The organism is Spiroplasma endosymbiont of Ammophila pubescens, from assembly GCF_964020965.1.
In the GTDB taxonomy this organism is placed as follows: Bacteria; Bacillota_I; Bacilli_A; order Mycoplasmatales; family Mycoplasmataceae; genus Spiroplasma.
On record NZ_OZ026611.1, the window covers coordinates 1,326,445 to 1,441,787 of the forward strand.

Annotated in this window: 163 protein-coding genes, 10 pseudogenes and 1 riboswitch (2 of these 174 only partly in view); of the genes and pseudogenes, 60 read left to right on the forward strand and 113 right to left on the reverse strand. The window is 23.5% G+C overall.

Going from position 1 to position 115,343, the window contains the following annotated elements; all coding sequences use genetic code 4:
• Nucleotides 1–223: pseudogene (locus tag ABNT63_RS08645) on the reverse strand (IS30 family transposase) (it extends 757 nt beyond the left edge of the window).
• Nucleotides 224–289: 66 nt separating this feature from the next.
• Here ABNT63_RS08645 and ABNT63_RS08650 point away from each other — a divergent pair.
• The 4 genes from ABNT63_RS08650 (at nucleotide 290) to ABNT63_RS08665 (ending at nucleotide 2,762) form a co-directional block, all read left to right on the forward strand.
• A complete protein-coding gene (locus ABNT63_RS08650) occupies nucleotides 290–763 on the forward strand; it encodes a hypothetical protein (RefSeq protein ID WP_348735373.1) in 474 nt (157 codons plus the stop codon).
• 58 nt (nucleotides 764–821) lie between these two features.
• Entirely contained in the window at nucleotides 822–1,571 is a 750-nt protein-coding gene (locus ABNT63_RS08655) for a hypothetical protein (RefSeq protein WP_348735374.1), read from the forward strand.
• A 32-nt stretch (nucleotides 1,572–1,603) separates the two neighbouring features.
• Entirely contained in the window at nucleotides 1,604–2,026 is a 423-nt protein-coding gene (locus ABNT63_RS08660; protein ID WP_348735375.1) for a hypothetical protein, read from the forward strand.
• A gap of 376 nt (nucleotides 2,027–2,402) precedes the next feature.
• The gene (locus ABNT63_RS08665; protein ID WP_348735376.1) at nucleotides 2,403–2,762 is read left to right on the forward strand and encodes a lipoprotein; all 360 of its coding nucleotides are present in this window, start codon (nucleotides 2,403–2,405) and stop codon (nucleotides 2,760–2,762) included.
• 54 nt (nucleotides 2,763–2,816) lie between these two features.
• Here ABNT63_RS08665 and ABNT63_RS08670 read toward each other — a convergent pair whose 3' ends face one another.
• On the reverse strand, nucleotides 2,817–2,963 hold the full coding sequence (locus ABNT63_RS08670; RefSeq protein WP_348735377.1) for a hypothetical protein: 147 nt from the start codon (nucleotides 2,961–2,963) through the stop codon (nucleotides 2,817–2,819).
• A 358-nt stretch (nucleotides 2,964–3,321) separates the two neighbouring features.
• On the opposite strand from ABNT63_RS08670, the gene ABNT63_RS08675 reads away from it, so the two are divergent.
• Entirely contained in the window at nucleotides 3,322–3,639 is a 318-nt protein-coding gene (locus ABNT63_RS08675) for a hypothetical protein (RefSeq protein ID WP_348735378.1), read from the forward strand.
• Nucleotides 3,640–4,052: 413 nt separating this feature from the next.
• Here ABNT63_RS08675 and ABNT63_RS08680 read toward each other — a convergent pair whose 3' ends face one another.
• From ABNT63_RS08680 to ABNT63_RS08740, 13 genes are all read right to left on the reverse strand, one after another.
• A complete protein-coding gene (locus ABNT63_RS08680) occupies nucleotides 4,053–4,763 on the reverse strand; it encodes a hypothetical protein (protein WP_348735379.1) in 711 nt (236 codons plus the stop codon).
• An 18-nt stretch (nucleotides 4,764–4,781) separates the two neighbouring features.
• The gene (locus ABNT63_RS08685) at nucleotides 4,782–5,405 is read right to left on the reverse strand and encodes a hypothetical protein (RefSeq protein WP_348735380.1); all 624 of its coding nucleotides are present in this window, start codon (nucleotides 5,403–5,405) and stop codon (nucleotides 4,782–4,784) included.
• A gap of 20 nt (nucleotides 5,406–5,425) precedes the next feature.
• Nucleotides 5,426–5,638: a hypothetical protein gene (locus tag ABNT63_RS08690; protein WP_348735381.1), complete on the reverse strand. Its 213-nt coding sequence runs from the start codon at nucleotides 5,636–5,638 to the stop codon at nucleotides 5,426–5,428.
• 57 nt (nucleotides 5,639–5,695) lie between these two features.
• Entirely contained in the window at nucleotides 5,696–5,917 is a 222-nt protein-coding gene (locus ABNT63_RS08695) for a hypothetical protein (protein WP_348735382.1), read from the reverse strand.
• Nucleotides 5,918–6,295: 378 nt separating this feature from the next.
• Nucleotides 6,296–6,679, reverse strand: coding sequence for a hypothetical protein (locus tag ABNT63_RS08700; protein WP_348735383.1), 384 nt, complete (start codon nucleotides 6,677–6,679; stop codon nucleotides 6,296–6,298).
• A gap of 13 nt (nucleotides 6,680–6,692) precedes the next feature.
• Nucleotides 6,693–6,962 (reverse strand): hypothetical protein, encoded by a 270-nt coding sequence (locus ABNT63_RS08705; protein ID WP_348735384.1) that lies wholly within the window; start codon nucleotides 6,960–6,962, stop codon nucleotides 6,693–6,695.
• 20 nt (nucleotides 6,963–6,982) lie between these two features.
• Nucleotides 6,983–7,273, reverse strand: coding sequence for a hypothetical protein (locus ABNT63_RS08710; protein WP_348735385.1), 291 nt, complete (start codon nucleotides 7,271–7,273; stop codon nucleotides 6,983–6,985).
• Nucleotides 7,261–8,205 carry a hypothetical protein gene (locus ABNT63_RS08715; RefSeq protein WP_348735386.1) on the reverse strand — a complete coding sequence of 315 codons (945 nt, stop codon included), beginning with the start codon at nucleotides 8,203–8,205 and terminating at the stop codon, nucleotides 7,261–7,263. Before ABNT63_RS08715 ends, ABNT63_RS08710 begins: the two co-directional genes overlap by 13 nt.
• Nucleotides 8,206–8,217: 12 nt before the next feature.
• Nucleotides 8,218–9,816 (reverse strand): hypothetical protein, encoded by a 1,599-nt coding sequence (locus ABNT63_RS08720; RefSeq protein WP_348735387.1) that lies wholly within the window; start codon nucleotides 9,814–9,816, stop codon nucleotides 8,218–8,220.
• A gap of 168 nt (nucleotides 9,817–9,984) precedes the next feature.
• Nucleotides 9,985–10,758 (reverse strand): hypothetical protein, encoded by a 774-nt coding sequence (locus ABNT63_RS08725; RefSeq protein WP_348735388.1) that lies wholly within the window; start codon nucleotides 10,756–10,758, stop codon nucleotides 9,985–9,987.
• A complete protein-coding gene (locus tag ABNT63_RS08730) occupies nucleotides 10,739–11,083 on the reverse strand; it encodes a hypothetical protein (protein WP_348735389.1) in 345 nt (114 codons plus the stop codon). Before ABNT63_RS08730 ends, ABNT63_RS08725 begins: the two co-directional genes overlap by 20 nt.
• 17 nt (nucleotides 11,084–11,100) lie before the next feature.
• Nucleotides 11,101–11,559, reverse strand: a complete 459-nt coding sequence (locus tag ABNT63_RS08735) for a hypothetical protein (RefSeq protein WP_348735390.1) — start codon at nucleotides 11,557–11,559, stop codon at nucleotides 11,101–11,103.
• A gap of 842 nt (nucleotides 11,560–12,401) precedes the next feature.
• Complete coding sequence (locus ABNT63_RS08740; RefSeq protein ID WP_348735391.1) at nucleotides 12,402–12,686, reverse strand: hypothetical protein; 285 nt, start codon at nucleotides 12,684–12,686, stop codon at nucleotides 12,402–12,404.
• A 703-nt stretch (nucleotides 12,687–13,389) separates the two neighbouring features.
• Here ABNT63_RS08740 and ABNT63_RS08745 point away from each other — a divergent pair.
• Both ABNT63_RS08745 and ABNT63_RS08750 read left to right on the forward strand, forming a co-directional pair.
• Nucleotides 13,390–14,109 carry a hypothetical protein gene (locus tag ABNT63_RS08745; RefSeq protein ID WP_348735392.1) on the forward strand — a complete coding sequence of 240 codons (720 nt, stop codon included), beginning with the start codon at nucleotides 13,390–13,392 and terminating at the stop codon, nucleotides 14,107–14,109.
• A gap of 174 nt (nucleotides 14,110–14,283) precedes the next feature.
• Entirely contained in the window at nucleotides 14,284–14,529 is a 246-nt protein-coding gene (locus ABNT63_RS08750) for a hypothetical protein (RefSeq protein WP_348735393.1), read from the forward strand.
• 208 nt (nucleotides 14,530–14,737) lie between these two features.
• On the opposite strand, the gene ABNT63_RS08755 is transcribed toward ABNT63_RS08750, so the two are convergent.
• The 12 genes and pseudogenes from ABNT63_RS08755 to ABNT63_RS08810 form a co-directional block, all read right to left on the reverse strand.
• Nucleotides 14,738–15,103, reverse strand: coding sequence for a hypothetical protein (locus ABNT63_RS08755; protein ID WP_348735394.1), 366 nt, complete (start codon nucleotides 15,101–15,103; stop codon nucleotides 14,738–14,740).
• Between the two features lie 11 nt (nucleotides 15,104–15,114).
• On the reverse strand, nucleotides 15,115–15,552 hold the full coding sequence (locus tag ABNT63_RS08760) for a hypothetical protein (protein ID WP_348735395.1): 438 nt from the start codon (nucleotides 15,550–15,552) through the stop codon (nucleotides 15,115–15,117).
• Between the two features lie 10 nt (nucleotides 15,553–15,562).
• Nucleotides 15,563–15,973 (reverse strand): hypothetical protein, encoded by a 411-nt coding sequence (locus ABNT63_RS08765; protein ID WP_348735396.1) that lies wholly within the window; start codon nucleotides 15,971–15,973, stop codon nucleotides 15,563–15,565.
• Nucleotides 15,974–16,063: 90 nt separating this feature from the next.
• Nucleotides 16,064–17,605: an endo-beta-N-acetylglucosaminidase gene (locus ABNT63_RS08770; protein WP_348737175.1), complete on the reverse strand. Its 1,542-nt coding sequence runs from the start codon at nucleotides 17,603–17,605 to the stop codon at nucleotides 16,064–16,066.
• Between the two features lie 18 nt (nucleotides 17,606–17,623).
• Nucleotides 17,624–17,911, reverse strand: a complete 288-nt coding sequence (locus ABNT63_RS08775) for a hypothetical protein (RefSeq protein ID WP_348735397.1) — start codon at nucleotides 17,909–17,911, stop codon at nucleotides 17,624–17,626.
• A 54-nt stretch (nucleotides 17,912–17,965) separates the two neighbouring features.
• Complete coding sequence (locus ABNT63_RS08780; protein WP_348735398.1) at nucleotides 17,966–18,250, reverse strand: hypothetical protein; 285 nt, start codon at nucleotides 18,248–18,250, stop codon at nucleotides 17,966–17,968.
• Nucleotide 18,251: 1 nt separating this feature from the next.
• Complete coding sequence (locus ABNT63_RS08785; protein WP_348735399.1) at nucleotides 18,252–18,437, reverse strand: hypothetical protein; 186 nt, start codon at nucleotides 18,435–18,437, stop codon at nucleotides 18,252–18,254.
• Nucleotides 18,438–18,604: 167 nt separating this feature from the next.
• A complete protein-coding gene (locus ABNT63_RS08790; protein WP_348735400.1) occupies nucleotides 18,605–19,024 on the reverse strand; it encodes a hypothetical protein in 420 nt (139 codons plus the stop codon).
• A 91-nt stretch (nucleotides 19,025–19,115) separates the two neighbouring features.
• Entirely contained in the window at nucleotides 19,116–19,316 is a 201-nt protein-coding gene (locus ABNT63_RS08795; RefSeq protein WP_348735401.1) for a hypothetical protein, read from the reverse strand.
• Between the two features lie 26 nt (nucleotides 19,317–19,342).
• A pseudogene (locus ABNT63_RS08800) lies at nucleotides 19,343–19,822 on the reverse strand (ATP-binding cassette domain-containing protein).
• Between the two features lie 2 nt (nucleotides 19,823–19,824).
• On the reverse strand, nucleotides 19,825–20,088 hold the full coding sequence (locus ABNT63_RS08805; protein WP_348735402.1) for a hypothetical protein: 264 nt from the start codon (nucleotides 20,086–20,088) through the stop codon (nucleotides 19,825–19,827).
• A gap of 3 nt (nucleotides 20,089–20,091) precedes the next feature.
• Nucleotides 20,092–20,595, reverse strand: a complete 504-nt coding sequence (locus ABNT63_RS08810) for a hypothetical protein (protein ID WP_348735403.1) — start codon at nucleotides 20,593–20,595, stop codon at nucleotides 20,092–20,094.
• A 182-nt stretch (nucleotides 20,596–20,777) separates the two neighbouring features.
• Here ABNT63_RS08810 and ABNT63_RS08815 point away from each other — a divergent pair, with 182 nt between their 5' ends.
• The gene (locus ABNT63_RS08815; protein WP_348735404.1) at nucleotides 20,778–20,948 is read left to right on the forward strand and encodes a hypothetical protein; all 171 of its coding nucleotides are present in this window, start codon (nucleotides 20,778–20,780) and stop codon (nucleotides 20,946–20,948) included.
• Nucleotides 20,949–21,266: 318 nt separating this feature from the next.
• Here ABNT63_RS08815 and ABNT63_RS08820 read toward each other — a convergent pair whose 3' ends face one another.
• The 22 genes and pseudogenes from ABNT63_RS08820 to ABNT63_RS08925 all read right to left on the reverse strand — a co-directional run bounded on the left by ABNT63_RS08820 (nucleotide 21,267) and on the right by ABNT63_RS08925 (nucleotide 40,914).
• The gene (locus ABNT63_RS08820; protein ID WP_348735405.1) at nucleotides 21,267–23,036 is read right to left on the reverse strand and encodes an AAA domain-containing protein; all 1,770 of its coding nucleotides are present in this window, start codon (nucleotides 23,034–23,036) and stop codon (nucleotides 21,267–21,269) included.
• 97 nt (nucleotides 23,037–23,133) lie between these two features.
• Entirely contained in the window at nucleotides 23,134–23,610 is a 477-nt protein-coding gene (locus ABNT63_RS08825; protein WP_348735406.1) for an AAA domain-containing protein, read from the reverse strand.
• A complete protein-coding gene (locus ABNT63_RS08830; protein WP_348735407.1) occupies nucleotides 23,594–23,770 on the reverse strand; it encodes a hypothetical protein in 177 nt (58 codons plus the stop codon). The genes ABNT63_RS08825 and ABNT63_RS08830 overlap by 17 nt, the downstream gene beginning before the upstream one ends.
• Nucleotides 23,771–24,028: 258 nt before the next feature.
• A complete protein-coding gene (locus ABNT63_RS08835; RefSeq protein ID WP_348735408.1) occupies nucleotides 24,029–24,376 on the reverse strand; it encodes a hypothetical protein in 348 nt (115 codons plus the stop codon).
• Between the two features lie 86 nt (nucleotides 24,377–24,462).
• Nucleotides 24,463–25,092 carry a hypothetical protein gene (locus ABNT63_RS08840; protein WP_348735409.1) on the reverse strand — a complete coding sequence of 210 codons (630 nt, stop codon included), beginning with the start codon at nucleotides 25,090–25,092 and terminating at the stop codon, nucleotides 24,463–24,465.
• Between the two features lie 167 nt (nucleotides 25,093–25,259).
• Nucleotides 25,260–25,994, reverse strand: coding sequence for an ABC transporter ATP-binding protein (locus tag ABNT63_RS08845; RefSeq protein ID WP_348735410.1), 735 nt, complete (start codon nucleotides 25,992–25,994; stop codon nucleotides 25,260–25,262).
• 26 nt (nucleotides 25,995–26,020) lie between these two features.
• Nucleotides 26,021–26,407 carry a hypothetical protein gene (locus tag ABNT63_RS08850; RefSeq protein ID WP_348735411.1) on the reverse strand — a complete coding sequence of 129 codons (387 nt, stop codon included), beginning with the start codon at nucleotides 26,405–26,407 and terminating at the stop codon, nucleotides 26,021–26,023.
• Between the two features lie 104 nt (nucleotides 26,408–26,511).
• Nucleotides 26,512–27,228, reverse strand: a complete 717-nt coding sequence (locus ABNT63_RS08855; protein WP_348735412.1) for a hypothetical protein — start codon at nucleotides 27,226–27,228, stop codon at nucleotides 26,512–26,514.
• 536 nt (nucleotides 27,229–27,764) lie between these two features.
• Entirely contained in the window at nucleotides 27,765–28,658 is an 894-nt protein-coding gene (locus ABNT63_RS08860; RefSeq protein ID WP_348735413.1) for a hypothetical protein, read from the reverse strand.
• Nucleotides 28,659–28,715: 57 nt separating this feature from the next.
• Nucleotides 28,716–29,084 carry a hypothetical protein gene (locus tag ABNT63_RS08865; protein WP_348735414.1) on the reverse strand — a complete coding sequence of 123 codons (369 nt, stop codon included), beginning with the start codon at nucleotides 29,082–29,084 and terminating at the stop codon, nucleotides 28,716–28,718.
• Complete coding sequence (locus tag ABNT63_RS08870) at nucleotides 29,084–29,899, reverse strand: hypothetical protein (protein WP_348735415.1); 816 nt, start codon at nucleotides 29,897–29,899, stop codon at nucleotides 29,084–29,086. The genes ABNT63_RS08865 and ABNT63_RS08870 overlap by 1 nt, the downstream gene beginning before the upstream one ends.
• A gap of 549 nt (nucleotides 29,900–30,448) precedes the next feature.
• Nucleotides 30,449–31,216 (reverse strand): annotated as a pseudogene (locus ABNT63_RS08875) (HNH endonuclease family protein).
• Nucleotides 31,216–31,659 (reverse strand): GmrSD restriction endonuclease domain-containing protein, encoded by a 444-nt coding sequence (locus tag ABNT63_RS08880; RefSeq protein WP_348735416.1) that lies wholly within the window; start codon nucleotides 31,657–31,659, stop codon nucleotides 31,216–31,218. The pseudogene ABNT63_RS08875 and the gene ABNT63_RS08880 overlap by 1 nt, the downstream one beginning before the upstream one ends.
• A gap of 35 nt (nucleotides 31,660–31,694) precedes the next feature.
• Nucleotides 31,695–31,958 carry a DUF262 domain-containing protein gene (locus ABNT63_RS08885; RefSeq protein WP_348735417.1) on the reverse strand — a complete coding sequence of 88 codons (264 nt, stop codon included), beginning with the start codon at nucleotides 31,956–31,958 and terminating at the stop codon, nucleotides 31,695–31,697.
• 372 nt (nucleotides 31,959–32,330) lie between these two features.
• On the reverse strand, nucleotides 32,331–33,899 hold the full coding sequence (locus ABNT63_RS08890) for a PTS transporter subunit EIIC (RefSeq protein ID WP_348735418.1): 1,569 nt from the start codon (nucleotides 33,897–33,899) through the stop codon (nucleotides 32,331–32,333).
• Nucleotides 33,900–33,934: 35 nt separating this feature from the next.
• A complete protein-coding gene (locus ABNT63_RS08895; protein WP_348735419.1) occupies nucleotides 33,935–34,507 on the reverse strand; it encodes a hypothetical protein in 573 nt (190 codons plus the stop codon).
• A gap of 181 nt (nucleotides 34,508–34,688) precedes the next feature.
• Nucleotides 34,689–35,237 carry a hypothetical protein gene (locus ABNT63_RS08900; protein ID WP_348737176.1) on the reverse strand — a complete coding sequence of 183 codons (549 nt, stop codon included), beginning with the start codon at nucleotides 35,235–35,237 and terminating at the stop codon, nucleotides 34,689–34,691.
• Between the two features lie 155 nt (nucleotides 35,238–35,392).
• Nucleotides 35,393–36,784 carry an Mbov_0401 family ICE element transposase-like protein gene (locus tag ABNT63_RS08905; RefSeq protein WP_348735420.1) on the reverse strand — a complete coding sequence of 464 codons (1,392 nt, stop codon included), beginning with the start codon at nucleotides 36,782–36,784 and terminating at the stop codon, nucleotides 35,393–35,395.
• Nucleotides 36,785–37,192: 408 nt separating this feature from the next.
• Nucleotides 37,193–38,950: a VirD4-like conjugal transfer protein, CD1115 family gene (locus tag ABNT63_RS08910; RefSeq protein ID WP_348735421.1), complete on the reverse strand. Its 1,758-nt coding sequence runs from the start codon at nucleotides 38,948–38,950 to the stop codon at nucleotides 37,193–37,195.
• 117 nt (nucleotides 38,951–39,067) lie between these two features.
• Nucleotides 39,068–39,223: a hypothetical protein gene (locus ABNT63_RS08915; protein WP_348735422.1), complete on the reverse strand. Its 156-nt coding sequence runs from the start codon at nucleotides 39,221–39,223 to the stop codon at nucleotides 39,068–39,070.
• A 4-nt stretch (nucleotides 39,224–39,227) separates the two neighbouring features.
• A complete protein-coding gene (locus tag ABNT63_RS08920) occupies nucleotides 39,228–40,196 on the reverse strand; it encodes a plasmid recombination protein (protein ID WP_348735423.1) in 969 nt (322 codons plus the stop codon).
• Nucleotides 40,197–40,524: 328 nt separating this feature from the next.
• Nucleotides 40,525–40,914, reverse strand: coding sequence for a hypothetical protein (locus tag ABNT63_RS08925; RefSeq protein WP_348735424.1), 390 nt, complete (start codon nucleotides 40,912–40,914; stop codon nucleotides 40,525–40,527).
• A gap of 180 nt (nucleotides 40,915–41,094) precedes the next feature.
• On the opposite strand from ABNT63_RS08925, the gene ABNT63_RS08930 reads away from it, so the two are divergent.
• A complete protein-coding gene (locus ABNT63_RS08930) occupies nucleotides 41,095–41,403 on the forward strand; it encodes a hypothetical protein (RefSeq protein ID WP_348735425.1) in 309 nt (102 codons plus the stop codon).
• 86 nt (nucleotides 41,404–41,489) lie between these two features.
• Here ABNT63_RS08930 and ABNT63_RS08935 read toward each other — a convergent pair whose 3' ends face one another.
• From ABNT63_RS08935 to ABNT63_RS08950, 4 genes are all read right to left on the reverse strand, one after another.
• A complete protein-coding gene (locus ABNT63_RS08935) occupies nucleotides 41,490–42,647 on the reverse strand; it encodes a hypothetical protein (protein ID WP_348735426.1) in 1,158 nt (385 codons plus the stop codon).
• Between the two features lie 249 nt (nucleotides 42,648–42,896).
• Nucleotides 42,897–43,592 carry a hypothetical protein gene (locus ABNT63_RS08940; RefSeq protein ID WP_348735427.1) on the reverse strand — a complete coding sequence of 232 codons (696 nt, stop codon included), beginning with the start codon at nucleotides 43,590–43,592 and terminating at the stop codon, nucleotides 42,897–42,899.
• A 189-nt stretch (nucleotides 43,593–43,781) separates the two neighbouring features.
• Nucleotides 43,782–43,964, reverse strand: a complete 183-nt coding sequence (locus ABNT63_RS08945) for a hypothetical protein (RefSeq protein ID WP_348735428.1) — start codon at nucleotides 43,962–43,964, stop codon at nucleotides 43,782–43,784.
• Between the two features lie 325 nt (nucleotides 43,965–44,289).
• Nucleotides 44,290–44,484, reverse strand: coding sequence for a hypothetical protein (locus ABNT63_RS08950; protein WP_348735429.1), 195 nt, complete (start codon nucleotides 44,482–44,484; stop codon nucleotides 44,290–44,292).
• Nucleotides 44,485–44,619: 135 nt separating this feature from the next.
• Nucleotides 44,620–44,815: riboswitch (cobalamin riboswitch) on the reverse strand.
• Between the two features lie 144 nt (nucleotides 44,816–44,959).
• On the opposite strand from ABNT63_RS08950, the gene ABNT63_RS08955 reads away from it, so the two are divergent.
• The 9 genes from ABNT63_RS08955 to ABNT63_RS08995 all read left to right on the forward strand — a co-directional run bounded on the left by ABNT63_RS08955 (nucleotide 44,960) and on the right by ABNT63_RS08995 (nucleotide 50,438).
• Nucleotides 44,960–45,805, forward strand: a complete 846-nt coding sequence (locus ABNT63_RS08955) for a Cof-type HAD-IIB family hydrolase (protein WP_348735430.1) — start codon at nucleotides 44,960–44,962, stop codon at nucleotides 45,803–45,805.
• Nucleotides 45,806–45,916: 111 nt separating this feature from the next.
• On the forward strand, nucleotides 45,917–46,981 hold the full coding sequence (locus tag ABNT63_RS08960; RefSeq protein WP_348735431.1) for an alpha/beta hydrolase: 1,065 nt from the start codon (nucleotides 45,917–45,919) through the stop codon (nucleotides 46,979–46,981).
• 58 nt (nucleotides 46,982–47,039) lie between these two features.
• The gene (locus tag ABNT63_RS08965) at nucleotides 47,040–47,756 is read left to right on the forward strand and encodes an APC family permease (RefSeq protein WP_348735432.1); all 717 of its coding nucleotides are present in this window, start codon (nucleotides 47,040–47,042) and stop codon (nucleotides 47,754–47,756) included.
• Nucleotides 47,757–47,936: 180 nt separating this feature from the next.
• On the forward strand, nucleotides 47,937–48,428 hold the full coding sequence (locus ABNT63_RS08970; RefSeq protein ID WP_348735433.1) for a hypothetical protein: 492 nt from the start codon (nucleotides 47,937–47,939) through the stop codon (nucleotides 48,426–48,428).
• A 131-nt stretch (nucleotides 48,429–48,559) separates the two neighbouring features.
• On the forward strand, nucleotides 48,560–48,883 hold the full coding sequence (locus ABNT63_RS08975; RefSeq protein ID WP_114565262.1) for a hypothetical protein: 324 nt from the start codon (nucleotides 48,560–48,562) through the stop codon (nucleotides 48,881–48,883).
• A gap of 182 nt (nucleotides 48,884–49,065) precedes the next feature.
• Nucleotides 49,066–49,638: a hypothetical protein gene (locus ABNT63_RS08980; protein WP_348735434.1), complete on the forward strand. Its 573-nt coding sequence runs from the start codon at nucleotides 49,066–49,068 to the stop codon at nucleotides 49,636–49,638.
• Entirely contained in the window at nucleotides 49,628–49,759 is a 132-nt protein-coding gene (locus ABNT63_RS08985; RefSeq protein ID WP_348735435.1) for a hypothetical protein, read from the forward strand. Before ABNT63_RS08980 ends, ABNT63_RS08985 begins: the two co-directional genes overlap by 11 nt.
• 26 nt (nucleotides 49,760–49,785) lie before the next feature.
• The gene (locus ABNT63_RS08990; RefSeq protein WP_348735436.1) at nucleotides 49,786–49,929 is read left to right on the forward strand and encodes a hypothetical protein; all 144 of its coding nucleotides are present in this window, start codon (nucleotides 49,786–49,788) and stop codon (nucleotides 49,927–49,929) included.
• 32 nt (nucleotides 49,930–49,961) lie between these two features.
• On the forward strand, nucleotides 49,962–50,438 hold the full coding sequence (locus ABNT63_RS08995) for an MBL fold metallo-hydrolase (RefSeq protein WP_348737178.1): 477 nt from the start codon (nucleotides 49,962–49,964) through the stop codon (nucleotides 50,436–50,438).
• A gap of 68 nt (nucleotides 50,439–50,506) precedes the next feature.
• Here ABNT63_RS08995 and ABNT63_RS09000 read toward each other — a convergent pair whose 3' ends face one another.
• Complete coding sequence (locus ABNT63_RS09000) at nucleotides 50,507–51,337, reverse strand: hypothetical protein (RefSeq protein WP_348735437.1); 831 nt, start codon at nucleotides 51,335–51,337, stop codon at nucleotides 50,507–50,509.
• Between the two features lie 192 nt (nucleotides 51,338–51,529).
• On the opposite strand from ABNT63_RS09000, the gene ABNT63_RS09005 reads away from it, so the two are divergent.
• Nucleotides 51,530–51,709, forward strand: coding sequence for a hypothetical protein (locus ABNT63_RS09005; protein ID WP_348735438.1), 180 nt, complete (start codon nucleotides 51,530–51,532; stop codon nucleotides 51,707–51,709).
• Between the two features lie 130 nt (nucleotides 51,710–51,839).
• Here the strand turns inward: ABNT63_RS09005 and ABNT63_RS09010 are convergent, their stop codons facing one another.
• The 12 genes and pseudogenes from ABNT63_RS09010 to ABNT63_RS09065 all read right to left on the reverse strand — a co-directional run bounded on the left by ABNT63_RS09010 (nucleotide 51,840) and on the right by ABNT63_RS09065 (nucleotide 58,229).
• Entirely contained in the window at nucleotides 51,840–52,163 is a 324-nt protein-coding gene (locus tag ABNT63_RS09010) for a hypothetical protein (protein ID WP_348735439.1), read from the reverse strand.
• Complete coding sequence (locus ABNT63_RS09015) at nucleotides 52,141–52,683, reverse strand: UPF0236 family transposase-like protein (protein ID WP_348735440.1); 543 nt, start codon at nucleotides 52,681–52,683, stop codon at nucleotides 52,141–52,143. The genes ABNT63_RS09010 and ABNT63_RS09015 overlap by 23 nt, the downstream gene beginning before the upstream one ends.
• Nucleotides 52,684–52,693: 10 nt before the next feature.
• Nucleotides 52,694–53,251 (reverse strand): annotated as a pseudogene (locus tag ABNT63_RS09020) (spiroplasma phage ORF1-like family protein); the annotation flags it as partial.
• Entirely contained in the window at nucleotides 53,248–53,484 is a 237-nt protein-coding gene (locus ABNT63_RS09025) for a hypothetical protein (RefSeq protein ID WP_348735441.1), read from the reverse strand. The gene ABNT63_RS09025 and the pseudogene ABNT63_RS09020, both read right to left, overlap by 4 nt.
• Nucleotides 53,484–53,882 (reverse strand): annotated as a pseudogene (locus ABNT63_RS09030) (hypothetical protein). Before ABNT63_RS09030 ends, ABNT63_RS09025 begins: the two are co-directional and overlap by 1 nt.
• Nucleotides 53,875–54,887, reverse strand: a pseudogene (locus ABNT63_RS09035) (hypothetical protein). Before ABNT63_RS09035 ends, ABNT63_RS09030 begins: the two co-directional pseudogenes overlap by 8 nt.
• Nucleotides 54,887–55,054 (reverse strand): DUF2649 family protein, encoded by a 168-nt coding sequence (locus ABNT63_RS09040; protein WP_348737180.1) that lies wholly within the window; start codon nucleotides 55,052–55,054, stop codon nucleotides 54,887–54,889. The pseudogene ABNT63_RS09035 and the gene ABNT63_RS09040 overlap by 1 nt, the downstream one beginning before the upstream one ends.
• Nucleotides 55,055–55,227: 173 nt before the next feature.
• Entirely contained in the window at nucleotides 55,228–55,674 is a 447-nt protein-coding gene (locus ABNT63_RS09045; RefSeq protein WP_348735442.1) for a DUF3627 domain-containing protein, read from the reverse strand.
• A 157-nt stretch (nucleotides 55,675–55,831) separates the two neighbouring features.
• Nucleotides 55,832–56,617 carry a DNA adenine methylase gene (locus ABNT63_RS09050; RefSeq protein ID WP_348735443.1) on the reverse strand — a complete coding sequence of 262 codons (786 nt, stop codon included), beginning with the start codon at nucleotides 56,615–56,617 and terminating at the stop codon, nucleotides 55,832–55,834.
• A gap of 219 nt (nucleotides 56,618–56,836) precedes the next feature.
• The gene (locus ABNT63_RS09055; protein WP_338990511.1) at nucleotides 56,837–57,085 is read right to left on the reverse strand and encodes a hypothetical protein; all 249 of its coding nucleotides are present in this window, start codon (nucleotides 57,083–57,085) and stop codon (nucleotides 56,837–56,839) included.
• Complete coding sequence (locus ABNT63_RS09060; RefSeq protein WP_348737182.1) at nucleotides 57,085–57,195, reverse strand: hypothetical protein; 111 nt, start codon at nucleotides 57,193–57,195, stop codon at nucleotides 57,085–57,087. The genes ABNT63_RS09055 and ABNT63_RS09060 overlap by 1 nt, the downstream gene beginning before the upstream one ends.
• A 188-nt stretch (nucleotides 57,196–57,383) precedes the next feature.
• On the reverse strand, nucleotides 57,384–58,229 hold the full coding sequence (locus ABNT63_RS09065; protein ID WP_348735444.1) for a hypothetical protein: 846 nt from the start codon (nucleotides 58,227–58,229) through the stop codon (nucleotides 57,384–57,386).
• 59 nt (nucleotides 58,230–58,288) lie between these two features.
• On the opposite strand from ABNT63_RS09065, the gene ABNT63_RS09070 reads away from it, so the two are divergent.
• The 6 genes from ABNT63_RS09070 to ABNT63_RS09095 all read left to right on the forward strand — a co-directional run bounded on the left by ABNT63_RS09070 (nucleotide 58,289) and on the right by ABNT63_RS09095 (nucleotide 62,623).
• Nucleotides 58,289–58,543: a hypothetical protein gene (locus ABNT63_RS09070; RefSeq protein WP_348735445.1), complete on the forward strand. Its 255-nt coding sequence runs from the start codon at nucleotides 58,289–58,291 to the stop codon at nucleotides 58,541–58,543.
• A 36-nt stretch (nucleotides 58,544–58,579) separates the two neighbouring features.
• Nucleotides 58,580–59,632 carry a hypothetical protein gene (locus tag ABNT63_RS09075; RefSeq protein ID WP_348735446.1) on the forward strand — a complete coding sequence of 351 codons (1,053 nt, stop codon included), beginning with the start codon at nucleotides 58,580–58,582 and terminating at the stop codon, nucleotides 59,630–59,632.
• A gap of 73 nt (nucleotides 59,633–59,705) precedes the next feature.
• Nucleotides 59,706–59,918, forward strand: coding sequence for a hypothetical protein (locus tag ABNT63_RS09080; protein ID WP_348735447.1), 213 nt, complete (start codon nucleotides 59,706–59,708; stop codon nucleotides 59,916–59,918).
• Between the two features lie 585 nt (nucleotides 59,919–60,503).
• On the forward strand, nucleotides 60,504–61,283 hold the full coding sequence (locus tag ABNT63_RS09085) for a hypothetical protein (RefSeq protein WP_348735448.1): 780 nt from the start codon (nucleotides 60,504–60,506) through the stop codon (nucleotides 61,281–61,283).
• A gap of 404 nt (nucleotides 61,284–61,687) precedes the next feature.
• On the forward strand, nucleotides 61,688–62,281 hold the full coding sequence (locus ABNT63_RS09090) for a hypothetical protein (RefSeq protein ID WP_348735449.1): 594 nt from the start codon (nucleotides 61,688–61,690) through the stop codon (nucleotides 62,279–62,281).
• A gap of 48 nt (nucleotides 62,282–62,329) precedes the next feature.
• The gene (locus ABNT63_RS09095) at nucleotides 62,330–62,623 is read left to right on the forward strand and encodes a hypothetical protein (RefSeq protein ID WP_348735450.1); all 294 of its coding nucleotides are present in this window, start codon (nucleotides 62,330–62,332) and stop codon (nucleotides 62,621–62,623) included.
• An 18-nt stretch (nucleotides 62,624–62,641) separates the two neighbouring features.
• On the opposite strand, the gene ABNT63_RS09100 is transcribed toward ABNT63_RS09095, so the two are convergent.
• A complete protein-coding gene (locus ABNT63_RS09100) occupies nucleotides 62,642–63,136 on the reverse strand; it encodes a lipoprotein (protein ID WP_348735451.1) in 495 nt (164 codons plus the stop codon).
• Between the two features lie 844 nt (nucleotides 63,137–63,980).
• On the opposite strand from ABNT63_RS09100, the gene ABNT63_RS09105 reads away from it, so the two are divergent.
• From ABNT63_RS09105 to ABNT63_RS09125, 5 genes are all read left to right on the forward strand, one after another.
• Nucleotides 63,981–64,379 carry a hypothetical protein gene (locus ABNT63_RS09105; protein WP_348735452.1) on the forward strand — a complete coding sequence of 133 codons (399 nt, stop codon included), beginning with the start codon at nucleotides 63,981–63,983 and terminating at the stop codon, nucleotides 64,377–64,379.
• A 367-nt stretch (nucleotides 64,380–64,746) separates the two neighbouring features.
• The gene (locus ABNT63_RS09110) at nucleotides 64,747–65,085 is read left to right on the forward strand and encodes a hypothetical protein (protein ID WP_348735453.1); all 339 of its coding nucleotides are present in this window, start codon (nucleotides 64,747–64,749) and stop codon (nucleotides 65,083–65,085) included.
• Between the two features lie 44 nt (nucleotides 65,086–65,129).
• Entirely contained in the window at nucleotides 65,130–65,276 is a 147-nt protein-coding gene (locus ABNT63_RS09115; RefSeq protein ID WP_348735454.1) for a hypothetical protein, read from the forward strand.
• A 45-nt stretch (nucleotides 65,277–65,321) separates the two neighbouring features.
• Nucleotides 65,322–66,254, forward strand: a complete 933-nt coding sequence (locus ABNT63_RS09120) for a hypothetical protein (RefSeq protein WP_348735455.1) — start codon at nucleotides 65,322–65,324, stop codon at nucleotides 66,252–66,254.
• 111 nt (nucleotides 66,255–66,365) lie between these two features.
• Nucleotides 66,366–66,539: a hypothetical protein gene (locus tag ABNT63_RS09125; protein WP_348735456.1), complete on the forward strand. Its 174-nt coding sequence runs from the start codon at nucleotides 66,366–66,368 to the stop codon at nucleotides 66,537–66,539.
• 17 nt (nucleotides 66,540–66,556) lie between these two features.
• Here ABNT63_RS09125 and ABNT63_RS09130 read toward each other — a convergent pair whose 3' ends face one another.
• From ABNT63_RS09130 to ABNT63_RS09185, 12 genes are all read right to left on the reverse strand, one after another.
• Nucleotides 66,557–66,751, reverse strand: a complete 195-nt coding sequence (locus tag ABNT63_RS09130; RefSeq protein ID WP_348735457.1) for a hypothetical protein — start codon at nucleotides 66,749–66,751, stop codon at nucleotides 66,557–66,559.
• On the reverse strand, nucleotides 66,744–66,983 hold the full coding sequence (locus tag ABNT63_RS09135; protein WP_348735458.1) for a hypothetical protein: 240 nt from the start codon (nucleotides 66,981–66,983) through the stop codon (nucleotides 66,744–66,746). Before ABNT63_RS09135 ends, ABNT63_RS09130 begins: the two co-directional genes overlap by 8 nt.
• Complete coding sequence (locus tag ABNT63_RS09140) at nucleotides 66,973–67,134, reverse strand: hypothetical protein (RefSeq protein ID WP_348735459.1); 162 nt, start codon at nucleotides 67,132–67,134, stop codon at nucleotides 66,973–66,975. The genes ABNT63_RS09135 and ABNT63_RS09140 overlap by 11 nt, the downstream gene beginning before the upstream one ends.
• Before the next feature lie 109 nt (nucleotides 67,135–67,243).
• The gene (locus tag ABNT63_RS09145) at nucleotides 67,244–67,876 is read right to left on the reverse strand and encodes a DNA-methyltransferase (RefSeq protein ID WP_348735460.1); all 633 of its coding nucleotides are present in this window, start codon (nucleotides 67,874–67,876) and stop codon (nucleotides 67,244–67,246) included.
• Nucleotides 67,876–68,181 (reverse strand): hypothetical protein, encoded by a 306-nt coding sequence (locus ABNT63_RS09150; protein ID WP_348735461.1) that lies wholly within the window; start codon nucleotides 68,179–68,181, stop codon nucleotides 67,876–67,878. The genes ABNT63_RS09145 and ABNT63_RS09150 overlap by 1 nt, the downstream gene beginning before the upstream one ends.
• Before the next feature lie 269 nt (nucleotides 68,182–68,450).
• Nucleotides 68,451–68,660, reverse strand: coding sequence for a hypothetical protein (locus tag ABNT63_RS09155; protein ID WP_348735462.1), 210 nt, complete (start codon nucleotides 68,658–68,660; stop codon nucleotides 68,451–68,453).
• A 226-nt stretch (nucleotides 68,661–68,886) separates the two neighbouring features.
• A complete protein-coding gene (locus ABNT63_RS09160) occupies nucleotides 68,887–69,222 on the reverse strand; it encodes a hypothetical protein (protein ID WP_348735463.1) in 336 nt (111 codons plus the stop codon).
• Nucleotide 69,223: 1 nt separating this feature from the next.
• Entirely contained in the window at nucleotides 69,224–69,655 is a 432-nt protein-coding gene (locus ABNT63_RS09165) for a hypothetical protein (protein ID WP_348735464.1), read from the reverse strand.
• A 168-nt stretch (nucleotides 69,656–69,823) separates the two neighbouring features.
• On the reverse strand, nucleotides 69,824–70,006 hold the full coding sequence (locus tag ABNT63_RS09170) for a hypothetical protein (RefSeq protein ID WP_348735465.1): 183 nt from the start codon (nucleotides 70,004–70,006) through the stop codon (nucleotides 69,824–69,826).
• Between the two features lie 319 nt (nucleotides 70,007–70,325).
• The gene (locus tag ABNT63_RS09175) at nucleotides 70,326–70,499 is read right to left on the reverse strand and encodes a hypothetical protein (protein ID WP_348735466.1); all 174 of its coding nucleotides are present in this window, start codon (nucleotides 70,497–70,499) and stop codon (nucleotides 70,326–70,328) included.
• A 30-nt stretch (nucleotides 70,500–70,529) separates the two neighbouring features.
• Nucleotides 70,530–70,703 carry a hypothetical protein gene (locus ABNT63_RS09180; protein WP_348735467.1) on the reverse strand — a complete coding sequence of 58 codons (174 nt, stop codon included), beginning with the start codon at nucleotides 70,701–70,703 and terminating at the stop codon, nucleotides 70,530–70,532.
• A gap of 9 nt (nucleotides 70,704–70,712) precedes the next feature.
• Nucleotides 70,713–70,871: a hypothetical protein gene (locus ABNT63_RS09185; RefSeq protein ID WP_348735468.1), complete on the reverse strand. Its 159-nt coding sequence runs from the start codon at nucleotides 70,869–70,871 to the stop codon at nucleotides 70,713–70,715.
• 436 nt (nucleotides 70,872–71,307) lie between these two features.
• Between ABNT63_RS09185 and ABNT63_RS09190 the strand changes: the two genes are divergently transcribed.
• The 11 genes from ABNT63_RS09190 (at nucleotide 71,308) to ABNT63_RS09235 (ending at nucleotide 76,776) form a co-directional block, all read left to right on the forward strand.
• Nucleotides 71,308–71,535 carry a hypothetical protein gene (locus ABNT63_RS09190; RefSeq protein WP_348735469.1) on the forward strand — a complete coding sequence of 76 codons (228 nt, stop codon included), beginning with the start codon at nucleotides 71,308–71,310 and terminating at the stop codon, nucleotides 71,533–71,535.
• A 23-nt stretch (nucleotides 71,536–71,558) separates the two neighbouring features.
• Nucleotides 71,559–71,993 (forward strand): hypothetical protein, encoded by a 435-nt coding sequence (locus ABNT63_RS09195; protein WP_348735470.1) that lies wholly within the window; start codon nucleotides 71,559–71,561, stop codon nucleotides 71,991–71,993.
• 227 nt (nucleotides 71,994–72,220) lie between these two features.
• A complete protein-coding gene (locus ABNT63_RS09200; protein ID WP_348735471.1) occupies nucleotides 72,221–73,177 on the forward strand; it encodes an L-lactate dehydrogenase in 957 nt (318 codons plus the stop codon).
• Between the two features lie 182 nt (nucleotides 73,178–73,359).
• Complete coding sequence (locus ABNT63_RS09205; protein ID WP_348735472.1) at nucleotides 73,360–73,902, forward strand: hypothetical protein; 543 nt, start codon at nucleotides 73,360–73,362, stop codon at nucleotides 73,900–73,902.
• A 65-nt stretch (nucleotides 73,903–73,967) separates the two neighbouring features.
• Entirely contained in the window at nucleotides 73,968–74,090 is a 123-nt protein-coding gene (locus tag ABNT63_RS09210; RefSeq protein ID WP_348735473.1) for a hypothetical protein, read from the forward strand.
• A 126-nt stretch (nucleotides 74,091–74,216) separates the two neighbouring features.
• Entirely contained in the window at nucleotides 74,217–74,678 is a 462-nt protein-coding gene (cas9, locus tag ABNT63_RS09215) for a type II CRISPR RNA-guided endonuclease Cas9 (RefSeq protein ID WP_348735474.1), read from the forward strand.
• An 87-nt stretch (nucleotides 74,679–74,765) separates the two neighbouring features.
• Nucleotides 74,766–75,014: a hypothetical protein gene (locus ABNT63_RS09220; RefSeq protein ID WP_348735475.1), complete on the forward strand. Its 249-nt coding sequence runs from the start codon at nucleotides 74,766–74,768 to the stop codon at nucleotides 75,012–75,014.
• A gap of 46 nt (nucleotides 75,015–75,060) precedes the next feature.
• Nucleotides 75,061–75,414 (forward strand): hypothetical protein, encoded by a 354-nt coding sequence (locus ABNT63_RS09225; RefSeq protein WP_348735476.1) that lies wholly within the window; start codon nucleotides 75,061–75,063, stop codon nucleotides 75,412–75,414.
• A 520-nt stretch (nucleotides 75,415–75,934) separates the two neighbouring features.
• On the forward strand, nucleotides 75,935–76,015 hold the full coding sequence (locus ABNT63_RS11410) for an HNH endonuclease domain-containing protein (protein ID WP_431607839.1): 81 nt from the start codon (nucleotides 75,935–75,937) through the stop codon (nucleotides 76,013–76,015).
• Nucleotides 76,015–76,581 (forward strand): type II CRISPR RNA-guided endonuclease Cas9, encoded by a 567-nt coding sequence (cas9, locus tag ABNT63_RS09230; protein WP_348735477.1) that lies wholly within the window; start codon nucleotides 76,015–76,017, stop codon nucleotides 76,579–76,581. The genes ABNT63_RS11410 and cas9 (ABNT63_RS09230) overlap by 1 nt, the downstream gene beginning before the upstream one ends.
• Before the next feature lie 18 nt (nucleotides 76,582–76,599).
• A complete protein-coding gene (locus ABNT63_RS09235) occupies nucleotides 76,600–76,776 on the forward strand; it encodes a hypothetical protein (protein ID WP_348735478.1) in 177 nt (58 codons plus the stop codon).
• 146 nt (nucleotides 76,777–76,922) lie between these two features.
• On the opposite strand, the pseudogene ABNT63_RS11415 reads toward ABNT63_RS09235, so the two are convergent.
• Nucleotides 76,923–77,921 (reverse strand): annotated as a pseudogene (locus ABNT63_RS11415) (IS30 family transposase).
• A 236-nt stretch (nucleotides 77,922–78,157) separates the two neighbouring features.
• Between ABNT63_RS11415 and ABNT63_RS09250 the strand changes: the two are divergent.
• From ABNT63_RS09250 to ABNT63_RS09280, 7 genes are all read left to right on the forward strand, one after another.
• Nucleotides 78,158–78,490: a hypothetical protein gene (locus ABNT63_RS09250; protein ID WP_348735481.1), complete on the forward strand. Its 333-nt coding sequence runs from the start codon at nucleotides 78,158–78,160 to the stop codon at nucleotides 78,488–78,490.
• Between the two features lie 24 nt (nucleotides 78,491–78,514).
• On the forward strand, nucleotides 78,515–78,919 hold the full coding sequence (locus tag ABNT63_RS09255; protein WP_348735482.1) for a hypothetical protein: 405 nt from the start codon (nucleotides 78,515–78,517) through the stop codon (nucleotides 78,917–78,919).
• A 92-nt stretch (nucleotides 78,920–79,011) separates the two neighbouring features.
• A complete protein-coding gene (locus ABNT63_RS09260; protein ID WP_348735483.1) occupies nucleotides 79,012–79,758 on the forward strand; it encodes a hypothetical protein in 747 nt (248 codons plus the stop codon).
• A 263-nt stretch (nucleotides 79,759–80,021) separates the two neighbouring features.
• Nucleotides 80,022–80,195: a hypothetical protein gene (locus tag ABNT63_RS09265; protein WP_348735484.1), complete on the forward strand. Its 174-nt coding sequence runs from the start codon at nucleotides 80,022–80,024 to the stop codon at nucleotides 80,193–80,195.
• A gap of 447 nt (nucleotides 80,196–80,642) precedes the next feature.
• Complete coding sequence (locus ABNT63_RS09270) at nucleotides 80,643–80,861, forward strand: hypothetical protein (RefSeq protein WP_348735485.1); 219 nt, start codon at nucleotides 80,643–80,645, stop codon at nucleotides 80,859–80,861.
• A gap of 3 nt (nucleotides 80,862–80,864) precedes the next feature.
• Nucleotides 80,865–81,533, forward strand: coding sequence for a hypothetical protein (locus tag ABNT63_RS09275; protein ID WP_348735486.1), 669 nt, complete (start codon nucleotides 80,865–80,867; stop codon nucleotides 81,531–81,533).
• Nucleotides 81,534–81,593: 60 nt separating this feature from the next.
• Entirely contained in the window at nucleotides 81,594–82,499 is a 906-nt protein-coding gene (locus ABNT63_RS09280; protein ID WP_348735487.1) for a hypothetical protein, read from the forward strand.
• Nucleotides 82,500–82,511: 12 nt separating this feature from the next.
• Here ABNT63_RS09280 and ABNT63_RS09285 read toward each other — a convergent pair whose 3' ends face one another.
• Nucleotides 82,512–83,417: a hypothetical protein gene (locus ABNT63_RS09285; protein ID WP_348735488.1), complete on the reverse strand. Its 906-nt coding sequence runs from the start codon at nucleotides 83,415–83,417 to the stop codon at nucleotides 82,512–82,514.
• A 58-nt stretch (nucleotides 83,418–83,475) separates the two neighbouring features.
• On the opposite strand from ABNT63_RS09285, the gene ABNT63_RS09290 reads away from it, so the two are divergent.
• From ABNT63_RS09290 to ABNT63_RS09300, 3 genes are all read left to right on the forward strand, one after another.
• Nucleotides 83,476–84,447 (forward strand): hypothetical protein, encoded by a 972-nt coding sequence (locus ABNT63_RS09290; RefSeq protein ID WP_348735489.1) that lies wholly within the window; start codon nucleotides 83,476–83,478, stop codon nucleotides 84,445–84,447.
• Nucleotides 84,448–84,621: 174 nt separating this feature from the next.
• Nucleotides 84,622–85,863, forward strand: a complete 1,242-nt coding sequence (locus ABNT63_RS09295) for a hypothetical protein (protein ID WP_348735490.1) — start codon at nucleotides 84,622–84,624, stop codon at nucleotides 85,861–85,863.
• Between the two features lie 443 nt (nucleotides 85,864–86,306).
• Complete coding sequence (locus ABNT63_RS09300) at nucleotides 86,307–86,798, forward strand: hypothetical protein (RefSeq protein ID WP_348735491.1); 492 nt, start codon at nucleotides 86,307–86,309, stop codon at nucleotides 86,796–86,798.
• Nucleotides 86,799–87,017: 219 nt separating this feature from the next.
• Here ABNT63_RS09300 and ABNT63_RS09305 read toward each other — a convergent pair whose 3' ends face one another.
• The 3 genes and pseudogenes from ABNT63_RS09305 to ABNT63_RS11420 form a co-directional block, all read right to left on the reverse strand.
• Nucleotides 87,018–87,308 carry a hypothetical protein gene (locus ABNT63_RS09305; RefSeq protein ID WP_348735492.1) on the reverse strand — a complete coding sequence of 97 codons (291 nt, stop codon included), beginning with the start codon at nucleotides 87,306–87,308 and terminating at the stop codon, nucleotides 87,018–87,020.
• A gap of 42 nt (nucleotides 87,309–87,350) precedes the next feature.
• Nucleotides 87,351–87,530 (reverse strand): lipoprotein, encoded by a 180-nt coding sequence (locus tag ABNT63_RS09310; protein WP_348735493.1) that lies wholly within the window; start codon nucleotides 87,528–87,530, stop codon nucleotides 87,351–87,353.
• A 339-nt stretch (nucleotides 87,531–87,869) separates the two neighbouring features.
• Nucleotides 87,870–88,847 (reverse strand): annotated as a pseudogene (locus tag ABNT63_RS11420) (IS30 family transposase).
• 411 nt (nucleotides 88,848–89,258) lie between these two features.
• Between ABNT63_RS11420 and ABNT63_RS09325 the strand changes: the two are divergent.
• From ABNT63_RS09325 to ABNT63_RS09335, 3 genes are all read left to right on the forward strand, one after another.
• Nucleotides 89,259–89,789, forward strand: coding sequence for a hypothetical protein (locus ABNT63_RS09325; RefSeq protein ID WP_348735496.1), 531 nt, complete (start codon nucleotides 89,259–89,261; stop codon nucleotides 89,787–89,789).
• A 465-nt stretch (nucleotides 89,790–90,254) separates the two neighbouring features.
• The gene (locus ABNT63_RS09330) at nucleotides 90,255–90,986 is read left to right on the forward strand and encodes a hypothetical protein (RefSeq protein WP_348735497.1); all 732 of its coding nucleotides are present in this window, start codon (nucleotides 90,255–90,257) and stop codon (nucleotides 90,984–90,986) included.
• A 236-nt stretch (nucleotides 90,987–91,222) separates the two neighbouring features.
• The gene (locus tag ABNT63_RS09335; RefSeq protein ID WP_348735498.1) at nucleotides 91,223–91,402 is read left to right on the forward strand and encodes a lipoprotein; all 180 of its coding nucleotides are present in this window, start codon (nucleotides 91,223–91,225) and stop codon (nucleotides 91,400–91,402) included.
• Nucleotides 91,403–91,763: 361 nt separating this feature from the next.
• On the opposite strand, the gene ABNT63_RS09340 is transcribed toward ABNT63_RS09335, so the two are convergent.
• From ABNT63_RS09340 to ABNT63_RS09360, 5 genes are all read right to left on the reverse strand, one after another.
• Nucleotides 91,764–91,946 carry a hypothetical protein gene (locus ABNT63_RS09340; protein ID WP_348735499.1) on the reverse strand — a complete coding sequence of 61 codons (183 nt, stop codon included), beginning with the start codon at nucleotides 91,944–91,946 and terminating at the stop codon, nucleotides 91,764–91,766.
• A 294-nt stretch (nucleotides 91,947–92,240) separates the two neighbouring features.
• On the reverse strand, nucleotides 92,241–92,426 hold the full coding sequence (locus ABNT63_RS09345) for a hypothetical protein (protein WP_348735500.1): 186 nt from the start codon (nucleotides 92,424–92,426) through the stop codon (nucleotides 92,241–92,243).
• A 142-nt stretch (nucleotides 92,427–92,568) separates the two neighbouring features.
• Nucleotides 92,569–92,955 (reverse strand): integrase core domain-containing protein, encoded by a 387-nt coding sequence (locus tag ABNT63_RS09350; protein WP_348737184.1) that lies wholly within the window; start codon nucleotides 92,953–92,955, stop codon nucleotides 92,569–92,571.
• Nucleotides 92,906–93,271, reverse strand: a complete 366-nt coding sequence (locus tag ABNT63_RS09355) for a hypothetical protein (protein ID WP_348735501.1) — start codon at nucleotides 93,269–93,271, stop codon at nucleotides 92,906–92,908. Before ABNT63_RS09355 ends, ABNT63_RS09350 begins: the two co-directional genes overlap by 50 nt.
• A gap of 165 nt (nucleotides 93,272–93,436) precedes the next feature.
• A complete protein-coding gene (locus tag ABNT63_RS09360) occupies nucleotides 93,437–93,655 on the reverse strand; it encodes a hypothetical protein (RefSeq protein ID WP_348735502.1) in 219 nt (72 codons plus the stop codon).
• A gap of 74 nt (nucleotides 93,656–93,729) precedes the next feature.
• On the opposite strand from ABNT63_RS09360, the gene ABNT63_RS09365 reads away from it, so the two are divergent.
• Together ABNT63_RS09365 and ABNT63_RS09370 are read left to right on the forward strand one after the other, a co-directional pair.
• Nucleotides 93,730–94,041: a lipoprotein gene (locus ABNT63_RS09365; RefSeq protein ID WP_348735503.1), complete on the forward strand. Its 312-nt coding sequence runs from the start codon at nucleotides 93,730–93,732 to the stop codon at nucleotides 94,039–94,041.
• Between the two features lie 475 nt (nucleotides 94,042–94,516).
• Complete coding sequence (locus tag ABNT63_RS09370) at nucleotides 94,517–96,682, forward strand: PTS fructose transporter subunit IIABC (protein ID WP_348735504.1); 2,166 nt, start codon at nucleotides 94,517–94,519, stop codon at nucleotides 96,680–96,682.
• A gap of 152 nt (nucleotides 96,683–96,834) precedes the next feature.
• On the opposite strand, the gene ABNT63_RS09375 is transcribed toward ABNT63_RS09370, so the two are convergent.
• Entirely contained in the window at nucleotides 96,835–97,200 is a 366-nt protein-coding gene (locus ABNT63_RS09375) for an integrase core domain-containing protein (RefSeq protein ID WP_348735505.1), read from the reverse strand.
• Nucleotides 97,172–97,921 carry a hypothetical protein gene (locus ABNT63_RS09380; protein WP_348735506.1) on the reverse strand — a complete coding sequence of 250 codons (750 nt, stop codon included), beginning with the start codon at nucleotides 97,919–97,921 and terminating at the stop codon, nucleotides 97,172–97,174. The genes ABNT63_RS09375 and ABNT63_RS09380 overlap by 29 nt, the downstream gene beginning before the upstream one ends.
• Before the next feature lie 74 nt (nucleotides 97,922–97,995).
• On the opposite strand from ABNT63_RS09380, the gene ABNT63_RS11425 reads away from it, so the two are divergent.
• On the forward strand, nucleotides 97,996–98,184 hold the full coding sequence (locus ABNT63_RS11425; protein WP_431607840.1) for a lipoprotein: 189 nt from the start codon (nucleotides 97,996–97,998) through the stop codon (nucleotides 98,182–98,184).
• A 32-nt stretch (nucleotides 98,185–98,216) separates the two neighbouring features.
• On the opposite strand, the pseudogene ABNT63_RS09385 reads toward ABNT63_RS11425, so the two are convergent.
• The 16 genes and pseudogenes from ABNT63_RS09385 to ABNT63_RS09460 form a co-directional block, all read right to left on the reverse strand.
• Nucleotides 98,217–98,936, reverse strand: a pseudogene (locus ABNT63_RS09385) (terminase TerL endonuclease subunit); the annotation flags it as partial.
• Nucleotides 98,890–99,507 carry a terminase large subunit domain-containing protein gene (locus tag ABNT63_RS09390; RefSeq protein ID WP_348735508.1) on the reverse strand — a complete coding sequence of 206 codons (618 nt, stop codon included), beginning with the start codon at nucleotides 99,505–99,507 and terminating at the stop codon, nucleotides 98,890–98,892. The pseudogene ABNT63_RS09385 and the gene ABNT63_RS09390, both read right to left, overlap by 47 nt.
• Nucleotides 99,508–99,556: 49 nt before the next feature.
• Nucleotides 99,557–100,045 carry a hypothetical protein gene (locus ABNT63_RS09395; RefSeq protein ID WP_348735509.1) on the reverse strand — a complete coding sequence of 163 codons (489 nt, stop codon included), beginning with the start codon at nucleotides 100,043–100,045 and terminating at the stop codon, nucleotides 99,557–99,559.
• 238 nt (nucleotides 100,046–100,283) lie between these two features.
• Nucleotides 100,284–101,528, reverse strand: coding sequence for a hypothetical protein (locus ABNT63_RS09400; RefSeq protein WP_348735510.1), 1,245 nt, complete (start codon nucleotides 101,526–101,528; stop codon nucleotides 100,284–100,286).
• Nucleotides 101,503–101,673 (reverse strand): hypothetical protein, encoded by a 171-nt coding sequence (locus tag ABNT63_RS09405; protein ID WP_348735511.1) that lies wholly within the window; start codon nucleotides 101,671–101,673, stop codon nucleotides 101,503–101,505. The genes ABNT63_RS09400 and ABNT63_RS09405 overlap by 26 nt, the downstream gene beginning before the upstream one ends.
• Nucleotide 101,674: 1 nt before the next feature.
• Nucleotides 101,675–102,187 (reverse strand): hypothetical protein, encoded by a 513-nt coding sequence (locus ABNT63_RS09410; RefSeq protein WP_348735512.1) that lies wholly within the window; start codon nucleotides 102,185–102,187, stop codon nucleotides 101,675–101,677.
• 369 nt (nucleotides 102,188–102,556) lie between these two features.
• Entirely contained in the window at nucleotides 102,557–102,928 is a 372-nt protein-coding gene (locus ABNT63_RS09415) for a hypothetical protein (protein WP_348735513.1), read from the reverse strand.
• A gap of 2 nt (nucleotides 102,929–102,930) precedes the next feature.
• A complete protein-coding gene (locus ABNT63_RS09420; protein WP_348735514.1) occupies nucleotides 102,931–103,308 on the reverse strand; it encodes a hypothetical protein in 378 nt (125 codons plus the stop codon).
• A gap of 153 nt (nucleotides 103,309–103,461) precedes the next feature.
• Entirely contained in the window at nucleotides 103,462–103,683 is a 222-nt protein-coding gene (locus ABNT63_RS09425; RefSeq protein WP_348735515.1) for a hypothetical protein, read from the reverse strand.
• Between the two features lie 2 nt (nucleotides 103,684–103,685).
• Nucleotides 103,686–103,850, reverse strand: a complete 165-nt coding sequence (locus tag ABNT63_RS09430; protein WP_348735516.1) for a hypothetical protein — start codon at nucleotides 103,848–103,850, stop codon at nucleotides 103,686–103,688.
• 2 nt (nucleotides 103,851–103,852) lie between these two features.
• Nucleotides 103,853–104,041 (reverse strand): hypothetical protein, encoded by a 189-nt coding sequence (locus ABNT63_RS09435; protein ID WP_348735517.1) that lies wholly within the window; start codon nucleotides 104,039–104,041, stop codon nucleotides 103,853–103,855.
• A gap of 13 nt (nucleotides 104,042–104,054) precedes the next feature.
• On the reverse strand, nucleotides 104,055–104,177 hold the full coding sequence (locus tag ABNT63_RS09440) for a hypothetical protein (RefSeq protein ID WP_348735518.1): 123 nt from the start codon (nucleotides 104,175–104,177) through the stop codon (nucleotides 104,055–104,057).
• 146 nt (nucleotides 104,178–104,323) lie between these two features.
• On the reverse strand, nucleotides 104,324–104,584 hold the full coding sequence (locus ABNT63_RS09445; protein WP_348735519.1) for an HNH endonuclease: 261 nt from the start codon (nucleotides 104,582–104,584) through the stop codon (nucleotides 104,324–104,326).
• A gap of 9 nt (nucleotides 104,585–104,593) precedes the next feature.
• The gene (locus ABNT63_RS09450; RefSeq protein ID WP_348735520.1) at nucleotides 104,594–105,415 is read right to left on the reverse strand and encodes a recombinase RecT; all 822 of its coding nucleotides are present in this window, start codon (nucleotides 105,413–105,415) and stop codon (nucleotides 104,594–104,596) included.
• 1 nt (nucleotide 105,416) lies between these two features.
• Nucleotides 105,417–106,121, reverse strand: a complete 705-nt coding sequence (locus ABNT63_RS09455) for a PD-(D/E)XK nuclease family protein (protein ID WP_348735521.1) — start codon at nucleotides 106,119–106,121, stop codon at nucleotides 105,417–105,419.
• 7 nt (nucleotides 106,122–106,128) lie between these two features.
• Nucleotides 106,129–106,788, reverse strand: coding sequence for a hypothetical protein (locus ABNT63_RS09460; RefSeq protein WP_348735522.1), 660 nt, complete (start codon nucleotides 106,786–106,788; stop codon nucleotides 106,129–106,131).
• 181 nt (nucleotides 106,789–106,969) lie between these two features.
• Between ABNT63_RS09460 and ABNT63_RS09465 the strand changes: the two genes are divergently transcribed.
• A complete protein-coding gene (locus ABNT63_RS09465; RefSeq protein WP_348735523.1) occupies nucleotides 106,970–107,278 on the forward strand; it encodes a hypothetical protein in 309 nt (102 codons plus the stop codon).
• A 35-nt stretch (nucleotides 107,279–107,313) separates the two neighbouring features.
• Here the strand turns inward: ABNT63_RS09465 and ABNT63_RS09470 are convergent, their stop codons facing one another.
• Both ABNT63_RS09470 and ABNT63_RS09475 read right to left on the reverse strand, forming a co-directional pair.
• The gene (locus ABNT63_RS09470; protein WP_348735524.1) at nucleotides 107,314–108,054 is read right to left on the reverse strand and encodes a DNA-methyltransferase; all 741 of its coding nucleotides are present in this window, start codon (nucleotides 108,052–108,054) and stop codon (nucleotides 107,314–107,316) included.
• A gap of 700 nt (nucleotides 108,055–108,754) precedes the next feature.
• Nucleotides 108,755–110,278, reverse strand: coding sequence for an ABC transporter permease subunit (locus tag ABNT63_RS09475; protein WP_348737186.1), 1,524 nt, complete (start codon nucleotides 110,276–110,278; stop codon nucleotides 108,755–108,757).
• Between ABNT63_RS09475 and ABNT63_RS09480 the strand changes: the two genes are divergently transcribed.
• Complete coding sequence (locus tag ABNT63_RS09480; protein WP_348735525.1) at nucleotides 110,211–110,366, forward strand: hypothetical protein; 156 nt, start codon at nucleotides 110,211–110,213, stop codon at nucleotides 110,364–110,366. The two genes, ABNT63_RS09475 and ABNT63_RS09480, sit on opposite strands and share 68 nt — an antisense overlap.
• Here the strand turns inward: ABNT63_RS09480 and ABNT63_RS09485 are convergent.
• The 3 genes from ABNT63_RS09485 to ABNT63_RS09495 all read right to left on the reverse strand — a co-directional run bounded on the left by ABNT63_RS09485 (nucleotide 110,363) and on the right by ABNT63_RS09495 (nucleotide 112,980).
• Entirely contained in the window at nucleotides 110,363–110,527 is a 165-nt protein-coding gene (locus tag ABNT63_RS09485) for a hypothetical protein (RefSeq protein ID WP_348735526.1), read from the reverse strand. The two genes, ABNT63_RS09480 and ABNT63_RS09485, sit on opposite strands and share 4 nt — an antisense overlap.
• Before the next feature lie 3 nt (nucleotides 110,528–110,530).
• Nucleotides 110,531–111,427 carry a substrate-binding domain-containing protein gene (locus ABNT63_RS09490; RefSeq protein ID WP_348735527.1) on the reverse strand — a complete coding sequence of 299 codons (897 nt, stop codon included), beginning with the start codon at nucleotides 111,425–111,427 and terminating at the stop codon, nucleotides 110,531–110,533.
• Nucleotides 111,428–111,891: 464 nt separating this feature from the next.
• Nucleotides 111,892–112,980 carry a DDE-type integrase/transposase/recombinase gene (locus ABNT63_RS09495; protein ID WP_348735528.1) on the reverse strand — a complete coding sequence of 363 codons (1,089 nt, stop codon included), beginning with the start codon at nucleotides 112,978–112,980 and terminating at the stop codon, nucleotides 111,892–111,894.
• Nucleotides 112,981–113,166: 186 nt separating this feature from the next.
• On the opposite strand from ABNT63_RS09495, the gene ABNT63_RS09500 reads away from it, so the two are divergent.
• Nucleotides 113,167–113,613, forward strand: a complete 447-nt coding sequence (locus tag ABNT63_RS09500; protein ID WP_348735529.1) for a lipoprotein — start codon at nucleotides 113,167–113,169, stop codon at nucleotides 113,611–113,613.
• A 20-nt stretch (nucleotides 113,614–113,633) separates the two neighbouring features.
• On the opposite strand, the pseudogene ABNT63_RS09505 reads toward ABNT63_RS09500, so the two are convergent.
• Nucleotides 113,634–115,343: pseudogene (locus ABNT63_RS09505) on the reverse strand (spiroplasma phage ORF1-like family protein); it runs 522 nt beyond the window's last position.

Genomic DNA, 115,343 nt, shown 5'->3' on the forward strand with positions numbered 1-115,343 from the left:
TTTTACGTTTTTGTTTATAATCTTTTTGTGCTTGATATGGATTATAATCTTGTATATTTTTAAATCGATTTATTTCTTTTTTAACAGTATTAACTCCACGACCCGTTTGTCGTGATATTTCAGATAAATTAATTGTGTCATTTTTCTTTTTACAAGTATCAGATAATAATAAATCTTTAAATAAATCTCGTTCATCAAATATTAAATGTTTAAATTTTCTCATTTTTATACAAATTACTTTCATTTTTTCTTATAATGTATTATATATAAAATAAAGAGGTCAATAAATATGCAAGAATTTAGTAAAATTAATAACAAAAAACGAATTACTAGTTATGAACATTTAAATAAAAAATATGATTTAAATTTTAGTGACTATAATTTTGGTTTTGATTGAGAAGTATTTAAAGACTTTGTTGGAGATAGTTATGCCAGATATTTTACTTCGCCAAGTTTTTTTAAGTTTGTTTCAGCGGGGCGTGGTACTAATAAAACATGAAATCATTTAGTAGAAAAATTATTTTTTGCTTGTAATTTTACTGATGCTTCGTCGGTCATTTTACGAAGATATGCCAACACCCATGAAGATACTACATTTGGCGATACAATTAATGTATGTAACTATCTATATGATAAATATGGGATTGATATATGACCCGACAATGAAAATGGCATTGTTTGACCTAAAAATGTTAAAGAAGGTGGCGAAATTGTTTTTCCTAGTGGTGTTCGCATTGCTTTTGCGGGTTATGCTAAATGGTAATAAAATTATGGGTAAAGTTGGTAAAGGTAGTGGTATTATATAGGCGTGAACAGATGAAATGATACATGCTGAAGAAAAAGAAATTTTAACTGATAAAGAACTAGATAAAAGATATAATAATTTAAGAGTTTCAATGTTTCGTTCAAAAAGTTTAAAAGTATCTTATGAAAAATACACGGATGAAAATGATAATGAACAATATAATTTAGATAATCCTATTCCAGTAAAAGAATTATCTTGGACATTTCAAGAATGAGACAACATAGCAAAACAATACATAACAGTAACAACATATTTTCATAAAACATATTCTAATCAATTTAATTTTAATCCTTTTAATAAATACCATGTTTTTTATGAAAAATTTGTAACTCCATATTTACCTTTAAATGAAAAAATTAAAACTATTTTAAAAGAACACAATAAAGTATATTTAGAAAACAAGCAAGCATTTAATGGTTTGGGTATTTTTAATTTACGATTAACAATGGGTGCTGTTTGAAATAAAATACCTAATATTACTAAAAAACTTGTTTTAACAAGCAAAGAAGAACGGCCTGATTTATTTGAACTTGAATACTACGGATTTGAATATAACGATAATGACCCCAGTATTTATGTTTTACGAAATTATCGTAAATATATTAAAGAATATAATTTACAAGATTTTTATAATTTAAATACAAAACAGTATCAATTTGATAGTTATTCAATTGGTGTTGATTATGCTAACGGTAGTGAAGACCATACATTTTTTTATTTAGTGGTTATAAAATTAATGAAAATAATGAATATGATAAATATTTAATTGAAGAAAATGTTGTTACACCAAAAAACGCCATGAATTTAAATGAAATAGTTGAACATTATGGGCAATGAATAATTAATACATTTGATAAATTTGATGGTTTTGAATATGCTACATTTCATTATGATATTAATGCACACGACTTTATGCAAAAATTACAAGAAGATATTTATCCTTATTTAGGATATAAAATTAAAATGTTTAAAGCCAAAAAACATCAGACATCTCTTAATAAAGAAGCAGGAATTATTAATCGTGTAACATGAATAAGAAAAATGTTTGTTCAAGGTAAAATATATGGCATATTAGATAACTTCCCATTTTTAGATAAGTGCATTAGTGAACTAAGATTTAGTGACACCAAAACAAACACACTCGACAGTAAAATGTACCACGACCCATACGATGCTTTGTTTTATGGTTCTTATACATACCGTTTTAAAATGGGATTATAGCTAATTTTGTTATTGGGCGAGCGGTTGATTTTCTTAAATTTTTGTGATAAAATGATTTATAAGTTAAAAAAGATTTTGAGGTTCTTTCAAACAAATTTGGGAACCTTTATAAAATTCTTCGCTTAAACGCTTAGAATTTTTCCCAAGTACTTTGAAAATCGCGGTAAAAGTTTTTTTAAACTTTAAGTAATTTTTCACAAACTTATAAAAATCCCGCGAGCCCAGATTTGTATTAAAAAATAATTACAATAATAATCATAGTAAATAACTCCTTTCTAAAACATATTTCAAAGTGCTTGAATATATATATATATATATATAATGTCAATAAATCTTAAAAAAAAGTTTCAAGATTAAAAAAAGGAAATTATACAAAATGAAAAAATTACTAAGTTTATTAAGTGTATTAACTATTACGGGAACAGCGATGCCAAATGTTATTGCCACTAGCAATTATGAAAAAGATACAAATACAGAAACTTTAAAAAGAAGAAAAAGACAAAATTCACCAAAAGAAGAAAAAATAATAGAAGAAATAAAAGTGTCTAAAATTTCAGATTTTAGTGGTTTTGCAAAAACATGTTTTATATTAAGTATAATGTCTATTTTAATATTTTATAATCCAGAGATAGATAATATTATTGCACAAGAAATTGCGCAAAAACTAGTTGATTATTTAAATATAAATGAGTTTGGTACAGATATTGTAACTGTCAAAAAAAAAAAAAAAACTTAATAATTTTTTAAAAAATTATTATAACATAAACAATATTTTTTCTGCTGAACAAACCTATGCTCAATTTCATACTTTACGTCCTGGTTTTGGAACAAGATCAAGTGAACTTAATAATTTTGAAAAACTTATTTCTAATAATATAGAAAATAATAACCCAATAATTTTAAATGTAAATGGATTTCTTTCATACAATAACCACAACAGTAATGAAGAAACATTTAATGATAATTACTATAAAAAAAATTTATTAAACATGCAGTTATTATTTATGGTATAAGAATAGACAAAAATAATCCAGAAAATACAGAATATTTAATTTTAGATCCAAATTTTCCAGAAACAGAAAATATAATATATGGTCATCAAATTATTGATTTAAGTTGTCTAGGACCGGTTGAATTAATGGTTTTTGTAGATTCAAATTCTTTTTTTTAATAATGTTGGTACAGAAAATAATCCCAATGAAAGTAAACAAAAAAATAAAAATTTAGAAAATCTTATTTTAAATACTGATTTAGGTGAACTACCAGATAATAGAGAAGAAACAATTATAAAACGTTTGCTAGAATTAAATCAAAATATTCAAATATATTATCCTAATATAGAAGAATTTACTAATTATTTATATATTGATTATATTTCAAGTACAACTATAAATATTTTTGAAATTAATAGTGAAAATGATTTTAATGGTGTAGTATTAAATTTTATTCCACGAATAAGTCAAATATCTTCTGTTATTTTAAATACTGATTTAGGTGAGCTACCAAATAATTTACCAGAAACAATTTTAGAAAGATTAGTATTATTAAATAATAATCTAAATTTAAGTAATATTAAATTTATCAGAAATTACAATAGATTCTGCAATAATTAGTGCTATTGAAAATAGTGATAGATATTTAGGGAGTGTTATCGTTCAATTTACTTTAAATAATGTAGATAATGTAGAAAATAAAATTAGCAAAAAAGAAGAAAAACCAGAACCAAGTTCTGATTCAGATTATACTATTGTTAATAAAATAATTAGTAAATTTGATAATTTAAATTATTTAAATCGTATAAAAGTTTTAGATAAAAATACCAAAGGCGGAAATTTAAAAGAAGGTGATACTTATATTGGGACAAATAACGGAGTTTATTTAAAACATGGCCATGGTCAAATTGATAAATTTGATGGTTTAAATTTTCCAATCATTAATATTGAATTAGATGGTAAAGGTAATGCATATGTTTTAAATAATACTGGTGAAATTTATCATTTAAACTTATATGGTTGAGATCATACAATTATTTATAAAAAATTAGAAAAGGAAGAATTATAAAAAATAAAATAATAATGAAAAAGATATTAAGTCTTTTGGGAACAATCACTTTAATTGGAACAAGTACAACAAGTTTAGTTGCTTGTAATCCACCACAATATAATGAAAAAGAATTAGCAAATTTAAAAGAAAAAAATAATATAAAAACAAAAGATGGTATTTTACAATGAATAGCACCACGAGAAAAACCGTTTAGTGAGATAGTTGATAATAAATAAATAATTTGTTTAAATCTTTTAACAGCATTATCATTTAAAGATTTATAATTATCTAATTTTCAGTTTTCAAATAATCCATCAATTACATCTTCTGGTTTTTGTCCTTCAAATTTTTGGCGTAATATAGCTGATTTATTTGTAGGGTTACCTTTTTCATCATATTTTGCACCTTGAAATTTTCTATCATAATTATAACGATATGTTAAATAATTCAATAAAACTTTATCTAAACCATTTTTATTTATTAAATCTAAAATATCTTTACCTTGAATATAGTTTTTTGCAATACTTCATGATAAAAAACTTTTGGTAAATCAATAATGGAATATTATTACATTAGGGTTTGTTTCAATTGGCATTGATAACAAAGGCACTAAACTAGCATTTTCAACTATTGATGATGGATAAGAATAAACACCATTGATATTTCCTCAACATTTAATATTTCCAAATAACATTGATTTAGGATATTTAATTTAAATTCCAGTAAATACTGTATCTTCAGGCAATAATTTTTGTAATACTAAATGAATGCTATTTTGATTTTTTCATTTGAAATCAGTTATTTTAACTAAATGCATAGATTTAATAATATCAACACCATCAGGTGTATAAGGGCGTTTATATTCTTCAATTATGTAACATTCATTTTTATTGTCTTCGGTAATTGGTTCATTAATAGATACTATTTTTAAATCTAATGTTTCTAAAAATTCTTTATCTTGTTTTGAAATATCATTAATTAAAATATCTTTTTCATCAATCATTACATAACTTGTGCTATTGTCTTGAATTGTGGTATTTTGTTGAACTTGTAATTTAAAGTTAAAGTCACTAATTTCATAACCAATAATCTTAATATATTTATCTTTATCAATAAAACCTATTTTAACGCTATTTTGAGAGTAGTTTAAGATTGGTTTTTGCTTTGTCTTAACAAGATTATTAATTTTATAAATATATAAGGTTCTGGCACGGTCTTCACTAAATAATTGTGCTAAATCAGGATCGCTGCACTGCGATTGATTAGCAAAATCTAACGGAATACTATCGATTGAATAGTCAATTGGTTCATCATTTTCCACTAATTGTGCTAACATTTTTTCAGATGGTTTTAATATTATTCTTGTTCTCCTTCTTCGTTGGGCATATTGATAATAGTTTCGTTGTTTTTTAGTTGTCTGTTTAAAGTAGCATTTACTGGTAAGCAAACATCAATAATTAACTCATCAATATTTTTAATATTGAATGTTCTACTGTTTAAAATAGCATTATCATATTTAATTAACTTAATAATAAATTCAGTTAATTTAATTTCTCTAATATATATCATTTGTTCGTATGATGCGTTTGTTTAAATATTTACACCAGCAACTTCAGCTTGTGTTTGTTAGGCTCCCTTAGCAATTGCGGGAATATGATGACGATTTATTTTATAGTAATTCGTTAATAATCAATCATATATTTTGGTTAATTGTTCACCTTTAAAATTACCAGCAATATAGTCTACTGGTTGAAAATTACTATCAGGGTCTCCTTCAACTAATAACAAGTCATTTTCAATAAATGAAGCTAACATTTTACTAATTTCTTGGTCAACAACAGCAGTCACTCCATTAGTATTAATGGTAAATTTACCACTATTTAATAATGGGTCTAACTTTATTTTTTCAGCAATAATATCTAAAATACTAGCAAATTGTTTACCATAACGAGCAGAAGGTTCAAAATTAGGGTTATTAGGAATAATTTCAATCGGGATAAAATTAAGTGGTAATATTTCTTCTCTTTGTAAAATTGTATAGTTATTTCATTTAGCATCATCAATATATAAGTCGGTAATAGTACTGTATAATCGTGTTTTTAACTTTCTAATAACTTTTACTTGTTTAGTTACATAATAAATTTCTAATTTTTCAGTAATAAAAATACTCTGGTCATTTTTAAAATAAGGATCATAATCAAAAGTACAAGATATTAAATTACCTAATTAATCATACTGATCATTGTAAAAATCAATCGTAATAAAATTAAGTTTTGAATTATTAGCAAAAATAAAATAAGAACCTTTGCCATATTTATTAATTTTATATTCGTTATATCAATTCTTATTAGTAAAATCCTGTGTTTTTAAAAAGTTATTAATTAATTTAGAGTTTATTTGTTGATTAGTAATTGGATTATAAATACTAATTTCTAACTCACGCAGATTTAAAAAATTAGCATTATCTTCACAAATTCTTTTTTCTAAAATATCAATATGTTTTTGAACAGTAACACTTTTACGATTAGTAATTGTTGATGCTAAATTAAGATAGTAATTATCAATATCATAACTCTTTTTTAATTTCTTTTTGGCAGGTAACAATCCCATTTATAACACCTCTTTATTTTGTATCTTCTTTTTTAATAACATCTTCAATACTATCTTGTTTTTGTGCTTTGTTATGTGTTTTGATAAATCTAATTGTTTCAATAATTAAAACGATAATTTCGGCTCCGATAAGCATTGCTGAAATAATAACATATGCTGGTCAAGAAATACCTAATGTTTTTTCTCCGATAAAACAAATAATAATTCCGGCGATAAAAAACAATGATGAAATTCCGAAGATTTTTAAAAACATAATTAAATCTTTAATAGTTACTTTTGACATAATAATATCTCCTTTCTAACTTACTTTTTTCTTTCAATATACAATTTTTTAATTACGACACTATTTGATATTGATGATAATTTAAACTCACCTTCGGGAAATAATTGAACGGTAATTCAATTACTCGGATTACTTCCATACGATATTCCACTTGATAATTGACCGTTAAAATTTATATGAGTAATTATAAATAGTTCTATTTCATAACTTATATAACACCATAAACGATAATAATATTCTGATTGATTAAAATTTTTAATTTTATACATTTTAGAACCTTGAACAAAATCACTAGTATCTACTTTTCTCATTCATTAGGTATTTTAGGTAAATCTTTTTTCTGTAAATAAAATTTATCTAAATATTTATTAGTCCCAAATGTATTATCTGTACTTTCAATTCCCGCAACTGTACTATCAATAATCATATAATCAGCAGTATTTTTACCATTTTCAAAAGATGGATCTCAAATTCTTAATTCGCCAGTTTCAACATTAAAATCAGCATTATTACGCTTACTAGCATTTGGCATTAAAGTAATTTTATTTTGTTTTAAATCTGAAGCTGAAATTTTTCCATCATCAGTTTTAATGATAGTTTTATTATCAAATGGAACACTTAATTCATTGTTAAAATTATATACAACTGATTTGTTGTCAATTTTAAATATGTTATCAATTTTTTTATCTAGTTTGTCATCAGTTTCTATTCTTTCTGTTTTTTCTTTGTTTATTAAAGCATCAACTTCTAACTGGGTATAATATGCTTCTAAATCGATCATCGTTAAATCAATACCTTCTTCTTGAAAACTACGAAACATTTTCTTTAAAGTTGTTAGATTAGTCAATGATTTTGCATAAGTTGGTAATAGACCTTGTCATGTTGCTATGGGATCATTCTGTGAAGAATAATTAATATCACCAACATTCATTGTTGCCGAAGTAAAAAACTCAATTGGAATCAGATTAAATGTTCAATGTTCAACCGTAATAAATACCATATTAATAAAAATTTTCTTTAATAAAGGATATTTAAATGTTTCAAAATTTAACTTTGTAAAAGGATAGTTTAAATATGAATTAATCATATTTTGAGCTCTTAAAGCAAATGTTTTAAATCATAATTCTACATCATCTTTAAAGAACTTATTATAACGAGCTGGAACTTGGGTAATTTTACCTGTCATTGGAATAAAATTATTATAATTTTCCAAAGTAACATTGGCTCATAATTCATTTAACATTTAATCATCTCCTTATCATTTATTTCTTGTTGATTTGATTTTCTTTAAGATAAATTTTTTACTACTTAATAATGTTTTTGTTTTGATTGTTTTGCTTAAATTTTGTTTTGTTCTGAATTGTTTGTATGTTTGAAAGGATAAGCCACCACAGAATAAACTATTAACAGCATTTTCTTCCAAAGTTTTTAACATTTTATTTTTATTAGTAAAATTATTTTTAAAATGTTCTTGCAACTTTAATACTTTAGCAATTGTCCGATATATTTTAAAACTATTTTTTACTATTTGTTGATACGCAACTGGAGCAAAAGAAACTAAATTAAACAAACTTGTTTTTTTAAATCCTCATCCAATAAACCACTCACTGTTCATATAAAATTTAAATGGTTCAGGGAATAAAACAAACTGTTCTGCTTTGATTAAAGTTGTCATAACAACAATTGGAACATATTTAGGATTTTTATAGTATATTGTTAAAGCAACTTCGCCTACAACTGATAAGGGAACAATCTTAACTGCTAAAAAAACATCAGAACCATAAGCAAAAGGTAATAATTGTCCTTTTTGAATGGCTTTTGTTTTAAATTTAGATAATATTTTTTTAGTTTGCGCGGTAATTTTACTAATTACTTTTTGTTTAATCGTAATTATTTGTTTTTCAATTGGGACTAATAATTTTTTAGTTACTTTTTGAATATAAAAATTTGGGTTTAAATAATTTAAGGCTTTGTTTAATTTAATTAGCATTTGATGTAAGATATTTAACAATTTATTATGATATATTTTGTTACCGCGCATTAAATTAGCATTTAATAGTAGGTTTTTACCAACACCCTTTTTATGAAGATTAGTCATAATGTTATATCATTCATCGGTATTAATTTTGCTTATTTTATCAATATTTAATCCATACTCAGATAGTCATTTATTGGCATTTTTTTCATTTATTTGTGGTATTTTTTGAACTAACTTAGGCCTTATTTTTTGAAGGTTTTTTTCAATTTTTAATAAACTATTAATTGTTTCGAAATTAGAACCTTTAAAACCTTTATAAAAATCATTGCGAGCTAATTTTCCAATCGTATATAATAAAGTTTCATTATTAGCCTGCCTTGTAAAATCAAATATTAATTTATCAGATAAAATCTTTTTACCCGTGACTTGCCTTACAACATCTTCTGAATTATTAGCAGTTATCACTCCTAATTTTTCAAGTAGTTTATTTTCTTTTGCTAATTTTAAAATTCTAGTTGTTCGAGCAGCACGCGTTAATTTACCAATCCCGCCAATTGCTGGTAACAAATTTAAGGCGGTGCTTTTTGCTGTTACTTCTGATTTTAATTTATCATATATTTGATTTACGGCAAAATCGGTTGCTGTTTCTACTTCAAATGAGATAAATGCTGCGGCAAAATTAGATAATCCCGCACCAAGACCAACAGCCAAAGCAATACTACCAGTTAAAAATGATAATCCAAGGGCTAAAACTTGTATTCCTAAAAATTCTAATAACTGTAAACCAAAACTTTTTTCTTGTTGTTGGATTGATAATCTAGTTGGATTTTTTTTAACAGCATAAATAAGGGCTGTTTTAGATGTTCCAATTGGCATATTTATCAAACGAAAAAGTACTATTTTTTAGTACTATTAAGAATTTTTAATTTTAACATCAATCGGATTTGTTTGACCAGTAGCGTTGTTTTTACCTTCAATTTGAACTTCAACAGTTTTATCATTTGTAATATTAATTGGTCAGTCTTCACCTTTACTTTCAATAAATTAATCAAAATCATTTTCAGTTAAAGAACTATCTACGGCTTTAACGGCTTTTAAAACAACAGATTTAAATTGTGGTTTTAATTGTTCTGGTGTTGCTTTTGTTGGGTCTGCAACATGAATGGTTGGTTTATCTAATTTATTAATTTTACTAATATCAATTTTTGAAAAAATATGTTTAATAATTCCCTTAGGTTCAACTACAGCACCACCTAAATATAAAACACGCTCCATAATCAAAGTATTACCCATACCAGTACCTAACGCAGCAGCACCAACACTTAGAGGAGTGTGATCTTTTTTACGTAAAATAAGAGGATCATATTTTTTACTAAATTTAAAAGCAATTGCATTAACACCATTTGGTAATAATTCAATTGTTCCTTCTGAACCATCTTTATTAATAATTGGTAATTTTTTAGGAACCATGTAATATGTTGTTCCTTCAACAGTTTTCATTGCTCCACTTGTTGTAATTACACTATTTATTTGGTCATTTGCTCCAAGTTGTAACTGTAATTTATTACGAATGCCACGAATAAAATCAGCAGAACCCAAGACAACTGTTTCTGATGGAGTAGGGCCATTTTCATATATTTTATCCATAATTTCATCATGAATTTGTAAGGCATTTGTGTCATCTGCTTTTTTATCTTGAATAGTTGTAACTGTTTCTTTATTAATAATTTCTAAAATTTTATTGCGTTTATAAGCAACCTCACTATCCGTTGCTTGCTCAATATCAGCAGCCCAAAGATTAGGTAGGATTAAAATCACTTTCTACAGAGTCTAATTTACGAGCAAAAGTTAAAATTGTATCTAATTCAACAATCACATCTTCAAATTCCATTGTTGAATATTTTAGTAGGTTATCATCTGTATTAAATACTTGTCCGTTTGTTCCTAAACCTTCATTATATTTAATATTTTTCTTTCTTTTATATGTTAAACCAAATTTATTTGCTTCTTTTCACGCAAATAAAGCTTCTCAACTAAATTTTTGTTGATAAGTTTGTAAATATCATTGTTCAAATGTTTCTCGGTCTTGTTTTGTTGCTTGATTAGCAATATCTTCGAAAATTCTTTGTGGGTTTTGTGCCATAATTTTATTCCTTTTTTCTATTTATTAAATACATTATCTGCATCTAAAATTTTGTTTTCTTTGTTTTCTACTTTTGGTACGCCACCAGTATTAACTGTTTGTACCTTAATTAATTCATCATAAACACTTTGCAATTGTGCTTTAATAACTTCAATGTCATTATTAATATCATAAGATTTTAATAAGACGTTTTTAAATTCTTCGTTATCAGTTAAAGAATTAATAAGGTCAATTACTTCAATTTGTTTTAGTTGAATTGTTTGTTGTTGAATTTGTGAAGTTAATTCAGTATTTTTTGTTTGTAGTTCGTTAATTTGCTGATTACTATTTTTTAAATTACTTGCATTAAATTCTTCAACTTCAGCAATATTTTCTAAAATAATTTCAGCAGGTTTAATATCTAAACTACCATCTTCATTTTTAATAGGTTCAGTATTTTCATTAATAAGAACATATTTTACATTTTTTAATGCCATTGTTTTTCCTCCTATTTTTTAATATTTGTATTTGTTCTTTTTCTAATAGCCTTTTGTATAATTTAAAAACTATCTACTCGAAAAAATAAAAAATAGCGTTTAGTTTTTATATTTAATTGATTAAATACTGAGCCTTTAATTTTTATCTCATCATCTTTTTTTAATTTCAAAAATTCAGATATAATTGGCGGACTATATATCGATAATGTTGAGTAATTCAATCCTTCTCATTGACATTTAGCTGAGCAAGCATCAACTTCAACGCCACCAGCGACAAATGCTTTAATTTTGGTTTTAATTGGGTTTTCGTGTAATCTAACAGTTAATTCTAATTTGTTAATCCTTTTATTTACTTTATTTTTTGTTTTACTAATAGCTGTTTTTTTTCGATAAATTACTTTTTGTTTGTGGCATTTTTATCAACTCCTTTTGCTAAAAAACATTGTAAATGTTTTCATGCATCGTGTTCGTGTTCTGTCATTTTAATATTTCCTTTATAAAGATAATTTTTCTTAACAACTGGTGATTGTAAAATATATTTTAAATTAAAGAGATATTTGCATAAAACTTTTAAACCACCAATGAAATTAGGAGTAAATAGTGGATTTGTTATTTTTAATTCCTTACGCAGTTGATAATCTTCAATTTATAACAAGAACTTTATTTAAATAGGAGTAAATTTGTTTTTTGAATTCATTTAATATTAAATAGCTATTATTGATTGCTTCTTCTTCATTTTTAGAATGAAAAAATAATATTATTAATTATTTTCTGTTGTAAAACATTATAAATAACAACACCAGTTTGACCGATCCCAGCAGGGTCAATTGCAATAATATATTTTAAATTATTTGTTTTATTTTTTTATCAATTTGTAATATTTTTCAACCATCCGAAGCTAAATCTAAAATATCATTAATTTTATAATGTTGCATATAAGAAGCAACAACATCTCATTTATCTGCAAATAAATTTAAATACATTTTTGCTCATTCTAAACATTGCAAATCATAATGATTTTTATGATGAGAAATACGACAATTAACCGGTTGACAATTAACTCAATCAAATGATGTTGTTATTTCATTTCAAGTTTTATTGATATATTTACTTTTATATTCTTGCATAATATTTTTTCCTTTCTTTTTATTTATCTTTTTAAATAAACAGAAAAATCCTTTATTGATTAATATTTTGATATTTAGTCGAATATTTATTTTTATTTACTTAGTTATTTCGCCACCACGCACCACCAAAGTGAAGCGGGTGGCAATACTAAACTTTATATTTAGACAGAGTTTATCCCCCTACGGAAATAAACAAAAAATAGTTTACCTAGTTATTAATTACGCTTCATCCATCCCTACACAACTTTATATAAAGAAAATAACCTTTTGGAGCTCCAACCCGCTTGTTTTTTTTTAGTGTCCGATATTGTTTTTTTCGGTTTAACAGCACTCTTTTATGAAAACAAGTTAAAAAACACGCGCTCTGACATTTCGCAAGGGATTAATCTTGCCGAGAATTAAAGAAATAAATAGGAATAAAATCCATTCGCTTTCACACTTTCTTTAAGGCTTCGTGCCATAGATGGGTTATCCATCTTTCAGCATCAAAATATTAAGTTTTAAGTGTTGCATTATTCATCGGATAATACCTTTATTGAAAGGAAATTTATAAAAATATCATTTATTTTGTGTAGGGAAAACAGAATAACATCTGTTTTTATGATAAAAATTCTAAATTTAAAGATACTATCCGATGAATAATGCAAATAAATTTATGTTTTTAATATAAAAATAAAAAAAACAATCTCACAAGAATTGTTTTTTGCCGGTTCATCGTACAGGACGCCATTTAAATAAAATTAATAAAAAAAATGAAAGTAACTTTAATAATTCAATTGTAAAAGTTGTATCTTGTGAATTTGAATTTAATTATCAAATTAAATATAAAAAACAAATAAAAATAGCAAATTTTACAACAAATTTTAATATAACAAATAATAATAAAGGATTTAATATTTTGAAAAAAGGAATCATAAATTATTTTGATCAAAAAATATCTTCATTTTTTATTAATAAACAATTAATAGAATTCGCAGAAAAAGATTTTAAAACTTTATATAATGAATTTAAAATTGATTTAAAAGTTAATGAAAACAATGTTAATGATATATTTACTAAAATTTTACAAAATTTTATAAAAGAAAATAATATTGAAGGAATTACTTATAATAAAGGGAAATTTATAAATTTAGAATCTTATCTATTTAATGACATATATGATCGTGGAGACTATCACAATGATATTAAAGGTAAAAGATTAGAACATCAATTAAATTTATGAATTAAAAAAGATGAAAAAGAAGAAGATTTAATTAATAATTTTATTCAACAATATAAAACTAAAATAGTACCAAAACTAAATGGTAAAATTATTGAATTAGCAAAATTTAGTTTTAATATGAATTATATTAATATTTATGGTTTATCATTAAATGGAAGATATCAATATACATCAGGAAAAAACTTTTTTTCAACTTTTTAATTAAGAGAAAAAGATATCAATAATAAGTTATCTGAATTTGCAAAAAAAATATTAGAATTTTTAAATTATTACAAAGTAGAAAAATACTGAAATAACGAAATAAAACAATTTAAAATTTCTGAAGAATTTTGAAATATATTAATAGAAAATATCAAATAAAAAAAATTAACAACAATGAACTTAACATCAAAATTATGGGAAAATTTCAAAAATAATAATATTAACATAAATGAAAAATCATTTAAAATTATCCCAGAGACAGTATGATATTCAAAACCAGTTTTTCTTAATAAAGAAGAAAATAAAATATTTTTTAATGGCGGAGGATATGGAACTTATTTTATATTTTACGAATCATTTATATATAAACCATTTTATTATTTATATAAAACTTCAATGAAATATGAAATTATAAAATAATTATTGATTATTTTTAAATTATGAAAAATCAGTCCAAAGATAAGTGACTGATTTTTCTTTTATTTTACAAGAGGTAATATGAAGCATGGAAAAACAACTTAGGAAGTGGCTATGTAAAAAAGTGTACATAAAAAATAAATTGTTTTAGGATTAAACTATTTTATATTATACATTAAAATAAGGTCTTACTGATAAAAATCAGTAAACCCTATCTTTTAAAACCACTAACAAAAGTAAAGTATGAACAAATACTAATTGTACTAATAAAAATTAAAGTACCAAAAATTGGTTGATAAATTGAGGTAAATGCTAAACTCCGATCCACAGAAGGGACAATTAAGAAAAAGCCGTTTGAATTATAATTACTTTGTGTATAGAATATATAAACAATTCAAGTAATATATTTTTGTGGAATAAAATAACCAATAATGATTGCTGGTGTTGTTGTTGCATATGATAAATCAATTAAAAAGTCACCAAACAAAAAAGATAAAATAAAAATTAAAATATTAATTGTTTGTACGATATAAATATTTTTTAATGAACCAGCAACTAAAAATGCTAACAAAAACATTAATAAAATATTTAAAATAATACCAAAAATTCAACCAAATCATTGTGAAAACAATGTAATAAAATTAAATCAATTAAGAATAAATAACCCACGATTAACCAAATAATAACAAACGTAATTGTAAATAAGACAATTAATAAAGATACCATAAACTGGAGTTTATTTAAACCAAAGTTTTTTAAATACTTTAAAAACACCGAATCACGTCATTCACAAATAATAAATGAACCTAGAAATAGTAAAAACAACGTTGGAATTAAGGTAAAGGATGAAATCATAATATAGCGATTTGTTTTTAACATTTGTTGATATCAAAAGAAATAAACAAAAGTAATTAAAATAATTGGTGTAACAACCATATAAATATATGTTCGCGATGTTTTTAAAATCGTTTTAAACATATAGACAATACAACGATTAAACATCTGATAATTCTGACTAATTTTCATCAATACCTTCTTATGATACCTGAACATTAAAGACAAAACCTGTTGTAGCAATGTTATCGTTATAAACTGGTTTAATCATTAACTGAATGATTTGTTGAAAACTTGTTAGGTCTTTTAAAAAATAATAATTTTGTGTTGTTTCACCAACTCGATATCATTTATTATCTGCAAAATAATATATTGCATAATAATTAATGTTCCTTACATTTTGACTTTCTCAACTAAAACGAAGATTAAATCATTCTTTGGTTGAATTATGGCGTTTAATGGCATATTCAACATTTGGATTAGTAATATCAACACTATTACTTTGTTGGTTTGTCGCAGTTGTAATGCTAAATTCACCAACATTAAATTTAAATTCTTCTTTTTGTGGTTTAATTTGTAACCCAATTTTTGAAATCCGATTTGTTTTTGTCACATTTCCAATGCGGTTTAAATCAAATGAGATTTTTACTCACCCATCTTTTAATTTTTCAGTTTGGGTTGGACTAAAAGTTTGTCCCGATGATTATCCTGTTGTTTGATTAGTTGTTGTAATTCAAAAATTAACATTAGCATTACTTTTATCATTCGAACCATCATAATAAATAAAAATAGCTTGATGTTGATCACTAATTAAATTAGTTTCCATAATATCTCAATCATAAACTTTACCTTGCTTTCATTTTGCTGGTAAAACTTTTCCTAGCCCATCAAAACCACTACCAATTGCAATTGAATTTCCTTTTTTATAAACATTATCATAGTTATACACCCCAGTAATCTCACTAATATTTAGAGGTTGATCCTTTTTTTCTTCATCATAAATTTTCCATTGATAAGTTGGAAGAATGTCTGTTAAGCGCCGATTTGTCCAAAGATAATCATTTGCTACAATAGCATTTCCTTGTTCATCCCGATCAACAAACTTAATTCCACTCCCTATTGAAAAATTAGTCGATTTATTTAAAACTTGATTTTCATCAAATAATGTTGTTCTTTCTTGGACTAAACTCCCAACGCCAAAACTAGTTGAATTATAACCATTGTTTGATTCGTAATCATAAATATTTTGTTTCAGAAAATCATTAACTGAGCCCTTATTTTTTACTTTAATACGTGGATCATCCGCAAATGCTGCTGCAGTAAAGTCAATTTTTGGATCTAACTTAGTATAATCATTACATAACCGATTTGCTTGTAAACCCGTATCTTTATCACTAATAAATGTATTTGTTCCTGAATAATGAATCATATTAAATAAGTTTGAAACATGTGTTGCAAATAGAAAAGCTCTTGTTTCATTATGAAAACATTGTTTTTTAATTCAATTATAAGCATAGCCCCCAAATATAGAAGTCCCGTTATCCATATATGATGAAAAACTTGTATAAACATTTGGATTAAATGTTGGACGCCCTGTATGTGCTGATAAAGCATAAGCTAATTGGCGAAAATCATAGGTACCATAATATTTTGCATTTGTTCATTCATCAATCATTGTATATAAATCCGATGGACGATAATTTGGATTTTCTTTTAAAAAGGTTTTTGTTTTATCTGGCGTTTCTCCAAAATTTAATTGTACTTGTGTTGGGGTAATAACCCCATTTCGTGGATAACCAGTTGTTGTCATTTTAACTGTTTCAGCATCATCATAACCAGTTGCACTTTTTGAAACAGTTGCATCATTACGATAATATATAATTTGCAATTTTTTAATATCGGGGTCTGTTGCAGTTCCAACTTTATAATTAAATTCTTTTAAAATTTGATACATTTCATTATAATCTAAAATGGTTCCATTAGGAGAACTCCTATTTGCTTCATTATTAATAAATCAGCCATCAAAGCCATTATATTTGGCAATTTTGATTAAAATATCAACAATTTTATATGTTCCATCAGCATTGCGTGCTAAAAAATCTTTTAACATTTCTCGAGTTAACCCATGATAACCATCTAAAAAGACATTACCATAAATTGGAGTCCCATTAATATGTGCTGCGTCAATAACATCAGCCGATGGCGGAATGATTGGTCCTTCAAATCATGAACCAGATCAATTAATAAATTCATTTACATATTGTTAGTTCAAGTTAGTATTTTCAAAAGGATTTTTTGTACCAACAATTGTATTATCAAAAGTTCGATGTTTACGAGATGAAAATCCTAATTGATTATAATTAACATTCCGATTTTGTTGTTTTGAATTAACCGTTGCAACAAAAGTACGTTGCTGTAATGGGATTTCTGCTTGATTATATTTTGCATCATAATCTGTTGCTGGATCTCAATTTAAAATTGAATTAAGGCGTAAGTACTTTTGTGCAGCGGAAGTAATGCCAAAATCTGCAGCATAATTACCATTTGGCATAAAACCTTTGTTCAACGGTACACCCGTTACTGATTGCTTACGAATATTTTGATCTTATTGAAAGCCAGTACTAAATTTTGAATAATCCCAATATGAATTTAAATATTGCGAGTTAACTGTTCCTAAATCAACTTGTTCACCTTTACTATTTAAAATATTTTGTGAATTTTTATTATCAAATAAAATACCATCATCATATTCTGAACTTTCTCAATTAAAATTAGGTAACCTTTTTAAATAAATACTACCATCAATATTTCCAATCGTACAAGCGACAGTTAAAGTAAACGGGTTTGTTATTAATGTCATTAGCCCCAAATAAGTAAATATTTTTTTCATCTTATTTTCCTCTCATTCCTCAATTAAAATAATGCTTTGCCAAATACCCAAATAAAGCAGTAAAAACGATCATCCCTAGTAGTGACTGTCAAAGACTGGTAAATGTAATAAAAGAAACGGTATTATAATCCTGAATAATTTGACTAATGCCTAACGGATCCATAAACTGATAAGATGTAATTAGCATATTAAATCAAATAAAATATTTAGCTGGGCATAAGTAACCAATGATAATGAAAAACTAATGATGATTAGTAATTGTTGACTGAATTATTACATCTGAAAAAATAATAAAAAATAAGGTAACAATAGCTAAAATTGCAAATGACAAATTACGACTTGGTAATGCTGTTGCTAAAAAACATACAAAACAGTTAGAAAAAAAGTAAACAAAACAATTCCAATAAAATATAAGATTCAAATAAATGGTCTAATATTAGATAATAATGCAATTCTAAACCCAAAAATTGGAATTAAAGCATACAAATTATATAACGCAATATTTAATAAAATTGAAATTGTTGACAATGTTAAATTTAAAAGAAAAATTACAAAAATAACATTATATTCTGTCAAATTAATTAGTTTAATTCGTTTTAAAAAGTTCTTTTTTCGTCATTCTAATAAATAGGCACCTAAATAAAAACTACTAGTAAAAACTGAAACAGACAAAAAAATAATTAAAACTGGTGGTAAAACAGCATAATAACTATAAGTATTTCAAAACCATGAACAAATTGCTGATAAAATGACAGAAAAAAGAAAAACAAACATATATGTGCAGGGATTTGTAAAAATAGCTTTAAACAATAAATTATTAGTTTTATTTAATTTTGAAAATAATAGTTTAAATTCAAATTGTATTTTATGTTTCATAGCCGACAACATTCTCAAAATAATTAACTAACATTTTCCGTAAACTACCATTATTTTTAATAATTTCTGTAATTAGTTGGTCACTATAAATTTCAGCATCTTTTAAAAGTAAAACCCAGTCACAAAGTAATTCAACTTCTTCTGGGGTATGTGAAATAACTAATAAATTAATTTTTTTTCGTCTTTTCAACTTTTTAAAAAATTAACAAGTTTAATTTACATTTTTAAATCTAACCCCGTAACTAATTCATCTAAGACAAGAATTTCTGGATCATTTAAAATTGATAAAAAACAATTGAAACGTTGGCGTTGTCCACCAGACAAAGCTGAAATTTCTTTTTTTAACAAATTCTTTAACTCAAAAATCTCAATTAATTTTTGTCCTTCTGGAGTTGTTAAGTAACCACGTCCTTTATAAAATTTAATTAAATCCATAGGAGTTGTTCCTGAAGGCCAATAACCATCTTGAAATTGTACCCCAACAGTTTTTTTAACTTTTTAGTATTTATCATTAACAAACATTACCTTACCACTTGAAGGTTTCAAGACACCAGAAATAATTTCAACTAAGGTTGTTTTTCCACTCCCATTCACTCCTAAAAAAGCGACTGATTCACTTTCTTTAATTTCTAAATTAATATCTTTTAAAACATGATTTTTCCCATAATGTTTACTAATATTTTCTAAAATAATCATTTTTAATTTTCCCTCCCAAAGACAATGTTATAAACTTTATCAATCATATTTGTCATCACATCATCAAGTTTTAACCGTGGTTTTACTTTTGCTGCAGCAACTGGGTCAGGCCCTTGTGTTCATAACAAATTCCCATCCTTATCACGAGGAACTAATGATCCAAATACATAAAAATTAACATCAATTGATTTTTCAATTGTTCGACCTAAATCTTGAATCCAAATTTTTGCTCATTGAAAATAAAATCCCGCTTGAAAATACTTCATAACTTATAAGTTTAAATACTCATTCGGATTAATATTATTATTAGTTGGATCAAGAATTTGATTAATTGATACTTCAATAAAATATGACCGTAAACTTAAGGCCATAAATTTTTGCATATCATAAGAAAAAACAATCTTTTGCTCAATATAATCATTAATTTCAGCAAGGGGCAGATCAATTTCATCATAACCAGGTTTACCAATGTTGCCTTCCGCTGTATCACGATATTTATAATATTCATCACAATAAAAACTATAAAAACCATCCATCATTTTCTCATTTGTTGCAACAATTTTTTGTTGAGTATCATTATATAAAAATTGTCAAATTTTTAATTGACTAATATCTTTTGCTGGTCAACCACGACTTGACTCCACAATTTGTTTTAAATCATCTGATGTTTTAAAACTATTATTTGTAAAAAAATTAATAATACTAGCAAGTGGAATAATTAAAAATGAACTTATTAAAATAGCTCAGAAGTATTTTTTCATATTTTTTCTCATTTTGTTTAAAGTGCTTCAATAATTTACAAACTGTTCATATTGAACTATGCTTAATTATGACAAAAAAAGCAAGTAAATGATAACCCTGCTTCAAAAATTACTGTTCTTAATTTTGCTTCGATGTGTATCCCTAAATGAGAACAGAAAAAAAGATAAAATACTATTCAGGAGGAATTTACACAATGGCACAAAAAGAACAAAAATTTAATAAATATGACCAAGAATTAAAAAATCAAATTATACAAGAATTCTATCTTAGTCATTATTCATACAAAATAATATCAATAAAATATTCAATCCCAATTGGAACATTGCAATATGAATTAGTCATTATATTAAAATTTTTCACTTAAACAATTTATCTATTATTAAATTTGCATTAGAATTATTGTTACTTTTTTTAGGTTTTGGGCAAGAACATGTGTGAGATTTTACTTTCACTTTGCATTTACTTTTTGCCATTTTTTCTACCTCCTTAAATAAATAATATCAATATATCAAAATATATAATTATTGCTTTAAAACAAGTATGTAATAACATACAAGAAAATTTAAAACGCTAAAAACTATTAGAAAATTAAATATTTTTGTACAATTATTGAATTAATAAACTTAATGTACTTAACTTACACTTATATTTACAATTTATATACAATTAATACACATTTACATTAAATAATTAAACTTTTTATTTCATTAATTATTTTTTCTTCATTGTCAAGTGAAATTGTTTTAATTCTATAAATTTTAATTCCATTTTGTTCAAGAGCTCTATCTTTAACTTGGTCACGTCATGCTTGAATTGAATTATTATGTTGTTGTCCATCAACTTCAATTGCTATTATTGGTTTTTTTGAAATTTTATTAAAAATTAAAAAATCTAAATGTGCTCACGGATGATTAATAAATTGCTTTTCTCTATTATTAAAACCATCTTGATTTTTAATAACTAATTTTAAATTATAAAACATTATATATTCAATATCTATAATTTGATTAACTAATTGATCTAAAAGTTTTGAAAAGATATATTCTGATGTTTGGCCAATAAAACCATTAAACTCTTTTTGTTGTGTTTCTATTTCATAATTACTAGAAGATAGAGTAGCAAAAACCCAAAGCCTATGTTTAAAAACAGTTTCTCCCTTATATAAAACATTAATATAATTAACTAACCTTGTAATATCATTGCTTTTATTAGTTTCACTAATTCTTTTATTAACGACAACAACAAGTTCGTATTTATCACGAGATACAGCAACATTTACCGAATTAGCCTTTGATGAAAATTCTAAATTTGAAACTTTATCTTGTGTTGTACAATAAATAATTTTTTTCTTATCTCTTCCCTGAAATTTATGAACAGTGTCAATCTCAACAGATGTTGAGATTGACAAGCTTAAATTTTTAATTTTCTTTGATTGTTCTGCATAAGGAGAAATGACACCAATATCGTTATACTTATATTTATCTTCTTGTTTTAATAAATTATAAACCATATAAGCTTCAGATTCTGAAATTCAACTTCTATTTTGCCTAATAGCTCCAGCATTTGATTCAACTTCAATAATACTCATTGCTTTATAATTATCTGGATATAATTTATATGTCATTGGAATTAATTTATTATCATAATAAACTTCATTACAAAAATTAATAATGTCAGGATGACAACGATAATGTTCTTGAAGAATAACATTAGAAACCTGACCAGCAAATAATGAAGAAATTGCATTAATTAGATTATTGTTAATAATTAATAATTCTTTGTTATATGGTTGAATTTGATTTTTTAATAATTTTTTATCAATCCTTTTAAAGTTTTCATCATCAATTTGTTCTAATTGTTTTAAATCACCAACAATAATTATGTTTCTTGCTCTTGCCATCACTGGTAAACAACTTAAAAAAGTTGCTTGAGAAGCTTCATCAATAATCAAATAGTCAATTGTTTTATAACTTAAATTTGAATAAGTACCAATAGAAGTTATGGTGCTTAGTAAAAATGGTGCATAATAAAAAATATACGATGATAATGATTGAAATTTTTCTTTATTATTTAAATCAGCAATCAAACTTTGTGTTATTTTAATATTTTCAAATCTATCTTTAATTTTTTGGTTTAACTTATTCATTGATGCTTTTTTAATATATTTAATGACATCGTCATAACTTTGATCATTAAATTTATTTTGAAGGTGGGAAATAGAACTTGTAGTTATTCTTAACTCAAGTTCTGACAATTTATAATTAAATCATTCATTTAAATGAGTTTGACCTAGGCTATTTAAAGTTTTAATTTTAATTTTAAAATTTCTTTTTAAAAAAATGCTTTGGAAGAAACTTATTTTTTCTTTTTTAAATATTTTCTTTTTAATTAATTTTAATTTCTGAATGTTATTTTGATTTAATATTTTTTGAATTTTTTTAGAATAAGTCATATCAGAAATATTTATATTTAAAGATTCCAACAAATAAAGGGAATTATTAAATTCTTGCTTTTGTTTCTGTACTTTATTTTGTAGTATATTTAATTCATTAAAATCTTTTTAATAAACTAACTTTTTCATCAATATTAATTTTTGGTAATGTTTCAATTTTAGTATTATTAATATAATTATTTTTTAACATTTCTCAAGAATTAAGAAATTTATTTTTAGCTTCAGCTATATTGTCACTATTTCCAGCAAATATACAAAGAAAATCAAGTTTCATTTCTTTTAATTTGTCATAAATATTTTTAACAGCATCATTATTATTGGAAACAACTGCAACAGTTTTATCTTTATTATCCAAGAAAATATTAAATAAAATATTAATAATTGTTTGAGTTTTACCAGTTCCAGGAGGACCTTCAATAATAGAAAAGTTATTTTTATAAATGTTTTTAACAGCTTCATATTGACTTAAATTGATACCGACAGGAAAAATTAAATCTTTTTTTATATTCTTATTTTGATCTAAACTATTTGAAAGTGTTTTATAAAATATAGTTTGTTTAAAAAAAACTAGCATTTGTTTCATTTTTTAACTTTGAAATTAAATTATACTTATCACTTAAAAAATCATCACTTAATACTTTGAAAAATAATTTTTCTTCTTCATTTTTATAATTTGATAACATAGTTACAAAATCTTTAAAATATTTATAATTTTTTAAAAAAATTTCATTCATCATTAACCTCTATCAAATATTTATCATTTATTAATTAATATAAATTTTACTCAACTAAATTATACTATATATTGGTCATTATGATTATCATTTAAGATGCATAACTCTTTATCATTTTCTAAATAGCAAACTAGACAATGCTTATATGTTCTTGACTAATAAAACTAAATTAGGTTCTAATAATAATTAAAATATTTCTTAAAATAAAATATCACTTTATAAACAATATTCTGTTTTTTTTTAAATTAGAATAATATTTTAACTATAATCCATAAATTTATAACGATTAAATAAATAACATAATAACCAAATCGCAAAGGTATTTACAACAAACAATGTTGTTAATGTTACAATTAAACTTCTTTTATTATTAGGTGCCAATGTTGGAAAATTATATTCATAATAATTCTTATTTACTTTATGAACATCATATAAAACTTGAGTTGGGAAAGACCCTTGAGCAAATGTCCACAATGTATAAGGATCAATCAACTGCTTGAACGTAATCTCAAAGTGAGTAACAAAATAAACATTTTTAACAATTTTGCTAATATAACCTTCCCATACTGCATTAGCACTGCGACTATTATAAATATATTCTCTCAAGTACTTTTCTTGTAATTCTGGGTTTGTAATAAAAGTATCATTTATAACATTAAAAATATTTTTTAAAAAAGCTGAATGATTAAAAATTAAATATGAAAAATATTGTTCAAAAAAGGTAACTTTTTCTTCACTAAGAAAATTATTAATAATTGCTCCTTGATAGTATTAACATAAGTTTTTGAACTTAAATTATTATTAATTTGCCCAGGTCGGTACAATGAAATTAATGTTTCCTTATTTAATGGATTAATATTTAGTTTTAACCCAAAATCATATTTTTCTGTTCATTCATTTTTCTTAAAAATAACATTATAAACCTTGTTTTCATTACTATATGCTAAATTACTTTTAACATTTTGAACAAATGTATTAATGGTTTTTTCATTATCAATTAACGGCGAATTGATGATATAACTACTCATTTGATAAAATGCTTTAATATTTTTATCTAAATTATTCTCTTCTAAACTTTTTAATAAATCTAAATAATATTGATTATGTGAAACTAAAAAATCATTAATTTCAAGATAACTTAAATCTAATGTTTGTAATTTCCACATACTATAACCACCACGATATGGAATATATTGCTTTAAAAAAATACTTCGAATATTAGTAGTATAAGGAATTAAAGGAAGAATTCCATTATTTTGTTCTTCTTTAAAATTAATGATAACTAAATATGTTACAAAAATTGGGGCAAAAAGCAAATACATTATTCGAAAAAAAATAGAAAAGTAACACTCCCACTTTTAATGACTTGTTCATAGTTTAAAAAGAAAAAAGTAAAAAAGGTTCATGTTATCACAAAACCAAAAAATAACCATAACCACATTATTTTTGATTTAAAATTTTTTTTTAAAACAAAATAACCACAACTTCATTAAAAAAACAACTCCTTTTCTTCAGGTTCTTTTTGCACTTTTTTAAGCTGATCATAATATAGTTTTTCAAGGTCTCCTTGTTGATAATTAAAATTTTTACTACATAAAATTTGCCCTTCCTCAAGAATAACAACATAATTAATTAACGATTCTAATTCTGACAAAATATGGGAAGCAATAATAATTGTTATTTTAGGATTTCTTTGATGTAATTTAAAAATTAATTCACAAACCTGTTTTTTAGTCTCTGGGTCTAAATTAGCTGTTGGTTCATCTAAAATTAATAAATCAGGATCATTAATTAAACTTAACGCTAATAAAAACTTCTTTTTCATTCCACTAGAAAATTTAGCAAAACTTTTGTGGGCATGCTCAGTTAAATCAAAATATTTTAACACTTTCGGAATTAGTTCATTTGCTTTTTGGTAGTTAAGTTTTGTTATAAAAGCTTGATAAAATAAAATATCTTTTGCACTTATATTACGTTGAAACAAATTATTTGCAGGTGCAAAACCAACTTTTTTTGAATTAACAACAAAATCATCATATTTTAAGGTTAAGGACTGATCTTTTTTAATTAGCCCTAAAATAATTTTAATTAAAGTTGTTTTCCCTGCTCCGTTTGGACCAATCAAGCCAATAATTTGGCCGTCATCAATATTTAAATTAATATCTCTAAGGATATTTTTATGTTTATATTCAAAAAATAGTTTTTTGCACCTAACTTTAGCCATTTATTAAACGTCCTTTCTTCTAACTTTTAATTTTCTAGTAGTTGAATTTCATTTTCTAATTTGTTAATATTAGCATTTACTTTCTTCAATTGTTCTTGTAAATTTACTAATGTTTGCTCAATGTATTTTTTATTTAAATGAAATGTTGTTTTAAAATTCTTAATTACTAAGTATTGATTGCATCAGATCCCAATATTAGTTACATTTTTAATATTAAATCTCTTAATCTCTTTTACTAGATTATGTTTATTTTTAAATTTAATACTAGCATCCTGATATACACATCAACCATCAGAATCTTTCGTTGTTTCACCTAAATGAATTCAAATTGAACTATTACTAAAATCATCACTAATATTATCATAAAAAGATGGGAAATTATGATAGGATATTTCATGATAAATATCAGGCATTGTTTCTACTCAAAATGCCCAGAGATGTTGATAATATTGTAATCAATTAAAGTTGCCCTTTCTTTTTGCATGAAAGTTATCTCATTCATAAGATTCTACCTCTGTTATTCCAATTTTAGCAATTTCAATCTCTTTTTTAATTCATTAACTTTATTTTGTAAAATTTTAATTTTTTCTAATTTAATTCTAATAATATTGTATTTTTCATCACTAGTAATATTAATTAAATTATTTATTATACTAGTTAATTGCAGAATAACTGCATCTTTAAATTGAATCACTTCAAATAAAAAACTAATAATGCTATCCTTGTTGTTAAGATTAAAATTACTTATCCGATTAATTAGTTCATTACAGCAAGAAATTAAATGTGAGATTTGTGCTGGATCTTTTTTGCGAATAGTTTCTAATATTAAAATCATATTTTGTAAATTGTTATTAACTTTGTCACGAATATCACTATTATAATCATACAATGAATTAACCATAAATGCTTTATAATTAGCTGTTGTTAATTCTTTTTTTAATTCATACAACCGAGTGATTATCCCAATGTTCTTATAATCTCCCTCTGCTAAAACTTCATCAATTTTATTAATTAACTCTCTTGTAAAAGAAAGACTATTAATACTATCATTTTGTAATTTCATAAATGTATTAATATATGTTTGTAACAAAATTAAATCATTATTTATTAATGTTATTTGTTCTTTAGCGATAATTATGTTCTTTAAATCATTATTTTGTTGGAATTGATAATTTGGCGGAACCACATTCATTGATGTTGCCATAAGAATGGCTGTTAACAACATCTTTTCCATAATATTTGTCCTTTCTCTATTTAATAGTAAATATATTTTCATATTAAATTTCTTTAAAGTTAATATTACGGTAAAATTATTTTTTCATTGCTAATTCTAAGTTGCATTTAAATTTTTTAAATGATATTTTAATTTTACCATAAAATAAAAAACAATATAAAAAGGATTCAATAATATAATTATTTATTCTTATTGAGGTTGTCCTATGACAAAGAAAAAACACATTCATACAATAAAAATTGCAGCATGTGCCATTGGTTATCTACTATACCAATTTATTACTAAATTATTCAATTTATAAAATTATACAACCTTAAATTCTAGTATCTGTAAAAATCTAAAGTCACTATCATTAATATTCCTTTCATTATCATTAGAATGAAAAAAGAAACTATAGTCAAAACTATTATAATAAAAGTTTGCATAATAGTGTTGAGGCATGGTGTTTAACCACTCTTGGTACTAGTTATATATTTCATTATCGTATAATTCTATTTCGGAATGAAATAATTTAATAGTAAAAACATTATTTTTAATTAAATTAACTTTTTTTTACCAGGATTTGATATGAAAGGACTAAAATACGGTTTTTCTGATGAATCTAATGTGCTTTTAAAAAAATTAAAAATTGGTTGAAAAATTGGTTGAAGGCTTATTATGTTTAATTTTTTTTCTAAAACACTAGCACTTTCAACTAATGCATCAAACTCATTTTGCCGCATTTTAAAAACAAGGCGATGATACTCATTATATGTTTCTAATTTATAATAATGTCAAAAAGCCATTATCACCTTAGCAAATTCTTCTAACTTTTCGTGAACTTTATCTTTTTCCTTTAATATTTTAACTGGTAATTTTAGTTTTATTCTAGAAAAATTACATTTAAATAATAAATTTTCAATTGTAAAATTAACTGGAATAATGCTTTTTATGTTTCCAAAATAATAATACTTTTCTTCACTTAATATCGCTGCTTTTTTTATATAAAATTTTAAAAAGTTTTCTGGTATCAATTTATCATGGTTATACCCCTCTTCCGCTCACATCAAGGTAGAATCCGATTTGCGAAAAGGAAGACGATTAGATCTCTCTGTAAAAGAGTTAGAAACTGATTCAAAGTCAAAGAATAAAAAATTAATATTATTAAACAAAAGATTTGCTTCTTTTAACTTATTTTCAATATTTGTTCTTAATATATTTACCCTTCTAACAGCATCTAAATTTACTTCTGCTGGTACAATAAGCCTAAAATTTTGTTCTTTTAAAATATTATTAACAAACATAATAAAATACTCATCAAGTTTATCTTGCACATTAGTCAAGGCATCTAAATTATTACTAATAGTCACTAAATTATCAATATTATTCTGAGATGGTTGTATTTCTTTAAACCTAACTTCATAAGGAATATTAACTTCCATAACTTCCATAATAATTTTATTTTCTACTATAAAATAAAAACAATATAAAAAGGATATTTCTATCCCCTAAATATTGCCTAATTCTCTTCAACGAAATGATGTTTTATTCAACTTCTTAATTTCTTTTTTATTTAGAAGATAAACTACAACTCCACAAAGTAAACCAAGCAAAGCACATCCAATCGTAATCAGTAATAAGATTTGTAACCCTTGTAAATTATATTTTTGATTTATATCATCTCAATTACCAGCTAATTTACCAATTTTTCCTGCCAAATAATTAAATCAAGCATCGGGGGTAAAAGCTAAAAATGATATCACAGCTAATGTACTAGTATAGCTATTCTTTTCCATTGGTAATTCACCAATTTGAACAAATCGTAATGTTAATAACGCTCACCGAATACAACCAATAAAGATAAATAATCCACACATTATAATATGAAATAAGATTTTAATTCCAGCTTGTTGTTGATTAAATCATGCTTCACCTCACCTGGAATTAAGGTAAATAAAATACAAGCTAAGATGCCAATTAATAAAATAAATACTAAACCTAAAACATATGATTTTCATTTATCTGATAATTTATCAACTGGACTAGCAACTAAAAAGCGTAAACCATACGATCTAATTCCGCCAAGGACAGCAACAATCGTTGTATTAATCCCAATCACAGTTAAAACATCTTTCATATAATACGAAAAGACCGATTGAAACATATACATCCCAAAGACAAAAATTCCACATAATCAGACACGCAAGAATTTAAAAGGTCGTAATAAGTTAAAAAAATGCTTACTAAACTTAATTATTTCTTTTTCTTCACGTTTTTTCAGTGTAATAAAGATTAATGCTAAAACTCCCATTAAAATTACCATCCCACAAATAAAATATGCAAAGATTAAAAATGGCGCCGTTTCAGTTACACCGGTTGATTTAGTTGCTTCTGTAACTCCCGTTGCCGCTCCACCAATAACTAACACTCCAAACAAACCAAGAATGCTGCCTTGTAACCCATAGACTGCTCCTTGTTTTTCTTTTGGCACATTTTGCGAAACTAATTTCCACAATGGATTTCAAAATAAACCCGCAATTGAAATTCCTCATAATAAGTAAATAACATATAATTGTCCTAATCGAATTCTTTTATCCATATCATCAAAAATTGGTAATGTTAAAGTAGTCCATCATATCCCGACTAACCCTGTTATGAATAATGCTACTACAAACATAATCTTTGCATTCAATCTGTCTGCTAAATATCCCCCTGGGATCCGAGTTACCAACGCAGTTAAACCATAAATCGAAATAACAATATCAAATTCTGATTGATTTAACTTTAAGTAACTAGCAAAATCAGGGATGATATATCGTAAATATAAAACCCCACTAAAAACAAATAAATCTGCTAATGATAAGATTGTAATAATTCCAATGTTTTTTTTACTTAACCCGTGTGTAAAAAAATAATAAATTTTGTTTTTTCGTAAGAGCGGCTGTTTCTTTTTTATCCATTATTATTCCTACTTTCTTCCTACATTTTGTAAATTAATTATGGTTAATATAAAAAGAAAACTACTTAACTAGATTTATTTTTAATACTAATTAATTTCTGTTTGTTTTTTGTAATAATTTAAAAATTTCAAATATTATTTCAATTCTTTTTAAAATAAATTTACTATAAAGTGCAAAACTAAAATTGTAATAAAATTTCACATTGGTTAGGTTTATTTTGCAAACAAACCTAAAATACTTATTACAACTAAAATATTTTTAATAAATTATAAAATGTAAAACTATTTTTTTCATATATATACTGCAATATTTGCAAAATATTTTTGCCGTTCATTTATTTCTTTTTCTGTCCAATTATTATAATTTAATATTTTTTTAGTTATTTCAATAGATGACTGTTTATAAATTTATTTTTTCTGTTCAAAAGGATAATTACTACATTTTTTATTAAATTCACTACCTAATAAAGACAAGTTACCTAAACGTCATAAATATTCATCATGAAAATCTATTGTTACATCTTTTCATAAACTATAATCTACTGGCAAAATATGTTCTATATTAACAATAACATTATCATCAATAATTTTCATTTCTGACGCAACTAAAGAAATGCTACTATCAATCATTTTTAAAATATACCTAATTGCTGATTTGTTTTTAATTTCAAAAGTTGAAAATGCTTGTTTAAAATCATCATCGGATACAATTCATTTATTAATTTCTTGAATTATATCATCAATTTTTATTAATTTTTCTTGAGAAATCTTAAATGCAATTTTAGAGAATTCAAGTTCATAAATATTTGCTACTTTTTGAGCTACTACAAAATTTCGTACTACAAGAACTTCTAGTACAGATAATATTTTTAATATTTCTTTATCCTCAAAATTCTGCTTTGTTAAAGCTAATAAAATAGGATAAAAAGTTTTTGCTGACAAATCTTTTAATATTATTAATTTTTTATTAATATCATTTGAAAAATATGATTCCTCTCTCGGATTAACTAAATTACTATATACTTCAGCTAAAAAAGATAGATCTTTCACTAACTCAAGACATTTTTTGGAGAAGTAATATTTTTACGCATTATTTTATAAAGATCTTTTTCACGTAAAAAATTATTTTGAGAATTTCAATAATGTCGTATATAAGTTGTTGGATCAATTTTTCCTAGTTTACTAAGCATTATCTTTCATTCTTCCTTAATATCATCTATTTTTGAATCAGAAATTCTAAATAAATGATTTTTTAATAAGTCAGCTGTTTCTAAATCTTTCTCACGAGCATTTAAAGTTTTAAAAATAATAAAAGCTTCATTAATATCATCAGTTTTTACAGCTAATATGTTAAATTGTTCAATAAAAACTTTGTATATTTTATTAAGATAATTATATTTAGAAGTTTCTGACATAGTATCATTTAATTTTTCATTTAACTTTTTTATAAAAAAATCACGAGCAAATATAATTCTTTTTTGTGAATTTGACAATTTTTCCTTTGGAATTATTGGATTTTTGACTTGTATTACATCTTTAAAAAAATTCTATCACTTTCACCTAAATATAATGTTTGTTCTTCGCGTGTTTCAGTAATTCTACCTATATATTTACTTGTAATATCATTGGCAGTCTCTTTTGAATCTTCTAAATTAATACTTTCAAAAAATTTCCTAAAAACTGATAGTAAAATAATAGTTGTTGTCATACGTTGCTGTCCATCAATAATAAAACTCTTTTTTTCATTAATACTATTATGAACAACTATTTGCCCAAAAAAATGGGACTCCATTTCTCCATTAATCATTTCTTCTAAATCTATTCATAAATCAGTAAGTTATTCTTTATCTCATGAATATTCTCTTTGATAATCAGGTATTCAGTAAGTATCATCAAAAATAAAAGAACCTATTTTCTTAATTTCAGAACTCTTGATTGACATATTTTTCACCTATTTTTAAATTTTCCTTTATTTTTAAATTTCCCGTTTAATATAATATGAATTAAAATAAATAGCATTTCATATTTTCCACATGGCATAGTTTTTGTATAATAATTATAACATTCTAAAATATAATGTTAATAGATATTTAAAAAGTTAATGGAAAGGTGTTATAAAATAACACCTTTCCATTAACTTAAATAATAATATATTTGTTATCCATTAATGATTCCACATTTCATGATAATTCTTGTGAGTAATTCGTGGTAAAATCGTTTCTCTTCGACCAATAAAAAGATAATCAAAATAAAGAATTGCTTTCCAAAATATTGGCATAATAATAACAAATCAAATAAGAGTAAAGACTGGGACTCAGAAGAAATTAGTTCCTTTGGTCACTGGAATAATTCCTCTGTAAATAAAATCAATTAAACCATTAACAAATGATACTCAAATATGCACATCAAACATCGACATAAATAAACCATTAAGACCAGCAAGTGGAGTATAAACACAAAAATATAACATTGGTGAAACAAAGAAAGTAAATAAATTAATAATAACATTATTCCCTGTTAAAATAGTAACCACCACAATTGCTGTCATTAAAATTGCTGTTGGCATACGGTTTTCTTTTTTACTAGTTAAAATAATGGCCGTACTAATTGCTAACGAACCACCAAAGACAAATGCATAATTTGGTGGTAATTTTAGTTGTAATAAATGACCAAAATTACTAGATAAAAACCAATTATAAGTTTGCGCAGAATAACCATTTGCTTGTGGTAACCGGTCAATTGGTAGTAAGTTAAGTCAATCTAAAATTGTTAAATGACGTTCTTCAAATGTTGGTTGGTTAATAAAATCCCACACTTTTTGAATTGTGGCATTATTCCAAGTATCATCAAAAATATTGTGTATTCAACCATAATGAACGGCAATATTTTTGAATAAATTTTCAAACTCTGTTTGACTTAATAATTCAACATTTGGGTTAATAAATAAATTAGTAACAAGATCTTTAAAACCAAATGGAATTAATAATGTATTTAATAGTTCATAAACAAAAGCAGCTCCTAAAAAATGGTTTGCATTTTGTTGTCACATTCATTGATAAATATGGTTTAAAACAATTGCAATTACAATTCATAGTAATAAGAAAAATAACGCTAAGAACATACTTGCTAAAACAACAAGTAAGGTAACAAATGGAAAACCATTTAATAAACCAAATGGTTTTGCCAAGCGTAAATCAATACACTTAATGTAAATGTATGATGAAATAATTCCTACTGTTATTCCCCCTAAAATTGACGTATTTAAAGTAACAAGGCCAAAACTTGAGCCTAAAAACATTGCTAAATTTTCACCTTGGTAAAAGAAGAGAATACTTGTTACATAAAGTTTTCCTTCTGGGGTTATTTTATATTGAATTAATACATATTGCATCACAATGAAAACTAAAAAGCCAGTAACAGCAATTGCTACAGCTTTTACATTGTTGGTAATACTAATCACTATTACTAAACAAAAGATAATTGATAAATTGTTAAAGACTGCTTTTCCAATCTTAATACAAACATCACCAATCGTTAGGGCAACAAGATTACTAGTATATTCTTGTAAAATCATGCCAATTCCATAAATTAAAACAATTAATAGTAATGGAATAATTATTAAAGTAATAATTTTAATAAAATATTCATAAATATTTCTAATTTTAATTTTATTACTATTGCTACGATAGCCTTTTCCGTTTTTTCTAATTTGATACAACCTATCAAATTTCAAAATTATTATCCTTTTTTTACAAACAAATTAATTTTTTATTCACTGTAAAACTGGATTTTGTCAGTTTCTGAACTAAAAAATGGATAAGGTCTAACATATTGTTGTGAAATATTGATATTATATACAACACCAAAATTAATAATCTTCTTGTCTTCTTTTACTTGACCAAGAACTGATAAACGAATAAAATCAGTAATATATTTTGATTCAATTGTGTCAATTATAAATTGACCATTTCGTTCTTGTAATTTAAAATCAGCAGTGTTAAAAGTAATATTTGACAAATCTCTTATTTTTTGGTCTCCTTTTAAATTAGTTTTCATACTTAATGTAGTAAATTTAAATTTTGGATATTTTTGAACAAATTCTGCTCAAGTCTTAGCATAGTTTCCATATTCAAAAACTAAAGCTTTTTGTTTATTGACAAAACCAGAGGCAAGTTTTTGCGCAGGAAAAGTATCTGTTCATGTCATACTTGCAATACTATATTCTACTGCCTCTTGTGCAAATTTATGCGCTTGAACTGTTGAAGTTCCTTTATTAATATTTGGCATACCTGCAACTGAAGTCGTTGTCGCTGCAATCATTCCTAAAGTAAATCTTTTCATATTTAAAAACTCCTTTTTGTATATATTAAATTGATATTGTTGATAATTGATACATAGTTAATACATGGTTGATATAAAAATATACAATCCTATGAGATAATGATACCACATTTTTCTTTTAAAAAAGAAAAAAATATTATAAATTTAACATAAAAAAAGACTTAAAAAGTCCTCCTAAATATTACTTTAATGCTGCAAGAGCAACATTTAAAGCTTCATGTAATTGTGTTGCTGATTTTTCAAATTTAACTTGCTCTTCTTTTGTTAATTTTCATTCAATAATTTCTTCAATCCCATTAACACCAATAACTGCTGGTACACCAATGTAAGTTCTCGTAACATTATATTCACCTTCACATTTTGCACCAATTAAAAAGGTTGATCTTTCATCATTTAAAATTGCTTTTGCAATTGATGATAAACATACACCAATTCCATAAAAAGTTGCTTTTTTCAAATCAATGATTGTATAAGCCATTTTCATCATTTGTTGGTGCATATCTTCTAAATCTTTTTCTGTTAATTTTCCTTCTGCCACAAAATCAGCAATTGATTTTTGCATAATTGAAGCTTTTGATCAAACAGAAACTGATGAATCACCATGTTCACCCAAAACATAAGCATTAACACTAGCTGGAGCAATTTTTAATTTATTACCAACTAATCTTCTTAAACGTGCTGAATGAGGGAGTAAATTATTCTGTTGGTGATACCTTATTCTAATAAATATTTATCTATTAAAATAAAATTCCTAAGAAAAAGATAAATTTATCTTTTTTAATTAATTTAATAATAACATAAAAGTAATAATTTACAATACAAAAAATAATAATTCGCAAATTATTTAATAAATTTATTTTAAATTATTGATTTTTACTTTAAATTTTAGACAAAACATTGTGCTTGGTGAGCAACATTTTTATTTATTAAAAATTGCTGATTATACTTATCTTCATTTTTAAAATAATAATTATATTCTTTTTCATTTTTTTTGTTTAATTTATTAAGATAAAACTCAATTAAATTAACACCATTTTCTTTTGCCATTTTCAATGCAATCATATTTTTAAAAACTTTTTCACTATATGATTTAGCACCATATCCTTTTAATCATTTGACATTATGCGAAATTTGTGGTTCAGTACAAGACCCCATATATCAATCTTCTTTATAAACTTTAATACCATCAGAATTATTTTTGATATATTTAATGAAACCATTGATTTTATCTTTTTTATCTTTTAAAAATGGATATTCTTTAATATTTTTTCTTGTAATTAATTTTTTTAAATATTTTATTGCTTCATTCGGATCGCCATTTTTAAATAATTTATTCATATCTCAATAAATTTGTTTTCTTATTTTTTCATTATCGGTTAAATTTTTAGTAAGTTTTCTTCTTCGATAAGGAAATATTGTTTTTAATTCTTTCATTAAATGAAATTGATCTAAAATAAAAATTGCACCAATTTCATTCTCAAATTTTTGGATTCATTTTGCTTCACCACCTGCTAGCGTTAACTTACAATTTTCAATATTAAAATTTTGATTTAAAAAATGTAAAAATTCTTTTTTATATTTTTTAATAAGATAGTATTTATTTTTTACTGATTTCATAACAATAAAAATTTTTTTATCTTTTAGAACATTTTTATTTTTAGTGCTTTTTATTTCATCATACCCAGTATGAAAATATGCTGTTCTAAACATATTTTTTTCTATTTTTCTATATTTTGTTAAATTACTAAAAGAATCGTCAACTCCAGCATACAAATATGGTGTTTGGACAATTATTTTTTCAATCTTTGTTTTAAATTGTTCTTTAAATAATTTAGCAAAATCAATTTCCTTATTAATGTTTGTGATTGTCATCTTTGATATATTTAATTTTGGGTACATATTCATAATATCTCTTTGTCTTTTAGCACTATCCATTAATTTTCAAAGTTCTATTTTAACACTTAAAATAATTGTTTGATTATTTTTTAAACCAATTTTTTTATTTAATAAAGTTGTTGTTTTGAATTTATTATCTTTTTTATCACGATAACCAAATCTGGAAGCTTTAATTATAATATTGCCAAAGGGAGTTTTTATCATTTTATTCTTTTTCCCTAACAAAATATAACCATTTTTTCCATTACGGTTTTGCTCTCTTAATTCTTGGTCAAGGTTTTCATATTTTTCTTTCATTTTTTGTTTTCCTATTAAATTAACATCGATATTTACTTCTTCAACAAAGTTTATATTTTTAAAACTATTAAAAATATTTAACATACTTATATTCCTTTTTAATCATCATTGCATGATAGTAAAATTTTATACTTCTTAAAATAATTTGTCAGCAGTTTTATTACATTATTTTTATCGATAGAAAGAGAGAAATTAATTAACCTTCTTATTCTTTTTCTTTTCTTTTAATTTCACTAGTTATTTGTTAGATAACTTTATTAACTTTTTCTCATTTAGGTAGAGTTTCCCTTAGGTGTGGTTTAGTTAATCACTTACGACTACTCTTCTGCCCCATGTAGTACTAATTTAATTAGTTGATTAACCTTACAGATATCCTCCCACTTCGTTTATTTTTAAGTGTTCCAGCTTGACCACTTTGTGAAATATTACTATTTATAAAAAATAATTATTCCTTTTCAGAATAATTATTGGTTTCTTGTCTTTTGATTAATTCTATTTCAAGGTTTTTGTTTTTTGTAAAAGTAAATTTATCATTGTTTTATTTTGAATAGATTTGTAATTTGTATTTTCATACTCTCTTAATTGCATTTTTAAATTATTAATATTTGTCTTAATTTCTGTTGTTGTTAAATTGACAAATTCATTAATTTCATTTTCTTTTATTTCTTTTTTGTTATTTTTAATATCATAAAAATATTCTTTATTAAAATTTATATAATTAATTTCTTTTAATTGAAATATGTTTGTTTTTTCTACTAATTTTAAATCTTTTCATAGTTTTAAAGTTATTTTCATTGGGTTATAGCGTGCTATTTTAACAATTCCTTGTCCTTGTTTTAAATTTGCTAACTCACTAGTTAACATTAAGGGGTGACTTTTTAAATTTTTCGAAACACTAATATTGCTTTTATTTTCATTAATACTAATTTGTTCGATTGTTTTTGTTCCAAATAATTCACTATAATATTTTATTGTTTCTAAATCATTGGTATGTAAGAAAATATGCATCCCACAGTTATTTAAAATAATTTTTGCTATTGTATCACCATAATTTAATTTTAATTGGTTGATATCTTGTAAAATAAATTGAAAAAATATGTTTCTGCTGCGCGAAATACTAACTCATTTTTCAATGTTATTTATTTTTGTTAAATTAGCAAATTCATCTAAAATAAAATATACTGGTTTTTCTAGTTTTTGTTCGATTATTTCACTTGCTTTATTTGTTAAAAATTGATAAATTTGACTAATTAATATTGCTATTAATTTATAGTAATTATCATTTTCGTCACTAAATATGATGTATAAAACTGTTGGATATTCGATAAAATCATTGTAATTAATATCATTTTGGGATGTTAAATTACGAATAAAATCATTGTTAAATATTTCTAAACTTTTTGCAACAGTCATTAAAATAGCATATAGTGTTCTATTTTCTTTACTATCAACCAAAGCCTTACTTACGGTTATTTTGGCAATGCTGGTATTTTTTCGATTATTTAGTCATTCAACTAAATCTTTTTTAAAACTAGCGATTGCTGCCACTGATGCCATATTAAATTTATTGGAAAATGATTCTTGGTTTAAAGTTTCCTCGATTTCTGTTATCAAATTATTTTTGTTTATTTTATCTTCATAATCTTCTAATATTGCTAAAATAATTCCTTGAATAATCATACTTGTTGATTCATTTCAAAATTCATCTTCGGGATTTTTGTTAATTAACATACGACTAAGTGATCTAATTTTATCTTGATACTCTATTTTTCACTTTATTTTTTCTTTTTCCTTATTTGTCATTATCATTTTAATAAAGTCATCATAAATTAGTTTTAATGGATTTCAAGTATTTCCTTTTTCTAAATTACGAAAATCAATAACTTTTATTTTATAACCATTTTCTGCTAAATAACCACTGGTTAAATTATACAATTCACCCTTGGGGTTGGTTATAATCATAGTTGGTTTAGTGGTTGATTTTCCATTTAAATAAATTGTTGGTAATACTATGCCTTGTGTTTTTCTGTTTGCTGTTGAACCAACAATAACACTATGAATATTATTTTTTAAGTTAAACAATAAATCTTTTTTGTTTTTATTACAATTAAAAACAAAGCCTGTATTTTTATAATTATCTTTGATATTTACTTTTTCACTAATATCATCAATTTCTTTTATACTTAATCATTTACTATCACCAAAATCTATTTTATTTGTTGTTTTAATTGCAGTTTCTTTATTCTTCACTTTACTAAATAAAACAAAATAAAAAAATCAGCAATAAAACGCTAAACTTAATCCAACTGTTATTAATAATCCGTATTTACTTTTAATTATATAATTTCATCATGATAATATTTGAAATTACTTAATTTCATTGATAAATATTGTAATTTCTTTTCAATTAATAAAAATTGAATAACCTATTCCAAATAATGTTAAACAAAAAATAAAAATAATTGGAACAAAACATAAACCAATTAATAAACTTATTTTTTTCTTTTTGATTTTATTTCACATATTTTTATAACTCTCTTTCTATACTGCTCACCAAATCATAACCTTTTTGCATAATTGGATTGATTTTAAAAACCATTTCATTAAATTCTTCTTCAATTAAACTCATATTTTTAAAATCTGCTATTTTTGGGTTAGCAACAGTAGTTATAATTTTGTAGTATTTCATTTTTTCTGCTAAATCTAAATATTTAGTTAACTGGTTTATTTCATAATCTGTAAAATTATTTTCATATTTTAAATATTGTTTAATTTCATAAATTAAACTATCATAATCATCACTAATAATTTTAATTTTGCTAAATTCTTTAATATTGTCTTTGCTAGACTTGTATTCATCAAATATATTATTAATTTCATTTTCTAATTTATTTCGTTCAAATTGTTTAACTTGTCGAAAATTCATTGCATTATAACTACCTTTACTACCAATTTTACCAGGCTCTATTTCATAACTTGCTTTTGTTAAATAATTAGCATGATAATTATGAAATTTTTGTATTTGTTTTTTACCCCAAAAAATCCTATTATTACTAATTATGTATCTTTCTCCATTAAGTTTTTTTGAAAAAACTTTACTAATTGGAATAAAATCAAAATGAATATGGGGAATTGTTTTATCCATGTGAACTGTTGAATACAAATATCCCATATCTGTTTTAAGATTATTTTTCATTCATTGTTTCATAAAATTTATTTCAATATTAGCTCATTCATTTAATTTATGATAATTTATACTTTCAGGAATTAAGTGTCCCATTTTACGAGTATCTGTTGTTTTGTCCCATACTTGAATATCTGTAAATTTACATATTCCCATTTTTTCAAATCATTCTTGTCTTGTTGCTGGCAAAACAATTTCTATATAAGTATTATATTTATTACAAAACTCTTTAAAAGTTGATTTTTGTGCTTCACTATATTTTTGTTGTTGCTTATTTCAATCTTCTTCTATATTTTTAAATAATTTATTCATATCTCAATAAATTTGTTTTCTTATTTTTGCTCTTGTATCACCAATATAATAAAAATTATATTTTGTAAACTCAGGATTAACATTTTCATGTACTTTAATTCTAAAATTATGTTGTATTAATTTGTCAACTGTACCACTTTTATATTTTTTAAAAGTTGTAATCGGTGGTGATTACTTAAATTTATATTCTTTTTCCATCTTTTTATCCTCCTTTTTTGGAAATTTTTATCCTTTAAAATTTATTAAATTTAAAAAGCCAAAATTACTACTCATTATACATTTTGGCTTTGCCAAAATATTTCAAAAATTTCATTTTTATTTTATCTAATTAATCATCTTTTTTTGGAAATTTATTACCATTAAAATATTTAAAATTTTCTTGGTATATTTGTTTTAGTTGTGCTTTTTTAATTAAAACTTGCTTATCCATTTCTAATAAAAAAGGGTGTAGTTTTTCTCAATTAACCTCACCCTTAATTTTTCCATCTTTATTTTTAATATAAAAGTTTTGATTTTTAAAAATTGTAATAAAACAATAATCTTTGTTATATTGTAATTTAAAATATTTGCTATTTATATTAATGCTTGCATAAGGATACAATAAATTTTTTATTCTTAACTCAATTCATTTATTACCTTTAATATCATAATAAGGTTTTGTTAAAATTAAATTATTTGTCATAACTTGATAACTTATATATTTTTCTGTTTCTTTCATTTTGATAGTCCCTTTCTCTATAAAATTATTTTTAATCTTTTTTTAATTTTTAATGTTATAAAATAGAAAATTGGTAAACATATTGTGTTCGTAATTAATATTCCGATAATTATTTGTTCTATATTTAAAACAACAATATTTAATCAAAAAAGAACAAAATCAATCGGAAGATAAATAATTATGTTTGATAATAAAATAAGAATAATTTTAATACTATGATTTATTTTTATTCAATTAATTAATTTAATTAAAATTGCTAATAAACCTCTTCCAATATTTCAGCATAATGATCCCAAAGTAAAACCTCATAATGTTAAATCAGATAGAAAATGTCCTATAAATCCAATTAAGAAACACCAATATCAATTTAAAATAAATCCACTTATAAAAATGGGGATTAAAAATAATGGAATTGATGTTCTTGGAATAATTTGGATTCGCATAGTTTGTGATAATACAACCATCATTGCAATTAAAACTGCGACATAATAATTATAAAATAACTTTTCATATCTAATTTAACCCTTAAAACGCGTAATAAGGGTATTTAAATAAAGAAAAAATAAACCAATATTTTATCTGTTTTTTACCTTTGTTATCGCTTTTATTTTTTTCAACTTTTTGCCCCCAATTTTTTTATTTAATTGATTTTTAATGATAATTCAAATTATAAAACCACCAACTATCCCACAACTAATCAAAGTCATAAAAAATAAATAAACTGGTTTTTTAAAAAAATTTTTTCAATCACTTTCATTATTTTTATTAGGTTTGTTGGGATCTGGTTGTTTGTTTGGTTTTTCTGGTTTATTTGGATTATTTTTCTCTTCATTCCCATTATTTTCGTTATTTTCATTTGATTTATTAGAAGTGTTAGGTGTTATTCTGTCTGTTGGGGGAATTTCATTTGGTTTATTGGGGGCATTTTCTGTTATTGGATTGTTTATTAATTTATATGAAACATTCCCAACTGCTTTTAAACTATTATCCAAAGCATAAATAGTAATTTTTAGAATGCTATATTTATTTTCTTGAATTTTTTTCATAAATTCCTGTAATTCATTATCATTAATATTAATCTTTTTGCCATTTAATCCTTGTAATGATATTTGATAATCAATATCTTGTTTCAATATTTCATCTAATTTATTAATTTTAAAACTTTGCTTAATATATTCCATAATATAATTATTAAAAATATCATCTTTTGTTTTATCTTTAAAATTATATTCTTGATTTTGATATTTAATTTTACTTAAATCAATTATTTTATTTTCATCATAATTTAAGTTATTAATAACTTTAAATTGGTTTGTTTCACCAATTAACAACATTGATGTATTTAGTGCTTTGATTTTTAGCATTATTTCTTTTGTTTGTTCTTTCTGATTAGTTATTAATTGGTTTAAATCATCATCAGTTAATTTCTGTCATTGGCTATTTTTATATATTTTAATAATATAATCTTTATTTATTGTTGCTAATAAACTAAGTTTATTTATTTCTTTTCAAACAAAGTTTTCAATTTTATTTCTAATAGTTTTCATATCTTTGGCATTCATTTTCAAAGCACTAATATTTAAATCATTTAATGCTTTAAAATTATTGATGCTTTCATTAACCGCTCAATGATTACGAATATCTGAAACATAATCTCGTCAATATGATAAAACCGCTTCATAAGTTAATTTTGATAAATCATTATTTGAATTTCACTTTTTATAGTTAATCATATAATTTTTTAAATGTTTTCCTTGTGTTATATTTCAAAAATCATTAGCATTTTGGTTATTAACTGAATTTAAAAAATATCCATAATTTGAACTTTTATTTTTATCAACATAAATAAATTTGTGTTGATAAAATGGTGTTTGTGTATTTCCGTTTAAATCATTAAAGCGTTTTTGTTGAATAAAAAAATGAAATCACCCAGCACTAGTATTAACATCTCCCGTTTTGTTTTTTTCTAATTCGTAGCCATTTTAAAATTTAGTCTCTAAATTTTCATTTGATAAATAACGAATAACTTTTTCAATGTTGTCATTATTGTAAAAGTTTTCAAATCCTGCTCCAACTGCACTGGCTTCTGCTAAATAACCAATATCATAATCATTAATACTACTACTTTTTATTAAATTTCCATCTCTGTCAACTGGATCTAACGGAAATGGGGTGTTAGATTGATGGCGAACCCATATTAATTGTTTTTTTGTTCCTTTTTCTTTATTTATTTCTTGATCATAATTGGGGTTTTTAATTGTTTTATTTTCATTACTTGGATCTTTAATAAATTCACTTGTTAGTTTTTCATAGTCAATATTTTTTGGCCATCATCCCATTAATTTTAATTGTAATGATGGGGTGATTGTTTCAATTAAAATTGTTAACTTAAAATTACCACCAACATCCTCCTCGATTTTAGGGTTTGATCGGTGGATAATTTCAATTTCATATTTATTAACTTTTTCTTTATCATCAAAAGTATATGTGTATAAACCATTAACAGCGTTTAAATTAACCCCATTTATTTTAACAATATCATAATCAAGATTATTGTTATTTTCCTTTGGTTCAATGTATTGAAAAAATGTTGTTGTATGATATTTTATTATTCCTTTATTGTATTTATTTTCTTTTCTCTCACCGTTATTGATAACTTCTTCAATATTATTAATCATTGCAACGCCATTTTCATCACTAATTTTTCCTGGGGTTATTAAAATTCGTTCTTGTAATTTACTTTTTCAATATTTAGCACTTAATGAAAAATTGAGTTTTGTTTTAAAAACTCAATTTTCTCATTGTTCTGTTAAATAATTAAAAATATTAAAACTTGTTTTAAGATAATAATTATTATTTTCTGTTATTTATTGTAATTGTAAAAAAACAATACTAAACATTAAAATAAAGGTGACAAATTCAACGTTTGGTAAAAATGCAAAAGCAATTTTAAGGGCTAATGCTAAACTACTAAAAAGAGCAATAACAGTCATTTTTAGAATTATTTTTAAAGTTGAGGATCAAATATCTTCTTTTGCTATTTTTTTCATTAGAAAAATTTATTTTTAATTAATTTTTATGTATTAATCTTCGTAATGACAAAACGAAAAAAATTATCAACATTAGGCATTAATTTAAGATAATCAACACCTTGTGAACATGCATTATTTTCATATTCACGACACTCAGGATGAATATGAGCAGCATTTTTTTGATTATTGTCCCCACTTTGAATATTAAAATATGCTTCTTTTGAATTAGATAAGGTAATGTTTCCAACACGGGTAAGAAAATTTCCTCAAGTGGTATTAATTAAACCAAAATGATTAGGATATTTACTTAAAACATCACCAAGGTTATTAACATGTTTAACATTTAATCCTTTAGTAAAAAAATGCTATAGTCTTCATTTTGACCAAGAATTGTTACATTATGAGTTCCTTCATAATGATTTTGGCGTTTTGCCTCATAATACTTAGGAATATAATAGATATTTAAAACAATTGCTGTTAATAAAATTAAAGATGGAAAAAGATAATATAAATATTTTTTTCATGAGAAATTTTTCATTGCGATAATTCCTTTCAAAAATAACTGCAATAAAAACCTATTCTAGCGGAAAAATTATTTTATTTATGAGGGTAAACTATTATTTAAGAATAATAAATTATTTACTCACAAATATCACAATCCCAGGGATATTTATTTCGTTAGGAGTTAACGGCAGGTTTACTGGCTTAAAATCACTTTACTAATTGTCTCTTCCCAAAAAAATCTTTTTTTTAGTGAGTAAATAAATACAATGTTCATCATCATTACAGTTGCTGGGACAGCTTGAGAATATTAACTCAATTCCCTTTTCAAAACATTTTTAATGTTTACCGTTAATTCAAATGAAAGCAGAATGCTTTACTTACTAATTATAAACTAAAATATTATAAAAATTTGTTTTTTTGGCTTAATTATTTTTTAGTTTTTATCAATTTTAAAAATAAATGTTTGAACTTTTATAAAATATATTAGAATTATGTTATATAGGAGAAAAATGATTATACCAGATATTAAATTAATTGCTGTTGACTTAGATGGAACAGCTTTAAATTCTAACAGGGAAATGTCCCCACGTACTTTGCAAGTTTTAAAAGGATTAGTTAGCAAAGATATTAAATTAGTCATTGCAACAGGTCGCCCTTTATATCAATGCAAGGATATTGCAACAAAGTTAGGTTTAACTGATAGCAATGATTTTACTGTTAGTTTAAATGGGTCTGTTGTAACAAATAATGCCACAAAAGAAATTTTGTTTTGTGATTTTTTGAATCAGCAATTATTGCGAGATATTTATTTAGATGTTATTAAACTTGATTTAGAAACATTAATTATGTTTGATGCTGATCAATCTTCATTTAATAAAATGCTTTTACATTGTAAAGGATTTGAAGATAAAATAACCAAAAGTTATTTAGCAAGTTTTGCTGCCGTTAAAGATGAAGTAACAGCATGTTTATATTCCGCTGATTTTAATATTAATGTTAATAAAATTTATATTAGTAGTTATACCTCTGATATTAATCGGTTTGTCACAAAATGACAAGGAAAGATTGAAATTTCCCAAGAAATTCGCGGAGATCGTTCATCGTTAGAAATTACTAGTTGTAATGTTAATAAAGCAACTGGAATTGCTAAAATTTGTGCGAAGTACCAATTAACACCAAAAAATGTGTTAGCTTTTGGGAATGAACATAATGATGTTACAATGTTGCAATGAGCTGGAATTGGTGTTGCAATGGGGAATGCTCCTGATGATGTTAAAACAATTGCTGATTTAGTGACTGATGATAATGACCATGACGGTATTGCTAATGTAATTGAACAAATGTTTTTATCGTAGTGGGTTAGAATGAAGGTTATTAATACCATTATCAATAAACTTTAATTAAGTTTTTTGTAAAAAATAATATCTTAAATGAATTATTCTTGTTGTATTGATGAAAGGGAAAAAATGAAAGTAGTTACAAAAAAACCAAGTAAAAAAATTATTCTTAATGGGTATCGACAATTTTGTTTTAATTGATGACGAATATTATTAACTGTTTTATTATTTCCAATTATTATTTTTTGATCAAAAAAATATGTGCGAGATTTTTTTAATTTTACCCAAAATTATCAACGAACTGGGATGTTAACAATGAATTCAAAAAGTTTTGATTTTAATAGTTTTGAAGCATATCATCAAGATCTTATTGCAAAAGAATTAAAGCAATTAAATTTTTGTTTTAACACAATAGAAGAAACACAAATGAAAACCGTAACAATTTTAAACCAACAACAAGAATCCATTAGTGCTCTTTATTTACAACATCCACATTCTCAAAAGTGAGTAATTGGTTTACATGGGTGAACAGAAAACAAATACTTAGCGTTACGACAAGTTTATTATTTTTATCAACAAGGTTATAATGTTTTGACATTTGATAGTGTTGCACACGGTTTAAGCGCTGGAAAATATAGTGGGATTGGTTATTTAAATGTAGAAAACTTAAATGATGTTATTGCATGGATAACAAATAATTTTACCGTCAATGAAATTGGCTTAATTGGAAATAGTATGGGAGCGGCTTGTTTAACAAAATATTTACTAGATCATGGATACCAAAATGCTTTAATTAAATGAGCAATTAGTGATTGTGGGTTTAGTAACTTATTAGTACAATTTCGGTATGTGATGCAATATCGTTATCAGAGTTGTTGATGATTAATTAGTTTTGGTTTAAGAAAGAAATTTAAACAAGAACTTGGTTTTAATCTTTGCCATTATGATTTATTAAAGCATACAGAACGATTAAAAAATTTACCAATGTTAATTTTTCATGGTACTAATGATGATTTTGTCCCTTATTTTATGAGTAAAGAATTTTATACTCAGAAAATTAAATCAGAACCATTAGGACAAAGTCAGTTGGTATCATTATTAAATTTAGGACATGTTGAAGCAATTTCAAAAGGTCATAAAAGTTATTTAGCAGCAATTAAAACATTTTTAATACAACAAGAAAGGAAAAAATAATGAAATTACAAAAAAATACGGCTTTTGACAAATTTTAGCCTTAGCCATTTCAGCCACATTGGGTTCTTCAATTTTAGTTTCGTTTGGGCAAGTTGCTTTTCAAGCACAATTTAATCCAATTTTAATTATTATTTTAATTATTATTGCATGAATTTTAGGAGGCTTATTAGTTTTACCAGAAATGTTATTATTATCCGAGGGTGCAACATCGTATCCTGAAAATGGGACAAGTTATTATTGAATTAAACGAGCAAAATGGAATGCTTGTTCATTTTGATTTGGATGAATTATGGTGTTATTTGTTAGTGCGACAGCAGTTGCAACTGCTTGTTTAGTTTTTGGTAATATTGTTGTGACATTATTAAAATTAGAAAATCAATTATATAGTAAAATGTTTGGGGTTTTGATTTTATTTGGTTTAGTTTTAATGCAACTATTGATTAAAAAGAGTAGTGGGTATTCACAAATTATTTTTGCTTTACTAAAGGGTTTACCAATTGTATTAGTATTAATTATTGCAATGGTATATGGTAATACAAGTAGTTTTACGGATGATACAATTAACCAAAATTTAAGTCAAATTTATTTATCTTTCTTTTTATTACTACCAGCAACAGCTATGACGATGTTTGCTTATTCTGGTATGGAAGCAATTACCTATGTTAGTGGAGAAGTTATTAATCCTCGTAAAAATATTCCCCAGGCAATGATTATTGCGACAATTATGATTGTAATTCTTTATATCATTTTAGCAATTGGTTTACTAACAATTTAATAAACCGCAGGCATGAATCGGACCAAATGGAATTAATAATGTTTGATATTATGCTATTATGAATAATCCAGCAATTCCACCAGTTTTGAATTATTTATTTTCTATTTTAGCAATTTTTATTTTTTGTTGGTTCATTAAATTCATTTTTAGTTTATCATTCGCGGTTGATTTTTAAAATGAGTGAAGAAAAAGATTTTTTTTGCTTTTTTTCAAAAAACAACAAAACGAACTAATATGCCATACTTAGCAATGCTATTTTTAGTTATATTAGCGGTTATTTATATTTTATGAACATCATTATTTAATGTTACAAATTATTTTATTTTAGCAGTTAGTGTTTTAAAATTTATTACAATGCTTAGTTTAATTTATTTACGGATTAATGATTCAAAATATGAACCATTATATCAAAAACCACTTTTTATTATCTTAGTTATTTTAGCATTAAGTTCTTGTTTGATTACTTTTATTGGTTCAATCTTAGCAATGTATTATTATGCACAAAATACCCATAATATGTGAGAGTTATGAAATTGTTTACTTATATTAGGTGGCATGTTAAGTGGTTATCCACTTTATTATGTTAAAAAATGATGTGCTCAGAAATTAAAGCCTAAAAAGCAAAAAGACAATATTAATAGCAAAAAAAATGGAGAATTTTTTACAAAATAATCTCTTTAAAAAAATTTAATGATATAATATTGTTGTTCATATGAAAATATAATAAATCTTCCTTTTTTTCTTTTTAAAATTTAAAGTATGATTTTAGATATTCATTTGAATAAGAAAGGAGGGCAGAAAGAATGTATAATAATAAACCACAACACAGATTTAATAAAAAAAATGAACAATTTATTAACGATGAAAAGTTTTTATTAGCATCAAAACAACCGCAATTAAAAACAGTTACTAGTAAAGATGGACAAATAAGGGATTTATGTGAATTTTGAGTTTTAGATAATGGTGAAGAAGTGCAATGTGTAGTATGAAATGATTTAGCACAAAAATTAAATGCTGAATTTAATCTTGAAAGCTTTACAGCAATTACTATTACTTATAAAAAGAATTTTAATGATTTTACTGGTAAAACTCGTTATAGTGTTCGTGATTTTGCTTTTACTAATTAATTCATTCTTTGATTTTAAAGTAAAACAATAAAAACCCTTTTCAAAGGGTTTTTTCTTTGGAGTTATTAATAAAAGTCTAGTATTAAAGGAATTTAAATTGTGTTTTATTTTGTTAATAAGACTTTTTTAGGGAAAAATGTTATAATAATATTAATTGGAAGCAAAAGGATGATATAAAATTTATGGAGAAAAAATATTTAATTAAGATATTAGCACAAAAGGATGCAACTTTAAATTATAAAACATCAATGGCTTTGACCCAAAAGGTTTTAACAGAAGAAACTGGGACTGTTGATCCTAAAATTATTTTACGTTTTAAATGATATCGCCCATCGCAAGAAGTTTTTGAAAGTATTTATTCAACTGCTGTATGAGGAACAAAGATTGCTTTTGAACGTTATCAAGATTTAATTCCTAATATTGCTTTAAAAGATGTTGTTTCTTTCAAAGCTTTATATAAAGGAATTATGAATGTTTTTGTTAAAATTGATGATGAAATCCAAGCTTATGGGGAAAATATAATTGCTATTACTGATTATGTTAATTTATTATTAACCATTATTTCGGAAATAACTAAAACCAATTTTATTCGAACATCTTTTCATGATGAACATCTTGAGAATCCCAATATTAATCCTTTTTTAAGTCATATTTTAGGGGGCAGCATTATGAATTGCCCGTTGGTTTGGTTATCGAATTCTTCATCAAGATGACGGACATGAATTAATTCAAAAATTATATATAATGAATATTAATAAAATTAAGGGATTTGACCATGATAATATTAATGATATTTTATTTTTAATTGAAGATTTATTAAATTATATTGAAAAAAACTCTTATTTTATTGAAGAGTTTACCGCAGCAGATCAATAGAATTGTTTCATAAAGGAGAAAAACTTATGGCAAAAATGAAAAACTTTGTAGATGCAACATATGATAACCAAAATGTTTATTTAATTATTAATAATCAAAATGAGGCAACTATGATTGATGCATCAAATACAACAAGAAGAGCAATTGAATATATTAAACAAAAAAAATAACCTTAAAAGCATTATTTATTACACATGGGCATATTGACCATTATGATGACCTTGATAATGTTTTAAAAGAATATCCAGATTTAAAAATTTATATTCAAAAAATTGATTTACGATTATTGTCGCAACATAAGGTTGACGATGAGACAGGTGCAATTTTAGGTCCAGGAATTAATTATCCATTAACAAACATTGTTGCTTTAAGTGGTGATACTGTTGTTGAAGAAATTGGTTATCACATTGAAGTTTTTCATATTTCTGGTCATACCGTAGGAACTCAAATGTTAAGAATTAAAGCGCTAAATTTAGTGACAACTGGTGCTAGTTTAATGCCTGATAAAACAAGTCCTGGTTATACCGGAGCTATGTGTAATGATAATTACTTTATTACTGAATTACGTCGCATTACTAATTTAGATGCAAAATGACATGTGTTACCTGGGCATAATAAACCATTTCTAATGGCCCATGCTCTTGCTGAAAAAGTAATTACAATAGAAGAAAGTGAATAAATTTCTAAAGGGGAAAAGAAAAAGTAGAATGATTCTACTTTTTCTTTTCCCCTTTATTTAAGAAAACATTATTCTTGTGAGTAATGCATTACATAAGTGTTAAAATATAAATCTTGTGGTTTAAAACCCAGTTTTTGATACCAAGCAACTTGGTTATCTGGTACCACAATACCAACAGTTTGATAATTTGCTTTTTTTGCTTGATGTAATAAATGCATTAACATTTTCTTTTTATTTTCAGAATTATCATCATTGTCAGTAATTCTAATTACAGCGATTGTTGCTTCAAAAAAGAGAATCCCAGTTGTCATTGGTGTTTCATCTTTAGTTAAGGTTACAGCATAGCAAAGATTGTTAACTTGATCTAATGTAGGATTAGGTTGTGAAGTTGGTAAATCTTTTAATGGTAAATCAGCATCACTAATAATTTTAAGGTTTGTTGTAGTTATTAATTTGGGTTTTTTTTCTTCGCAAAACATTGTTAGATCAGTTATCGGATTAAATTTTTCGTTTTTCAATAATTCACTTTTTGCGGTAAAAGTTTTTAAATCAATCATCATTCCAATTCCAGTTTGCAAATATGTTAAACCATTTTTTTCAAAAAATGAACGTTCTGCTTGGTTATTATCAACTGTAATTGTACACCAAATAAATGGTGTTTTTTCTGAATAATATTCATCAATAATTTCACCAGCTTTTGCAAATTGTTCTGATGTTGCTAGATGCGAACTAATAACACCATTAATACTATTTTTTAATTGACGAGTATCAATTTGATAAAAGAAATTGTTACTATCAAGTTTATTTTGTTGTTGTTCATTATCATGCTTTGGATCAACAGTATAATTAATATAATTTACAACCAACTGGTTTAATTTTTCACTATTAAAATTAAACATTTTTAATCCTCCTTTTATTAGTTATAATTTTATCACTTTTTGGTGTTAGAAGAAAAAAATTTAAAAAATAGATTTAAATTTAGTAAAATAATAAGGAAATTATGAAAAATAAAATAATAATGCCTACTTGTACTTTACCTAAAAAATGACTAAAATATATATTATATAATTTGATGTTAAAGGAGTTATACAATGTTTAAATGAAATCCTCGCGTCCATTTTTATTTACGTTTGGGAGCTTTAATTATTTTAAGTTTATTTTTATTGTTTGATTTAATAATGGCAATTTATTATCCACAACCAAAATTTGCACACTTAGGTTATGGTAAAAGAATTTCTAATTATTATTCTTTTTGGGAGTGTTGCATATAAATGGATATTACTTAATTTATTTAAAAACAAGAAACTTTTTTCTTTTATAAAAAAATAATAACACAAAAAATAATTTCATATTTTAACATACTAAAAAATAGTTTAAAAACTAAAATTAAATTATTTTAAATTAACTAAAATTAAATCTCATAATTTTTAAATCCAAAATATTTTTAAGTGTTGAAAATAAAAATGTTTTATTCCCATATCCCAAACAAGATTTTACAACTCTTGAAACATCGCTTTCAGCAGATACGCCAATATTTCACTCTTTATTTTGATTTAAAATACCATTTTTTAAATTAATAAAATACCTTAATTTAATTCTTTCATTCTGTAATGATTTTAAAAAAGTTATAAATTCGTCGTATTTTCCTTGTAAAAATAATTCCTTTGCGTGTAAATAATTTTTAAAGGATTCTTTACTACGATTACCATAATATATGATTACCACAATATATATTATTCTTTAATTCTCTTATTGCATGAAATCTATCAAATATAAACATACCATCTAAAATTTTAGCAGTTTTTTTAATTCATTTAGCACTATCCCCACCAATAATTAATTTAATATTTTCATAATTTTTAAAAAATTTTTGAATTTGTTTTTTAATAAATAAAGCATTAAATTCTGCTCCTCAAGTTTTCTTATTTAAGAAAAAAATAACAATATTTTTTTTATTTAAAGATTTATTATTTTCTTTTCCAGTATTAAATGAAATTATTCTAACAGTTTGCAAATAAGATTTATTATTTTTATTTTTTAAAGTTACATGTGCATCATCCAAATTGATATATAAATTTTCTCAATTTTTTAAATCTATTTTTTTATCTTTTCTTTTTATTAATGCTTTTCGTAAAATACGCGAAACAGATAAAAAATGCAATTTACAATTAAACATATCTAATATATCACTATATCTTTTATTTTTTACTATTTCAGCAATTATTTTTAATTTTAAATTCATCATTAAATGTACCACTTACAGTTTTCCAATTTTGAAACTTTAAATTAACTTGTTGCAAATTATCAACACTTTTTTCTAATTTATTTATAATTTCAACAGTATTAAAATATTTTGCAAATGAATACGAAAAATTTGTTAATTCTTTTAAAAATTGTTTCTTATCAACATCATAAAATTTATCAATACTATATTGTTTAGCATAAGTATCTCAATTTTTATATAAATCCATGAACTCATCACTAGGCTTATCAAATGAAATTCCGGTTGAATAACTATCCTTTAAAAAATCTAAATATCACTTATCATTATAAGTTAATGATTATGATGTTTTTAAAGTCGGATTAATAAAGTAATTTGTTTCTGACCAATTTTCAAAAAAACTACTGCGTAAAAACATTGTATTAATAAAATCTGTTTCATTCATTCCTGTTGATTGTTGCTTAACATTATAACTTTGTTGATTTAGAGGTTTAAACGCTGTTAAAGTAATCAAAGAAATAACTAAGCTTAAAATACCTAAAATAAATATTGAAAATAAAGATATTTTTTTTTCATATTTAACTACTCCTAACTATAGAATGTTTTTGAAACAATAAACCCAATTATATATAAACTTGATATCGTTAACATTAGTGGATGACTAAATAAAATTGCCATTTTGCCAAACAAAGAAAGTAAAAAAGTATCAGAATTATATAAATCCATAATAATATTTTTTGCTGATGTCAACTGATTAATAATAACCGTAATAAATCCGGTTCCAAATATAACGATTGCCGCTACTAAAAAAACTAATCTAATCATTATTTATTCACCCTTCGATATCCTTGTTCTCTTGTTTTTGCTTGTCTTACTAAACTTGATAATTGTTGTTTATTACGATTAATTTTAAATTGTTTACGTTCTTCAACATGTTTTTGTATACCTTGTTTGGTATCTAAAACTCCACGAGCTGTTGAAAAATATAATTTTGATGTACTATTTTAAACAGTTGAACCTAATTCATTATATTGTATTGATGTACCATGAATAGCATAAATTGATAATTTAATAACCATAAAAAAGATCACAAAATAAGCAATCGTTGTTTTTGTTATTGGAAATTTAGTATTTCAAATCACATCAAAAATAAACAAAAATACATCAAAAATAAAACTAAAAATTTTGTCTCAATTACTACTTTCTGATAATAAATTAATCATCTTTACCACTTCCTTTTTCTTTTTTAGGTTTTAAATTCTTTTTCAAAATATCAATATCAAACAATTCTAAGCGTTGTTTATTATTTAATTTTGATATATCTTTTCAAAAGTATTCTTTTTTATTAACAACCTCATCGTTTTTCAAATCACGAACAAAACTTAATCAATAACTATCGTATTTATTAGCAAATTAAAGCGGGATAATTATCTTAAAAAACCGAATTCCTAATCCAACATCCAACTTATGTTTTGCTCGTTTACCTTCTGACAATCGTTCAACTGATTTTGTTTTTTAAATTTCATAATCAGTAATATCTTGAAAAATACCAATTCGCATAATAAAAAAACGATTAAAAATATTAAATCCTTTTTTAACAATTGGTTTTTTAAGTGAAATTGGAATAATAATACCACTTGCTAATTGCCTAATATTGTTTCAAACCATACCCTCACGCTGAGCAGTAAACAAAGCACGATGTCCAAAATGTCTTGCTAAAACAATTCACGGTATCTTACCACTATGAACTTTTTTCTCATCGTGCGGACTAGTTCCATCAATATATAAATAACTTTCATCAAATAAAATAACACTATCATCTGGAGGAACTGGTTTTGTTCGATCAGTAAAATTCAAATTTTTAAATGTTAAAACTTTAACCTTGTCATCTTCTAATGGATAATTACTATAAATTTCATCTGTTAATAATTTCATAGACTGAGACAAATAAGTTAAAAGTAATGTTTTACCTGTTCCTAACTTACCAATGATAACTGACAAAGGGTTATCTCAAACAAAATCAACTAACCTAAATACATTTAACTGATAAAAAATATTTTTTCATAATCACCAAAAAAATATACACATTGTAAAACAAATAATAGTCAAAATACTAAACCATTATAATTTAATGAAATTATTCAAAGTAACAAATCAATTAAACTAAACAAAACCATTGAACCGCTAATATAACAATAATTTTTTAAAAAAAATACAAACTTTTTCATTATTTAAAATACCCAACTATTTTAAAAATCATTCACAATAAAAACCAAATTAAAAACAAAATTACAATTCAAACACCAACCATTAAAGTTAAATATTCATTTTGTGTTAAATTCCACATTGTAATACTTTCAACATTTGTTTTATCTATAAACAAAAAGACATGAATAAAAAACTATTTTAATTTTTTTCAATCATTTTACATTTTTAAAAACTCCACATTTTTTGAATAAGTTTAAAAAACATTACAAAAAATAAAACAATAAATAATACAAACGATTAATATATATAAAATCGGGAGCATTTGAACCAATAATATAACTTACAAATTGAACTCAATAATTATATAAACTCATTATCTAATTCTTCCAAATCGCGAATTAATTGTTCTACTTTTTCAACAGTTCAATTTGTTAAATTATTATTGTTATTTGTTTTTACTTTTTGAGGTTCAGCAGGGAATAATGCTTTTTTCATTTGTATAAAATAATTTTGTTTATATTGATTATACAAATTAATTATTTGTGTTCCAGTTAAATATTTCCAAAAATGTCGTTTTAAATTTTCATCATATTTCATAATATAATAAGAATTATCATAAATCAAACCAATAGCTACTTGATCAGAATGTTTTTTACTAAAATAAATAAACTTATTATTTAATCAAAAACCAATATGTTTATTGTGGTTAGGTAAATTTATAAACGAAGCTTTGTCAGTTTGAAAAACTATAAATTCTGTTCGAATAAAATAATTTTGTACGTTAATATTCTTCTTATAAAAACTCATAAAAACACCTTACTTTCCATATTATATTTACACAATGCCATATTAAAACCACTTTTATAACTTGATTTATGATACATTACTCAAAACAAACTACCAACAAATTTTTTATTCAAAATAGAATGACAAATTTGACATTTAAGTTTAATAATTAATCAAACTACCTAAAATTTGTAATAATTAATTCTTGGCCAAGTTTTGGCTTTTTATTATGACAATTAGTAGAACTATACACTCATTCAAATTCATTAATATTAAATTCTTTAAACAAGTCTTTAATAAATTCAGAATTATCAATACTTAAAATTCATTTACCTTTAATTTTTAAAATATTATCTTTTAGTTCATAAAAGTTCATTTTTGAATGTTTATAAACTCTTCCTTTATTATAATAATATGGTGGATCTAAATATCAAATAATATTTTTATCCATATAATATTTATTAATAATATTTTTATAGTCCAAATTATAGGACTCAATATTATTTTTAGGATCAACTAATAGTCTTCTAACATTTTGAATTCTCAATAATTTATTAAAATTAAAATTTTGTTGTAATCTTTTATCTGTTCAAGTTCCTCATTCTTTTCCGTTAAAAGTTAAAGCATTTTTAATTAAAAATTTTTCGCCGGTATTCAAACAATAATCATTTACTATCTTTTCTTTCATTTCATCAATAGTTTTTGAATTAGGATATGCCAATTTTTGTAAATAATCTAATTCGATTAAGTGAATCCCTTCCCGCCAAAAGTTAATCAAGTCACTATGTAAATCATTAAAGACTACTTTGTTACATAACTGCTGGTCTAACACATTTAAGCCAACTGAAGAACCGCCACAAAATAAATCTATAAATTTATCAAATTTAGCCGGTAATAATGCTTTAATTTTATCAAAGTGTTTAACTTTTCCATCTGGTCAAGACAACGGACTAATAAATTTCATTCTAATCCTCCTTTACTATAAAATGTTTAAATAATGTATATGTATTGTAATAAACATTGTTAAATATATAAAATTAAAAATTAAAGCACACTGAAAATAACTACTTAGTTTTAACTAATAGCTATTAAAATATAAAATTATATGTTTATAATTAATCAACTCACATAAAAGCTAGTGTGCCATAGCTAAAATATATGAATGGATCAGTTATAATAAATATTAAAAGCCTTTAACCATGACACGGAAAAAGTTTAATATTTTAATAATTACTCAAATTCCAAATGGAATTAAAATAATTCAAGCATCACCTAAAAAGGTCATTAATTGTGGTAACACAGCATAAACAGCATCTTTAACTTTCATCATTGCTTGTCCCAAACCGCTTCAAATAGAATCCATTCCACCTGAAATAGTAGGAGTATCTGTAGCTAGAAAATTAACAGCTGTTGTTAAATACATACCTAACATTATTCTTTATTCTCCTTGTTTTCAATTTCTTTTTTATCTTTTTTCTTACCTCGAATTTGACGAATTTTTTGATAAATCGATAAATCAATTCAAACAAATTCAGCAGGTATTTATTTACCAGTTAATGAAATTGTAAGTGGTAATATTTATTTACATATTAATGCAGGTATTATTGATAATCAAAATATTAAAGATATTAAAATTAAAATTGCAGTTAAAACAGGATAAAAAATAAAAGACCTAAAAGGGTCTTTTATTTTGTTTAAAGGTTTTTTAATTACATTAATACCTTTTTAAGTTATTTATAAATATTTATTGTTTTTGGTTTTGATATTATTTTAGTATGTAAATTTTTATATCTTGTTTTTAAATTAGTAACATATTCTCGCTGTTGATTTAATCAATTTTTATTATCTATAAACTGTTTATTTTTATTTAATTTAGCATCTTTTGTTTGATAAAAATTAGTACTATAACGATTTATTTCTTTATTTAATTCTAATAGGTTTTTATTAATACGACTAGCTCTTAATTTAACATCACCGCTACCTTTATTTTGTTGTGTATATATTTGTCAATTAACATATTCTCTTAATTCACTGCGTAATCACACATGTAATCACATATTTCAAAATACAGACCCTGCCCCAGTTCCATTTTTACCAGTTGCTGATTTCATTACTTGTCATACTTCAATATGTACTTTTGGATAAGTATAAGGTCCATATCATCTTTTTTGTTTATCATTATCACTTTGAATTAAAATAGTTAAATTACCTATTAATTTTTGTTTATTAGTTATTTGAAAAAATCCCTTTTTACATCAACTACTAGATAATATAGTTCAATTACTTTCTGATGGTGTTAATGATTTTACAATTTCTTTATATTTATTTTTATCTAAAAAACTAATATCTTTAAATAATTGTATTTCTAAACTTTTAGGTATTTTTGCTAATAAATCACTTAATATATTTGGGTTTAAATAATATTGAATTTGTGCTAATTGATGTTCAATATCTTTAATACTTTGTAAAATTGCTTTTATTTTAGAATTACCATATTTTTCTAATAATTTTATAATTCTTAATGCTATTTTTGGGTTTTCTAAAATACTAGTAATTAATGTTAATAATTTTCACATTTTTTGACACTCTCCTTTTGTTGATTATATAATGGGTGATGACAAAAAGAGGTGTAAAAATGAATAATAAACAAGAAATAAATTTTAATGAATTAATTAATAAGCCTGAATATTTAAATTATTTAGAAACAGGAAAATATAAAATATTACAAGAACAAAAATACTATATTGATATTCCTTGAATTATTGCTAATAGAAAAGCTGCTCCATTAACTATTGGGCAAGGCTTAATGTTTAATTGTGATAATGATGATACGCAAGATTGAATAGAAGAATGATATGAAAAAAATTATGTTTATTCCAAACTATATTAAAATGAATTAGCAAATAGTTTATATGGTCGTAGTGTAATGTATTTATTAAAAACAGAGACTGGCGATTTAACTATTGATGTTGCTTCAATTGGTTCAAATGTTCGTATTGCTAAATATTCAGAAATAGAACAATATGCTGAAATGTGAATATTACCTGCTCAATCTGATTATATGTGATATCAAAGAGTACAATTTTATCCTAGAAAAGCAAAAATAACTTACTATACAGCAAAAGATTTAGAAATTGAAATTTGACAAACTTACGGTGAATTAGAAAGTAAACTAAGACCAGTTTCTACAATGGAATATGATACTGGGATTGATATATTACCTATTGTTGAATTTACAAATTTACCTAAATTAGTGCATGGTACAAAAACAACAGTAGATGTTACCCCTGATTGTTTACCTGTATTTAATTTAATTAAAGATGTACAAGACAAAATTTACTATAAAAGAATTGAAAGAATTATTAATCGTACTCATTTTATAGGACAAAAAGATACTACTCATTCACTTGTTGATAACGGTAAAGGTTCAGAAGAATTAGTAAGTGCTGATGCTATTATTACTAGTACAGTACAATGTTATGCTAATTTAACTGGTAATAGTGGAATGGGTTTAATTCATTCTCAACAAAATTATACTGAAATAACTATTGATAGTGATTATTTTATGAAAATGATATTTAATGGCGCAGGTTATGAATATGATAACTTTTCAGGTAATAATTATACAAATAAAACTGAATCTTTAATGAATAATAAATTAGATATTCAAACTACTTTACAAAAACGATCATTAAGATTACCAAAATTATATCGGTTATTTGATTATATATTTAGACATTATAAAAAATGAGATAACTTAAATGATAATAATCCAAATAACGATAATGTTAGACCTTATACATTAGAATTTATTGATATTTCTATTATTAATGAAATTACCCAATCAGAAGTAATTGATAGAAGATTAAATAATGGAACTATTACTCATATTGATACAATTCATAAACAAGATAAGGTGCAAATAAAAAAGCACGAATGATGTTTAAAGAAATTAAAACAGAACAAAAAGCACAATTAGAACAAGAAATGAGTTATATTGATAATGAAGAAAATCAAACAAGAGAAGAAGATATTAAAGGAGATATACAATAATGCAAGTACCAAATATTAATAGTATTTTTAAAAACTTAAATGAAAGAATAATGGATAATAGTGTCCGATCTGATTTAACTAAATTAGATATTGATATTAAAAGTAATTATTTCTTTTTTCCATTTATTATTAAAACTGGATTAGTAAATATTACTGATAAAGGTTTTCAACCTAATAATGGAGTACCACAAAACTTTACACAAATGTCATAAATATTTACTGGTAAAGAAGGAATAATAGCACAATGAAAAAATGCAATTAAAATTAGATCTAGACATATCCCTGATATTTGAAATTATGATTTTTTCCAAAAAGAAAAAGATTGATTTACTTATTCTATTGATGATTTTAAAAATAGTTTAACAGATAAAATTAGTTATTTATATATTACTAGTACCGAAAAAACTTATTTATGGGATGCAACAAAACAAGTTTTTATTAATTCAGAAGAACCTGAGAATAATTATCCAATTAATGATATTTGAGAAAAAATTAATAATGAAAATGGTTTTAATGTTTATGTTATTAATTTACAAAAAATTAATAAAGCATTAGATAATTTTGCTATTAAAAGAAAATTTAAAGGTGATGCTTATAAATGTCATATTGTTAATATTAATGATACTGTTGAATTTTCTAAATTAGGTGGTGAAGAATATTTTGGTGAATATAATGTTTGATATCTTGATCGTACAATTACGGTTGAAACTACTTATAATTTTCAAATAGAAGATTTTTTAAGATCTTATTTAGTTCCTTTACAATCTGATAAAGAAGATGTTGATGATAATTTATTAATGTTTATATCAAATGCTCAACCAAAATATAATGATTTAAATGAATTAGTATATTGAAATATTACTTTTAGTTATGTTAAAGATTATATTAATACTACTGGGCAAACTATTCAACAATTCGTACAATTTTCAGCACCAGGTGAAGGTTATGTAATTCCTAAAATAATATGAGATGATTTAGGAATTCCAAAAGATTATGAAATTAATGAGAAATTTACTGATGATAATGGTATTAAAAGTATTCAATTAACATTATTAGGTAATAATGGTTTCACTGCACCAGTTATTTTTGGTCGCTCTATTGAAAATTTAGGGAAATGAAATGAAAAAGTATATCCTCAAAGAAGATTATTTATTGACGATTTAAAAATGCCAGTAGCGGATAGTTTAACAAAATCATCTAAACCATTAACTACTTATTTATTAACTAATGGTATTCCTGCTATTAATGGTCAATATGATAATTGATTAAAAAGAAAGCAAGGTCAATCTAATCAAGAAATTAAAAAGAATTATGAGGGTTATTTGAATACAGATAGAAAATTAACCCAAGCAACTAACCCAAATAATTTAACAGTTAAAGATGTTGCTTTAAATTATAAAGGTAATAAAGTTATTAAAGATTTTGATGTACGAGCAAATGGTTATTTTAAATATAATGTTGATATTGGATATAATACAATTAATCCAAGTAAAAATCGTGGGCAATTAAAAGATATGTTAAATTTATTTAGTGTTATGGTTAATCATATTATTAGTTTGCCAATAGATATAACATAAAGTATTGCATGAACTCAGCGTGATATTCATATTGTTGGTAAATTTTTAAATGCAATAAGTTTAGGTATTCCGATTTATTGAAAAACTATTGATAATAATACTAATAATTTATATCCAAATATTAAAACAAAAATTTCTTTATTTATTGGTAAAGCAAATTATACATTTTATGATGAAAGTTATTGACCTATTGTTGAAGATAGTACTAGTCCACAATCAAAAAATCAAGATAATATCCCCTTAGATGCTTTTAAATATAATACCCAAGATGAGGTAAATGATATTATTGGTGCTAGTGCAAGTAATACAAGTTGAGAATTTACATTAAAAGATAAAATAACAGCATCAATATGATCTAAAAAACAAAAAAAGAATATGGAAAAAATTATAGAATTAGTAGTGTAATGATACCTCAATCATTTAATAATGAAGATAGTATTTATTTAATTAATGAAGAAAGTGTATCATTACCAACAATGGAAAGTAAAAATTTATTAACTGATATTGTTGGTAGTGGTCATTATATAATTGATGCTGTTGGTTTTTATAATTTAGGTAAAACAGCATGTCGTATTTATATGTTTTCAGATGATATTGATTTATTTGATCCATATTCAATTATGAATTATTTTGTTAGTTTACAAACAACAAGTTTATATAATAATTCAGTCCGAGATTGATTAACTCTTTATTCACTTAGTTATTTAGATCAATATATTGATGATGATATCGTACATGATTGACCAGTTAAATTACCCGACCCACCACCAAGTATCAATTTTTATCCAGTACAAATTAATTTAAGCAAAGCAAATACTGAATTTAATATGAAAAGTCAAGCAACATTAACTGGAAAACTAATTCCTGAATATAAAACATATTCACAAGATATTTTATTATTTGATTTTGAAACTTTTGAAGCAACTGAATTAAAACAAGTACAAGATAATTATGATAGTTTTATAATTAGCACAAAATCTGGAAAAGTAAGAATATAAGGAGATACAAATCAAAGTAGTGGACAAGATAAAGATTATATTAATGCAGTGTTAGGAGTAAATCGTGAAATTAAAATTAGAGATATTGATAATTCTGGATTTAATGTTTTTAATTATTTAGAAGAAAAAGATTACCCTTGAATTGAAAGGTTCTCAGGTTATCATTTTAAAACTCAAATTGCATTTTATAATGAGGGTGTTAAATTAAAAATAAGAATTTTCTATGAACTATTTTTAAAATGTGGTAATAGAGCTAGACCTCCCTCTTATTTTGAAGACATGGTTGGTTATTTTAAAATTGAAATTGATCCACTAGCAAATATTAAATTAAAAGAAAAATAAGGTTTTATCCCTATTTTTTTATTCTCCTTTAACTTTTACATTACCGTTTTCATCAATAATTAAATCAGGTTCATTTGCATCTAAATTTCAACGATAAACTGATTTAAAATAAGTTCCATTATCTTTATTTCAATCATAACTTACAAATCCATTTTTATAAATAAATAAATCACCACCAAAATGAGATGTTTTAAGTTCGTATTTATCATAATTATCTAAAACTTTTTCTTTTAGTTCAAAATTTTTAAATTTAACAATTTTTCAATCATTACTTTTATCACCACGCCACACTACATAATAATATTTATTGTCAATTTTATTAAATGGTTTTTCTTGTGATGCCATTCATTCTAAATTGTTTTTAATAGTTTGGTCTTTTGTATCTATTTTATGTTTTTCTTTTTCTTTTTTTAATTCATCTTCGCTATATTGTGGTTTATTACAAGCAACTAAACTTGTGGTGCTTGTTCCTACTAATGTAATTGCACCTAAAATACTTAATAATTTTTTCATTTATATTAACCCTCTTTTTCTGATATTTTATTAACTGGTCACATTATATATATGCAAGGGTAAATTAGTTAATAAAAAAATAAAAAAGTGCTAACAATAAGCACTTTTGTTGATATTTTGATAAATAATTATTCATAGAAAAGATTACTACAAATATTTTACAAGAAGGATAAGTAATTTATTTAATTTAATAAATTACTTAGATGAATTATACAATAAAAAAGAGATTATTAAATCTCTTTTTTTGTCGAGCAGCTTGCCTGCTAAAAATATAAGCAAAATGAACTTATGGATCTTAACAACCAGCAACTTTGTTTCTAGAAGTATTTACCGACTAGACTCTGACCGACAATTTATTTGGATATCCATATATAGAGTAGGCTGTAAACCACTGAGCCTATTACTTTTAAAATAGGGACTTACTCTATTTTTGTACTGCTTGATAACTATTATATCCAGTTTTCATTTAATAGTTAATTTAAAGGTTTAAATAAGTAAATTCCCTTTTGGTTTAAAAACAGTAAAACCATGTCTTCTTTTATAACTGGAAACGTAACTTATTTATAATATTAATTATATAAAAATATAATTAAATGTAAATACCTTTATTACTTGTTTTAAGGGGTATATTAGCAATGAAATATATTAAGTTTAGTATTTTTTGTATATATAAAAAGTATTGTATTGGTAAAATAGTATGATATTATTATTCTAGTTAAATAAAAAAGAGAATGACCCTGATCATCATTCTTGCTTTACATTATATATTAATAAATAATTATTTCAAGTAAGAGTGAATAAGGTTTTTTAACTCTTTTATTAATTTAATCAAAAGGGTGAAAAAATGAATGAATTAAAACAAGACTTTATTAATTTATTAGAAAAAGAAGAACCATATATTGAATATCTTAATAGCAAAAAACAATGACACTTTAAATGTATGGACTATTTTAACTCTAAACTTATTAGTTTAAAAGAATTATCATTTTTAATAAATCAAGATGATATTAATGGTTTTCAAAATAAAATTATGATAGAATGATGAAATTTATGAAAATATCATTATCCTCTTGTATCAAAAATTATTACAAGAGAGGATTTTAAAAATAAATATATTAAATCTAATTATTTTAATTCTTTAAATGATATAAAAAGAACAGAAATGCTATCAATTTTAATGGAAAACAAAATTATTTCAAAAGAAGAATGTATAAAAATTTATGAGAATTATGAAATTAAGTAAAAAAGCCCAGCAAAAATGCTAGATTTTTTTATACTAATGTAATTTTTAAATTGTTATTTCATTTTTTGATTAGAAATTCAATATCAACAATTTTACATTCATTCAGATTAGGTATATTTTTTATATAATTAGGTATATTTTCATTTCTTTTAAGATATTCTTTTTTATTAAATTTATACTCTTTATTTTTTAAAAAAAATAACTAAATTACTTTTCATATTAATTTCCTCTAAAAAATCTAAAAATGTCATTTATTTTACCTCTTTTCTTGATCGTCTTCATCTTAACATGTTTTTTAAATAAGTGGTGGACAAATTTTATGGTGATGTTAAGATGGTGTCGTAAAATTAAGAAAGGAAGATAAAATATGAGTTATGAAATTTTAGTTGGTATTGGTGTTGGTGCTTGTTTTGCAGGTATTTTAGGTTATAAAGGATTGGAACTTTTAATTAAGAAAGTAACTAAAAATAAACTTAAAGAGTCTACAAATAAAGTAGTAGAACAAGAAACATTAGAGGCTATTCATTTAGGTTTAATTCAAACTGCTAATACTTTGAGTCTTGGTAATACAGAATGAGCACAAGTATTAGAAACAAATAAACCTATTACTGAAGAAGAATTTAATCATATTGTTAAAGTACAAAGAGCAAAAACACCAATTTCTAAAAAAGATATTAAGTTATCTAATAAAACAATTAAAGTCTAAAAAAGACTTTTTTTGTTTATAATGGTGATGCGAAGAGGTGAATTATGGCAGATATAACAAAATTAGAAAGTTTTAAATTAATAACATTAGAAGAGTTTAAAAATTGAGAGGGTTTTGATAAATTAGTAGCACAATATGGGAAAAAACTTTATGATGATAATATTTCAAATTATTTAATTGAGGATATTTAAAGAGCAAGTTTACAATTAGATAGTATTTGTGGTTATCGTTTAGAAATGGAGTTTCCATTACTTGATCCAAATAGTGAAATTGATAAAAAAAGGATTAACTATGTAAAAATTGTTTGTTGTTTACAAACTCAATATTTAATAAGAACTGGGATTGAATATTCTAGTGGTGGTGAAAATAGTAGTGATGGTGTCGCAAGTTATACATATCCTAGTAATATGAAGATAGAATTTTCCCCTGATGTTATAAGTTTATTAGAAAAAGCAAAGTTTTATAAATCACAAACTATAACTAAAATAAACCCTGATAATTATGGTTTTAAAAATGAATATCATACTTGATTTGGTCGCCCTGATACTAATCATAAAGATAGACCAATTATGTTAAGTGAAGCAGATGCTAAATATGTATGAAAAAATAGTATTTTTAGATCTAATACTTTATATATTATTCCGTGATCTGATACTGAAAAAAGTGGAATATGACAAATTGAAATATCACAAGAATTATTAGCAAAATATATTGATAATTATATAAAGAATGTTTCAAATAAAGTTGATAATAAATCAGTGGTATATAATTCTAATAATGAGTTATCTGTTCCATTTGATAATAAAACAATTATTAAAAATGATAATAATGAGATTGCAGTTTCTGATTTAAAACAAGATAAATTAATAAGTGGTGAAAATATTAAAACTATTAATGGTAATTCATTATTAGATAGTGGTGATATATCTATTAGTAGTGGCAATGATTGAGAATTAATTAATTTTCCAGAGGCAAACGAAAAATTAACATTTAAAATTCCAGATTATGATTTAACAAAATATTACTATAAAATATCAATTTCAATAACAGACTATTCATCTGCTAATAAATTTGTAACATATTATTTTGAAACAATATCACAAAAATCATCTTTTTCATTTTTAGCAGATAATTCTTATAAAAGAATAACAATTAAGCAAGATGGCTAAATTTCAAATGATACAAATAATATTTCTATTAAAGATTTAACAATTAAAAGAAAATTAATAAATAATAGCAAATTAAGTGCAGATGAACCGCATTCTATTTATAAGCGTGATATGTATAATGATTTTCCAAAAGAAACATTAGATTCTTCTGATATAATGATAATAAAAATAAAGAGTGCAACAACTATTAATGAATTAAATTTACTTGAAAAACATCCAATATGAAGAATTATTTCAAATAATAGAAATGATATTAAAGAATTATTCAATAAAAAATGATTATAGTTAAATAAAAAATAACCTTAATTGGTTATTTTTTTATTTGTTTTTAAGATAATTAAATTCTTTTCACCATATTTATTGATTAAATATTCTCATTCTCAGGTTGAATTGATATTTACATTTTCAGGGTCTGTACCAGTTATATATTCACCAAGAGGAGTTTTACATGGAATATTACCTTTTTCTGTATGATAACATAAAATATATTTATTCATTTAATTCTTTATCTAAATCTAATAAATAATATTTTTTAACATAAGGTTGATAACAACCATTGTTAATAAATGTATCAATTAATTCTAATGCTTTATCTCTTTGCTCCATATTTTCAAAAGATAATTTATATTTATAATCTGAAAATATTAGTTCATTAGTAAATTTAATACCACTTTTAATTTGTGTTTGATTACTTAAATTAATTCTTTTTCCTTTATATTTAATTCACATTATTATCATCTCCTTTATTGTGACTTATATAAAAATTGATAATATGTTCTATTCGTTGTGAGTTGGTATATAATTCAGGTAATTCATTTCAAACTTTTTCTTGTTTTTCATTTAAGTAAACATTTATATTACGAATTAATTTTCTTTTCATAAATAATCTACTTTAAATAAATAATGTAGTTTGAATATTACTTAATCTTTGTTTTGATAATTTATAATATTTTTTCATTAATTTCTATACCAATTCAACGCCGATTTAATTATTCACAAGCTACTGCAGTCGTACCACTTCCTAAAAAACAATCTAATACAGTATCACCAGGCTGAGAATGCTTAAATAATTGCTCTTTAATCATTTCAATAGGTTTAACTGTCGAATGATTAATATTTCCATCTTGACCAATGGAGTAATAATATACAGTTTTACAATTTTCATAAGTTTTAGTATATTTAGCTCCTGTTTCAAAAATTCATAAGCAATATTCAGTATCCTCGTAATAAGGATTATTCCTTGGAATAGGATTAGTTTTAATTCACTTTAATAAATATCATCTTCACTTATTTTTACGAATAATAGATAAATATTGGTCAATTTGCTCAATATTTAATCAAATTAAGCAATTCATAAATTTTGTTATTCTTTTAAATTCGTTTAAATATTTTTCATATTCAATATGTTTAGTTGATTTAATACTAACTAAACCAAGTGCATTTTTAACAATATATTTTCCTACAAATTTTACATTATTATCTTTTAATTTATTTTGTTTTTTCCTTATACTTTCATAAAAATATGGTGGATCAGTTAAAATTAAATCAATACTTTTATTAGGAATAGTTTTTAATATTTCTAAACTGTCACCATGTATTAATTCACCTAAATTAGTTTTCATTATTTTTTACCATCATAATTAGCAATAATAATGGCATCTCGTAAATGATTACTTATTTTTTCATTATTATATTTTCAACCTTTACCATATTGATAAGTTAAATTATTATCTTTTTCATATTCTCATATACAACCATCATTATATTTACTTAAATTTTCCATATTTTTAACAACTGATTTAGTAAAAATAGGTGCTATCCATTTAGTTTTTTTATTAAAATTTTCATCTAATAAATAATTATAAGTATTAAATTTTATTGTTCCTATTAATTTTAATAAACTATCTCTATCTTTTGTTGAAGGCAATTGAATTGGTAAACAATCTTCAATATATATAGCATTCTTTTTGTTCTTTTATATATTCCAATATTTTTAATACATGTATTGTTCATTCTTTGCTTATTATTTCTGTTTTGTCAACTAATTTGTTATTTATATAACAAACAATACCCGTAGTACCAGATCCAGAAGGGTCAATACCTATTTTTATCATGCGTATACATCCTCATCATTGTTAACTGCTGGTACTACATTAGAGATATCTTCTTCTTTAACTACATTATCGTTTGTATACGCTATTTCATTATTAGATGGGGTATATTATTTATATTGTTTGATAATGGTTCATCGCTCATCTGCCCCTGATTTTTGGCGACAGTAATATCATTAAAAGGTATATATTCAAAATTACCATCTTCTTTAATTTCTTTTTCATCTAAATCAATATCTGAAATATCAATTCCCATTTCTAATGCCAATTTACGATATAATTTAGCTTCAACCATTTCTTTTGGCCATTTTTTTTCATGGAGAATATTCACTATTTCCACTCGGACTACTATTTTTTAAACGATCAATATCTGCTCTTCTTAATAAAATGCCCTGATAATTTCCATTTTCATCTTTTGCAAAAGCATAAGCACCAATAATCTAATTAAAATCACTAGTATTTGCATTCAAATTTATTTCATGAATTTTTGGACAAGAATTTAAACTATCTTATTCAAATTTTTAACCTTTTAAAATAATAGATCTTCGTACAATATATCCTGCTTCTTCAATTCTTTTACAATAAACTTTACTATCAATAACAGTAGTTAATTTATTTTTAAATGGAATAATATTAAAATCTTTACTAAAAATTAAACCTTTATTACTTAATTTAATAATTCCTAACGCAGTTATTTTTGCATTTTCTGCATTAGAAATTAACGACATATAACTTTGTCCATTTTTCATTTTCAATTCTTCTAATGCTAAAATATTTTCTTTTAAATATTTATCATTAACTTTTAATTCATATTTAACAATTGCACCTTTAATATATTGTTGTAATTCATTTGCCATTTTATTTAACTCCTTTAATTTGAATATTTATTCCTTTAATACCAATTAATTTATTATCTGTATTTGTTTCTCACTGAGCTTTAATTATGTTTTTAACTAACTTTTCATCAACAATTAAATATTTAATTAGTTGTTTTAATTCATATTGATTAGCATTTTCTAAAAAATCATTATCAATGCCTAATATTTTAATGTCTTTGATTAATAATTTTTCTTTAATTAAATTAATACCAACTTTTTTAAGTTGTTTTGGTTCTAATGATTTATCAATTTCAGTTACTTTTTCCATAACTCTAACTTGTTCATCTTGTATTTGATCTATATTTAAACCCATATCAACAGTTAAATTATTTGCTTTTTCAATTAATTCCTGTTTTTTTAATTCTTGTTCTTTTAAAAACTCTTGTTGTTTTTGTTTGAGAGCTTGTCTCAAATTATTATTAATTTCAACTCTGTATCTTTCAATATAATTTCTATAATTAGTAATTATTTTGCCAATTCTATTATGCTCATCTAATAATTTTTAAACAGGTCCTAATCATTCTTTAAAAACAAAATTATTTTTAGTAATAGCACTTGGAATATCTTTTAAATGAACATCTTAATAACCATTTAATACATAATGATTAATATGTCTAAAAATATACTCAGTTAATTCTTGTTTATTTTCTTCTTTAATTTTTTGAACATTATACGCTAGAAGACTTTCATTTTTAAAATCCGCTCCGTTTAAAGGAAATTGAAATGTAATATTATTTACTGTATTTTTTACAATATCACTCATTATTTATCTTCCTTATTAGGTAAATTGTCATATTTTAAACTGTCAACTAATATTCAATCGATAGAACATGTTAAATATGGATTTTTGTAAAAATCTTCTTTATATAATTGTTGTTGATCAATTTTTTTATCTTTTTCAGCAAGTTTATTTTTTGTTTTACTAAAATAAACTTGTTTTAAGTTTTCAAATTCTTCATCTGTTAAGCGTTTTTTTTCAAATTCAAGGTAATATCTATCTCAAATATCTAAACTATAATCTTGTGCCGCTTACGGATAATTATCAAATAATTCATTCAATAATTCTTTTAAATTCATCATTATTATTGACATCTTTTTCATTTAATATTTTCATTTTTTAAATCAATAATTGTTGTTAATCATCCTTGTTCATTTTCAACATTACTAATAATTTTTGCTTCTTCTAATGTATAAAAAAATAAAGTTTTAAAATCACCATATTTACTTTTCATTACTAATAAGTATCTTTTATTCATAATTTAATTCCTCCGAATATTCTTTTATAGTTATGCCACTATGTCTATGTTCCGTAATGCCACAATAACTATTAAATTTAAATGTCATTTCAAAATGACCATGTATTTTAATTTTTTTAAAGTTTCTAAGGGTTTATTTTTAATTTCATAATCACTAGGAAGGTATATTCTTCTACATTGATTACAATGTTTATAACTTGCCATTTTTTCCTCCTAATTTTGTTTTCCTAATGCTCAATTTTCATCAGTCATATCTTCAAATGTTACTGGATAACTTTTAAGCATTAATTTTTGTATTTTATTTTCTTGATTACATTTAAAGCAATAACCTCAATATCTTTGTTTAAGACAAATTTTATTTAACTTTTTCATATTTACCTCCTATTACAATTAACTACAAAGTACTACAATGTTCTACATTTTGTAGTTACTTGTAGTATTAAATACCTCCTCATCAAGTCCCCAGTAGATTATTTAAGAAATCCTTGCCCAGTTCTTAAAAGTTATTTAACCTCTACACACACGATTTTATTTTTATTCTTGCTAATTAATAGTTATGAATACAGCATTATCTGTTTATCTTAATCAAAGTAATTAATTTACAAAATCGCAAAAAAACAAGTTAACAATTTTATTGGTTTCTTTACTGACAAAATGCCATGTTGGGGAACCTTCCACTAAAAAATATGTAATTGTAAAATTAAATAATTGTAGAACCAACATATTTAATTTTTAAAGTTGTTTTATAAAATTTAAGTTTTAAAAAAAATCAAATTTTCAAATAAAAAAACAACCCTTTTAATAAGAGTTGTTTTGTCCTATTTCATCCTTTATTCTACAAAATAACTTAGATTTACAAGAATTTCAAGTTTTAGATTTAATTAAATCTAAATTAAAAACAGAAGACATTAATATTGATTATTATCAAGATAATTTATTTAATTATTTATTAGATCAAATTATTTTCAATATTTTTGATATTGAAAATGAAATTATTCAGATTGTTGATGAAATTAAAATAAAAAAATATATCTAATATTTTTAGAATATTTTTCAAAAATGGATGATAAAAATATATTATGTATTTTTGAAGAACCTTTAATAGGATTAAATTATTATGAAGCTAAGGAAATATTGCCAAAAATTAAGCAAATAAATAATAAAATAATTTTAATTTCAATCATTTCTTTTATTGAGATTGAAGATATTAAAGATATTAAATATTTTTTTAATAATGAACTATTAATAGATTTTTCTATAATTTATGATGATCCTTATAATTATTTAATTTATTGAGAAGGAAAAAATGAGGAAGATTTTTTATATAATTTATCAATTTTTATAAAATATTATTTTGAAAATAATTGTCATAAATTTAATTTCAATAATTTAACTATAAGTAAAAATATCATAAAAATAAATAAAATTCAAAGTAATATAAGCTTAACTGAATTAAATGTTTTGGCCGGACTAATTATTTTTAATAGAAATTAAGAAAAAATAAAGAAAATACTTGATTTGAGTTATGGTACCCTGTAAAATTATGTAATAGTAAATAATTTCTAGTTTGCTACTTTTTATTGAAAAATATAGTTTTAATATATAAAATTATCGCTTGCTACAATTTTAATTATAAAAACCCATCTATTTTGAGTCTTTTTAAAAAAATTTTTTATTTTTTTGCTATAATAAAATAGGAGATTTTTAAAAGGAGAAGAAATATGAAAAATTCAACGAGAAAAGTAGTTTTAGTTGGATGTGGAATGGTTGGAAACAGCTTTTTATATTCATTGATGAACAGAGGGATTGCACAACATTATGTACTAATTGATGCGTTTCGACAAGCATCAGAAGGGAATGCTATTGATTTATCAGATGCAACTGCTGTTTTAGAAAATCGTTTTAGTACAATTAAAGCTGGTGATTATAGTGATTGTAAAGATGCTGATTTAATTGTTATTACAGCAGGAAGACCACAACGAGATGGTGAAACACGATTAGATATGGTTGCTGATAATGCAAGAATTATGCAAGATATTGCTTTAAAAATTAAAGCCTCAGGTTTTAAGGGTGTTACGCTAATTGCTTCAAATCCGGTGGATGTTCTGGCATCAGTTTATCAAAAAGTAACTGGTTATGCAAAAAATAAAGTTATTTCTTCAGGAACAACTTTAGATTCAGCACGTTTAAGAAGATTAGTTGGTAATAAATTAAACATTGCTCCAGCTAGTGTTAATGCTTATGTTTTGGGTGAACATGGTGATTCATCAGTTTCTGTTTGATCAAAAGCTTCAATTATGCAAAAATCAATTGCTGATTTTGTGGCAGAAGGAAAATTAACAGAAAAAGATTTAGAAGATATGCACCAACAAATGATGAAAATGGCTTATAAAATCATTGATTTGAAAAAAGCAACTTTTTATGGAATTGGTGTATGTTTATCATCAATTGCAAAAGCAATTTTAAATGATGAAAGATCAACCTTTTTAATTGGTGCAAAATGTGAAGGTGAATATAATGTTATGGGAACTTACATTGGTGTACCAGCAGTTATTGGTGTTAATGGGATTGAAGAAATTATTGAGTGAAAATTAACAAAAGAAGAGCAAGTTAAATTTGAAAAATCAGCGACACAATTACATGAAGCTTTAAATGTTGCTCTTGCAGCATTAAAGTAATATTTAGGAGGACTTTTTAAGTCTTTTTTTTATGTTAAATTTATAATATTTTTTTCTTTTTTAAAAGAAAAATGTGGTATCATTATTTCATAGGATTGTATATTTTTATATCAACCATGTATTAACTATGTATCAATTATCAACAATATCAATTTAATATATACAAAAAGGATTTTTTAAATATGAAAAGATTTACTTTAGGAATGATTGCAGCGACAACGACTTCAGTTGCAGGTATGCCAAATATTAATAAAGGAACTTCAACAGTTCAAGCGCATAAATTTGCACAAGAGGCAGTAGAATATAGTATTGCAAGTATGACAGGAACAGATACTTTTCCTGCGCAAAAACTTGCCTCTGGTTTTGTCAATAAACAAAAAGCTTTAGTTTTTGAATATGGAAACTATACTAAGACTTGAGCAGAATTTGTTAAAAAATATCCAAAATTTAAATTTACTACATTAAGTATGAAAACTAATTTAAAAGGAGACCAAAAAATAAGAGATTTGTCAAATATTACTTTTAACACTGTTGATTTTAAATTACAAGAACGAAATGGTCAATTTATAATTGACACAATTGAATCAAAATATATTACTGATTTTATTCGTTTATCAGTTCTTGGTCAAGTAAAAGAAGACAAGAAGATTATTAATTTTGGTGTTGTATATAATATCAATATTTCACAACAATATGTTAGACCTTATCCATTTTTTAGTTCATAAACTGACAAAATCCAGTTTTACAGTGAATAAAAAATTAATTTGTTTGTAAAGAAAGGACAATAATTTTGAAAATTGATAGGTTGTATCAAATTAGAAAAAACGGAAAAGGCTATCGTAACAATAGTAATAAAATTAAAATTAGAAATATTTATGAATATTTTATTAAAATTATTACTTTAATACAGTAAACTATAAGTATTAGAAGAAACTTTGCGATACGAATAAATAAGTATAAGAATTTATATATAAATTAAAATTTAATACTTTCAAAAAAGTTTAAATTTTAAATTTCTTTTTGAAGGAGAATTTAATAAATGAAAAAAATTAATATTGGTTTAGACATTGGTATTGCTTCAGTGGGGTGATCTATTACATCAGCTGAACCTAATGATTATAAGATTTTGGATGCAGGAAGTAAATTATTTGAGGAAGCCAATAGTTCTAATAGTAAGAATTCATCAACAGCAGATCGCCGAGGTCAAAGAGGGCGGCGAAGAAATTTGCGAAGACTTAAATTGAGAAAAAAAGATTTAATAAATTTATTTAAAAAATACAATTTATTAGAAAATTGTGAATCTTTATTATTGTTATCTAAAAATGAAAACTTGCTTAAAATACAAGTAAAAGGTTTAAAAGAGGCTATTACTAAAGAAAAATTAACACTTGTTTTATTTAATTTTATTAAGCATAGAGGAACATTTAATATTAAAGATGATAAGAGTAAAGAATTATTAAAAAATATTGATGCTGATTTAAATATTATTGAAGGCGATTAATTATTTCCTTGTGAAAAACAATTAAAATTTTATGAACAGAATAATTATTTTAGAGGACAAGATAAATTTTATATAACTCATAAAGATTTGTTAAAAGAAATTAAACAAATTTTATCAGTACAAATTAAACATAATTTAATTAATGAAGATTTTAAAGAAGAATATTTAAAAATATTTTATCGAAAACGAGAATATTATATTGATACTGGAAAAGGAAGAAAATATGGTTGAGAAGAAAAGGAAGAAGATTTTTTTAATAATTTAATTGGACAAGATACATATGATATAAATGAAAAACGTGCTCCAAAGCATTTGTTTAACATCATATATTTTTAATTTATTAAATGATTTGAATAATTTAAAATATAAAGTAAATGAAAAATTGCAACTTTCATTTGAAAATAAAATAGATCTTATTAAATTAACTGTTGATAGTTCAACTACAAAAAATATTAGTTTAAAAGATATGGCGAAGATAATTGCCATTGATAAAAATGATATTAGCGGTTATCGCATAGATAAAGATGAAAAACCTCTTTTTACTAAATTTAAAAGTATAAATACAATAAGACATTTTTTAAATAAAAATAATATTGATATTTTCTGAATTAAGTTTAATAATAAAGAAAAATTAGATGAAATTATTTATGTGATAACAATTTATCAAAGTTATGATACTAGAAAAAAAGAATTAAAAAAACTTAATTATCAATTTTTAACAGATAACATAATATAGTATCTTGCATACTTGTCTTTTGGCGGAACACATAGTTTATCCACAAAGACAATGAAATTATTAATTGAAGAAATGTTACATAATAATATTGAGCATATGCAAACTTTAAAATAGTTAGGAATTAAACGACAATATAAATTTTTTGATAAGTTCCAAAATCAAAAATATATTCCCATTTTACGAAAAGAGATAAATGATTTGTATATTTCACCAGTTGTTAAACGTTCTTTGTTAGAATCAATTAAGATTATTCAAGAAATTCAAAAAAAATTATGAATATGAAATAAATTCAATTGTAATTGAATTAGCTCGTGAGAAAAATAGTGATGAATATAAAAATTATTTGAATAAACAACAAAAAAGCAAAGAAAATGAGAATAAAGAAATTAATGCGTTTGTTCAAAAGATGGCAGATTTTTAAAAACCAATTTCACCAAGATTAAATGAAAAATTAAAATTATTAAAAGAACAAGATAATCTTTGTCCTTATTGTGGTGATACTATTGAAATTGAAAAAGTTATGCAAGATGATTTTTATATTGAAATTGATCATATTATTCCTGAATCAATTTCATTTGACAGTTCTTTAGCAAAAATTTAGTGTTGGTTTATAAGCAAGAAAATAGTATTAAAGGACAAAAAACACCATATAAATATTTGCTTGATGAAAAGGGTTTTAGTGCATATGAAGAGTTTAAAACACGAGTATTAAGAATGTATGAAAAAATAAAGTATAATAATAGAAAATATTATTTAAAAAAGATAAATAATTTACTTTTAGAACATGATATTAATGATCCAAATTGGCAAAGAGAGTTTGTTCAAAGAAATTTAAATGATACAAGATATGCAACAAAAGAAGTTAAAGAATATTTAGAAAATTATAAGATATATACAGTCAATGGTTCATTTACTAATTATTTACGATATAATTTTTTCAAAATTGGTTTTAAAAATCGTGATGAATATCATCATCATGCAATGGACGCCACTATGATATCGTTTTTGCCTCAAATTAAGTTTTCAGTAAATAAAATTATTTTAGATAATGATTATGAAACTTATCAAATAAATTTAAATTATAATTCTAATTCGGTTCATCAATTATTAGCTACAATTGGCAATGATATTCTTACTTTTCCTTATAAATATTCTTGAAAAATATAAAACAAAAATAATAAGTCTTTGTCGAATGAAACGATTTATGCAGCGAAAGTACAAGAAGATGGAACATTGAAACAAATTTCAAAAATTAATTTAATTACTGGAGATAGTAAAAAAATTGAAAAACTTTTTGAAGAAAAATATACAGATTTATTAATTTATGATAGTAATAAAAAAACTTTTGAATATGTAAAGTAAAGATGCAAATATGACAATTTGCCCTTATTTAAGTCAATAATATATCTTTTATTAAAAATTGCAACTATTTTTTTAAATATAAGTTAATATTTAAGAACCACAAAAAGAAAACTTTGTTACAAATATATAATTCATATTTAAAAAAATTAAATATTAATATTTTTTAAAAATACCTCTTTGGAGGATAATCAACCTAAACTCGGTCGTGGTTTCTCATTAATAATTTTCATAACTTTATTAATTTCTTTTTGACTAATAGGATTAAAATCTGTTCCCTTAGGAAGATATTCTCTAATATCTCTATTCATTCTTTCAACTTTGGGTTTTTGTGTTGGAGTTCCAGCATCACAAAAGTATACATTTGCATTAGTAATCTTTTCAATTTTTTTCATTTACTAAATTCTTTACCTTGATCAGTTATTATTCCTTTTATATTTTCCTTATAAAGTTTATTTTTAAAAATACTTTTAATGGCTTTATTAACCTCTTCTGAATTATGGTGGTCTAATTTAAAACAAATCGTATATAAACTTTTTTCTTCTGTAAAAGTTAAACAAACAGATTGATGGTCTTTACCTACTATACAGTCCATTTGAAATCAACCAAAAGTACCTTTTTAATGTTCTGCTTCTTCAATAAATCTAATATTAGTTAATTGAACCACGATCATCTTTTCTCTTTTTTGTTTTAAACTTTTTACCTTTAAATGGTAGTTTTTTCTTAATTTCAGTATTTTCATCATCAAAAACTCCATATTCAATATATTTGTAAAGTGTCACATGTGAAAATGGAAACTTTTCATTATACTTTTTTTCATATTCAAAAATAATTAACATTGATGAATAGCGTCTTTTACTTAAAATTTTTCTTATATGATTTACAACTTTTTTTATAATTGTAGTATATTTTATAGATTTTTTTCTTTTATTTTTATAATCATCATTCGCTTTTTTAGGATCGTATTCTTCTTTAAGTCTTTTAGCATCTAATCTAATTGTATTACGACTTTTATTCATTACTTTTCCTATTTTAGAATAATTAGGTGTGCCATCTTTCTTTTTAAATTTTTCGTATATTAAATATTCTTTTAAGTCATTTCTTTCTGCTAAATTAAAATGTTTAAATTTTTTCTTTTCTTTTTTCATAAGACAACCTAGCCCTTTATATTAAAATATTTATACACTAAAAATTAAAATTTTGTTGACAATACTTTAAATGATGGTAGGATGGTGATGTAATTTAATACAAATAGGATTTACTAGCCCTTAATCGCTTGTTTAAAAATTACTAAAAAATAGAGACTTGAAAAAGTCTTTTTTTAATTTATTTTACTTTTTGATATTTTTTTGTAGAATGGTGATGACAAAAAGAGGTAAAAAAGATGGCAAAAGTAGATAAAAAGTGATGAATAATGGCAAATTTAACAAAAATAAAGCAAAAATTAACAAAATTTGATGAATATTGTAAAAAAAATAATATCAAACTTGCCACAAAAGAAACCTTATTAATCTTTTGTAATTTAGAAGAAGATGAATATAATGACTTAAAAAACACTAATTTATTAGCATTTAATGAACTTAAAATGAAAATAAGAATATTAGAAAATAATATAAAATTACATCTCTTAAACGAAACTAAGGGGTGTATCGGTATATGCACAGTATTATGGTCGTGAAAATGAAACTGAAATAAATTATGCTCCACCAGTAATTAACATAACAGATAGGAGAAAAATATAATGGCAATGTTATATGAATATAGTTATCTTAATGAAATAGTAGTTAGTTTATTAAATAATACAGAGTATATTGCAGATGAAATTAATTTAGCAGGTAGTCGTAAAGCAGGTAAAACATATTCTATTGATGAATTAATAACATTATTAAGTTGTATTGTATTAGCAAATAAAGATAAAAAAATAGCAATATATGGTTTTAGATTAAATAGTGCAGATACTGCTGAAATGCAACAAGATATTCAAGATGCCTTAGATAAAGTTGGTTTAATACTTATCCTACTAAAAAATGAAAAGGTGGTTATTATCAATATAATGCTAGATTTAATAAACCTACTTGAACATTTCCTAATGGTAGTTTTATTAAATTACAAGGGGCTAGAAAAAGTAATTCATCGCAAGTATTAGGGAAAGGAACAGCACGAGCAAATGGTGCTGATTTATGTATTATTTGTCTTGAAGAAGCTAATGAATTTAGTAAATCAGAAAAAGAAGCAATTATGCAAGCAGTTCATGATTATAAAAAATTAATATTAATTACAAGTACTAACCATGATAGTATTTATCAATATCATATAGATTATTTAAATAAATTATTACCTTTTAATCGTAAAGAATTGGAAAGTAAAGGAGAACAAATATCTAAATTAATAGTTCCAGTATTAGATCCTAAAACAGGACAAAAAGCATATGATAAAAAAGTAATTAATCATTATACTAATTATTTAATTAATAAAAATAATTTAAACTATGATGAATTAATGAAATTATATGAATTAAAAGCAGAATGACCTAAAAAATATGATGTATGAAGAATTGAAATGCCTGGAGCATTAGATGGTAGTATTTTTGCTAATTATTTATTTAGTAAATTATACGATTTTGAACCAGTTAATTTTAAAACAGGTTTAGATTTAGGTTATGCAGATAGTCCATTGGAACATGCAACTCATGCTATTTTAATGGGATTAGATAAAAAGAATTATAAAGAATATATATTATTTAAGTGAGATAGATTTATGAGTGGATTTACTCATTTATGATGGGTATTATTTTATAATACATTTTTTGCATTAGGTTGAACCTGAGCAGTTAAAAGTGGTGAATTTGATGGTTTTAGTTGAGATAGTATTATGTCATCAAGTAATATTATTGGTTTAGAATTTGGCCATATTACTTTATTAGGTATTCAAGGTATTTTAATGTGAATTGGTCGTAAACCTAAAATAGATAAAAATATTAAATAACAAGGTAATCATTTAATTAGAAAAAGAAAATTAGGTATTGTATTTATTATTTTATGGTTAATGCCTTTAATTATTTGATCTATTGGAAGATTAATTATTATCTTTATGTGTAAAGCATATTTAAATTAAAAGCAAATGGTAGTTATGAAAGAACTGAAAATAAATTTATTAAAGATTTAGAAATTAAACAAAGTAGATAAAGATACAGCAATAGAAACTGTTTCACAATTTGCAGAGAAAATATTGAAAGGAAAAGATTAATTATGGCAAAGAAACAAATTAAAAAAAATATTGAAAAAATGCGAATGGATAAAAATATTTGTTGAATGATAATTGATGGTAAAGAGTGTTTTAAAAAAGTAAGTAAAAATTGAAATGGTATTGGTGTTCCTGCGTGTGAAGAACATACTAAAATATTCCAAGAATTAATGAAATAAACTTATGATTATGGTGTTAATAATCAAAAAGAATATTTAGATCAATATGAAAAAGGTTTTAAAAAAGGTATTGAAGAAACTAGAACTGAAATTAAGAAAAAATATCCACAAGTTTACAAAAATTAAAATGGTGATAAGATGGTGACGATAGTTTTTGAAATTTTCTATAAAAAAAATAATGGAGGGATTAAAGTTATGTCAAACTTTAAATATGAATATAAAGAAAATATGACACAAGATGAAATTAATGCTTTATTAGAACAAAAAGAAAAACAAGTATTATCTAGTGTCTTACCAAGTGCATAAACTCGTATTAAATCAGAAACTGAAAAAGAATATTTAGAACAAATTAATAATTATCAGTCAAAAATAAAAGAATATGAGTTATCACAGGTACCACAAGAAAATCGTAAATTAGTTGAAGAACTATTAAATAGTGGTAAAGATATGGAATATATTAAAACTAATTTTAAAGATTTAGTTGAGAAAAAACCTACATTAGATATGAAAAATCTAATGAATGGTGGAATTCAAATTAAAGATGAAAATATGTTTATTGAAGAATTATCACAAAAAATAAAAGAAAATTTACAAGATAATCATAATATTCCTATTAATGAAAAAATTAAAAACTTAGTTCAAAAAGAATATCAGAAAGGAAAATAAAATGTGGCATCAATTATAGGATTACATGAGGGATTTGTTATTGGTAATGGTGTAGCAAATTTAACAAAAGAAGGACATTTATTATTATCAGCACAAGAAATGCGAGTAAAATATATTTTATCAAATCCTGATTATTATACTTTTCATCGTTTAACAGCAACAGCACAATCAAGTCCTAATATGGAAAGTACAGATTATGCAGTTGCAATTTATACAATACCTGAACGATTATTTTATGGTGATTCAGAATGAAACCACGAAAAAGGAAACCCAAAACAAAATCAAAATGCTAAGCGTGGTCGTTTAGTAATTGATCATACTATTGGTTTAAAAACACAATGAAGAAAATTTGATTTATCTCGTTTAAAAAATACTGACCCATCATTACGCGGTGAATTAGTAGCAAAATGAACTGGTTCAATTACACAAAATATGATGTTTAATTTAGAATTATACTTTTTAAAAGGTGTAATTGATAATTATATTGCTAGATCTAAATTTAATAAAGATTATGCTTTTGTTTATGATACAACTAAAATTAAAACTCAACAAGATGCATTAGACTTAATGTATAAATTAGGACATCGTATGACAGATGAAACAAGAAAAATTAATGCATCTCAAATTGGTACAAATACTAGTGATTGAGAAATGATATGAGAACCACATTAATATCTAGATTTAACACGAGCATATACTCAATTAATCGGTGAAAATATTTCAGCAAATACAATGGTAACAGGTACTTTATTCCAAGATAAAGTTTTAGATTATATGGTTTCTAAATCATTATGACTTGGTCAAAATATTAAACCTTTACATGGTAAAACATCAGATGGGCAATTAGAGATTAATTTACAAGGAATGAATAGAACTCGTGGCTTTGATTTATCTATTAATAATAAAATAGAAGCATTAGTTATTCATAGAGATAATGCTGCAATGATTACTATCTTTACTGAAAATATTAGTTATGTTGATAATGATACACAAGAACCTGCATTTACTAGTCATGTATTATTTTCATTACCTGCTTTAACAAGACCTGAATTAGGTTTCTTAATTGTTAAAGAAATGTTTACAGAACAAGAACAAATGGATGCTATTGCTCGCTTATGAGATAATACAAATCCAACTGGTAATTCATGACAAAAATATAATGAATTTACAGGTGAATGAGAAAATGAATTAACTTATCAATTATTAGATTATGATCCAAATTATAAAGATTTTTATAATCCTGAATTTAAAACTGCAATGCAAAATACTATTAACAATATTAATAATTTAACAAAAGATCAAATTACATTAAATATGGATGTTAAGAAAAAATATTATGAATTCTTTGGAATTACTCCATCTACTCTTGACAAAGCAAAGATTAAAAAATTATTTGATAAAGTATTAGATAAAAATTTAACTACACCACAGAAACAAAGAATTTTAGCATTTATGCGTTCTATTATGGTATTAAGTGATGGTAAAAATGATTATCCAATTCAAACAAATTCAGCAGGTATTTATTTACCAGTTAATGAAATTGTAAGTGGTAATATTTATTTACATATTAATGCAGGTATTATTGAAAATCAAAATATTAAAGATATTAAAATTAAAATTGCAGTTAAAACAGGATAAAAAATAAAAGACCTAAAATGGTCTTTTTATTTTGTTTAAAGGTTTTTTAATTACATTAATACCTTTTTTAAGTTCTTTATAAATATTTATTGTTTTTGGTTTTGATATTATTTTAGTATGTAATTTTTGATAACCAGTTTTTAAATTAGTTGCATATTCCCGTTGTTGATTTAATCAATTTTTATTATCAATATACTGCTTATGATTATTTAATTTAGCATCTTTTGTTTGATAAAAATTAGTACTATAACGATTTATTTCTTTATTTAATTCTAATAGGTTTTTATTAATACGACTAGCTCTTAATTTAACATCACCGCCACTTTTATTTTGTTGTGTATATATTTGTCAATTAACATATTCTCTTAATTCACTGCGTAATCACACATGTAATCACATATTTCAAAATACAGACCCTGCCCCAGTTCCATTTTTACCAGTTGCTGATTTCATTGCTTGTCATACTTGAATATGTACTTTTGGATAAGTATAAGGTACATATCATCTTTTTTGTTTATCATTATCACTTTGAATTAAAATAGTTAAATTACCTATTAATTTTTGTTTATTAGTTATTTGAAAAAATCCCTTTTTACATCAACTACTAGATAATATAGTTCAATTACTTTCTGTTGGAGTTAATGATTTTACAATTTCTTTATATTTATTTTTATCTAAAAAACTAATATCTTTAAATAATTGTATTTCTAAACTTTTAGGTATTTTTGCTAATAAATCACTTAATATATTTGGGTTTAAATAATATTGAATTTGTGCTAATTGATGTTCAATATCTTTAATACTTTGTAAAATTGCTTTTATTTTAGAATTACCATATTTTTCTAATAATTTTATAATTCTTAATGTTATTTTTGGGTTTTCTAAAATACTAGTAATTAATGTTAATAATTTTCACATTTTTTGACACTCTCCTTTTGTTGATTATATAATGGGTGATGACAAAAAAGGTGTAAAAATGAATAATAAACAAGAAATAAATTTTAATGAATTAATTAATAAGCCTGAATATTTAAATTATTTAGAAACAGGAAAATATAAAATATTACAAGAACAAAAATACTATATTGATATTCCTTGAATTATCGCCAATAGAAAAGCTGCTCCATTAACTATTGGGCAAGGCTTAATGTTTAATTGTGATAATAATGATACGCAAGATTGAATAGAAGAATGATATGAAAAAAATTATGTTTATTCCAAACTATATCAAAATGAATTAGCAAATAGTTTATATGGTCGTAGTGTAATGTATTTATTAAAAACAGAGACTGGCGATTTAACTATTGATGTTGCTCCAATTGGTTCAAATGTTCGTATTGCTAAATATTCAGAAATAGAACAATATGCGGAAATGTGAATATTACCTGCTCAATCTGATTATATGTGATATCAAAGAGTACAATTTTATCCTAGAAAAGCAAAAATAACCTACTATACAGCAAAAGATTTAGAAATTGGAATTTGACAAACTTACGGTGAATTAGAAAGTAAACTAAGACCAGTTTCTAAAATGGAATGTGATACTGGGATTGATATATTACCTATTGTTGAATTTACAAATTTACCTAAATTAGTGCATGGTACAAAAACAACAGTAGATGCTACCCCTGATTGTTTACCTGTATTTAATTTAATTAAAGATGTACAAGACAATATTTATTATAAAAGAATTGAAAGAATTATTAACCGTACTCATTTTATAGGACAAAAAGATACTACTCATTCACTTGTTGATAATGGTAAAGGCGATGAAGAATTAGTAAGTGTTGATGCTATTATTACTAGTACAGTTCAACAATATGCTATGACCGGTAATACTGGAGTTGGTTTAATTCATGCTCAACAAAATTATACTGAAATAACTATTGATAGTGATTTTTTTAATTTTGCAATATTTATTTTAATGATGTGCAGTTGTGTTAGTTAATAAAATAGCTTAACAGATAAAGTTAGTTATTTATATATTACTAGTACTGAAAAAACTTATTTATAAGATGCAACAAAACAAGTTTTTATTAATTCAGAAGAACCTGAAAATAATTATCCAATTAATGATATTTGAGAAAAAATTAATAGTGAAAATGGTTTTAATGTTTATGTCATGAATTTACAAAAAATTAATAAAGCATTAGATAATTTTACTATTAAAAGAAAATTTAAAGGTGATGCTTATAAATGTCATATTATTAATATTAATGATACTGTTGAATTTTCTAAATTAGGTGGTGAAGAATATTTTGGTGAATATAATGCTTGATATCTTGATCGTACAATTACCGTTGAAACTACTTATAATTTTCAAAGAGAAGATTTTTTAAGGTTTTATTTAGTACCTTTACAATCTGACAAAGAAGATGTTGATGATAATTTATTAATGTTTATTTCAAATGCTCAACCAAAATATAATGATTTAAATGAATTAGTATATTGAAATATTACTTTTAGTTATGTTAAAGATTATATTAATACTACTGGACAAACTATTCAGCAATTCGTAAAATTTTCATCACCAGGTGAAGGCTATTTTATTCCTAAAATAATATGAGATGAATTAGGTATTTCAAAAGATTATGAAATTAATGAAAAATTTACTGGTGATAATGGTATTAAAAGTATTCAATTAACATTATTAGGTAATAATAATGGTTTCACTGCACCAGTTATTTTTGGTCGCCCTATTGAAAATTTAGGGAAATGAAATGAAAAAGTATATCCTCAAAGAAGATTATTTATTGACGATTTAAAAATGCCAGTAGCGGATAGTTTAACAAAATCACCTAAACCATTAACTACTTATTTATTAACTAATGGTATTCCTGCTATTAATGGTCAATATGATAATTGATTAAAAAGAAAACAAGGTCAATCTAACCAAGAAATTAAAAAGAATTATGAGGGTTATTTGAATACAGATAGAAAATTAACCCAAGCAACTAACCCAAATAATTTAACAGTTAAAGATATTGCTTTAAATTATAAAGGTAATAAAATTATTAAAGATTTTGATGTACGAGCAAATGGTTATTTTAAATATAATGTTGATATAGGATATAACACAATTAATCCAAGTAAAAATCGTGGTCAATTAAAAGACATGTTAAATTTATTTAGTGTTATGGTTAATAATATTATTTCATTGCTAGTAGATATAACAGAAAGTATTGCATGAACTCAAAGAGATATTCCTATTGTTGGTAAATTTTTAAATGCAATAAGTTTAGGTATTCCTATTTATTGAAAAACTATTGATAATAATACTAATAATTTATATCCAAATATTAAAACTGGAATTCCTTTATTTATTGGTAAAGCAAATTATACATTTTATGATGAAAGTTATTAACCTATTGTTGAAGATAGTACGCGTCCCCAAACAAAAAATCAAGGTAATATCCCTTTAGATGCTTTTAGATATAATACCCAAGATGAGGTAAATGATATAATTGGTGCTAGTGCAAGTAATACAAGTTGAGAATTTACATTAACTGATAAAATACAAGTTTCAAAATGATCTAAAAGTCAAAAAACAGAAATTGAAAAATACGCTTGAATTAGTAGTGTTATGATATCTTAATCATTTAATGATGAAGAAAGTATTTATTTAATTAATGAAGAAAGTGTATCATTACCAACAATGGAAACAGGAAAGAATTTATTAACTGATATTGTTGGTAGTGGTCGTTATATAATTAATTGATGCAGTTGGTTTTTATAATTTAGGTAAAACTGTCTGTCGTATTTATATGTTTTTCAGATGATATTGATATATATGACCCATATTCAATTATGAGTTATTTTGTTAGTTTACAAACTACAAGTTTATATAATAATTCAGTGCGTGATTGATTAACTCTTTATTCACTTAGTTATTTAGATCAATATATTGATGATGATATAATACACAATTGACCTGTTAAATTACCAGATCCACCACCAAGTATTAATTTCTATCCAGTACAAATCATATTAAACAAAGTAGATAGTAAATTAGATATGTTATCAAAAGGAAATCCATCGGGAGCTACACCTGATAATAAAACATATTCACAAGATATTTTATTATTTGATTTTGGAACATTTGGTGCAACTGATTGGCAACAAGTTAAAGATAATTATGATGAATTTGAGTTTGGTAATGATGGAAAAGTAAGAATATGAGCTACTGTTGATGGTAAAGAGGTTATTCAATGAATTAATAAACCCTTAGGAGTAAAACATATTATTAAAATAGAAAATATTAATGAAAATGGATATAGTGTGTTTGTTAATTTAGAATAAGAAGCATATCCATGAGGTAAACTAACGGGTTATCATTTTAAAACACAAATTTCATTTTACAATCAAGGTGTTAAATTAAAAATGAAAATTAATTATGAATTATGAGGTATTGGTGCCAGTAATTTAACTAGTATGAATTCAAATGGACATTTTGAAATTAATACTATTGCAGGTGCATATATTAGGTTAAAAGAAAAATAGGTTTTTATACCTATTTTTTTATTCACCATTAACTTTTATATTATTATTCTCATCAAGAATTAAATTAGGTTCTTGTGTATCTAATAAATTTCAACGATATACTGATTTAAAATATTGAATATCCTTATGCCAAAAAATTCATTTTAAATTATTTTTTTGGATAGTTAAATCAAATGTATTATTCCAATCTAAATCTTGAACTAGTGCAAGTTTATAATTATAATATTCATCTTTATTTTTTAATTTATCTTGTTGATTATTCTGAAATTTAATTAATCTTCAACTATCATTTTTATTACCACGACACACTACATAATAATATTTATTATCAACATTATCAAATGGTTTTTCTTATGGTGTTATTCATTCTAAGTTATTTTTAATAGTTTGGTCTTTTGTATCTATTTTATGTTTTTCTTTTTCTTTTTTTAAATCATCTTCGCTATATTGTGGTTTATTACAAGCAACTAAATTTGTTGTACTTGTTCCTACTAATGTAATTGCACCTAAAATACTTAATAATCTTTTCATTGTAAAATTTTCCTCCCTTTATCGTCATCATCATAACATATTATTTTAATTTTTTATAAATTATTATAATATTATTATCATAGTTAAATAAAAAAAGAGAATGATCCTGATCATCATTCTTACTATAAATTATATTACACATAATATTTTTTACAAGTAAGAGATGATAATGTGTAAATTGTACTATGAAGTGTAGCACTTTATTTGATTTCATTATAACACCAATAAAATAAATGTTCAATATAATTTATTTTAAAAAAATTTAGTAGTTTTGTTTTAAATTTATGAATTTTGGCACACTGAAAAATAAAATGATTAAAATTTTTATAGGTAATTATATTAAAAATTAAACATTTGTATAAAAACTTCTTTTGAAGATAGTCAATGTAAAGATTTTTTAAGTTTAGAGTTTATTATATTAGCAACTTCTTGATAATAATTTCTTGAATAAATACTTAAATCAATTCCTTTGGAAAATCAATGTCTAAAATCGCGGATTGCTCTTTCAACTTTGGGTTTTTGTGTTGGAGTTCCAGCATCACAAAAATATACTTTAGCATTTGTTATTTTTTCAATTTTTTCTCAATCAGCAAATTCTTTGCCTTGATATGTTATTATTCCTTTGCATCTATCTTTGAAAAATCTGTTAGAAAAAATTCGTTCTACTGCGTTTGTAGCTTCTTTTGTTGTTTTTTCTTTTAATGGTTCAATGATTTTAAATTAGGTTAATTCTTCGATTAAAACTAAACAAACACTATTGTTTTTACCAATCATAGTATCCATTTGAAATCAACCAAATTCATATTTATCATGTTTTGCTTCTTCAATAGTTCTAAAATTTCTTATTTTTCCACGGTTATCAATTCTATTTTTTGTTTTATATTTTCTATCATGAAAATACAAATTATCTTTCTTGAAATTTAAAAATCCCAAATGAATATATTTATATAAAGTTTTAAAAAATACCGGAAATTTAATACCAAACTCTTTTTCATATTTTTTACAGATTTGTTCTGGTGAATCATGAAATTTGTTATATTTTTCATCTAGTCATTCTAAAATATTTAGCAATAATGATGATTTTTTAAAACATTTTTGTCGTTTTTGTAAATAATCTTCGTGTGCTAATTTAGCATCATATTCATTATCTTTTAACCTTTTTATTTCTCGTCTAATTGTATTGCGATTTTTATGCAATATTTTTGCTATTTTAGATATATTGGGTTTACCATTTTTTCTTTTTAAAAAATCAAGTTCTAATAAATCTTTTAACATTACTCTTTCTTTAAAAGTAAAATGATGCTTTGTTTTATCCATTTTAAAAAATCCTTTCTTTTATATACAAAGTTAATTATATAGTTTTTTGAGGTTTTGGGCGAGCGGTTGATTTTCTTAAATTTTTGTGATAAAATGACTTACAAATTAAAAAAATTTTGAGGTTCTTTCAAACAAATTTGGGAACCTTTATAAAATTCTTCGCTTAACGCTTAGAATTTTTTCCCAAGTATTTTGAAAAGCGCGGCAAAAGTTTTTTAAACTTTAAGGCATTTTTCACAAACTTATGAAAATCACCGCGAGCCCAGATTAATACAATATAATCACAATAATAATCATTTAAATAACTTCCTTTCTCAAATATGCTTAAAAAGTGTTTGCATATATATATATATATATAATGTCAATAGATCTTGATAAAAAGTTTCAAGATTAGAAAGGAAATTATACAAAATGAAAAAACTTTTAAGTTTATTAAGTGTATTAACAATTAGTGGAAGCGCAATACCAACAACAATTGCCGCTAGTCCTTATCAAAATCAAGAAAATAATTTAGAAACTTTAAATAGAAATAAAAGACAAAATAATAATTTTATAAAATATAATAAAAAACTAATTATTGATAATAATTATCCAAAAAAATATAAATCGAGTTTAAATGAAATTATTAATTATTTAATAAATGAAAACATTTTAATATCAGTTTTTGAAAATAATAGTTCAGAAATATATGCATTAAATAGTAGTTATTTAAATAGTAATCACTATCTTATATTGCCTGTTTCTATAATTGATAATGAAGCGGGAGGTGAAATTGAGTTAGTTATTAGATTGAACGATTTTTATATTGTTGGTTTTATTAACATTATAGGTACTTTTCAAGAAAATATTATTAGAAATTATTATTGATTATCCGACTCTGATCACCCCAATTTAGAATTAAGACATATAGATAATACTATTGCAGCTGATTTTCCTCTCTAATTTGATGGACATTATAATATTCTTTTAGGAGGTGCCGATAGTAGTCATTCAATTAATTGATTTTCTATTCAAAATGCATTTACTACTCTACATAATTGAAGAAATAATAATAGTAATAATAATTTAATAAAAAAAGCTTTAGGATATATAATTTTAGTAACTTCAGAAGCTTTAAGATTTAGAAGTGTTTTTAATTTAATTTTAAATAATATAATCGAAGGTTATAGCAATATATATTGAAATCCTGCATAAAATAGTGGTCATACCAATGTTCGTGCTATTGTAACAAATTGACAATCTATAAGCAATAATATTATTGACGCAATTAATAATATTCAAGCAAGATTTGGTAATATCAACGAAGTTATTAATGAATCATTTTATAATTTATTATCACAATTACCATTAAATACAATTTCTCAGGCTCTTGCAAATACAGATGTTAGAATTATTCTTGGGTTACTTATGCAACCAACTTTAAATTGTGATAGAAGAACAAGAAGTATAAATAACAATATAAAAAATGAATATTGTTATGCGATTAAAGGGACAGAACAAAATTACCCTTTAAAAAATAAAAAAATAACTTCTGTTAAAATTTTAGATGAAAATAATAAAGGTGACAATTTAAAAAGTAGAGATATTTTTGTTGGAACAACTGAAGGACTTTATTTTATTCGCAAAAATGGAGTAGTTTTAAAAGTAGATAATATTGATAATGATAAAAATGACCATACCGAAATAACAAGTATAAAAGAATTTGGCAACGGTAATTTTTATGTTTCTACAAATGACGAAAAAGTTTATTTTTTAAATACAAAACTTATAAATGATGAACATATTATAGGAGAAATATTATGAAATGCTGAAAGTTCTAACTTAGAAAAAGAATTAAAATTATATTATGATAAAAATAAAGAAAATAAAAAGTTAGATTTTGAATCAACATTACATAATTATTGAAATACAAAATCATTTTTACTAAATTTAGATAAAATTAACCCTGTTGAAAATTTTAATAAAATAGAATTTTTAGGAGATAACGATAATAATTGTTGAGGAACTATGGTAAATTGAGGAAGTTGAGTTTATACAAACAATTGTAAAGCAAGTTGAGGAAAAGTTAAAAAATTAAAAGGTCAAGATATTAATAGCTTTTTAAAAGATAAAAATAACAATTTTAAAAATATAATTTAAAACACAAAAAATAACGTACCACAAAATAAAGAACAAGAATTACAAAAATTTTGAGATAAAGATGGTGAAGCAAAAATAGAAATTAATCAAAGATTTGGATTAACTTGATATTGAGAAAATAATAAATATTATTTAAAAGTATTCGGATTACAATATTGTGAATGATGAGCTTCTGGTGCATCACTTAATTGTCACATGAAATTAGGTAATGGTATTAGATTATATAATAATTAATTATGAAAAGATTATTAAGTTTTATTGGAACAATCATTTTAATCGGAACAAGTACAACAAATTTAGTTGCTTGTAATAAAACACAATATAGCGAAGATGATTTAAAAAAAGAAAAAGAAAAACATAAAATAGATACTGCTAATCAAGAAATTAAAAATAACTTAGAATGAATAACACCATAAGAAAAACCATTTAATACAGTAGACAGTAAATATTATATAGTTGTTGCTCGAAATAGTTTAAATAGTGATTGAAAGATATTTAAATTAAAAAATAATGGTGAAAAAGGTAGTGGTTTAAAAACAGATTGAGGTGAAAGACCTGTTGGCTGGATTTTTACTTCTAATGGTATTTATTTAGCTACAGGTAATTTTCTAGATACTTCAATGGAATATGTATAAGGTAAAAATAAAAAATATGAAAATTATATTAAATTAGTTTACCGTTGAAATTTAAATAAAAATATTCCTAGTTTAGCTGTAAATAATAAAACTGGTGAAATAGCACTTTAATAAAAAATTTTTAGAAGATCTAAAAATTTTTTTATATTTCTAATGTAATTAATGATAATTTTTCATTATTTATATTAAATAGTTGTAAATTATTAATATTAATTTGTTCTTTTGTGGGTGGGTAGGAAAATATTATACTATTTGATTGTTTTAAAAAATCAGCAACCGCTTTATTTGAATAAGATTTTTCATATTCAACACCATTTTTATACAAATATCATGTATCATCTTTTATTAATTCTAAATATGTATTTCTATCTTTTCCACTGGCCTTAGTTAAAATAGGACAATTTTTAATTAATTTTAAGTTAATATCTTTTCCTTCAATAATTTTTTCATTTGATTTTTCAATAAAAATATTAATATCATAGTTTCCATAACCTCATATACCCGATATTTCAATTTGATTTAAAAATAATAGTTTTTCATCATAAGTTATTTTAATATTATCTTCAACTAAATTTTTAGTTATATTTATTCAAACTGTCTTAGAATAAAGAAAACTATATTATTGTGAAAAATAGTTTAAATATTCTTCTATTTTGTCATTAGAAACAATTAAATTAGTTAAATACTTGCCATATTCACCATCAGATAATTTAATTTCAGCAGGAATAAGGGAAGGAATGTTATTTGTTTCTAATTCATTTGTTATGGATAATCAATTAAAATAATTTTGTGTAATATACCACACACATTTTGAAGATTGCAAGAAAAAATAATAAAATATATAATTTAAAATATAAAAACATCATTAAAAATGATACATATATAAATAAAAATTCTAAAATTGACACACTAAAAAATAGTTTAAATAAAACTTTATAAATTTAAAATTATTTAGTTAAATTAGTTAAAAATTCAAATGGTGTCTGAAAATTCAAAGATTTATGCACTCTTTTAAAATTATAAAAGTAATAATAATCATTTAGTTTATTTTGTAAACCAACTGCATCCAATATTTTTTCATCAAATACAAATAACTTATTATAATTTTGATGAAATCTTTCAATTTTACCGTTTGACTGCGGAGAACGAACGGGTGTTGTTTGATGTAAAATATTTTTATCTGTTAAAAATTGAGTAAAAGTAGTTTCTTTAACGCTACTTTTTTGATTATTCCGATGACTATTAATAAATTCAGAACTGTTATCAGTTCTAATTCGTGTTATTTTAATACCAAATATTTTTTTTAAAATCACTGATTGCTCTTTTAACAGCATCAATAGCATTCTCAGTGCATAATTTATCATAAATATAACCGAATACTCCTCTAATTCTTTCATCAATAAAATCATAAACATAATACTTTTTATCAACTGGAAATTTACTTGGCATAAAATATTTAGCATCCATTTGTAATAATCCTAATTCTTTAACTTCATATCTTGGATGTTGTCTTTTAATTTCTTTAATTTTATTTTTTATTTTTAATCATCGTTTATCTTTTTTAATTCAACGAAAAAATGTTTTTAAATTTTTTGGTGCTTTATTTTTTAATTCTTCGCCATGAATTCCTTTTTTTAAATTATAAAACAATGATAAAACACCACCAGCACGTTTATCAGAATATTCAAAATATAAATCACAGATATTTTCACGAACATCATTACTATATTGATAATTAATATTATTAGGAACTGTTGATTTTAATAATAAATCTTCAAAATTATTATTTGTATATGCAAGTAAAATTTTCTTTGCTTAATAATAAAAAGTTGAAAATTTATTTTTAAAATATTTTTTAATTAAATCTTTTAATAACAACTTAGTTTCAAGAAAAAAATCCTTACATAAATTAATATATGCAAATATTTTTGTTTTTATTCTTTTATAATATTTATTTTTATAATTTTTACTTAAAAAATCTTGTGATTTTGCTTGTAAATCGCTTAAATTAGAGTTATTAATAATATATTTCATTAATTTACACCCACCTTAAGAATATATAGTATAATTATAACATTGAAGATAATTTAAAAAGAAAGGATAAAAATATGAAAAAAATAATTAGTATTTTAGGAGCAATCGGATTAACAACAACAAGTACAACATCATTAATTAGTTGTGAAAAACCAAATAACAATGAAAACGGGGGTAATAAACCAGAACCATCATATAATCCACAACAACCACCAAAAGATAGTAATTGAAAATTAAGTGCTCGTTCTAGTTTGCCAGATAATAAATGATATATTGCAATTGTTAAAAAGCAACAAACTGATGATTTTTCTATTATAAAATTTAATTTTTCAGATAAATCAGTTTGAAATGTTGGGGCACCTTATCATACAATTATCAAAAAATAATCCTCATATTGAATCTTTATGAAATATTTTTAAAAAAGAAGCATTAGATAAACTGGAATATACTTTTGATGAGTTTAAATACCAAACAAATTTATATTTTAATTGATATAATCTTAAACGATTAACAATATAAAGTTATTATTTAATAAAGTTTCCGAAATGGGGTTTCACATCACCAGTCTTAAAGAAGCCTTAATTCATTATCATGGTTTGGGTTTCACTAATATTCAAAATTATTTAAATCTATGAAAATGAAAATACCAACATAAAGGTTTAACACCAAAACAACAATCAATGGTATTATATTTTAACGTTTAAAAAATTTAAAGCAAAATCATAATCTTACACAAAATTAGTTTTCAAATTGTCATATTGATGATTTTTTTATTTCATCAAGAGTTTTCGACAAAATTAAAGAAATTATTGAGTTTTAATTTTAAAATAGTATACTATAAATTGAAGGAGAAAAAACTATATGTATAATAACATTTTTAATGAAAAACATATTATTTTAGATTCAACAGCTAAAACTAAAGAAGAAGCTTTTTTAGAACTTGCTCAATTATCTGAAAATCTTGGATATGTTTCTGACCGCAATGAACTTGTTAAAGGTTTTGAGGCCCGAGAAAAAGAATCTTCAACAGGTTTTGAAGATGGTTTTGCAATTCCTCATGCACGAATTAGTGCTATTACAAATGCAGCGGTTTTATTTATTCGTTTCAAAAATGATGTTGATTGAAATGCAATGGATGGAAAACCAACGAAAGTTGCAATTGCTTTAATTATTCCTGAAGCTAAATCAGGAGAAATTCATTTAGGAATTTTAAGTGAAGTAGCACGAAAATTAATTGATGAAGATTTTAAAAAAGCAATGAAAGTTGAAACAGACAAAGCAAAAATTTTAGCAGCATTATTAACTGGGATTGGAAAAGAAGAGGTTCCAACCAAAACTACTCCAACTGGTCAAAAGCCGTTGCTTTTAGCAATGACAGCTTGTGCAACAGGAGTAGCACATACTTTTTTAGCTGCGGATAAGTTAAACCAAACTGCTCTTAAAATGGGATACGACATTAAAGTTGAAACACATGGAGCTGAAGGTGTTCGCAATGATTTTACAGAGAGAGAAATTAAAGAAGCCAAAGTAATTATTGTTGCAACGGATATTGGGCTTGATATAAAAAGATTTAGTGGAAAAAAAGTTTATAACTGTCCAGTTGCAAAAGCAATTAAAGATCCAGAGGGGGTTATTAATGCCGCTCTAAAAGAAGGAAAAGTGCAACCAACTGGAGAATTTATTACTAAGGGTGCTAATGATAGCAACCAAAAAGTTGGAATAATGAAGCACTTAATGGCTGGGGTTTCATATATGGTTCCAATTGTTATTTTAGGAGGAATTTTTATTGCTATTTCATTAGGATTAGCAAAAGCAATTTATGGTCCTAACTATGAGAATTTTCATGGTTCATTAAAAGGAATGGGTTGAATTCCTGATGCTGGCAGAAAAACAGCACATTGAGGAGAAATATTTTATACTGACCCATTAATTGACCCAAAAAACTTTTTCTATTATCTTAATGTTATAGGGGTATCAGCTTTTACATTAATGATTCCAATTTTGGGAGCATTTATTGCTAATTCAATTGCTGGTCGTTCAGCAATTGCTCCAGCTTTAATTGTTTCATTTATTGGAAATAATGCTGTTAACTTTTATCCTTTACCAGGAATTGAAGCAGTTAATACTCCAACTGGATTCGTTGGAGCAATTGCAGCCGGATTAGCGGTTGGATATACTGTTAAATGAATTAATACTTGAAATGTTCCAAAAGGATTAAAACCAGTAATGCCAATCTTCTTTATTCCAATTGTTGTCGGCTTTATCTATGGAATGATTATGATGTTTGTGATTGGCTCAACTGTTGGTTGAGTAATGGGTAAATTCCAAGATTGAATTTCACGAACATGAGGTAATACTTCAAATGCTGCTAATGTAGCAATTGGATTAGGCTTTGGACTATTGATCGGAGCAATGGCTGGTTTTGATATGGGTGGACCAATTAATAAAGTTGCATTCTTGGCATGTACAGGTTTAATTGGTTCAAAAATTTATACACCAATGGGGGCAATGGCAGTTGCAATTCCAGTTGCGCCAATGGGAATGGGAATTGCAACATGAATTTTTAAACCATTCTATAATGAAGAACAACGAACAATGGGTTCAACAGCATTATTTATGGGGTGTATTGGAATCTCAGAAGGAGCAATTCCATTTGCAGTTAATGATCCAAAACGTGTTATTCCAAGTAACATTGTTGGTTCAGCAATTGCGGGTGCTTTAGCTGGTGCTGTAGGAATTGCTGATTTGGCTGGTCATGGTGGACCAATTGTTGGATTCCTATCAGCGTTAGGTTGTGGTAATGGTGATGGTGGAGTTTATGGATGAGCTAGTGCTTGAGGATGGACATTACTAGCATTCTTATTTATGATTATTGGGGCTTTAATTACTGCCTTTATGTATGGTTTCTGACAAGTTGTAGATAAAAAACGTACTGGTGAAACAATTTCAATGAAACAATTTGTGGTAAAAAAACATACTGATAAAGTAGTTGCTAATAAAAAATCTCAAAAAGTAAAAAAAATGTAGTATACCACACACATTTTGAAGATTGCAAGAAAAAATAATAAAATATATAATTTAAAATATAAAAACATCATTAAAAATGATACATATATAAATAAAAATTCTAAAATTGACACACTAAAAAATAGTTTAAATAAAACTTTATAAATTTAAAATTATTTAGTTAAATTAGTTAAAAATTCAAATGGTGTCTGAAAATTCAAAGATTTATGCACTCTTTTAAAATTATAAAAGTAATAATAATCATTTAGTTTATTTTGTAAACCAACTGCATCCAATATTTTTTCATCAAATACAAATAACTTATTATAATTTTGATGAAATCTTTCAATTTTACCGTTTGACTGCGGAGAACGAACGGGTGTTGTTTGATGTAAAATATTTTTATCTGTTAAAAATTGAGTAAAAGTAGTTTCTTTAACGCTACTTTTTTGATTATTCCGATGACTATTAATAAATTCAGAACCGTTATCAGTTCTAATTCGTGTTATTTTAATACCAAATATTTTTTTTAAAATCACTGATTGCTCTTTTAACAGCATCAATAGCATTCTCAGTGCATAATTTATCATAAATATAACCGAATACTCCTCTAATTCTTTCATCAATAAAATCATAAACATAATACTTTTTATCAACTGGAAATTTACTTGGCATAAAATATTTAGCATCCATTTGTAATAATCCTAATTCTTTAACTTCATATCTTGGATGTTGTCTTTTAATTTCTTTAATTTTATTTTTTATTTTTAATCATCGTTTATCTTTTTTAATTCAACGAAAAAATGTTTTTAAATTTTTTGGTGCTTTATTTTTTAATTCTTCGCCATGAATTCCTTTTTTTAAATTATAAAACAATGATAAAACACCACCAGCACGTTTATCAGAATATTCAAAATATAAATCACAGATATTTTCACGAACATCATTACTATATTGATAATTAATATTATTAGGAACTGTTGATTTTAATAATAAATCTTCAAAATTATTATTTGTATATGCAAGTAAAATTTTCTTTGCTCAATAATAAAAAGTTGAAAATTTATTTTTAAAATATTTTTTAATTAAATCTTTTAATAACAACTTAGTTTCAAGAAAAAACTCCTTACATAAATTAATATATGCAAATATTTTTGTTTTTATTCTTTTATAATATTTATTTTTATAATTTTTACTTAAAAAATCTTGTGATTTTGCTTGTAAATCGCTTAAATTAGAGTTATTAATAATATATTTCATTAATTTACACCCACCTTAAGAATATATAGTATAATTATAACATTGAAGATAATTTAAAAAGAAAGGATAAAAATATGAAAAAAATAATTAGTATTTTAGGAGCAATCGGATTAACAACAACAAGTACAACATCATTAATTAGTTGTGAAAAACCAAATAACAATGAAAACGGGGGTAATAAACCAGAACCATCATATATACCATTTGTGACAATTTCTGTTCTATTAGAAAAACCGTTTTGTTCTAATTTTTCTTTTATATAATCTACATAATATCTATCATATCAAATTTTTACACAAATTAAATTATATTTTTTAATAGTTTCAATAATATAATCAATTATTTCATCTCTATTTACAGCGGATCCAAGTGTAAAAGTTATGTATCCTTGTTTTTCTCAAACAGAATATAAAACTTTGTCTTCTTTTTCATTTTCATATGCTCTTTCTCGGGGAATAAAAAAATGTGGCAAAATAAAAAATTCACCAGTTTTTTCGGGTATTAAAAATACAACAGCAGTTAAGTCCATTGTTTGTGATAAATCAATACCAACAGTACAATATTTATTTTTTAAATAATCTTCTAAATTAACATTTTTATTATTTTTTTCTTGTAAAGATCCAAAATTAAATAATGAAGTTTCTTGCAAAGAAGCAATATTACAATGACGAGTTAAAAAACTAGGTTGTTGTAATGGTTGGTTAATTGCTGTTTCTCATTCTTCTTTTAACTTTTCAATATTTTTAGAAATACCAAGATTTGGATTTGCTTTATATAGATTTTTAAATTTTTTTCATTCATTAAAATTATCTAATTCATATATTCAAGGTAAAAAATTATCGTTTTGATAAATATTATTTAATACTTTTTCAGCATATTCATATCTCTCATCATAAATACTCTCGCGAGTACTTCCACTTGTTGTAATTAAAAGCATTAATGTATTTTTTCTTTTTGATGTTGCTGATTTAATAACATCATATAAGTCTCTTTTTTTTCATAGCCGCCAATTCATCTAAAATTACTACATATGGATTTAAACCATCTAATGTTTTATCTTCTGATGCTAATGGTTGAAAATGTGATCAATCTCTTAAAAATTCTATTTTATCCCTTGTTATTTTTAATTTACTATTTAATCATTCTTCTTGTCTAATCATACTTTTAACTTCATCAAAAATAATTTTTGCTTGTTCTTTTTTTGTTGCAACTGTATATATACTTGCTCTTTTTTCGTTATCTAATAAAAAACATTTTAAAGCAATAGCAGATGCTAGGGTTGATTTACCATTCCCTCTACCAACAACCAATAATGTTTCTTTAAATCTACGAATATTAGTTTCTTTTTCGTAAAAACCAAATAATGCTTCTATAAATGCTTTTTGTCATAATTCTAATTTAAAATTTTGTCCTGAATATTCACCAGTTGAAAGATGACAAAATCTTTCTATAAAAATTATTGCACCAATTGCTTGTTTTTTATTAAAATAAAACCTTTTACTATTTTTTAATTCATTAACTAAATTAGATACTATCTTTTTAATTTTCAAACAAACAATATCTTTGTTTTTTTTTAATTCACTCATTATATAATTCTAAATTAGTTTTATTATTTATCGTTTTTTCAATCATAAATTATTTTTCTTCTAATTGTAGAATTTCATCTAATAGATTATTGTTTGTTTGTAATATAGGCGATACTTCAATTTTTTCATTACTTTCTTTTATTCATTTTTCAATAATTATATAGTGACTTTTATAATTTTTTAACATTGAATTATATTCTGGCAAAATTGGATTTTTTTCTTGTCTTTTATTCCCGCGAATATTTTCAACATCAATATAATAATTATCTAATTGACGAATTTTTTTATCCATATCATAAATTAATCATTCAATTTTACAAAATGTTTTAAGGAAATTAATTTTTGACTTATCTAAATCAACATTATTATTAATTAATATTTTTTTATAATCTTTAAAAAGATTATTTATTTCTTTTTCACCTTTTAAATTTAGTTCATTTTCGTTTAAAATTGCTTTATTTTTATTCATTTTTGGGTTATTTTTATTCATTTTTAAGCTATTTTTTACCAATTTTTTATTGTTTTTTTTGCTTTCCATTAATAAAACCCCTTATTTTTAAATGTTTTTTTATTATTTTACATAATTTATTTCATCACACCATAAAATTTTTGCCTTTTGTGTGCACGTGCCCTCAGCCCTCGGTAGACCAAAATATCTTTAAAATAAGATACAATAGGGGTAAAATAAAAATATAATTATATATTTAAAAATCACTGACATAATACCGTCGATTAAATTGTTTGTCAAATTAAATAATTAAAAATTATATATTTTTTTAATCAACTAAATGATAAAACAAAATTGCTAATTGAAAGTTTTTTTGATTATCTTGCTCAAATGAAAAATGATAAATAATATCATAATCATTTAACAATTTATATTTTTTTATAAATTGTGGATGTTCAATTATTGTAGAATTAATTTTTTCTATAATTGATGATATATTTTTATCTTTTACAAAAATAATCAATGCTGATTTTGTATCTCTTCATGTTAAATAACTTTGCAATTGATTAATAGCAGAAAATAATTGTTTTTTTCCATGTCAAATTTTACATTCAGCTATAAATATATTTTCATTATTATATTTTAGTAATATATCTGTTTTTCCATTTCTATTAAATGCTTCAGCCATTACAGATACTTTAAAATTTAAAGAAAGTATTAATAAAATATAATCTCTAATTGTTTCTTCATTTTTATTACGATAAATATTTGGGTATTCTTCCATTCTTTTTCCAAACTCATAAATTACACTTAATATTTGTAAATAAATATCTTCAGAAATTATTGGATCTAAATTAAAATCATTTTTAATTTCTGGTAATTTAATTGATATTTTTTCTTTTTTCTTTATTGGAGATACTGAAAATGTATTATTATCTTTATCTTCTATTTTTCTTAATGGAACAATTAAATTTTTTAAAGAATTTGTTATTGTTTTTTCTTTTTCTTTTTTGTTATTAAAAATATTTTTAATATAAGGTTTTAAATTATTATTGTATGAATCAACTTCTTTTTTTATATTGTCTATATAATATTTTAAATAATCTTTTATTTTATTAATTTTATCATTAGAATAATTTGCATTATTTTCTTTTCATTCAACAACGAAAGAAATTTCATTATTACTTATTTGAATTTCATATTTTGAACTTGTTTGAGAACTAGGATATGTTTTAAATAATTCTGAATCACCTTCATATGGTATATTAATTTTTACCATTGTCGCAATATATTCATGTGTACTTGAATTTGAAATTACATTAAACGGAGTAGGAATTATTTTTTTCTTTTTGTAATCTTGTGAAGATCAATTATCAAAAAATAAATTAATTGGTTCTATTTCATATCTTTTAAATAAATATTCAATAATATTATTTTCATCAACATTTAAAATATAATTATCTTCGTAGTTATTAATTTCATTTCTAATATTTTCATATAAATTATTAAAAAGATCATGTAAAAATATATTTTTAAATGGTATAATTTTATTTTTTCCCCTCAAATTTATCAATTATATTATATAACATTTGCTCAGTTTCCTTAGAAAAATTGCCTTTTATATGTAATTTACATATTATGTTTTTTAAATTATCAAAATCAGAATTAATTATATACTCCATTATTTTATCTGACATTTCTTTATTTATTTTTTTCATTTTATTTTTCTCCTATATTTTTTTTAACAATTATATTAATTTCTAAATTATTTTTTTCATATTTGTTGTATCCTAAATAAAAACCATTATCTCAATAATTAGGATTATCAATATTTTCTAAATCTTCTAGTAATTTTTTTGATTCTTCTGATGTTAATTCTTTTTGTTGAATTTTAGTATTTTCATAATGATTGTTATATTCATTTAATAAATCATTATTAGCATTATTTTTATTATGCGAATTAAACTGTTTTTTGTTTTCTTGTTTTAATTTTTCAAAAGATAAAATTAAATTTTTTCCCACAATATTACCACTTTTATTACTAACGCTACTATGGACTACATATTTTTTATTTTCATCAATTTTTAAACTAAAATAATTTTGATAACTTGATAAACCTAAATAATTTTTATCTAAAACAACGCAATCTTTTTGTTTGTTTATTAAAATATGTGTTTTATTATTTATTTCTTGCGAAATTAAATTTTGATTTAGATAAATTCTTTTTATCATATTTAATTACCTCACTTTATTTTTTTTACATTTGTGGTATTTATAAAATTTATTAAGTGTTAATCATTCTGAATTTGAAATTATAAACTCTTGCTTACATCTAATACAGTCAATAATTATATTGCCATTAAAACTTGCTCTGGGTTTTGAATAATCTTTTTTTATGATAAAATCACCTTTCTTTTTTCTAATATTTTATATTTGACAAATTATTTTTTTCTTTAATTGTTGTTAACTTTATTTTTAAACATTATTTTTATTTCAATTTTATATTTTTAAAATTTTATTTTCTAATTCATGATTAATTAATCAATGTTATTTTCATAATTTTGCCATAATAACAATTATTTTTGCAAACATTACAAATCGTTATTTCACATCCTTACTAGGTAATTTGTCATATTTTGAATTATCTTTTAAAACATATCTTAAAGGTCTTGGAAAACACCCAATATCAATAAATCTTTTTTCAAAATCTCCTTTAAACAATTGTGATTGTTGTAATTGTTTATTTTTTCCATTAATAATGTTATTTAGACAATCAATTAGTTCTTCTAAGTTCTCAATGTGATTTTTAATAATTACATCGATATTTTCACATTTTGGCTCAAATTCTTCACCATAGTTATTACAAATCATTAATATTTTATTAATTGCTGCATCTTTTTCAGCAAGTTCTTTTTTAAGTTTTTCATTTTCTTCTTTTAGTTTGTTAAATTTAATTGATTCTGTTATATTCATTATTAAATTTCCTCCCAACCATTTGCTTTAAATGTTTCTTCTAAATTAATATTATAAATAATGTTAATATTATAAATAATGCAATATTCTTCATCTTTTAAATAATCTTCAATCAAATCTATATTATCAATTAATCAATCATAGTTATTTTGTCAAAACCAAATATATTTATAATAACTATCACAAAAACATTCAATTTCATCTCCACAATGTTTTTTTATAAAAGAAATTAAATCACTTACTTTTATTCTTTGATATCCATCAAAAACTAATTTAAAATTACAATTATTTTTGTGTCATTCTCTAATTGAATTAATTTCAATATTTAATCGTGAATATTCTTCTTTTTCTTTTTCACAATTACAATCAACAATTTCCATATTAATACTTAATTGACCATTTTTAAAAATAGTAGTTTGATAATAATTAATTCCATCTGTTTTATTACAAACATTTTTAGAAATAATTTTATCAAAACTATCTTGTTTTCTAATTTCTATTTTTTTCTTTTTTGTTGAATTAATTCAGCAAATTTATTTTGTATTTTCATTTAAGTTCACATATTTATACCTTTCATTATTTTTATTTTTTTGTTTACTAAAATAAACTTGTTTTAAGTTTTCAAATTCTTCATCTGTTAAACGTTTTCTTTCAAATTCAAGGTAATATCTATCTCAAATATCTAAACTATAATCTTGTGCCGCTTCTGGGTAATTATCAAATAATTCATTCAATAATTCTTTTAAATTCATCATTATTATTCACATCCTTGTCATTTAATATTTTTATCTTCTAAATCAATAATAGTTGTTTTACTATACTTTAAATTTTTAGAATATGCTTTTGCTTCTTTAATTGTGTAAAAATATGTAGTATTTATTCCAAAACTATTTTTTGCTACTAATAAATATCTTTTTTCCATAATTATTTCTCCAAATTCTTTTTATTTACAATTAAATTTTCTAATTGATAAGTTTTTAATCAATGTTCTTCACATAATATAATTTCTTTTTTATAACCTAAATTTCACTCTAATTTATCACCAATTTTTTCAATATAATTATTTCAAAAATAAGCATTTTGATTATTGCAATTAATTCTTTGACATTTCATAGGTTATTTTCTCCTAATTCTTTTTACCTAATGCTCACTGTTCATCAGTCATATCTTCAAATGATACTGAATAAGCTCGTAGCATTAATTGATTTAATTTATTAATTATGTATTCATTTAATTTTTTCTTTTTCATACATCCTCCATTAATTAACAAAGTTAAAAAACTTTATTAATTTTATTTTTTTATATTTACTTTTAGAATTATTTTTTATTTATTATGTATTCACTAGTTTCTAAATTAATTTCAGTGTTATCGTTAAACGCTTTTTCACGCATATGTTATTTGTTATGACATTCTAAACATAATAACTCTAAATTATTTATTGATAATAATATTTCTTTATTTCAATTAATAAAATCTTGATCTTTTATATATTTTTTATGATGAACTATTATTCCTTTATTTAAATAACCATTATCTTTTTTGCATCTTTCACACATACCCATTTTTAAAGTGAAATAATAATCCCTTACTTTTTTTCATTCAGTAGTATGATAAAATTTATTACGAATTGGACGAGTTTTATATTTATTATTCATTAAAAATTATTATTCTAATGTTAAATCATCATTAATTAAAACATTTTCATCAAAATTGTTATTTTTTTCATTTTCATTTTCATTATTAATATTGTTGTTTGATTCAATATTAATAAGTTGTTGATTATCAATATAATTTATATTGTTTTCATCATTAATAACTGTTTGATCATATTTATATGCTTCTTGCATTTCAATATTCATAATTCCTCATTTTTTTAATAAGGTAGATAAAACAGTTTTAAGAGCCATATCACCAAAACCACTAACCATAAATTTTCCATATTTTTTATAAGTTTGTGAATATTTACTAAAATGACTTTTGCATTGTTCTTTTGTTCAAAATAAAGTTTTTTCAAAACCATTTAATAGTTTAAAATATGCGACATATCCAATAGTTTCTTTTTTAATTCTTTGATTTTTATCTTCTATTCAATTAAAATTATATTCTTCCTTTAAAAAATTATAATTTTTTAATTCACCATCTTTAACTTCAATAGCATTAATAGTTAAATATTGTCCAGTTCTAATAGCGAGTTGAATATATCCTTTATAGCCAATTTGAAGTTGTGCCAAATACTTATTTTCTTTTTCATTGTAGTAAGGTAAAACATAAATAAAACCTAAATTTTGATCTATTGGTAAATTTAATAACATACCTTGATAACACGCTGATAAAATACTATTTAATTCACATTTACTAAATAATTTGTTTTTATTTCAAATTGAAAGAACATTTTTAATAAAAATATCTTTTTCTTTTTCATTTTTAAATTTTGTATCTAATCAATTTTTCGTATTTGGTTGTTCTAAATAATTTTTAATTTCCATTTTAAATCTCCTCTTTAAAATTTGCACTATTTTTTAAAAATAGTGCTTTTGCATCTTGTCATTCTAAATTTAATTTAGTTGTTATTTTAAAATTAATTCTTTCAATTCCATTTTCATTTATAATTCAAATTTCGCCTTTATCAGCAACATTAATACCATTGGCTTTTAATAAATGTGCATATCCCGTAATTTGTAATTGTGCCATTTTAATTTTTTTAAGTTCAACATTTTTTCAAGTTTTAAAATCAACAACAATAGCATTATTATTTTCCATATAAACCAAATCGGGTGTACCACAAATTAGTCCATCTGAAATTGGTTGTTCTATTATTGCTATAATTTTTTTAAATTCTTTTTCAATTTTTTTAATAAAATTATTAAACTTTTTTATTAATGAAAATAATTCTTTAATTTCATTATATTCAACATTTAATAATTCTAATATTTGATTGATATTGTTTCGTGAGTTTTCATTTTTAACACAATCGTATAATATTCTTGATGCAAATTCATGAATAATATTTCCCCTAATTATTGCTTTATTAAAATATGCAGAACCTTTAATATCAGAATAATTTGTATTAAAATAATTACTAACTATGGGTGTAACACTTGGCAAAAATTTATTATTAAATTTATATCTATGTTCATCTTTTCAAAATTCAGCTTCATATTTTAAATTAATATTTTTATCAATAAATTTCATAAATAATTTAATAATGAAACTTTGTTTTATAATTAATTTCTAATCCATCAATTTTAGGATTTTCAATTTGCTGATTTTTTATTCAATTTAAAACATAGTCTGTATCAAGTTCTTTTTTAATAAATTTATTAGGAACTTTATCAATGTCAATTATTTTAATATCATATTCTTTTTTTTGTTTTAATCCTCTAATTTTTAATTCGTTTTCACTAATTAATTGATCAATAATTCCAACATTATTAGTTAAATTATTATTTTCTAAAATTAATTGTTGCTGTTTTTCATACCAATAAACTTGTTTTTGCAAAATTTCATCTGTTAAATCTTTAAATTTATTGCTAATTTCTTTTTCAAATAATAATAAAATTCTTCTTACTTGATTTAAAATAGTTTTTGATGAAGAAAGTGGATTTAAGTATTTTTTTTCTTCCATTTTTAAAATAGACTTTAATTCGCTACCATTATCTGCATCTTTTTTATTATTAATTGTGTAATTAATGATTTTATTTTGTAAAGAATTAAAATAATCAATATTATTTTTATCAGTTATTTTTGATATAAAATCTTTCAAATAATTTAAAGAATCATTAAGTAAATTACTTAGTTTTATTTTTTCATCTTCAATATCATTTTTAGTTATTAATTCTTTTATAGTTGTTAATTCCATATTTTTTAATTCTTACTTTCGTTATTTACTATTAAATACTTTGATTATTTTTAATGTTATAAAATATAAAATTGGTAAACATATTTTATTTGTAATTAATATTCCGATAATTATTTGTTCTATACTTAAAACTCCAAGATTTAATCAAAAAAGAATAAAATCAATCGGAAAATAAATAATTATGTTTGATAATAAAATAAGAATAATTTTAATAATATGATTTATTTTTATTCAATTAATTAGTTTAATTAAAATGGCCAATAAACCCGTACCAATATTTCAGCATAATGATTCCAAAGTAAAACCTCATAATGTTAAATCAGATAGAAAATGTCCAATAAATCCAATTAATAAACACCAATATCAATTTAAAATAAATCCGCTTATAAAAATGGGGATTAAAAATAATGGAATTGATGTTCTTGGAATAATTTGTATTCGCATTACTTGTGATAATACAACCATCATTGCAATTAAAACTGCGACATAATTTATTTTTTTGATTAATTGAAAATTATTCATTTTTTAAAAATTTAATTTAAGTTGTATTTTATTTAATCGTTTTTGTATCATTGAAAAGTAATTATTATTTATTTCACAACCTAGTCATTTTCGGTTTAATTGTTCACAAGCATATGCGGTTGTACCACTTCCCATAAAAGGATCTAAAATTAAATCATTTTCTTTGCTATGTTTTTTAATCAAATCGCCAAATATATTTAATGGTTTTTCTGTTGGGTGTTCTGTTTTTTTATAAGATGAACCTATTGGGTTTTTAAATATTGTTTTTTTATTTTCATAGTTTTTTATATAGTTTGGTATTGGATCTTTTTTAGAATAAATAATCATACAATATTCTTTATCTTTAAAAATAAAATTATTAGTTGGTATTGGATTTGTTTTTTCTCAAAAATAAAAATCAAAATTCATATTATTTTTATAAACTCAATCTAAATAATCTTTAATTTGTCTTCTATTCATTCAAATTAACATAAATTTATTTTTTGAAATTCGATAAAATTCATCTAAGTAAGTATTTATATCAAATGAATTATGTAAATTATTATCATAAATAGCATTAATATATTTATTTATACTTTTTGATATTTCACTGGAATTTATTTGTTCTTTTTTCCTTGTTGGTAAATCATATAAATAAGGTGGATCAGTTAATATTAAATCAACGCTATCATTTTCTAATGTTTTTACAAAAGATAAAGCATCACCATTTATTAACTTACCTAAATTAGTCTTAAATTCTTTCATTAAATTATCATCCTATTTTTTGTATTTTATTAAACTAAAATTATTAAATATTTTTTTAGCATTATTTTTTATATATAATTTTAAGATATGTTTATCAAAAATATTTAATTTAATATATTTATATTGTTTGTTTATGATAGAGATTGAGATAAATATATTATTAATAATTTTTTACTTACTTTTAATCTAATTTATTTATTAACAAATATATTAATTTTGTTATTAACTAATTATTTATGAGAGAGTGAGAGAAATATTAATATTTTATTTTTTATCTCTTTATCTCTTTATCTCTCTGTCTTTTAAATAAATATATTAAATATATAGTAAAAATAAATTTTTGCACATTTAAAATATGCAAAATAGCAAAAAATGGCACACCGAAAAATACTATTAAGTTTTCAAAGAACAGTTAGTTTAGTTATTAAACAAAATATTAAATTAACTAAAATAATATAAAACTAGTGTGCCATTAAGTTTTTAAAAGTGTTTTGAAATAGTGGAAGGGCAATACCTTAATTTAATAAATATATTATTAAAATTAACTGAAACAAGGAAGTGGAAATGCTTAAAGCTAATTAAAAAGATATTGCCTTTTCACTATTTCAAATATTTATTGTTAAAAACAAAAAATATCACTTTTTTGTAAGTGATATTGCTTTTACATTAATTTCTAATTTTTATATTTTTTACCCTACTTTTATTTATACGACCAAACTTTTACTGTCAAAGTTGTTCCAATATCATTAAAACTAGTCGGAATAAAGGGTGAAGAAGTTAAAATAATAAGAACCGAAGCTGTTTCCGTAATAATTTTACTAATTGCAAAAATTATCCCGGTAATAATTCCTCCCTTGGCATTTGGTAAAACGACTTTGCAAACCATTCCAATCTTACTTGTTCCCAATGTTAAAACAGCATCACGATATTCTTGAGGAACATCATGCAGGGCATGCTCAACTACTCGAATAATAATTGGCAACGTCATTATAAAAAACATTAACCCGACTGATCAAAAATTATGTCCAAGTCCCAACCCAACAACAAGAACAACATATCCAAAAATAGCAAAAACAATTGATGGTGTTGCAACTAAAGCATCAGTTGAAAATTGAATTAATACTACTAATCGACTATTTTTTCGCGCATATTCACTCAAATAAATTGCTGTAATGATGTCAATCGGAATTGATAAAAAAGTTCCCGTGAAAATTAACATAAAAGTTGAAATAATAAGTGGTGGTAACTCATAATAACCAATAAAAGCGCTTGAATCAAACTGTGCTAAATAACTAATTGCCGCAAAACCATTAATAATAATATTTAAAATAATCCATGCAGAAAAACTAAGTGTAAGCAAACAAGTTAATATCATTCAAAAAATTCGACAATAATTTATTGTTTTATTATAATAATTAGTTTTTATCTTTTTATTAATTAACATGAGAAAGTCTTTGTCTGTTAATCAAGTTGAATTACTTCCTTCTGCTAATGAATTGCTTGCTCGTTGAGAATGTTTTCGCTTTCATCTACGAATTAAATGCTTCCCTTGTTCTTTTTGTCGTTGAATTTTATAAGTAGTTAAAATAATAATATTTAAAATTGAAACCATCATTAATAGAATTAAGCCTAAATCAAATAAAGCTGAACGATGTAAACTAGCAACATGTTCAGGTAATTCAATTCCAATTTGGGTTGCTAATGTTGCAATTGGACTAAATAAAAAACTTCAAAATCCTTGCCTTAAATTAGGAATTTGTACCGCCATTCCTGTTAATAAAATCATAGCAGTAACTTCACCAATAACACGGCACATTCCAAAAATAACAGAACCAATAATTTTTGTTCTTGCAGCTGTTTTTACCACTTTAAAAGCAGTATATGTACGAGATGCACCCATTGCTAGAGCTGCAAAACGATATGATTTCGGAACACTTAAAAAAGCATTTGCCGATAAAGCAAAAATGGTTAGCAAAGCTAAAAAAGCTAGGATAACCCTTGCTGTTAATAAATTTGTTGGTCCGCTAGCTCCCGCCCGAACAAATAACATACCAATTGTTTCTCGCCCAAACACCGCAAATAAAACTGGCGGAATTCCGGCTAATAATTCAATAACAAAAATAATAATATTTCTTATTTGTCTTGATAAAAATTCTGTGACAAAAAGAGCGGTTAAAATTGCTAATGGTGCAGCAATAATAATCGCTAATGTTAAAACTAAAATAGTACCAACAATAAATGCTAAAGCGCCAAATTGGTATTCTCCTGTTTCATTATTAATAATTCACTTCGTCCCTGTTAAAAAGTTTTAAAATCCTTGATAACGTAAAGCAGGAATAGCACTAATAACAATGAAATAAATAATAAAAAATACAGCCATAATGGCACACAATGAAAATAAACTAATCATTACTTTTGCAAGACGATCAGTAATTTGCTTGCATTTAAAAATATTTGTACTAATTTGATTCATAAATTAATCTAATGTGGATAAATCAGAAAAAGGATTTGTACCATATCATTCTCAAGCTGGAATTAATTCATCAGCTTGAATGATTGATTGTCCCTTAGCTTTATTTTTTAAAAATAATAAAAAATTATTAACTAATGATAAATTATCACCCTTTAAATGAAATGTTAATTCAAAATAACGCTTTAATTCATAATTTTCTTGTAAAGTTGTTGGCGATGCTACAATTCCTTTATATTTTAAAATACTAAACTTATTTTCCTCTACTAATTTTTTAGCGCTATATGAAACATATCCTATTGACCCTGAATTATCCTTTACCTCCTTAATTGCTGCTGCAGTATTATTAGCTGTTCGTAATTGCGAATCAAATTCTTTAATTTGTAATTTTTCTTGGAAAACATCACGTGTGCCTGAATTTTGTTCATGATTAATAGGGGTAACTTTTGTTGTTGATTGACATTCTAACAAATCACCTCAAATTTTTGTTTCCCCTTCATAAATTGACTTTAAAACGTCAACTTTACTACTAATCAAATCTAACTCTAAATTTGATCCTTGACAATCTGATGGTAAATTAGCAATTAACAAAATGCCGTCAACAGAAAATTTTAAACCAACATATGGATCTTTTGTAAATTCTGTCTTTAAAGCTCGTGAAGTAAAACCAAAAACTAAGGTATTGTTTTTAATTCCTGTTTCACCTCCGCTAGAGCCACTACTATTATAAGCAACCCTAATATTATGTTCTTGGTTAAATTTTTTTAAAACAGAATTCATTAATCCTTGGATCGAAGTTGAACCACCAAACAAAAAAATTTGTTTTTGTTGACAACTAATAACACTAATGGCACTCGTACCGCTTAACATTAGTGTTGATAGTAATCCTAAAATTTTTTTCAAATCATATCCTCCAAATTATTCTAGTAATTTATTAATATTACTCACTATTAAACAGTTAAAATAGAAATCATAAAAACTGTTTATGGAATAATAATTACTTAAAATAAAGCAAAATGCAAGAAAAGTAGTATTTTATCAAATTTATTTCCATTTTAAAATAAATTAGCAAAAAAATTCCATAAAATTAAAAAGTTAATATAGTACCTTCTTTATAAATACTTTATTAACTAAAAACTTTATATTGTTAATTACTTCCAATCTTAATTAAAATTATTTGTAGCAAGCACCCCCAACAGACATGTAGTATATCACATACATTTTAGAGATTGCAAGAAAACAAGAAAAAATAATAAAATATATAATTTAAAATATAAAAACATCATTAAAAATGACACATATTTAAATAAAAATTCTAAAATTGACACACTAAAAAATAGTTTAAATAAAACTTTATAAATTTAAAATTATTTAGTTAAATTAGTTAAAAATTCAAATGGTGTCTGAAAATTCAAAGATTTATGCACTCTTTCAAAATTATAAAAGTAATAATAATCATTTAATTTATTTTGTAAACCAGCTGCATCCAATATTTTTTCATCAAATACAAATAACTTAGTATAATTTTGATGAAATCTTTCAATTTTACCGTTTGACTGCGGAGAACGAACAGGTGTTGTTTGATGTAAAATATTTTTATCTGTTAAAAATTGAGTAAAAGTAGTTTCTTTAATAGTACTTTTTTGATTATTCCGATGACTATTAATAAATTCAGAACTGTTATCAGTTCTAATTCGTGTTATTTTAATACCAAATATTTTTTTAAAATCACTGATTACTCTTTTAACAGCATCAATAGCATTCTCTGTGCATAATTTATCATAAATATAACCGAATACTCCTCTCATTCTTTCATCAATAAAATCATAAACATAATACTTTTTATCAACTGGAAATTTACTTGGCATAAAATATTTAGCATCCATTTGTAATAATCCTAATTCTTTAACTTCATATCTTGGATGTTGTCTTTTAATTTCTTTAATTTTATTTTTTATTTTTAATCAACGCTTATCTTTTTTAAGTCAACGGAAAAATGTTTTTAAATTTTTTGGTGCTTTATTTTTTAATTCTTCGCCATGAATTCCTTTTTTTAAATTATAAAACAATGATAAAACACCCCCAGCGTGTTTATCACAATATTCAAAATATAAATCACAAATATTCTCGCGAACATCATTACTATATTGATAATTAATATTATTAGGAACTGTTGATTTTAATAATAAATCTTCAAAATTATTATTTGCATATGCAACTAAAATTTTATTCACTCAATAATAAAAAGTTGAAAATTTATTTTTAAAATATTTTTTAATCAAGTCTTTTAATAATAACAACTTAGTTTTAAGAAAAAACTCCTTACATAAATTAATATATGCAAATATTTTCTTTTTTATTCTTTTATAATATTTATTTTGATGGTTTTTACTTAAAAAATCTTGCAATTTTGCTTGTAAATCGCTTAAATTAGAGTTATTAATAATATATTTCATTAATTCACCCATTTTTTAAAAATAATATAGTATAGTTATATCATTTAAAATAATTTTTATAAAACTTCAAACTTTTTTAAACAATCACAATAATAAGTAAAATATCGTTTCTAAAATATATTTAAAAATGCTTGTATATACATATATATAATGTCAATAGAATTTGATAAAAAAAAAGGAACAAATATGAAAAATTTACTTACTATTTTAGTAGCAATTGGATTAACAGCAACAAGTACAACATCATTAATTAGTTGTGAAAAATCAAATAATAAAAATATTCCTTGTGAAAAACAAGACAACAGAAATTGAAAACAACAATGTTCACAAAATAAACCATTTAATCAAGTTGATAATAAATATTATTTTGTTGTATGACATGGTTTGTTTAAAAATGAATGAAAAATTAGTATGTTTAATAATAACGCTGAACAAATTAAAATCTCTACTATTAGTACTTGGTTAATGAAAAATTTTGGTGATTTACAAGTTGGATATGGCAGAAGTTGAAAAGATTGAAAAAATAATGATGATATATATTTTAAATCTGTTTATCGTTGAGATGGCGTTGATGAACCACAAACACCAGAAATTGATAAAAACACTGGTAAAATTACAGATTGAAAAGAATAAAAGGACTTATAGTCCTTTTTTTATATTAATCTTACAAATTTCATAAATATAATTAATAAGAATAAATTAGTTATTGTACTATATAATACAGGACTAAATTTTCATACTTCGAATGTTTGATTAAAAAAACTATAAATTGTTTGAAATATTTTTCCAACACCACTCGCTAATTCGTTTACTTGTTTTATACCAGAAATATTATTAACGATTCAAATTGCCGCATTTCTGATATGACACGCTAAATTATATCAACTACAACTTTCATATTGTGTTTGTCACCATTGACTATCAGGGAATAATCCACCGTTATTAATTTCTTGTCAATTATAAATCCCAAAATTAAAATCATAATAACGATACATATCATTATCTTTTTGTGCTTGTAATTCAAAGACATTATAACCGATTTTTTGTTCTTCCATTTTTTTATATTTTAAACTATATTTGTTTTTTAAAGTGCTTTCAAAAACATAACCCTCATTTTGATTAATATTATAATTATTTGCAACGAAAAAATAATAATTAAATACATCTCCATAATTTGTATTATAAAATCGATTTTTATAGGCAGAATACATCTTAAAATCTAATGATTTATATTTATCAGAAAAATAAAAATAACGAGGATAAATTTTAAAACCATTATTTGCTAATAAACCATATTTTTTATTATATCCTTGTGTATAAGTATTATTTTCTAAATCAAAAATTGTTCGTAAATAATCTTTATAAAAATTTTTCGAAACTGTAAACATACTATTTAATAATTTTTCAAATTGATTTTTATTAATATTATTTTCATCAATTAAAACATCTTTAAAATTAATTAATTTTAAACCAAAAAAGTTAATTAAAACAGTATCATATTGTAAATTATCAATATAACTACTTTCAATAAAATTACTACGATTTTGAAACACCGGCACCAAAGCATACGCAAAAAATGCTTTTAAAAATTTATTAATATCAATTTGTCCTTTCATTTTTTCATAATATTTAATATTTCCATTTTATAAATATGAATTAGTATTTCCATCAAAATTAAATATGTTATCTTTATCTTGCATAAAAGAAAACAAAAAACCTAATTTATCCTTTTGATTTTTAACAGATTCATCTGCATATTTTCAATTATGAAATAATTCTAAACTGCCAGCAATAATGTTATTATTTTTATCAATCGTTAAAATCATCCTATAAATTGATTTAAAACTATTTTTTCATAAACTTTCATCAACAATTTCAAAATCAAAGATTATTCGTTGTGTACCAACAATAGAACTTTCATAATTGGGATTACCCCCTTGTTGAACTATAATGTTTTCTTGAATAATAACATCTAAATAATTATTTAAAAAATCTCTAACTTTTTGTTTATAAATATCTATTTCAAACTTAACATTACCGTTGCTATTAATTTTTGGTGTTTGTGGTTCACCAACGCCATCCCAACAATAAACAGATTTAAAATATGTATCATCATTATTTTTTCAATCTTTTCAACTTCTACCATATCCAACTTGTAAATCACCAAAATTTTTCATTAACCAAGTACTAATAGTAGAGATTTTAATTTGTTCAGCGTTATTATTAAACATACTAATTTTTCATTCATTATTAAACAAACCATGTCATACAACAAAATAATATTTATTATCAACTTGATTAAATGGTTTTTATTGTAATTGAACTTGTTTTCAATTAACAAAATTAGAATTTAATTTAACTTC